This window comes from Cytobacillus depressus (assembly GCF_008923245.1).
GTDB lineage: Bacteria > Bacillota > Bacilli > Bacillales > Cytobacillaceae > Cytobacillus > Cytobacillus depressus.
This window is the reverse complement of the sequence record NZ_WBOS01000001.1, coordinates 806,555-921,897: the sequence shown is the minus strand read 5'-3', so window position 1 is coordinate 921,897 and position 115,343 is coordinate 806,555. Positions and strand designations below refer to the sequence as shown.

The 115,343-nt window shown below is 38.7% G+C and carries 104 protein-coding genes, 1 tRNA gene, 1 pseudogene, 1 riboswitch and 5 other annotated features (2 of these 112 running past the window's edge); of the genes and pseudogenes, 97 read left to right on the top strand and 9 right to left on the bottom strand.

Going from position 1 to position 115,343, the window contains the following annotated elements:
• The 18 genes from hflK to F7731_RS04345 form a co-directional block, all read left to right on the top strand.
• A protein-coding gene (hflK, locus tag F7731_RS04430; protein ID WP_151533543.1) for an FtsH protease activity modulator HflK crosses the window boundary here: on the top strand, window positions 1–165 show its 3' end. Its footprint begins 798 nt before the window's first position; 165 of the gene's 963 nt are visible here — the last part of the coding sequence; its start codon lies beyond the left edge, outside the window; its stop codon occupies window positions 163–165.
• A complete protein-coding gene (gene hflC, locus F7731_RS04425) occupies window positions 162–1,097 on the top strand; it encodes a protease modulator HflC (RefSeq protein WP_151533542.1) in 936 nt (311 codons plus the stop codon). The genes hflK and hflC overlap by 4 nt, the downstream gene beginning before the upstream one ends.
• Window positions 1,098–1,265: 168 nt before the next feature.
• On the top strand, window positions 1,266–3,896 hold the full coding sequence (gene polA, locus F7731_RS04420; protein WP_151533541.1) for a DNA polymerase I: 2,631 nt from the start codon (window positions 1,266–1,268) through the stop codon (window positions 3,894–3,896).
• Window positions 3,897–3,980: 84 nt separating this feature from the next.
• The gene (mutM, locus tag F7731_RS04415; RefSeq protein ID WP_151533540.1) at window positions 3,981–4,808 is read left to right on the top strand and encodes a DNA-formamidopyrimidine glycosylase; all 828 of its coding nucleotides are present in this window, start codon (window positions 3,981–3,983) and stop codon (window positions 4,806–4,808) included.
• A 401-nt stretch (window positions 4,809–5,209) separates the two neighbouring features.
• On the top strand, window positions 5,210–5,845 hold the full coding sequence (gene ytaF, locus F7731_RS04410; protein WP_151533539.1) for a sporulation membrane protein YtaF: 636 nt from the start codon (window positions 5,210–5,212) through the stop codon (window positions 5,843–5,845).
• A 20-nt stretch (window positions 5,846–5,865) separates the two neighbouring features.
• Window positions 5,866–6,465: a dephospho-CoA kinase gene (gene coaE, locus F7731_RS04405; protein WP_151533538.1), complete on the top strand. Its 600-nt coding sequence runs from the start codon at window positions 5,866–5,868 to the stop codon at window positions 6,463–6,465.
• Between the two features lie 201 nt (window positions 6,466–6,666).
• The gene (locus F7731_RS04400; protein WP_151533537.1) at window positions 6,667–7,695 is read left to right on the top strand and encodes a glyceraldehyde-3-phosphate dehydrogenase; all 1,029 of its coding nucleotides are present in this window, start codon (window positions 6,667–6,669) and stop codon (window positions 7,693–7,695) included.
• 310 nt (window positions 7,696–8,005) lie between these two features.
• Window positions 8,006–8,386 (top strand): adenosylmethionine decarboxylase, encoded by a 381-nt coding sequence (gene speD / locus F7731_RS04395; RefSeq protein ID WP_151533536.1) that lies wholly within the window; start codon window positions 8,006–8,008, stop codon window positions 8,384–8,386.
• Between the two features lie 120 nt (window positions 8,387–8,506).
• Window positions 8,507–8,971, top strand: a complete 465-nt coding sequence (gene nrdR / locus F7731_RS04390; RefSeq protein ID WP_151533535.1) for a transcriptional regulator NrdR — start codon at window positions 8,507–8,509, stop codon at window positions 8,969–8,971.
• Window positions 8,972–9,031: 60 nt separating this feature from the next.
• A complete protein-coding gene (locus tag F7731_RS04385; RefSeq protein WP_151533534.1) occupies window positions 9,032–10,447 on the top strand; it encodes a replication initiation and membrane attachment family protein in 1,416 nt (471 codons plus the stop codon).
• Complete coding sequence (gene dnaI / locus F7731_RS04380; RefSeq protein ID WP_151533533.1) at window positions 10,447–11,376, top strand: primosomal protein DnaI; 930 nt, start codon at window positions 10,447–10,449, stop codon at window positions 11,374–11,376. The genes F7731_RS04385 and dnaI overlap by 1 nt, the downstream gene beginning before the upstream one ends.
• A gap of 252 nt (window positions 11,377–11,628) precedes the next feature.
• Entirely contained in the window at window positions 11,629–12,516 is an 888-nt protein-coding gene (gene ytxC / locus F7731_RS04375; protein WP_151533532.1) for a putative sporulation protein YtxC, read from the top strand.
• A gap of 57 nt (window positions 12,517–12,573) precedes the next feature.
• Window positions 12,574–12,799: a binding site (T-box leader), on the top strand.
• Between the two features lie 195 nt (window positions 12,800–12,994).
• The gene (gene thrS / locus F7731_RS04370) at window positions 12,995–14,926 is read left to right on the top strand and encodes a threonine--tRNA ligase (RefSeq protein WP_151533531.1); all 1,932 of its coding nucleotides are present in this window, start codon (window positions 12,995–12,997) and stop codon (window positions 14,924–14,926) included.
• 238 nt (window positions 14,927–15,164) lie between these two features.
• Window positions 15,165–15,293, top strand: a sequence feature (ribosomal protein L20 leader region).
• A 132-nt stretch (window positions 15,294–15,425) separates the two neighbouring features.
• The gene (infC, locus tag F7731_RS04365) at window positions 15,426–15,929 is read left to right on the top strand and encodes a translation initiation factor IF-3 (protein WP_151533530.1); all 504 of its coding nucleotides are present in this window, start codon (window positions 15,426–15,428) and stop codon (window positions 15,927–15,929) included.
• A 15-nt stretch (window positions 15,930–15,944) separates the two neighbouring features.
• Window positions 15,945–16,145 carry a 50S ribosomal protein L35 gene (gene rpmI, locus F7731_RS04360; protein WP_066292584.1) on the top strand — a complete coding sequence of 67 codons (201 nt, stop codon included), beginning with the start codon at window positions 15,945–15,947 and terminating at the stop codon, window positions 16,143–16,145.
• A 25-nt stretch (window positions 16,146–16,170) separates the two neighbouring features.
• On the top strand, window positions 16,171–16,530 hold the full coding sequence (gene rplT / locus F7731_RS04355) for a 50S ribosomal protein L20 (RefSeq protein ID WP_151533529.1): 360 nt from the start codon (window positions 16,171–16,173) through the stop codon (window positions 16,528–16,530).
• Between the two features lie 70 nt (window positions 16,531–16,600).
• Window positions 16,601–16,864 carry a DUF1294 domain-containing protein gene (locus F7731_RS04350; protein ID WP_151533528.1) on the top strand — a complete coding sequence of 88 codons (264 nt, stop codon included), beginning with the start codon at window positions 16,601–16,603 and terminating at the stop codon, window positions 16,862–16,864.
• A 206-nt stretch (window positions 16,865–17,070) separates the two neighbouring features.
• Window positions 17,071–17,643, top strand: coding sequence for a TVP38/TMEM64 family protein (locus tag F7731_RS04345; RefSeq protein WP_151533527.1), 573 nt, complete (start codon window positions 17,071–17,073; stop codon window positions 17,641–17,643).
• 274 nt (window positions 17,644–17,917) lie between these two features.
• Here F7731_RS04345 and F7731_RS04340 read toward each other — a convergent pair whose 3' ends face one another.
• Complete coding sequence (locus F7731_RS04340) at window positions 17,918–18,334, bottom strand: sigma-w pathway protein ysdB (RefSeq protein ID WP_151533526.1); 417 nt, start codon at window positions 18,332–18,334, stop codon at window positions 17,918–17,920.
• A gap of 543 nt (window positions 18,335–18,877) precedes the next feature.
• Here F7731_RS04340 and F7731_RS04335 point away from each other — a divergent pair.
• Together F7731_RS04335 and F7731_RS04330 are read left to right on the top strand one after the other, a co-directional pair.
• Window positions 18,878–19,369, top strand: coding sequence for a dUTP diphosphatase (locus F7731_RS04335; protein ID WP_151533525.1), 492 nt, complete (start codon window positions 18,878–18,880; stop codon window positions 19,367–19,369).
• Between the two features lie 81 nt (window positions 19,370–19,450).
• Window positions 19,451–20,536, top strand: coding sequence for a M42 family metallopeptidase (locus tag F7731_RS04330; protein WP_151533524.1), 1,086 nt, complete (start codon window positions 19,451–19,453; stop codon window positions 20,534–20,536).
• 75 nt (window positions 20,537–20,611) lie between these two features.
• Here F7731_RS04330 and sspI read toward each other — a convergent pair whose 3' ends face one another.
• Window positions 20,612–20,818: a small acid-soluble spore protein SspI gene (sspI, locus tag F7731_RS04325; protein WP_151533523.1), complete on the bottom strand. Its 207-nt coding sequence runs from the start codon at window positions 20,816–20,818 to the stop codon at window positions 20,612–20,614.
• Window positions 20,819–20,967: 149 nt separating this feature from the next.
• Here sspI and F7731_RS04320 point away from each other — a divergent pair, with 149 nt between their 5' ends.
• The 3 genes from F7731_RS04320 (at window position 20,968) to pheT (ending at window position 25,831) form a co-directional block, all read left to right on the top strand.
• The gene (locus tag F7731_RS04320) at window positions 20,968–21,720 is read left to right on the top strand and encodes a TrmH family RNA methyltransferase (RefSeq protein ID WP_151533522.1); all 753 of its coding nucleotides are present in this window, start codon (window positions 20,968–20,970) and stop codon (window positions 21,718–21,720) included.
• Window positions 21,721–22,357: 637 nt separating this feature from the next.
• Window positions 22,358–23,395 carry a phenylalanine--tRNA ligase subunit alpha gene (pheS, locus tag F7731_RS04315; RefSeq protein WP_151533521.1) on the top strand — a complete coding sequence of 346 codons (1,038 nt, stop codon included), beginning with the start codon at window positions 22,358–22,360 and terminating at the stop codon, window positions 23,393–23,395.
• 21 nt (window positions 23,396–23,416) lie between these two features.
• Entirely contained in the window at window positions 23,417–25,831 is a 2,415-nt protein-coding gene (gene pheT, locus F7731_RS04310) for a phenylalanine--tRNA ligase subunit beta (RefSeq protein WP_151533520.1), read from the top strand.
• A gap of 28 nt (window positions 25,832–25,859) precedes the next feature.
• On the opposite strand, the gene rnhC is transcribed toward pheT, so the two are convergent.
• Window positions 25,860–26,816, bottom strand: coding sequence for a ribonuclease HIII (gene rnhC / locus F7731_RS04305; RefSeq protein WP_151533519.1), 957 nt, complete (start codon window positions 26,814–26,816; stop codon window positions 25,860–25,862).
• 392 nt (window positions 26,817–27,208) lie between these two features.
• On the opposite strand from rnhC, the gene zapA reads away from it, so the two are divergent.
• From zapA to F7731_RS04240, 13 genes and pseudogenes are all read left to right on the top strand, one after another.
• Entirely contained in the window at window positions 27,209–27,469 is a 261-nt protein-coding gene (zapA, locus tag F7731_RS04300; protein ID WP_151533518.1) for a cell division protein ZapA, read from the top strand.
• A 3-nt stretch (window positions 27,470–27,472) separates the two neighbouring features.
• A complete protein-coding gene (locus F7731_RS04295; protein WP_151533517.1) occupies window positions 27,473–28,015 on the top strand; it encodes a CvpA family protein in 543 nt (180 codons plus the stop codon).
• Between the two features lie 351 nt (window positions 28,016–28,366).
• On the top strand, window positions 28,367–30,085 hold the full coding sequence (gene polX, locus F7731_RS04290) for a DNA polymerase/3'-5' exonuclease PolX (RefSeq protein WP_151533516.1): 1,719 nt from the start codon (window positions 28,367–28,369) through the stop codon (window positions 30,083–30,085).
• 62 nt (window positions 30,086–30,147) lie between these two features.
• Window positions 30,148–32,502 carry an endonuclease MutS2 gene (locus tag F7731_RS04285; protein ID WP_151533515.1) on the top strand — a complete coding sequence of 785 codons (2,355 nt, stop codon included), beginning with the start codon at window positions 30,148–30,150 and terminating at the stop codon, window positions 32,500–32,502.
• A 365-nt stretch (window positions 32,503–32,867) separates the two neighbouring features.
• The gene (locus F7731_RS04280; RefSeq protein WP_151533514.1) at window positions 32,868–33,290 is read left to right on the top strand and encodes a DUF350 domain-containing protein; all 423 of its coding nucleotides are present in this window, start codon (window positions 32,868–32,870) and stop codon (window positions 33,288–33,290) included.
• 438 nt (window positions 33,291–33,728) lie between these two features.
• Window positions 33,729–35,429: pseudogene (locus F7731_RS04275) on the top strand (AMP-binding protein).
• Window positions 35,430–35,636: 207 nt separating this feature from the next.
• A complete protein-coding gene (gene fadR / locus F7731_RS04270) occupies window positions 35,637–36,224 on the top strand; it encodes a fatty acid metabolism transcriptional regulator FadR (RefSeq protein ID WP_151533513.1) in 588 nt (195 codons plus the stop codon).
• A 193-nt stretch (window positions 36,225–36,417) separates the two neighbouring features.
• Entirely contained in the window at window positions 36,418–37,191 is a 774-nt protein-coding gene (locus F7731_RS04265) for an enoyl-CoA hydratase (RefSeq protein WP_151533512.1), read from the top strand.
• A gap of 156 nt (window positions 37,192–37,347) precedes the next feature.
• Window positions 37,348–38,121 (top strand): electron transfer flavoprotein subunit beta/FixA family protein, encoded by a 774-nt coding sequence (locus F7731_RS04260; protein ID WP_151533511.1) that lies wholly within the window; start codon window positions 37,348–37,350, stop codon window positions 38,119–38,121.
• A gap of 39 nt (window positions 38,122–38,160) precedes the next feature.
• Window positions 38,161–39,138 (top strand): electron transfer flavoprotein subunit alpha/FixB family protein, encoded by a 978-nt coding sequence (locus F7731_RS04255; protein ID WP_151533510.1) that lies wholly within the window; start codon window positions 38,161–38,163, stop codon window positions 39,136–39,138.
• 191 nt (window positions 39,139–39,329) lie between these two features.
• Window positions 39,330–39,644 carry a thioredoxin gene (trxA, locus tag F7731_RS04250; RefSeq protein WP_151533509.1) on the top strand — a complete coding sequence of 105 codons (315 nt, stop codon included), beginning with the start codon at window positions 39,330–39,332 and terminating at the stop codon, window positions 39,642–39,644.
• A gap of 69 nt (window positions 39,645–39,713) precedes the next feature.
• Window positions 39,714–41,486, top strand: a complete 1,773-nt coding sequence (uvrC, locus tag F7731_RS04245) for an excinuclease ABC subunit UvrC (protein ID WP_151533508.1) — start codon at window positions 39,714–39,716, stop codon at window positions 41,484–41,486.
• 209 nt (window positions 41,487–41,695) lie between these two features.
• Window positions 41,696–41,876: riboswitch (Lysine riboswitch) on the top strand.
• Window positions 41,877–42,043: 167 nt separating this feature from the next.
• Window positions 42,044–43,273 (top strand): aspartate kinase, encoded by a 1,230-nt coding sequence (locus F7731_RS04240; RefSeq protein WP_151533507.1) that lies wholly within the window; start codon window positions 42,044–42,046, stop codon window positions 43,271–43,273.
• Between the two features lie 47 nt (window positions 43,274–43,320).
• On the opposite strand, the gene F7731_RS04235 is transcribed toward F7731_RS04240, so the two are convergent.
• Window positions 43,321–43,776: a YslB family protein gene (locus F7731_RS04235; RefSeq protein WP_151533506.1), complete on the bottom strand. Its 456-nt coding sequence runs from the start codon at window positions 43,774–43,776 to the stop codon at window positions 43,321–43,323.
• 389 nt (window positions 43,777–44,165) lie between these two features.
• On the opposite strand from F7731_RS04235, the gene F7731_RS04230 reads away from it, so the two are divergent.
• The 26 genes from F7731_RS04230 to yihA all read left to right on the top strand — a co-directional run bounded on the left by F7731_RS04230 (window position 44,166) and on the right by yihA (window position 75,021).
• Entirely contained in the window at window positions 44,166–44,774 is a 609-nt protein-coding gene (locus F7731_RS04230; RefSeq protein WP_151533505.1) for a succinate dehydrogenase cytochrome b558 subunit, read from the top strand.
• 57 nt (window positions 44,775–44,831) lie between these two features.
• Window positions 44,832–46,583, top strand: coding sequence for a succinate dehydrogenase flavoprotein subunit (sdhA, locus tag F7731_RS04225; protein ID WP_151533504.1), 1,752 nt, complete (start codon window positions 44,832–44,834; stop codon window positions 46,581–46,583).
• 14 nt (window positions 46,584–46,597) lie between these two features.
• A complete protein-coding gene (gene sdhB / locus F7731_RS04220; protein ID WP_151533503.1) occupies window positions 46,598–47,359 on the top strand; it encodes a succinate dehydrogenase iron-sulfur subunit in 762 nt (253 codons plus the stop codon).
• A gap of 154 nt (window positions 47,360–47,513) precedes the next feature.
• Window positions 47,514–47,978, top strand: a complete 465-nt coding sequence (locus F7731_RS04215; RefSeq protein WP_151533502.1) for an acyl-CoA thioesterase — start codon at window positions 47,514–47,516, stop codon at window positions 47,976–47,978.
• A gap of 139 nt (window positions 47,979–48,117) precedes the next feature.
• The gene (locus F7731_RS04210) at window positions 48,118–48,342 is read left to right on the top strand and encodes a helix-turn-helix domain-containing protein (RefSeq protein ID WP_151533501.1); all 225 of its coding nucleotides are present in this window, start codon (window positions 48,118–48,120) and stop codon (window positions 48,340–48,342) included.
• A gap of 172 nt (window positions 48,343–48,514) precedes the next feature.
• On the top strand, window positions 48,515–48,973 hold the full coding sequence (locus F7731_RS04205; RefSeq protein ID WP_151533500.1) for a MarR family winged helix-turn-helix transcriptional regulator: 459 nt from the start codon (window positions 48,515–48,517) through the stop codon (window positions 48,971–48,973).
• 9 nt (window positions 48,974–48,982) lie between these two features.
• Entirely contained in the window at window positions 48,983–49,777 is a 795-nt protein-coding gene (racE, locus tag F7731_RS04200; protein WP_151533499.1) for a glutamate racemase, read from the top strand.
• Between the two features lie 134 nt (window positions 49,778–49,911).
• Window positions 49,912–52,053, top strand: a complete 2,142-nt coding sequence (recQ, locus tag F7731_RS04195) for a DNA helicase RecQ (protein WP_212031142.1) — start codon at window positions 49,912–49,914, stop codon at window positions 52,051–52,053.
• A 344-nt stretch (window positions 52,054–52,397) separates the two neighbouring features.
• On the top strand, window positions 52,398–53,465 hold the full coding sequence (locus F7731_RS04190; RefSeq protein WP_151533498.1) for a GerMN domain-containing protein: 1,068 nt from the start codon (window positions 52,398–52,400) through the stop codon (window positions 53,463–53,465).
• A gap of 396 nt (window positions 53,466–53,861) precedes the next feature.
• Window positions 53,862–54,632, top strand: coding sequence for a ribonuclease PH (gene rph, locus F7731_RS04185; protein WP_151533497.1), 771 nt, complete (start codon window positions 53,862–53,864; stop codon window positions 54,630–54,632).
• Window position 54,633: 1 nt separating this feature from the next.
• Complete coding sequence (locus F7731_RS04180) at window positions 54,634–55,245, top strand: XTP/dITP diphosphatase (protein ID WP_151533496.1); 612 nt, start codon at window positions 54,634–54,636, stop codon at window positions 55,243–55,245.
• Window positions 55,242–55,754 carry a metallophosphoesterase family protein gene (locus F7731_RS04175; RefSeq protein ID WP_151533495.1) on the top strand — a complete coding sequence of 171 codons (513 nt, stop codon included), beginning with the start codon at window positions 55,242–55,244 and terminating at the stop codon, window positions 55,752–55,754. The genes F7731_RS04180 and F7731_RS04175 overlap by 4 nt, the downstream gene beginning before the upstream one ends.
• Before the next feature lie 135 nt (window positions 55,755–55,889).
• Window positions 55,890–55,966: transfer RNA gene (locus F7731_RS04170), tRNA-Arg, on the top strand.
• 419 nt (window positions 55,967–56,385) lie between these two features.
• Window positions 56,386–56,642: a binding site (T-box leader), on the top strand.
• 80 nt (window positions 56,643–56,722) lie between these two features.
• Entirely contained in the window at window positions 56,723–58,444 is a 1,722-nt protein-coding gene (gene ilvB / locus F7731_RS04165) for an acetolactate synthase large subunit (protein ID WP_151533494.1), read from the top strand.
• Window positions 58,441–58,959 carry an acetolactate synthase small subunit gene (ilvN, locus tag F7731_RS04160; RefSeq protein WP_151533493.1) on the top strand — a complete coding sequence of 173 codons (519 nt, stop codon included), beginning with the start codon at window positions 58,441–58,443 and terminating at the stop codon, window positions 58,957–58,959. Before ilvB ends, ilvN begins: the two co-directional genes overlap by 4 nt.
• A 94-nt stretch (window positions 58,960–59,053) precedes the next feature.
• Window positions 59,054–60,076, top strand: a complete 1,023-nt coding sequence (ilvC, locus tag F7731_RS04155) for a ketol-acid reductoisomerase (RefSeq protein WP_151533492.1) — start codon at window positions 59,054–59,056, stop codon at window positions 60,074–60,076.
• Window positions 60,063–61,604: a 2-isopropylmalate synthase gene (locus F7731_RS04150; RefSeq protein WP_151533491.1), complete on the top strand. Its 1,542-nt coding sequence runs from the start codon at window positions 60,063–60,065 to the stop codon at window positions 61,602–61,604. Before ilvC ends, F7731_RS04150 begins: the two co-directional genes overlap by 14 nt.
• A gap of 80 nt (window positions 61,605–61,684) precedes the next feature.
• Window positions 61,685–62,797 carry a 3-isopropylmalate dehydrogenase gene (leuB, locus tag F7731_RS04145; RefSeq protein WP_151533490.1) on the top strand — a complete coding sequence of 371 codons (1,113 nt, stop codon included), beginning with the start codon at window positions 61,685–61,687 and terminating at the stop codon, window positions 62,795–62,797.
• 108 nt (window positions 62,798–62,905) lie between these two features.
• A complete protein-coding gene (gene leuC / locus F7731_RS04140) occupies window positions 62,906–64,318 on the top strand; it encodes a 3-isopropylmalate dehydratase large subunit (protein WP_151533489.1) in 1,413 nt (470 codons plus the stop codon).
• Window positions 64,319–64,343: 25 nt separating this feature from the next.
• Window positions 64,344–64,934, top strand: coding sequence for a 3-isopropylmalate dehydratase small subunit (leuD, locus tag F7731_RS04135; protein WP_151533488.1), 591 nt, complete (start codon window positions 64,344–64,346; stop codon window positions 64,932–64,934).
• Window positions 64,935–65,214: 280 nt separating this feature from the next.
• Window positions 65,215–66,243, top strand: a complete 1,029-nt coding sequence (locus tag F7731_RS04130; protein ID WP_151533487.1) for a tetratricopeptide repeat protein — start codon at window positions 65,215–65,217, stop codon at window positions 66,241–66,243.
• A 160-nt stretch (window positions 66,244–66,403) separates the two neighbouring features.
• Window positions 66,404–67,687 carry a trigger factor gene (gene tig / locus F7731_RS04125; RefSeq protein ID WP_151533486.1) on the top strand — a complete coding sequence of 428 codons (1,284 nt, stop codon included), beginning with the start codon at window positions 66,404–66,406 and terminating at the stop codon, window positions 67,685–67,687.
• A 423-nt stretch (window positions 67,688–68,110) separates the two neighbouring features.
• Window positions 68,111–69,373, top strand: a complete 1,263-nt coding sequence (gene clpX / locus F7731_RS04120; RefSeq protein WP_151533485.1) for an ATP-dependent protease ATP-binding subunit ClpX — start codon at window positions 68,111–68,113, stop codon at window positions 69,371–69,373.
• Between the two features lie 599 nt (window positions 69,374–69,972).
• Window positions 69,973–71,640 carry an ATP-dependent protease LonB gene (gene lonB / locus F7731_RS04115; protein ID WP_151533484.1) on the top strand — a complete coding sequence of 556 codons (1,668 nt, stop codon included), beginning with the start codon at window positions 69,973–69,975 and terminating at the stop codon, window positions 71,638–71,640.
• A 475-nt stretch (window positions 71,641–72,115) separates the two neighbouring features.
• Window positions 72,116–74,443 (top strand): endopeptidase La, encoded by a 2,328-nt coding sequence (gene lon, locus F7731_RS04110; RefSeq protein ID WP_151533483.1) that lies wholly within the window; start codon window positions 72,116–72,118, stop codon window positions 74,441–74,443.
• Window positions 74,440–75,021 (top strand): ribosome biogenesis GTP-binding protein YihA/YsxC, encoded by a 582-nt coding sequence (gene yihA / locus F7731_RS04105; protein ID WP_151533482.1) that lies wholly within the window; start codon window positions 74,440–74,442, stop codon window positions 75,019–75,021. The genes lon and yihA overlap by 4 nt, the downstream gene beginning before the upstream one ends.
• 92 nt (window positions 75,022–75,113) lie before the next feature.
• On the opposite strand, the gene F7731_RS04100 is transcribed toward yihA, so the two are convergent.
• Window positions 75,114–75,596 (bottom strand): LiaI-LiaF-like domain-containing protein, encoded by a 483-nt coding sequence (locus tag F7731_RS04100; RefSeq protein ID WP_151533481.1) that lies wholly within the window; start codon window positions 75,594–75,596, stop codon window positions 75,114–75,116.
• A 233-nt stretch (window positions 75,597–75,829) separates the two neighbouring features.
• On the opposite strand from F7731_RS04100, the gene hemA reads away from it, so the two are divergent.
• The 8 genes from hemA to ysxE all read left to right on the top strand — a co-directional run bounded on the left by hemA (window position 75,830) and on the right by ysxE (window position 84,627).
• Window positions 75,830–77,176 carry a glutamyl-tRNA reductase gene (gene hemA / locus F7731_RS04095; protein WP_151533480.1) on the top strand — a complete coding sequence of 449 codons (1,347 nt, stop codon included), beginning with the start codon at window positions 75,830–75,832 and terminating at the stop codon, window positions 77,174–77,176.
• A gap of 14 nt (window positions 77,177–77,190) precedes the next feature.
• Entirely contained in the window at window positions 77,191–78,024 is an 834-nt protein-coding gene (locus F7731_RS04090; RefSeq protein WP_151533479.1) for a cytochrome c biogenesis protein, read from the top strand.
• A 14-nt stretch (window positions 78,025–78,038) separates the two neighbouring features.
• The gene (gene hemC, locus F7731_RS04085; protein WP_151533478.1) at window positions 78,039–78,974 is read left to right on the top strand and encodes a hydroxymethylbilane synthase; all 936 of its coding nucleotides are present in this window, start codon (window positions 78,039–78,041) and stop codon (window positions 78,972–78,974) included.
• On the top strand, window positions 78,971–79,765 hold the full coding sequence (locus tag F7731_RS04080) for a uroporphyrinogen-III synthase (RefSeq protein ID WP_151533477.1): 795 nt from the start codon (window positions 78,971–78,973) through the stop codon (window positions 79,763–79,765). Before hemC ends, F7731_RS04080 begins: the two co-directional genes overlap by 4 nt.
• 20 nt (window positions 79,766–79,785) lie before the next feature.
• Window positions 79,786–80,763 (top strand): porphobilinogen synthase, encoded by a 978-nt coding sequence (gene hemB / locus F7731_RS04075; protein ID WP_151533476.1) that lies wholly within the window; start codon window positions 79,786–79,788, stop codon window positions 80,761–80,763.
• Between the two features lie 23 nt (window positions 80,764–80,786).
• Window positions 80,787–82,076, top strand: coding sequence for a glutamate-1-semialdehyde 2,1-aminomutase (gene hemL, locus F7731_RS04070; protein ID WP_151533475.1), 1,290 nt, complete (start codon window positions 80,787–80,789; stop codon window positions 82,074–82,076).
• Between the two features lie 129 nt (window positions 82,077–82,205).
• Complete coding sequence (spoVID, locus tag F7731_RS04065; protein ID WP_151533474.1) at window positions 82,206–83,348, top strand: stage VI sporulation protein D; 1,143 nt, start codon at window positions 82,206–82,208, stop codon at window positions 83,346–83,348.
• Between the two features lie 214 nt (window positions 83,349–83,562).
• Window positions 83,563–84,627 (top strand): spore coat protein YsxE, encoded by a 1,065-nt coding sequence (gene ysxE / locus F7731_RS04060; RefSeq protein ID WP_151533473.1) that lies wholly within the window; start codon window positions 83,563–83,565, stop codon window positions 84,625–84,627.
• Window positions 84,628–84,639: 12 nt separating this feature from the next.
• On the opposite strand, the gene F7731_RS04055 is transcribed toward ysxE, so the two are convergent.
• Entirely contained in the window at window positions 84,640–84,831 is a 192-nt protein-coding gene (locus tag F7731_RS04055; protein WP_151533472.1) for a hypothetical protein, read from the bottom strand.
• Between the two features lie 240 nt (window positions 84,832–85,071).
• Window positions 85,072–85,351 (top strand) — a binding site (T-box leader).
• Between the two features lie 123 nt (window positions 85,352–85,474).
• Between F7731_RS04055 and F7731_RS04050 the strand changes: the two genes are divergently transcribed.
• The 3 genes from F7731_RS04050 (at window position 85,475) to F7731_RS04040 (ending at window position 91,372) form a co-directional block, all read left to right on the top strand.
• Window positions 85,475–88,120 (top strand): valine--tRNA ligase, encoded by a 2,646-nt coding sequence (locus F7731_RS04050; protein ID WP_151533471.1) that lies wholly within the window; start codon window positions 85,475–85,477, stop codon window positions 88,118–88,120.
• Window positions 88,121–88,268: 148 nt separating this feature from the next.
• Window positions 88,269–89,576, top strand: coding sequence for a bifunctional folylpolyglutamate synthase/dihydrofolate synthase (locus tag F7731_RS04045; protein WP_151533470.1), 1,308 nt, complete (start codon window positions 88,269–88,271; stop codon window positions 89,574–89,576).
• A gap of 80 nt (window positions 89,577–89,656) precedes the next feature.
• A complete protein-coding gene (locus F7731_RS04040; protein ID WP_151533469.1) occupies window positions 89,657–91,372 on the top strand; it encodes a sensor domain-containing diguanylate cyclase in 1,716 nt (571 codons plus the stop codon).
• Window positions 91,373–91,642: 270 nt separating this feature from the next.
• Here the strand turns inward: F7731_RS04040 and F7731_RS04035 are convergent, their stop codons facing one another.
• From F7731_RS04035 to F7731_RS04025, 3 genes are read right to left on the bottom strand one after another with little or no spacing between them, the layout of a single operon-like run.
• Window positions 91,643–92,590: a hypothetical protein gene (locus F7731_RS04035; protein WP_151533468.1), complete on the bottom strand. Its 948-nt coding sequence runs from the start codon at window positions 92,588–92,590 to the stop codon at window positions 91,643–91,645.
• A 20-nt stretch (window positions 92,591–92,610) separates the two neighbouring features.
• Window positions 92,611–93,075, bottom strand: coding sequence for a type II secretion system protein (locus F7731_RS04030; RefSeq protein ID WP_170289634.1), 465 nt, complete (start codon window positions 93,073–93,075; stop codon window positions 92,611–92,613).
• 2 nt (window positions 93,076–93,077) lie between these two features.
• Window positions 93,078–93,566, bottom strand: a complete 489-nt coding sequence (locus tag F7731_RS04025; protein WP_151533466.1) for a prepilin-type N-terminal cleavage/methylation domain-containing protein — start codon at window positions 93,564–93,566, stop codon at window positions 93,078–93,080.
• Window positions 93,567–93,781: 215 nt separating this feature from the next.
• On the opposite strand from F7731_RS04025, the gene F7731_RS04020 reads away from it, so the two are divergent.
• The 24 genes from F7731_RS04020 to rpmA form a co-directional block, all read left to right on the top strand.
• The gene (locus F7731_RS04020) at window positions 93,782–94,606 is read left to right on the top strand and encodes a hypothetical protein (RefSeq protein ID WP_151533465.1); all 825 of its coding nucleotides are present in this window, start codon (window positions 93,782–93,784) and stop codon (window positions 94,604–94,606) included.
• Window positions 94,607–94,629: 23 nt separating this feature from the next.
• The gene (locus tag F7731_RS04015) at window positions 94,630–95,937 is read left to right on the top strand and encodes a VanW family protein (RefSeq protein ID WP_151533464.1); all 1,308 of its coding nucleotides are present in this window, start codon (window positions 94,630–94,632) and stop codon (window positions 95,935–95,937) included.
• A gap of 25 nt (window positions 95,938–95,962) precedes the next feature.
• A complete protein-coding gene (locus F7731_RS04010; RefSeq protein WP_151533463.1) occupies window positions 95,963–97,624 on the top strand; it encodes a GspE/PulE family protein in 1,662 nt (553 codons plus the stop codon).
• Window positions 97,625–97,635: 11 nt separating this feature from the next.
• A complete protein-coding gene (locus F7731_RS04005; protein ID WP_151533462.1) occupies window positions 97,636–98,676 on the top strand; it encodes a type IV pilus twitching motility protein PilT in 1,041 nt (346 codons plus the stop codon).
• A gap of 1 nt (window position 98,677) precedes the next feature.
• Complete coding sequence (locus tag F7731_RS04000) at window positions 98,678–99,883, top strand: type II secretion system F family protein (protein WP_151533461.1); 1,206 nt, start codon at window positions 98,678–98,680, stop codon at window positions 99,881–99,883.
• A 114-nt stretch (window positions 99,884–99,997) separates the two neighbouring features.
• On the top strand, window positions 99,998–100,405 hold the full coding sequence (locus F7731_RS03995; RefSeq protein WP_151533730.1) for a type II secretion system protein: 408 nt from the start codon (window positions 99,998–100,000) through the stop codon (window positions 100,403–100,405).
• 7 nt (window positions 100,406–100,412) lie between these two features.
• Window positions 100,413–101,171: a prepilin peptidase gene (locus tag F7731_RS03990; RefSeq protein WP_151533460.1), complete on the top strand. Its 759-nt coding sequence runs from the start codon at window positions 100,413–100,415 to the stop codon at window positions 101,169–101,171.
• Window positions 101,172–101,193: 22 nt separating this feature from the next.
• The gene (pilM, locus tag F7731_RS03985; protein WP_151533459.1) at window positions 101,194–102,171 is read left to right on the top strand and encodes a type IV pilus biogenesis protein PilM; all 978 of its coding nucleotides are present in this window, start codon (window positions 101,194–101,196) and stop codon (window positions 102,169–102,171) included.
• A gap of 2 nt (window positions 102,172–102,173) precedes the next feature.
• Complete coding sequence (locus F7731_RS03980; RefSeq protein WP_151533458.1) at window positions 102,174–102,797, top strand: hypothetical protein; 624 nt, start codon at window positions 102,174–102,176, stop codon at window positions 102,795–102,797.
• A complete protein-coding gene (locus F7731_RS03975; RefSeq protein ID WP_151533457.1) occupies window positions 102,794–103,753 on the top strand; it encodes a LysM peptidoglycan-binding domain-containing protein in 960 nt (319 codons plus the stop codon). The genes F7731_RS03980 and F7731_RS03975 overlap by 4 nt, the downstream gene beginning before the upstream one ends.
• A gap of 206 nt (window positions 103,754–103,959) precedes the next feature.
• Window positions 103,960–105,057 (top strand): SPOR domain-containing protein, encoded by a 1,098-nt coding sequence (locus tag F7731_RS03970; RefSeq protein WP_151533456.1) that lies wholly within the window; start codon window positions 103,960–103,962, stop codon window positions 105,055–105,057.
• Window positions 105,058–105,327: 270 nt separating this feature from the next.
• Window positions 105,328–105,897, top strand: coding sequence for a Maf family protein (locus tag F7731_RS03965; protein WP_151533455.1), 570 nt, complete (start codon window positions 105,328–105,330; stop codon window positions 105,895–105,897).
• A 76-nt stretch (window positions 105,898–105,973) separates the two neighbouring features.
• Complete coding sequence (radC, locus tag F7731_RS03960) at window positions 105,974–106,663, top strand: RadC family protein (RefSeq protein WP_151533454.1); 690 nt, start codon at window positions 105,974–105,976, stop codon at window positions 106,661–106,663.
• A gap of 166 nt (window positions 106,664–106,829) precedes the next feature.
• The gene (locus F7731_RS03955) at window positions 106,830–107,846 is read left to right on the top strand and encodes a rod shape-determining protein (protein ID WP_151533453.1); all 1,017 of its coding nucleotides are present in this window, start codon (window positions 106,830–106,832) and stop codon (window positions 107,844–107,846) included.
• Between the two features lie 178 nt (window positions 107,847–108,024).
• Window positions 108,025–108,909 (top strand): rod shape-determining protein MreC, encoded by an 885-nt coding sequence (gene mreC, locus F7731_RS03950; RefSeq protein ID WP_151533452.1) that lies wholly within the window; start codon window positions 108,025–108,027, stop codon window positions 108,907–108,909.
• A complete protein-coding gene (gene mreD, locus F7731_RS03945; protein ID WP_151533451.1) occupies window positions 108,906–109,421 on the top strand; it encodes a rod shape-determining protein MreD in 516 nt (171 codons plus the stop codon). The genes mreC and mreD overlap by 4 nt, the downstream gene beginning before the upstream one ends.
• A 236-nt stretch (window positions 109,422–109,657) precedes the next feature.
• Window positions 109,658–110,335: a septum site-determining protein MinC gene (gene minC, locus F7731_RS03940; RefSeq protein ID WP_151533450.1), complete on the top strand. Its 678-nt coding sequence runs from the start codon at window positions 109,658–109,660 to the stop codon at window positions 110,333–110,335.
• Window positions 110,336–111,139, top strand: a complete 804-nt coding sequence (gene minD / locus F7731_RS03935; protein WP_151533449.1) for a septum site-determining protein MinD — start codon at window positions 110,336–110,338, stop codon at window positions 111,137–111,139. It abuts the gene before it with no gap.
• A gap of 131 nt (window positions 111,140–111,270) precedes the next feature.
• Window positions 111,271–112,047, top strand: coding sequence for a M23 family metallopeptidase (locus tag F7731_RS03930; RefSeq protein WP_151533448.1), 777 nt, complete (start codon window positions 111,271–111,273; stop codon window positions 112,045–112,047).
• Entirely contained in the window at window positions 112,040–112,906 is an 867-nt protein-coding gene (locus F7731_RS03925) for a M50 family metallopeptidase (protein ID WP_151533447.1), read from the top strand. The genes F7731_RS03930 and F7731_RS03925 overlap by 8 nt, the downstream gene beginning before the upstream one ends.
• A gap of 63 nt (window positions 112,907–112,969) precedes the next feature.
• Complete coding sequence (locus tag F7731_RS03920; protein WP_151533446.1) at window positions 112,970–114,439, top strand: Rne/Rng family ribonuclease; 1,470 nt, start codon at window positions 112,970–112,972, stop codon at window positions 114,437–114,439.
• A 53-nt stretch (window positions 114,440–114,492) separates the two neighbouring features.
• Window positions 114,493–114,580: a sequence feature (ribosomal protein L21 leader region), on the top strand.
• Between the two features lie 13 nt (window positions 114,581–114,593).
• On the top strand, window positions 114,594–114,902 hold the full coding sequence (rplU, locus tag F7731_RS03915) for a 50S ribosomal protein L21 (RefSeq protein ID WP_151533445.1): 309 nt from the start codon (window positions 114,594–114,596) through the stop codon (window positions 114,900–114,902).
• A 10-nt stretch (window positions 114,903–114,912) separates the two neighbouring features.
• A complete protein-coding gene (locus tag F7731_RS03910; protein WP_151533444.1) occupies window positions 114,913–115,242 on the top strand; it encodes a ribosomal-processing cysteine protease Prp in 330 nt (109 codons plus the stop codon).
• A 12-nt stretch (window positions 115,243–115,254) separates the two neighbouring features.
• Window positions 115,255–115,343, top strand: the beginning of a protein-coding gene (rpmA, locus tag F7731_RS03905) for a 50S ribosomal protein L27 (RefSeq protein WP_057771732.1). The gene runs 205 nt beyond the window's last position; the window shows 89 of its 294 coding nt (coding positions 1–89); it begins with the start codon at window positions 115,255–115,257; the stop codon falls past the right edge of the window.

Below are 115,343 nucleotides of genomic sequence, written 5' to 3'. Positions count from 1 at the left end.
GATATTACAAGAGAGCGTCTCGTCCTTGAAACACTTGAGCAGGTACTTCCTGATGCTGAAATTTATATTATGAATGATGAAGGTAATACATTGAAATACTTCCCGATTAGGCCTCTTGAAAAAGAACAGCCTGTACAAAAAGAGGAAGGAAGTGACAAACAATGAGCGATCAAAACGTCATTAACATTAACGAGCGCGGCGGAAAAAACACGCAATGGCGCAATTATATAAAAAGTGGATTCTTTTTAGTTGTTTTGCTAGTTTTAATAGGCATTTTATTAAGTAATTTATTTATCGTTAAAGAAGGCGAATATAAAATTATTCGTCAATTTGGAGAAGTCGTTAGAATTGAAAGTGAGCCTGGTTTAAGCTATAAAATTCCATTCATCCAAAGTGTTTCAACATTGCCGAAATACCAGCTAACATATGATGTATCAGAGGCTGAAATTAATACGAGAGATAAAAAACGCATTATCATTGATAACTATGCGGTTTGGCGAATTGCTGATCCGAAGAAGATGATCGCTAACGCAAGAACACTCGAAAGTGCGGAAACAAGAATGGAAGAATTTATTTATTCAGTTACGAGAACAGAGCTTGGACAGCTAAACTATGAAGAAATTATTAATGATGAGAAATCTTCTCGAGGGTCATTAAATGATCGAATCACGGAAAAGGTCAATGAGCTTCTAGCTAAAGATAATTACGGTATTGTCGTAACAGATGTGCGTATGAAGCGAACCGATTTACCAGCAGAAAATGAACAATCAGTATATACGAGGATGATATCTGAGCGGGAATCAACAGCGCAGGAATATTTATCAAAAGGGGATGCCCAAAAAAATCGGATTATTGCTGATACAGATAAGCAAGTAAGAGAACTTTTGGCAAAAGCACAGGCGGATGCTGAAGAGATTCGAGCTGAGGGTGAAGCGGGAGCAGCAAAAGTTTATAATGAGGCATTTTCAAAGGATCCGAGCTTTTACTCCTTATTCCGTACATTAGAATCATATAAAAAGACAATTAATGGCGAAACAGTGATCGTTCTGCCATCAGATTCACCATATGCTAGATTATTAATGGGATATCAAAAATAATATCTAACTCCTTAAAAAACCGTTATTTTTCTTTCTTTGTTTACTCATGGTAAAATGAAGAAAGGGAATAACGGTTTATTATTTATGCTTAATTATAGGTATAACCATTTCTATTAAATAATGATCTGGCTTCAGTGCATAAGCATTTTTAAATAAGGTGGGATTCAATTGAATAAAAAACTAGTGTTAATCGACGGCAATAGTATTGCCTATCGGGCATTTTTTGCTTTGCCATTATTGAATAATGATAAGGGAATACATACGAATGCGGTTTACGGATTCACAATGATGTTATCAAAAATTCTTGAGGACGAAAAACCAACACATATACTCGTTGCATTTGATGCTGGAAAAACAACCTTCCGCCATAAAACGTTTAGTGAGTATAAGGGAGGCAGACAAAAGACTCCGCCAGAGTTATCGGAGCAATTTCCTTTTATTCGGGAGCTGCTTGATGCCTATCTGATACCGCGTTATGAATTAGAAAACTATGAAGCGGATGATATTATCGGAACATTATCTCTTCATGCGGAAAAGAATGGCTATGAAGTTAAAGTAATTTCCGGAGATAAAGATTTAACACAGCTCAGCTCAGATACTACGACTGTGGCGATTACCCGTAAAGGGATTACTGATATTGAGGAGTATACTCCAGCCCATATCGCCGAAAAGTACGGGATTACACCAGAGCGAATTATTGATATGAAAGGTTTAATGGGTGACAGCTCTGATAATATCCCAGGCGTACCAGGTGTTGGTGAAAAAACAGCTTTGAAATTACTTAAGGAGTTCGGAACACTTGAGGAGCTGCTGGCGTCTGTTGATAAAGTAAGCGGGAAAAAGCTGAAAGAAAAACTTGAAGAATTTAAAGACCAGGCATTAATGAGTAAAGAGTTGGCGACCATCACGAGGGAAGCTCCAGTTGAAATTAAGCTTGATGACATTGAGTACGATGGCTTCGATAAAGAGAAGGTTGTTACTATTTATAAAGAGCTTGGGTTTAACTCCTTATTAGAAAAAATGGGTGATTCAGCTCGGGTTGAAGAAGTAGATTTAGAAAAAATTGAATTTACGATTGTTGAAGAGATAACTGAAGAAATTTTTGCAGATGAGAATTCTTTTTATATAGAAGTATTAGAGGATAACTATCATTATGCTGATATGATCGGCTTTTCGATTGCTAATAATAAAGGAACTTTTTTTATTTCGGCTGAAAAAGCACTGGCCTCTGAAGCATTTAAACAATGGGCAGAGGATGAAACGAAATCTAAAATTGTTTACGACGCAAAACGGTCAGAAGTTTCTTTACGGCACCATGGAATTCATTTAGCTGGAATTACTTTTGATTTACTTATCGCTGCCTATCTTATTAATCCATCCGAAACAATCGAGGATGTTGCTTCCATCGCTAAAACACATGGATATACAGCCATTCAATCAGATGAAGCTTTTTATGGAAAAGGAGCGAAGCGCAGGATCCCGGAAGAAACTGAGCTTGCCGGACATCTTTCTAGAAAGGCGGATGTACTTCTAACATTAAAGGACAAGCTAGACCAAGAGCTTAAAGATAATCAGCAGGATGAATTATTTTATGATTTAGAAATGCCTTTAGCATTCATCTTGGCGGATATGGAATCGACAGGGATTAAAATGGATCTTGGGCGTTTAAATGCTATGGGCGAGGAAATTCTCACCAAGCTTGCCGACATAGAAACACGAATTCATGAATTCGCTAGCGAAAAGTTTAATATTAATTCCCCTAAACAGCTTGGGGTGATCTTATTTGAGAAATTAGGTCTTCCTGTAATCAAAAAAACGAAAACAGGCTATTCTACATCGGCTGACGTTCTCGAAAAGCTTGAGCAGGACCATGAAATTATCAAAGAAATTCTTCATTATCGCCAGCTAGGAAAGCTGCAGTCTACGTATATTGAAGGCTTATCAAAAGTTGTCAATCAAGAAAACCATAAGATTCACACGAGATATAATCAAGCTCTTACGCAAACAGGCCGATTAAGCTCGACAGATCCAAACCTTCAAAACATCCCAATTCGATTGGAAGAAGGAAGAAAAATTAGACAAGCCTTTATTCCATCTGAGCGGAACTGGGTCATTTTTGCTGCCGACTATTCTCAAATCGAGTTAAGAGTACTTGCTCATATAGCTGGTGATGAGAAGCTGATCGATGCCTTTAATCATGACATGGATATTCATACTAAAACGGCAATGGAAGTCTTCCATGTAAAAGAGGACGAAGTAACAGCCAATATGCGCCGTCATGCAAAGGCAGTAAACTTTGGCATTGTTTATGGAATTAGTGATTATGGTCTTTCGCAAAGTCTTGGGATTACACGTAAAGAAGCAGGGGAATTCATTAATAAGTATTTAGAGAGCTACCCAGGTGTGAAGCAATATATGTATGATATCGTTCATGATGCAAAGCAAAAAGGCTATGTATCCACATTGCTTCATCGAAGAAGATATTTGCCAGAAATTACGAGCCGAAATTTTAATCTTCGCAGCTTTGCGGAGCGGACAGCGATGAACACACCGATTCAAGGAAGTGCAGCAGATATTATTAAGAAGGCAATGATCGATATGGCTGCTCGTTTACAGCAAGAGAATTTGAAAACAAGTCTTCTACTTCAAGTTCACGATGAATTAATTTTTGAAGCACCAGAAGAAGAGATCGAGAAGTTGAAAAAAGTCGTTCCAGAAGTAATGGAAAATGCCGTTGAATTAAAAGTTCCTTTAAAGGTCGATTACTCCTACGGACCAACATGGTTTGACGCAAAATAGAAAAGCGGAAGCGCCTTGATCAGGAGCGATGATTATGCTGCCGTAGTATTCCTTGTGGAGCTAGACAAATTAGGAGGTGATTAGATGCCAGAATTGCCAGAGGTGGAAACGATCCGCCGTACTTTGGACGAACTAATAATAAATAAAACGGTCGAACGCGTTTCAGTTCATTGGCCCAAAATAGTAAAGCATCCTGAAGAGGTTGTCCAATTTCAAGACGCCCTCGTTGGACAAACATTTACTGGAACGGGCCGACGAGGAAAGTTTCTTATCCTTTATACGAATGATTTCGCTCTTGTTTCTCATTTAAGAATGGAAGGAAAATATGGGCTTTTTAAGCAAACAGATGAGATTGATAAGCACACGCATGTAATCTTTCATTTTACAGATGGAACAGAGCTGCGATATAAAGATGTTCGGAAATTTGGAACGATGCATCTTTATTTAAAAGGGGAAGAATTTCAGCTCCTTCCTTTGTCGCAACTAGGGCCAGAGCCTTTTTCAAAGGAATTTACGAAAGAAGTATTGGCCTCAAAGCTGTCGAGAACGAAAAGAGGAATTAAAGCAGCCCTTCTTGATCAAAAAATAGTGACAGGACTTGGAAATATTTATGTGGATGAAACATTATTTAGATCAAGAATTCATCCAGAAAGACAGGCGGACAGTTTGACAGCCACAGAACTTGCAACACTGCATAAGGAAATCATTGCAACTTTATCAGAGGCGGTTCAAAAAGGAGGAAGTACGATTCGTTCGTACATTAATTCTCAAGGACAAATTGGCATGTTCCAGCTTGAGCTTTTCGTTTACGGGCGAAAAGGGGAAGAATGTAAAGCGTGTGGTACGACACTTGAAAGAATAATTTCAGGCGGCCGCGGAACCGTGTTTTGTCCAAATTGCCAGAAGTTATAAAGGAAGCTCGCCACTGGCGAGCTTTTCTTTGTCCAGCGCCATATCAAGGCACTTCCGCATTTCTTTGTCCAGCTCCAGCGCCTAGCCCCGACGTACAGGACGTACTAGTGTCGACAGTGCGACAGGACGTCGCGTTTTTGTCGACCTCGAGGTCATAAGCCAAATCCTCACGAAAGGAAAAAACACCTTTCGCAAGGATTCGTCTTATGCTTGTCGGACTTGCACAGGATGTGCTGACGTCGACGTTTGCCACAGGACGTGGCGGTATTTAGTCGACGTTCATCTTGCAAGGCGCTTCCGCATTTCTTTTTAACAATGGATAGGCTTCTCCCATATACTATCTTAGCGATTGACAGGTATCAACAAGATGAGTGTTGATACTAAGGAGGAGTCCTGTTCAAATGGTGCATACAATATCACTTCTAATATTAGCATTTGCTGTTAGTCTAGATAGCTTTAGCGTCGGATTAACATATGGATTAAGAAAAATGACCATCCCATTCAAATCAATTGGAATCATCGCATGCTGCTCTGCAACTGCGCTAATACTTGCGATGACAATTGGTCGTTTCCTCATTAAGCTTTTTTCGCCTGCATTCGCGCAGAGTTTGGGAGGAATCATTCTTATTTGTCTCGGAGCGTGGGTTCTTTTTCAATTTTTCCGCTCTGAAAAATCAAGGGATGTTCTTCCGCATGAAAAAACGATTGTCAATTTTGAAATTAAATCACTCGGCTTAGTCATTCATATTTTGCAAAAGCCAATGTCAGCGGATTTTGATAAGTCAGGAACGATCACAGGAATTGAAGCATTAATTCTAGGTGTGGCTTTATCACTGGATGCTTTCGGTGCTGGGTTTGGTGCAGCAATGTTAGGCTACTCTCCATTTTCGTTAGCGCTAACCGTTGCGTTTATGAGCTCATTATTTGTATACTTTGGTTTAAAGGTCGGTTCCGTTTTTTCAAAAAGTAATTGGGTACAAAAGTTTACATTTATCCCAGGAGTATTATTGATAATAATTGGGATTTGGAAAATATAGCAGTCAAGAGAGGTTTAGCCATGTCAGTTGTTGTTGGTCTAACAGGTGGAATTGCGAGCGGAAAAAGCACCGTCGCTTCCATGTTAATCGCAAAAGGGGTTCCAGTCATCGATGCAGATATAGAAGCACGATTAGCTGTTGAAAAAGGAGAAGAAGCATATGAAGAAATCATTGCCCATTTTGGCAATGAAGTTCTTCTTGAAAATGGATCAATTGATAGGGCTAAATTAGGATCCATTATCTTTCATAATGAAAAGGAGCGTCAAAAGCTGAACAGCATTGTTCATCCCGCAGTTAGAAAGAGAATGTTGGCCAAAAGAGATGGTGCCATAACTAAAGGTGAAAAGCTTGTCATATTAGATATTCCTTTACTATTTGAAAGCAAGCTTTCCTATTTGGTCGATAAAACGATATTAGTTTATGTAGATGAGGACATTCAATTAGAGCGGCTTATGAAGCGGAATGAGCTTTCTGAGTCTGATGCAATGGCGAGAATTCGTTCACAAATGCCCCTAAAGGATAAAGTTCAGCTAGCAGATGCTGTCATTACAAATAATCGAACAATCGAGGAAACAGAACAGCAGCTTAATAAGATCTTGCAACAGTGGAATGCTATTTAGAAGCCGATGTGCTTCTTTTTTTTTGTTATAAATCCTAAATACGGGATTCTGGTAGAATCAGTCATACATAGGTTTAATTGTTTTTATAATTAAAAAATTTAAACTCCACATTTTAATCATTACAAATGTCTATTAATATGTTATACTAATTACAGTTTGTAAGAATAAAAAGTATAACACTTATGCGGAAGGGGCCGTAAAATGAAAGCGAAAATTGCGATTAACGGTTTTGGGAGAATTGGACGAATGGTATTTAGAAAAGCCATTCTTGATGATAAACTTGATGTAGTTGCCATTAATGCAAGCTATCCAGCTGAAACTTTGGCACACTTGATTAAATATGATACAAACCATGGAAAATTTGAAGGGGAAGTTATTCCAGAAGATGGAGCAATTGTTGTCAATGGAAAGCGTGTTCAATTATTAAGCAACCGCAATCCCCAAGAGCTTCCTTGGAAAGAATTAAACATTGACATTGTTATTGAAGCAACTGGTAAATTTAACTCTCGCGATAAAGCTGCTCTTCATCTTGAAGCAGGTGCGAAGAAGGTTATTTTAACAGCACCAGGAAAGAATGAAGACGTAACAATCGTTATGGGTGTAAATGAAAGCGTATTAAACATTGCTGAGCATGAGATTATCTCAAATGCATCTTGTACAACAAACTGCCTAGCACCAGTGGCAAAAGTACTTGATGAGCAATTTGGCATTGAAAATGGATTAATGACGACTGTACATGCTTATACAAATGATCAGAATAATATTGACAACCCGCATAAAGATTTACGCCGTGCGCGTGCATGTGCTCAATCTATTATTCCAACATCAACTGGAGCTGCTAAAGCGTTAACATTAGTGCTTCCTCATTTAAAAGGAAAGCTTCACGGAATGGCTTTACGTGTGCCAACTCCAAACGTTTCACTAGTTGACCTTGTTGTTGATCTGAAATCTGATGTAACGATTGAACAAATTAATGCAGCATTTGAACAAGCATCTAATGGTGCATTAAAGGGAGTATTAGATATTACAGATGAGCCATTAGTTTCAATCGATTTCAATACAAATGAGCATTCTGCAATTATTGATGGATTATCAACAATGGTAATTGGAACGAATAAAGTAAAAGTATTAGCTTGGTATGATAACGAGTGGGGTTATTCTTGCCGTGTAGTAGATCTTGCTAAATATGTAGCTCAGGAGCTATTTAAAGCTGTACCTGTAAATGCTTAATCTTTGATAATAATATTTTATTTAGGCTTGCCAACAAAATTGGCAGGCCTATTTAGCTTTTTACTATGAATACATAAAAAAGACTCTTTTTATTGTTATATATACCATGCTTTCTCCCTCCCTTTAACAATTTTCAGAAAGTGTATTGCAAAAAGAAAATAAACGAAGTATACTAGTCCTCGTGAACTTCTATAATTTTGTTTATAGTAGCTACTTAAAGGGTTAGGACCTCTTTGGACTAACTTTCCCCCGTGGTAGCTGTCTGGAAATTAAGAAATTCATTATTATTGTTAAAGGGGGAAATTTGAATATGGAAACGATGGGTCGTCACGTAATCTCAGAACTTTGGGGATGCGATTTTGAAAAATTAAATGATATGGATTTTATTGAACGTACATTTGTAGATGCAGCATTAAAGTCAGGTGCTGAAATTCGCGAGGTTGCCTTCCATAAATTTGCACCACAAGGTGTAAGTGGGGTGGTCATCATCTCTGAATCTCATTTAACTATTCACAGCTTTCCAGAGCATGGCTATGCCAGCATTGATGTATATACGTGTGGTGATCTTGACCCTAGCATTGCTGCAAATTACATTGCAGAAGCGTTAGGTGCAGAAACGCGTGAGAATATTGAGATTCCTCGCGGGATGGGTCCAGTTCAAGTTAAACAAGCGCAAGCAAACATTTTATAATTAAAAATGGGCACAAAAACTCAGGGGTGTATGAAATACACCCCTTTTTTAATTGTCTAGGTAATAGTACAATAAGAATATCGAACGAACAATGAATGAAAAGAATCCGGAGCTGATCGAATGAGATGTCCTTCATGTCAAAATAACAATACGCGTGTTCTTGATTCCCGCCCTGTTGATGACTCCAGGTCCATTCGCCGCAGACGGGAATGTGAAGCATGCGGATATCGTTTCACTACCTTCGAAAAGGTAGAAGAAATTCCGCTTATTGTCGTTAAAAAAGAGGGAACAAGGGAAGAATTTAGCCGTGACAAAATATTACGCGGTTTACTTAAAGCTTGTGAAAAACGTCCAGTTGCCTTAAAAGTATTAGAAGAGATCACTTCAAGTGTTGAGAAGGAGCTCCGCAGTAATGGTGTCTCTGAAATTCAAAGTGAATCAGTCGGGGAAATGGTAATGGACAAGCTGGCGAAAGTTGACGATGTAGCTTATGTAAGATTTGCATCTGTTTATCGACAATTCAAAGATATTAATGTGTTCATTGAAGAATTAAAAGAACTAATCAAAAAAGAAAAGGAAACTTGAGCTAAAATTCTTTAGCTCTTTTTTATGTAAAATGACATTATAAAAGAAGGGTTGATGAAAATGGTTCAGCATTGGCAGGAATTACTTCCGATTGATCGCTATGTGGTAGCTGCTAGCGGGCTTTTGCATGATTATGACCGAAAAGTGCTGACTTTTTTGTATCAGCCTTTAATCGGCGCTACATGTTTTAGTTTATTTATGACTTTATGGTCGGAACTGGAGGAAAACCGCTTATGGTCCAGCTCTAATTCGCATCATAGCTTAATGAATTTTATGGAATTGGGATTAAGTGACATCTATAAAGCCCGTATTAAGCTTGAAGGAATTGGGCTTCTGAAGGTTTATGAGAAAAAAGATGATGAGGCCAGATCGTTTATTTACGAACTCATCCCGCCTTTAACGCCAGAGCAATTTTTTTTAGACGGGATGCTTAATATATATTTATATAGAAAAATTGGTAAAAGTCAATATTTGAGATTAAAGCGGTTTTTCTCCGAAGATAAGGTAGAATCTAAGGAAAATTACTTTGAAGTCACAAAATCATTCCAGGATATTTTTATGACGGGTCATATGGATTCGATTGTTTATGATTCAGAAGCAGAGCAGATTTTGCAGGTCCCCGATGGGAAAGGGTTTATTGGAAGGGATGAACAGGAGCGTGTTCAAATAAGTCATGATACATTTAATTTTAATCTGCTAGAAGCGGGCTTAAATAAATCACTCATCCCGAAAGAGGCTTTCACGAAAAAAGTTAAAAATGCGATCAGCAATCTTGCTTTTTTATATGGAATTGATGCGATTCAAATGAAGAACATTGTCATTAGTGCCATTACAGAAGATAATGAAATAAATATTGAAGAGTTAAGAAAGTCTGCGCGTGACTGGTATCAATTTCAAAATCAGGATCAACTCCCATCATTAGTGGATCGAACCCAGCCAGTAGCAGAGCGGACGCAATTGAAAGAGCCAGAATCGCAGGAGGAAGAATTACTGCGTGCTTTAGAAAGTACATCTCCAAGACAAGTGTTAAAGGATCTTTCCGGAGGAGCAGAGCCCTCTAAAGGTGACCTAAAAATTATTGAAGATGTGATGTTTAACCAAAAGCTTCTTCCGGGTGTTGTGAATGTCTTAATTCAGTATGTCATGCTGAAATCAGATATGAAATTAACGAAGGGCTATGTCGAAAAAATCGCAAGCCATTGGGCGAGGAAAAAGATTCAAACGGCAAAAGCTGCGATTGAGTTAGCTAAAAGTGAGCATAGACAATATATGGAGTGGGCAGACGGGAAGAAGAAACCAGCTAACTCTACAAGTAAAAAGAAACCGATTCGAACGGAAATGCTTCCTGACTGGTTTGAAGAAACAGGTGCCCCTGCTCCAGATTCAACGGAAAAACAAGACGAAGATCTTGAACTGAAAAAGCGAGAACTAGAAGAAACTTTAAAGAAGCTGCGTTCAGGAAAAGAGGCTGACTAATGGAAAGAATTAATGATACTTTAAAACGATTGGCTGGCAGAGAGGATTTTCAAAAAAGATATGAGATGCAGCGGCGAGAAACATTAAATCATCCAGATGTAAAAGCCTTTCTCAAGAGCCATGAAGACGAATTAACCGAGAAAATGATTGAAATAAGCATGGTAAAGCTTTATGAATATACGAATCAGAGTAAGCAATGCAATAAATGTCCAAGCTTAGAGGGATGTGTCAATTTCATGAAGGGCTACCATCCGAAGCTTGTCATTCAAAGAGGAAGTATTGATCTGCATTATGATAAATGTCCACGAAAAGTTCTGCATGATGAAAAGCGCAAAAATGAAAAATTAATTCAAAGCCTATACGTGCCAAAAGATATTCTCGAGGCTTCCTTCGACTCCGTTTACGAGGATGATGAAAGAATTGATGCTGTTCAAAAAGCAGCTTCCTTTATTATGAATTATAAGCCAGGTTCGAGACAGAGGGGTTTGTATTTTTACGGGAAATTCGGAGTCGGTAAATCATATTTATTAGGTGCGATTGCCAATGAATTAGCTAAAAAAGAAATTCCCTCGATGATTGTCTATGTTCCTGAGTTATTTAGAGAATTAAAAAGCTCAATAGCCGATTCATCATTAAACGAAAAAATTGAAACGATCAAAAAAGTTCCTGTTTTAATGTTCGATGATATTGGGGCTGAAACGATGTCAAGCTGGACAAGGGATGAAGTATTAGGCCCGCTTCTCCAATTTCGCATGCTAGAAAGCCTGCCTACATTTTTTACTTCTAATTTTGATTTTCAAGGGTTAGAGCACCACCTTTCATATAGTCAACGTGGTGAGGAAGAAAAAATGAAAGCAAGAAGGATTATGGAAAGGATTAATTATTTGGCTGAGCCTGTCATTGTCGCAGGGAAAAATCGCAGAATTTAACTTTTTGCATATTTGGAAGCTATTCTTATTTTTTGAGGGTAGCTTCCTTTTCATTTATCGCAGATTAACGGGCAGTAAGACGGACACGATGTCAAAGTCACGGGACGTGGCGTTTTGAGCGTGATAAGTTCAACTAATAATTAGAGGGAAAAGCACCCTCTGATTAAAGTTTCACTAATCAGGATACTTCTATTTTGTCCAAATCCCCCATATACATTTACAACAGAGATTTTAAAAAAAGGGGGGATTTTGTTGATTGAAATCACGTTCCAGAAAACTGAAGAAGCTAGAAATTTATATAAATATTTACAGTTATATTTAGCCTCTTCAGCACTTCCGAATAAAAATATTCTTCAATTTGAAGATCAACATATAGTAAGAATTAATATTAACCCTAAAATGGAAAAACAATTAGAAATCATTAAAGAGGTTTTTTATAAATTCATCATTAATAGTAAGCAAGATGACTGGTTTCGCAAAATTATGGCCGAGCATTATTATTTTGAAGATGAAGAAGAACAGCAGCAAATTCTTGAAATTATTCACTCTATTCTAGAAGGAAATCGCAAGGAACTGGCCGTATTTCTCAATGACCTTGATATGGAGAGGGATATAAAGAGTGCCATAAATGAAATATTCCATGAAAATATTACTTTTTCCTTTGATTCCTTTGTAAAATTTAGGATGCGTCCTCTAATGGAGCAAATGATTAAATACGTGGAAATTTCAATAGATGAATATAAAATGGAACAAGAATATCAAATGTTTATTCAAACATTAAGAGACTTTTTATTAGGGAGAAAGGCGAAGCAAAAATCTATTCATTTACTCATACACGATGGAATTCACTTTTTTGATGAACAATTTACTGAAATTAAGCGGGAAGATTTAGTACGGATGATCGACCGCAAGCTTCTTATTAATCACCCGGTTTATGTCGATTCAAGTTCAATTGCTCCTTTGCTTTCAATAGCCCCAGAGGTTATTTATTTATATATTGCCGATCGAGATCAGCCGCTCGTCAGGACGATTCAAAACATATTCGAAGAAAGAATTGTATTAGCCACAATTGATGAATTTTCTGAAAAGATAATCAGCGATCCTTTAGCACAAATAAAAAAATATAAAGATGCCCCTTGATTTTCCCGAAGTAACAAACTATAATACGTACATAATATGAAATGCAGTTATAATTAAGGATAAGTAATGATAAGGACATGAGTATTCTTTTACGGTTACAAGAGAGGGAAGGCAAGGCTGGAACCTTCCTAACACGAATTGAATGCTTACCACCTTTGAACTTCAGCTCGGAAATGGGCTGACGGTCACAAGCCGTTAAATTGCTACAAGTCATTTCGCGCTTTTTTTCATGTGAAATGAGAAGTAGGGTGGAACCACGTGTTAATAACAACTCGTCCCTTTTTTAGGGGCGGGTTTTTTTATTTTTATCGCGGATTAACGGGCAGTAAGACTCCCACCTCAAAACTTTAGATGAATTGGGGAAGTTGAAGTGGGAGATCAACTGCCCGTAAAGGCCCGATAAGTTCAACTAACATTCAGTGGGAAATAAAACCCCCCACTGAATGAAGTTTCACTTTATAAATTAGGAGGAAAGACCATGTCAGATGTAATTAAAGTTTCGTTTCCAGATGGGGCCGTAAAGGAGTTTCCTAAAGGAACGACAATAGAAGATATTGCTGCTTCTATCAGCCCAGGACTGAAAAAGAAGGCAATTGCAGGAAAACTAAACGGCCAAATGTACGATCTTCGCCGTCCAATTGAAGAAGACGGAGCTATCGAAATCGTTACTCAAGATAGCAGCGATGCATTAGAGGTTCTTCGCCACAGTACAGCACACTTAATGGCGCAAGCAATTAAGCGTTTATTTAAAAATGTTAAGCTTGGTGTAGGTCCAGTAATCGAAGGCGGATTCTATTATGATATCGATCTTGATCAGTCTTTAACTCCTGAAGATCTTCCGCTTATTGAAAAAGAAATGAAAAAAATCATTAACGAAAATTTAGACATCGTTCGCAAGGAAGTCAGCCGTGATGAAGCTGTCCAAATGTTCAAAGAAATTGATGATGAATATAAGCTTGAACTAATCGAGGCTATTCCAGCTGATGAAACAGTGACAATCTACGAGCAAGGCGAATTCTTCGATCTTTGCCGCGGTGTTCACGTACTGTCAACAGGCAAGCTAAAAGAAATTAAGCTGCTAAGCATTGCAGGTGCATACTGGCGCGGAAATAGCGATAATAAAATGCTCCAGCGTATTTACGGTACAGCTTTCTTTAAAAAGGAAGATTTAGCTGAGCATCTCCGCTTGCTTGAGGAAGCAAAAGAGCGTGATCACCGTAAGATCGGAAAAGAATTAAACTTATTTACAAACTCGCAAAAAGTTGGTCAAGGGCTGCCTCTATGGCTTCCGAAAGGAGCAACAATTCGCCGTATTGTCGAGCGCTATATTGTTGATAAAGAAGTACGCCTAGGCTATGACCATGTTTATACACCAGTAATGGGCAGTGTAGAACTTTACAAAACATCTGGTCACTGGGATCATTACCAGGAAGATATGTTCCCGGTTATGGAAATGGATAATGAACAGCTCGTGCTTCGTCCGATGAACTGCCCTCACCATATGATGATTTACAAAAATGGTATTCACAGTTACCGTGAGCTGCCAATCCGTATTGCTGAGCTTGGAACGATGCATCGCTACGAAATGTCGGGTGCTTTATCCGGTCTTCAGCGTGTGCGCGGAATGACATTGAACGATGCACATATTTTTGTTCGTCCAGACCAAATTAAGGAAGAATTTATCCGTGTTGTTCGACTTGTGCTTGATGTGTATAAAGACTTTGGCATTGAGGATTATTCTTTCCGCTTATCCTATCGTGATCCACAAGATAAAGAAAAGTATTTTGACGATGACCAAATGTGGGAAAAAGCACAAGCGATGCTGAAAGAGGCTATGGATGAAATTGGTCTTGATTATTTTGAGGCTGAAGGCGAAGCTGCATTCTATGGTCCGAAACTAGATGTTCAAGTAAAAACTGCTTTAGGCAAAGAAGAGACATTGTCAACTGTTCAATTAGACTTCTTATTGCCTGAACGCTTTGATTTATCATATATCGGGGAAGACGGAAAGCACCATCGTCCAGTCGTTATTCACCGCGGTGTCGTATCAACAATGGAACGCTTTGTTGCCTTCTTAATTGAGGAGTATAAGGGAGCATTCCCAACATGGCTTGCACCTGTTCAAGTTCAGGTTATTCCTGTATCTCCAGATGTGCATTATGATTATGCAAAACAAGTAGTTGAACAACTGAAAGCTGAAGGCTTCCGTGTACAGCTTGATGATCGCAACGAGAAAATGGGCTATAAAATTCGTGAAGCACAAATGCAAAAAATCCCATATATGCTAGTTGTCGGTGATAATGAAGCAGCTGAAAAAGCGGTCAATGTCCGTAAATATGGAGAGCAGAAATCAGAGACAGTTCCATTTGCTGACTTTATGGCTGGCTTAAAAGAAGAAGTAAAACGCTAATCAATAAGGTAAAACGTTGATTAGAGGATAGCGACGAGGAGGCTCCCCGTTCGCCCGCGATCGCTAAGTGCCTACGGGAGACTCCTATTTGATAGACAAAGCAATTTTTACTAAAACTTAAAAATGTATTGCATGATTCCGATACTTTTGTTACAATTTTCTTCGTTGCGATGAAAATGATCGTTTGACAGCAAAGCATTGTTTGTGATATAGTATCTAAGGTAACTGAATATAGTTTGAGGATAAGAAGAAGCACCCGCTTCTCACCTGATTGACGCAAAGTGCAGTTGGCAGGTTTTACGTAAACATGAATGTTTAAATTTTGTACGTAAAGTGTGGGTGATTTCATCCACACTTTTTTATTTGTCTATAACAGATTATGTTATGTATTTCTTGCGAATGAAGCTTTCGTCTGGTGCAAATGGGCAAGCTTAGGCCTTCTTCACCCAAACGTTGTATTCGCAATTAACCTTGGAGGTGTCTAACTATTAGCAAAGATATGTTGTTAAACGAGGGTATTCGCGCCCGTGAAGTTCGTCTAATTGACCAAAACGGCGAGCAATTAGGAATTAAGTCAAAAAACGAAGCACTTGAAATTGCTTCACGAGTGAATCTTGATGTTGTTCTTGTTGCACCGAATGCAAAGCCTCCTGTAGCCCGTATCATGGACTATGGAAAGTTCAAATTCGAGCAGCAGAAGAAAGATAAAGAAGCTCGTAAAAACCAGAAGATCATTAGTGTTAAAGAAGTTCGTCTAAGTCCGTCAATTGATGAACATGATTTTAATACAAAGCTTCGCAATGCAATTAAATTCCTTGAAAAAGGCGATAAAGTTAAAGCGTCAATCCGCTTCAAAGGCCGTGCGATTACCCATAAGGAAATCGGTCATCGTGTATTAGTCCGCTTTGCTGAAGCTTGCACAGAAGTAGCTACTGTTGAATCACATCCGAAAATGGATGGCCGCAGTATGTTCATGATGCTAGCACCTAAAATTGAAAAGTAAGAGGAGGATTTCCAAATGCCAAAAATGAAAACTCACCGCGGCGCTGCTAAGCGTTTCAAAAGAACAGGATCTGGAAAGCTTAAGCGTCACCATGCTTACACAAGCCACTTGTTCGCAAATAAATCTCAAAAACAAAAGCGTAAGCTTCGCAAAGGAACTCTTGTTTCTTCAGGCGATTACAAACGCATCCGTTTCTTATTAGTAAATCTTAAGTAATATCCGATATTAGGAGGGAAATAATATGCCACGTGTAAAAGGCGGTACAGTTACTCGCAAACGTCGTAAAAAAGTTCTTAAATTAGCTAAAGGTTATTTCGGTTCAAAACATACATTATATAAAGTTGCTAACCAACAAGTTATGAAATCTTTAATGTATGCTTACCGCGATCGTCGCAACAAAAAGCGCGACTTCCGCAAACTATGGGTTACTCGTATTAACGCAGCAGCTCGCATCAACGGTCTTTCTTACAGCCGTTTAATGCACGGTTTAAAGCTTGCTGGCATCGAAGTTAACCGCAAAATGCTTGCTGAATTAGCAATCGCTGACGAAAAAGCATTTGCTGAATTAGCATCAGTTGCAAAGCAAAACTTAAGCAAGTAATAATATAGATGAAGCCATTCTCATAAAGAGGATGGCTTTTCGCTATTTTACATATGATGAGAGGATAGAGATGATTAATACAATTATAACTTTGTTTTTCATAATGAATCTAGTAGGCTTGTATTTAATGAAAATTGATAAGAAAAAGGCAAAGGCTCGACAATTTAGAATAAGGGAAAGCACATTATGGCTCGTCGCTTTTTTATTCGGGGCTGTAGGTATGACAATTGGAATGAAAACCTTCCGTCACAAAACAAAGCATTCTCAGTTTAAATATGGTTTGCCCATCCTTTCAATTATTGAAATCGTTCTCTTCCTATACGCAATTGTCTAGCTGCGGCGCCTAGGGGCTCGAGGTCTTAAGCCAAGCAGACAAGAAGGTTAAAGAACAACCTTCCTGCCTGCTTGTCTTATGCTTGTCGCCCCTGACCAAGGCGCCTCCGCTTTTCTATTAATCAATTGTCATAACCACTGAATTCCCTCATATGCTGTAAAAGAAAGTTATCAGCACGATAGACAGCATAAAGAGGGTGAGTAAGAATGAATGATCAATTATCATTGCTGTTTGTGATGATTGAAACAGCCGGTGTATTAGCCCCTATTGCCTTTATATTATTTCATATTTTAAGACAGTTTTTGTTTATTCCCGTCCCACTTGTCTGTCTAACGGGTGGAATATTATTTGGCAGCTCTTTTGGGAGTCTATTTTCCCTTATTGGCCTTATGCTTAGTAGTATTCTATTTTATTTTCTTATTAACCGTATGCCCAAAACACATGCAAAGCTATCTAACTTAAAAAAGCGCTGGTTTGGAGAATATCGGAATTTGAGCGTAGGTCAAGTGGCAGTATTAAGACTCATTCCATTTATACATTATCATCTGCTCAATTTCTGCCTTATTGAACGAAATAAAAGCTTTCAGGAATATGTTAAAAATTCTTGGATCACCAATTTGCCATTAGCCATTTTTTATACGGTGTTTGGGGAATTTATTAGTCGTTTTACCCCGTCAATTATTGTGATCATTCTAATGTCTTTAGGAATTCTTGTTTACGTTCTGAGGGAAAAAGTTGCGATAATTAAGTGGAAGGAATTTTTTGCACGTTCAGAATAGATAAATTGTCAGCGAAGAAGCAAATTCGACGAAGTCGCCAATTTTAGGAATGAAGTACGACGGACAGGACAAGGAGAGCTTCGTAAGCATAATCATCGCACGAAGTAAAAGCGATAGCTTTTACGAGGATGTCCTAGTCGGGCGAATGCCACAGGACGTGGCCGCCATGAGCGCGATAAGTGCAACTACCTCTGTCTTCGCCTTTACAAGGCTCGCCAATCGGCGAGTTTTCTTTAAAGAGGCATAGAAAAACGTTCGGGTTTTCCGAACGTTTTTAACTATGGATTCCAAATGGTGTATCTGGCGTCTTACTTTTCTCCATAAATTCTTTAATCGGACTTTTCCAATCAATTTTTGCATTCGGATATTGTTCGTGAATTTTTCTTTCGATAAATTGTAAATCCTCACGCACCATTCCTTTTAATGAAGCGAGATTTCGGGGCCATATAAAGATAGAGATCACCTCAAAGGCATTGTCAGTCGTCCCTAAATATTTTTCCCCTTCAAATAAAACCCCTTTATAAGTAGTCAAAAAGTTCTTGCGTACATTGTCCCCGTCATCTAAGAAAAAATATCGCTTCTGCTCATGGGCAAGTTCAAGCTTCCGTTTCGGATTTAATAAGTACTTAATTACGCTATAGAAGAGAAAAATAATAAGTGCAAAGAGCAGGAAGCGAATTAACCACATCATAACAAGCCCCTCCAATTGTATTTTCCTATCATTACGATTGATAGCTAAAAAAGTTTCAACTTTTCTTCAATTTGTTATAATTTCTTAGAGGTTGTTCAAAAAGTCCGGGAAAAATTCCTCGAAAAAGAAAAGCACTTTTTCTTCGTGCGATGTTTATTCGAGAAGATCATTCAAAGAGCTGTCGAATTTCTGCCAATCTAGTTCCAGTGCCTAGCCCGTCGAGGTCATAAGCCATCTTAGTGCGTGGCTAAAGATCGTGCCACTACGTATGCCGTCTTATGCTTGTCGGACTTGCACAGGATGTGCTGACATCGACGTTCGCCACAGGACGTGGCGGTTTTTAGTCGATGTTCCTTCGCAAGGCACTTCCACCTGTTGAAGTCAGCTTGCTGCTCCGCTCCTCACGTATTAAAAGCATACGCTTCGGTGCTCGCAGACTGCGCTTCCTCGAACTTCTCGGCTCTTTTTGTCCTCCTTTTTGAACGCATACTTTTATGTCTTTTTGAAAATAATCTTTAAAGATTTGAATGAGGATGGTGTTATATGAATTACAAAAAGTTATTTGCGATGCAAAAGGAACTGGATCATCATATTGAAACAAAGCATCAGCTGCAAAATGAAAATTTATTTGACCGTAAAGTGCTTGCTTTACTTGTCGAATTAGGTGAGCTTGCCAATGAAACAAGATGCTTCAAATTTTGGAGCTTAAAGCCCTTGTCCGCAAGGGAAACGATTTTAGAAGAATTTGTAGACGGTGTTCATTTTATCCTTTCACTTGGGCTGGAGTGCGCTTTTGAACAGGAAAGTGATTTCATTGGGCATACTAATGGAAAGCAATCTCTTAATGAGCAGTTTTTATTTGTTTTTGAGAAAATAAATCAATTTAGAAATAGCAAAGAAATAAAAGATTTTAAAGAATTAGTACATGCATACTTACACTTAGGAGACCTCTTAGGATTTACGGCAGAAGATATCGAAAATGCATACATCGATAAAAATGAAGTGAATTATGAAAGACAGCAGCAAGGATACTAAAATAACAGTTTGCTAATTCTTTCTATTAAATGCAGACTTTTGTATAATAATAATCAAATACATACTAAGGGAGTCGAAATAATGACAAAACTTGATGAAACATTAACGATGCTGAAGGATTTAACGGATGCAAAGGGAATTCCGGGGAATGAGCGCGAACCGCGTGAAGTAATGAAAAAATATATCGCTCCTTATGCCGATGAAGTGACAACTGACGGATTAGGAAGCTTAATCGCTACAAAGGTTGGGCAAGAAGGCGGACCGAAAATCATGGTGGCAGGCCATCTCGACGAAGTAGGCTTTATGGTAACAAATATTGATGATAAAGGCTTCCTTCGTTTCCAAACGGTGGGTGGCTGGTGGTCACAAGTCATGCTTGCCCAGCGTGTAACAATTGTGACAAACAAAGGGGATATTACTGGTGTTATTGGGTCAAAGCCTCCCCATATTCTTTCACCAGAAGCGCGTAAAAAGCCAGTGGACATAAAAGATATGTTTATCGATATTGGTGCTTCTAGCCGTGAAGAAGCGAAAGAGTGGGGTGTTAAACCTGGGGATATGGTGGTCCCATATTTTGAATTCACGGTTATGAATAATGAAAAAATGCTTCTAGCAAAAGCATGGGATAATCGAATTGGCTGTGCAATTGCGATTGATGTTCTTAAATCGCTTAAAGATGCTGATCATCCAAATGTTGTGTTCGGTGTGGGCACAGTGCAAGAAGAGGTTGGTTTACGTGGTGCCCGTACATCTGCACAAAAAATTGAACCGGATATTGCATTTGGTGTTGATGTAGGAATTGCTGGCGATACACCAGGGATTACTGAAAAAGAAGCATTAAGCAAAATAGGCAAAGGCCCGCAAATCATCCTTTATGATGCTTCGATGGTTTCTCATAAAGGCTTACGTGATCTCGTTACAGATACTGCGGATGAGCTAAATATTCCTTATCAATTTGATGCTGTACCAGGCGGGGGAACAGATTCAGGTGCCATTCATTTAACACATAATGGCGTACCTGCACTTTCCATCACTATCGCTACACGCTATATTCACTCTCACGCAGCAATGCTTCATCGTAATGACTATGAGAATGCGGTAAAATTAATTTCTGAAGTTATCAAGCGCCTTGACAGAGAGACTGTTGACCGACTTACGTTTGCGTAATATGATATGATGGTTTAATTTTAAACAAAGAAAAAAGATGAGCCCGCCGCTCATCTTTTTTCTCTATCCCAGTTTTTATTTCAATCCGCTCTCCAAAGTCTGCAGCATTTCCTGCTTGTCTTGCTCAGATGAGTTCTTCCAAATGACTTCGAAGAGTACTCCAAGTCCAGGGAGCATTTTTTCCTCTCCATTTTGAATAGCATCAACAATTGTATCTTTTAGCTCGCCCTGTGTATTGCCAGAAACATTGTGTATGATTGCGTTCCTCAAGTTTAAATTCATTTTCAGCACTCCTTCCATAAAATATAAATCGTTATTATGATTTCATCTTTTGGATTTATTATGTATTTTATTTAGGATATAATAATGAAATTGAATAAAATAGCGAAAGGCATGAAAAGGCCCCGCAATACAATAAAGGAGTGAGAGAGTTGAAATATATTCACTCTGCCAGCAACCCACAAGTGAAGCAATGGAAAAAGCTTTTAACAAAAAAAGAAAGAGATAAGACAGGAACATTTATAGTTGAAGGCTTTCATTTAGTAGAGGAAGCGCTATTAAGCAATCGTCTAGAGGAAATTGTAGTTAGTGAGAATACAGGATTGCCGCCGTCATGGGATTATGGAGATATTCCGGTGACAATGGTAACGAAGGAAATTATTCAGAGCTTATCGGATACGGAAACACCTCAAGGAATCATAGCCATTTGCCGTCAGCAAGAGATTAACTTGGATCAGCTGAATGGCAATAAATATTTGCTGATCGATGCAGTTCAGGATCCTGGGAATTTAGGCACAATGATTCGTACAGCAGATGCGGCTGGTGTTGATGCAATAATAGTTGGGGACGGAAGTGTTGATATATACAATCCGAAGGTCCTTCGCTCCGGACAAGGCAGTCATTTTCACCTGCCAATTTTAAGAGGAAATATCTCTGAATGGATTCATAGGCTTAAGGAAGAAGATATACCTGTATACGGTACAGCATTAGAAAATGCGAAAGAGTATACGGAAATTAATGCAACTGGAAATTTTGCTTTAATCGTCGGTAATGAGGGAAAAGGTGTCAGCAAAACGATTTTAACAGAAACAACAGCTAATTTATACATTCCTATTTATGGGAAGAGCGAATCGTTAAATGTCGCTATAGCAACTGGAATTCTCCTTTATTATTTGCGGAATTAGGAACAGTGGTATAGCCTTTTGGTCATAGGGGAATAATTCCCATTTACAAGTGAGCAGCTGCCGTGGTGGACGTTTTCAAGTATAAAACCGGGGCAAATTGTCCTTGAGGGAAAACATTAGAGGTATAGTCGCCTATTTTTGCAAAAAAATTTGAAACTATAAGCAGAATATACTATAATAACAGGAAAATTATATTGTTATAAAACAATGACGGAGAAAAGTAGCTTGCATGGAACTTTTAAGGGAGAAGATGCCTAGACTGGGAGCATTTTCAAAGGGAAGGCAAGGGAAATTTCACCTCCTGAGTTGGCATCGGGACCATTGACTAGCTATTTGAGTTAGATACTATCTAGCTCCAGCGGCTAGCCCCTCGAGGTCATAAGCCAATCCTCCCAGAAAGGTAAAGAACACCTTTCCGTGAGGCTCGTCTTATGCTTGTCGGGGCTGACAAAGCCGCTTCCGCTTTTAAATGTAAAGATGTACCGGCTTATTGCCGTTATCCGAATGAAGTGAATACATAGGCTTTATTTTTGCTTTTGTATTAAAAAGGGTGGTACCGCGAATCCAAAACCTCGTCCCTTTATGGGATTGGGGTTTTTTATTTTGCAATAAAAGAATTAAAAGGAGGATTTTTCACATGCAAGAGCGTTTAAAGGAATTGCAAACTGAAGCATTGGAAAAAATCAGTCAAGCAACTGATTTAAAAGAATTGAATGATATTCGTGTCTCCTATTTGGGAAAAAAAGGGCCGATTACAGAAGTATTAAAAGGTATGGGTAAATTATCAGCAGAAGAGCGTCCAATGATGGGAGCCCTTGCGAATGAAGTAAGAGATGCCATTGCATCAGGAATTGAAGAAAAACAAACAAAATTAGAAGAGGCGGCTGTCCAAGCAAAGCTAGCAACAGAGAAAATTGATGTTACATTACCTGGAAGACCAGTAAGAACGGGCAACCATCATCCGTTAACAAGAATCGTAGAAGAAATTGAAGATTTATTTATTGGAATGGGCTATACCGTTGCCGAAGGGCCAGAAGTGGAAAAAGACTATTATAACTTCGAAGCTTTAAACTTACCGAAGGACCATCCAGCCCGAGATATGCAGGATTCATTCTACATTACAGAAGAAATGCTACTTCGTACACAAACATCTCCTGTACAGGCGAGAACGATGGAAAAGCACAACGGAAAAGGGCCTGTAAAAATTATTTGCCCAGGAAAAGTGTTCCGTCGCGATAATGATGATGCTACTCATTCTCACCAGTTCATGCAAATTGAAGGGCTTGTTGTCGATGAAAATATTCGCATGAGTGATCTGAAAGGTACTTTAGAAGTATTTGCGAAAAAACTATTTGGGGAAGACCGTGAAATTCGTTTGCGCCCAAGCTTCTTCCCATTCACTGAACCGTCTGTAGAAGTAGATGTCTCTTGCTTTAAATGCGGCGGCAAAGGCTGTAATATTTGTAAAAAAACAGGCTGGATTGAAATTTTAGGAGCAGGAATGGTCCATCCAAATGTACTAGAAATGTCAGGCTTTGATTCAAAAAAATACACTGGATTTGCCTTTGGTATGGGAGTAGAGCGAATTGCCATGCTGAAATACGGCATTGACGATATCCGTCATTTCTATACGAATGATGTGCGTTTCTTAAAACAGTTTTCAATACAAGAGTAGTGAGGAAAAGGAGGACAAATCATGTTTGTTTCTTATAAATGGTTGCAGGATTATGTAGATTTATCAGGTATTACTCCCGCAGAGCTTGCTGAAAAAATTACGAGAAGCGGGATTGAAGTTGAAGGCGTAGAAGTCCTAAATGAAGGAATTCGCGGTGTTGTCGTTGGACATGTGCTAGAAAGAGAACAGCATCCAAATGCAGATAAATTAAATAAATGTTTAGTAGATATCGGTGGAGATGAGCCTGTACAAATTATTTGCGGCGCAGCGAACGTAGATAAAGGCCAAAAGGTTGCCGTTGCTACAGTTGGAGCAGTACTTCCAGGCAATTTCAAAATCAAAAAGGCAAAGCTGCGTGGGGAAGAATCCAATGGGATGATTTGTTCACTACAGGAGCTTGGCATTGAAAGCAAGCTCGTAGCAAAGGAATATTCGGAAGGCATTTATGTGTTCAATCAAGACGCTGAGGTCGGAACAGATGCAATCGAACTATTGCATCGTGATGACCAAGTGTTGGAGCTTGGCTTAACACCAAACCGTTCTGATTGCTTAAGCATGCTAGGTGTCGCTTATGAAGTGGCTGCGATTTTAGGAAAAGAAGTAAAGCTTCCAGAAACAGACCATGCTGAAGCTGTCGAAAAAGCTTCTGATTATATTCGTGTCGATGTAGAAGCGACAGAAGATAATCCATTATATATCGCAAAAGTCATTAAAAATGTACAAATTAAGCCATCTCCACTATGGTTGCAAGGGAGATTAATGGCAGCAGGCATACGCCCGCACAATAATGTAGTTGATATCACGAACTATATTTTGCTTGAATATGGCCAGCCTCTTCATGCGTTTGACTATGATCGTCTAGGTTCAAAGCAAATTCTTGTTCGCCGTGCTAAAGACGGGGAAGTCATTCAAACGTTAGACGAAGCGAAAAGAGAGTTAACCTCTGATCATCTTTTAATTACAAATGGTGAAGTGCCAGTCGCTCTTGCAGGTGTCATGGGAGGACTTGACTCTGAAGTACAAGCTGATACAAAAACAGTTCTTCTTGAGTCAGCTTACTTTAAAGGAGCAACGGTTAGAAAGTCATCTAAAGATCACGGCTTACGAAGCGAGGCAAGTGCTCGTTTTGAAAAAGGTGTAGATCCAAATCGAGTAAGTGCGGCGGCTGAAAGAGCTGCACATCTACTAGAGAAATATGCAAATGGTGAAGTATTAGCAGGCTCTGTTGAAGCAAATACGCTTAAAGTTGAGCCAGCTGTCGTGTCAGTCACATTAGAGAAAATTAATCGTGTACTTGGCACAACATTAGAAATGCCAGAAGTTGAAGATATTTTTGCTCGTCTGCAATTTGAAATGAGCGTCGATGGCGATTCAGTGATTGTAACCGTGCCAACTCGTCGCGGGGATATTACGATTGAAGAGGATTTAATTGAAGAAGTGGCAAGAATATTTGGCTATGACAACCTAGGCTCTACTCTTCCAATCGGCTCATCAACTCCTGGACACCTGACAGCTTATCAAAATAAACGCCGAACTGTCCGCAGATACCTTGAAGGTGCAGGATTGTATCAAGCCATTACTTATTCATTAACGAGCGGATCGAAAGCAGCTCAATATGCATTAGAAACGAGAGAGCCAATTCGTCTCGCTATGCCGATGAGTGAAGACCATAGTACACTTCGATTAAGCATTGTTCCTCAGCTTTTAAGTGTCTTAAAGCATAATGCAGCACGCCAAAACGATCATCTTGCTGTTTATGAAATTGGAGATGTATTCCTGTCAAATGGAATGGAGGATTTGCCAGATGAACGCGAGCATCTTGCCGGTGCTGTAACAGGTTTATGGCTAAGCCATCCATGGCAAGGTGAGAAGAAGCCGGTTGACTTCTTCGTTGTAAAAGGAATTCTTGAAGGCTTGTTCGCCCGTCTTGGTCTTGAAGACTCAATCGAGTATCGTCAAGCCGTACGCGATGGCTTACATCCTGGAAGAACAGCTGAAATCCTTCTGAATGGCGCAGAGATTGGCTTTATTGGCCAAACACATCCAACAGTGGAAAAGGAATATGATTTAAAAGACACTTATGTATTTGAGCTTTCTTTAAAGGCGATTTTAGAAGCTGAGATAGCGCCATTACATTATCAAGCGATTCCACGTTATCCATCGATTACGCGAGATATTGCGCTTGTTGTAAATAAAGAAACGGCTGCTGGAGAGCTGGAAGGCATCATTAAAGATGCAGGCGGGGTTCTATTGAAGGAAGTCCATGTATTTGATTTATACGAAGGTGATCGTATGGAGGAAGGTAAGAAATCTATTGCCTTCTCATTGAAATACTTTGACCCAGAACGTACATTAACAGACGAAGATGTCGTGAAAGCACATGATAAAGTACTGAATGCTGTGAAGGAAAAAGCCGGAGCTGTGCTTAGAGGGTAAAAAAAGGGGATGCCATTGACGGCATCCTCTATTTTTTGTACTTAGCAGTAAATATTCTTTTTGCTTTATCGGTATTCGCAAAATGAAGCTTGACGTATGCTGGAAGAATGTCCAGCCCTTTTTCATGAATAAGCCGGGCTGCCGCCTCATCCACCTTTGCCCCTGCTCCCTTTGTCAGCTTGAAGCCTGCTTCTTTTGTTAGCTTTTCGAAATGCTGAATAAATGCATATCTTGCTAGTATAGATGCCGCCGCAACCGCTAAATGGATACCTTCAGCTTTCGTGCTAAAAAAGACATTTTGCCTATGCACGACAGATTCCTTTTTTAAATGTTGATAATAGATTTCCTCTTTAGCAAATTGGTCAATTAAAATCCCATCTGGCTGTTCTGGAGCAATTTTAGTTAAAACATGTCCAATCGCTTTATTATGCAGAAGAGCTTTCATTTTGCCTTGTGACATACCGGATTTTTGCAGCTTATTATATTTTTCATTATGCAAAGTTAATAAACTATAAGGGATAATATCTTTAATTTGCTTGGCGATATTGACAATTTTTTCGTCATTTAAGTCTTTTGAATCCTTTACGCCTAGTTCCTTCAATAAAGGAATCTGTTCCTTTTTTACATATGCCGCAACAACCGTAATTGGGCCAAAGTAATCTCCTGTTCCTACTTCGTCTGAACCAATGACAGAAAGTGAGCTAATATTTTCAGGAAGATGATCTCGTTTTACTTTTTCTTTTTTTACAGAGGTAGACGAGGCTCCTAGTGGCTCTAAAGGGTAGTGGCCCCATTTAGCTGCTTCCTCTGTGCAGCCGCTCCCTTGAAATAATACTTTTCCAGATTTATAGGCGGTAATCGCACAGCTTGGAGTTTTTGCCGCAAATACTCCCCCTTGTGGGGTTTTATCGGATAAATATGCGCGGTAATAAATTTTCATTTCCGCAATTTCGTCAATAGCCTTTACAAGTACAATATTACTCATAGATCTTCTCCTTTATCGCAGATTAACGGGCTGTAAGACCCCCACCTCAAGAAGTTGCGAGATCAAAAAATTTCTAAGTGGGGGATCTAACAGCCCGTAAAGGCCCGACGACGGACAGGATGTCCTAGTCAGGCGAAAGCCGCAGGACAAGGAACACTACGGCAGCTCTACATCGCACGACCAAAAGCAGAGCTTTTGGGAGGACGTGGCGGTTTGAGCGTGATAAGTTCAACTAACATTCAGTGGGGGAAGGGCACTCCCACTGAATGAAGTTTCACTTTATTAAAAACGTTTACATCTTCTGTGCTTTTTTGACATGCTTCTACTTCCCAGGTTTTTATGTTTCATGTTATGATATGGATTAGGATTCTATTGGAATGGAGGCATACATATTGTCAGATGAAAAAAAACGTACAAGTGTAGATATATATGGTCAGCAATATATTATTATCGGTACAGAAGATCATAGCCATATACGCCATGTTGCCTCAATGGTCGATGATAAAATGCGTGAAATCAGTTCCAAGAATCCATATCTTGACACCGCGAAACTAGCCGTATTGACGGCTGTCAATGCCGTAAATGATTATATTAAGCTGAAAGATCGCTTAGAGCGGCTTGAAAATGAATTAAAAGAGAAAAGGACTGAATAAGTCATGCTAGATCTCGCGATAATTATTTTGTTAATAATGGGTTTTTTCATTGGGCTAAAAAGGGGCTTTATTTTACAAATAATACATATAGTTGGCTTTGTTATTGCATTTATCGTTGCCCATATGTATTTTGAAAAGCTGGCCCCTAAATTAACTTTGTGGGTTCCTTACCCAAACCTCCAAAGCAATTCGACCATTCGAATGTTATTCGATCAAACGAATCTGGAAGATGCCTACTATCGCGCCATTGCTTTTGTCGTGATTTTTTTTGCGGTCAAAATTGTTCTCCATATGATTGGAAGCATGCTTGATTTTGTCGCCAACTTTCCGATCCTGAAGCCATTAAATATTTGGGCAGGCGGAATATTAGGGTTTGTTGAAATATATCTTATCATCTTTATTCTATTATACATAGCTGCTCTTGTACCAGTAGACATCATTCAGAATGCGTTAAATAATTCCTTTATGGCTAAGGGAATTGTTGAAAATACTCCGGTTATTTCTAATTTGATAAAGGAGATGTGGATTGAATACATAGCCTCATAAAGTGAAACTTCATTCAGTGTGGGTTTCACTGAATGTTAGTCCCGTTCTACTTTCTCTAATATCAAGGCTAACGCCCTGATAAAGAGACAGTACGAACCCGATTGGTTCAACTAAGCCGATGAAAGACACATCGGCAAGTTTCACTGTATCTCACCAATAGGGATTTTACGGGCTGTTGGATTTTCTACTTAGAAGTTTATGCTAACTTAACTTCTTGAAGTAGGAGATCTTACAGCCCGTAAACCTGCGATAACTTCTCTAAAGCAGAGAAGTTTTCTTTTTAAACAGGTAAAAATTTAAGTAATTGGAACAATATGTACATACAAGTTTTTTAAGAAGCAGGTGCTAACAATGGGAATGAACAAAAAAGATGTAGTCAGACACTTGGAAACGATTGCAATTTATATGGAGTTAAAGGGAGAGAATTCGTTTAAAATAGCTGCCTTTCGAAAAGCAGCAGCTGCACTCGAAGCAAATGATCAAAGTTTATCCGAAATAGAAGATTTCACAAAGTTACCCGGAATTGGAAAGGGAACTTCCGCTGTCATTGATGAGTATATAAAGACAGGTAGCTCAGCGGTGTTACAGGAGCTAAAGGAAGAAGTGCCAAATGGCTTAATTCCTTTGCTGCAGTTGCCGGGCCTTGGGGGCAAAAAAATTGCTAAGCTGCATAAAGAGCTCGGAATTGAAAATGCGGCTGATTTAGAAGCTGCCTGCCGAAAAGGGCAGGTTCGGGTTCTTGCGGGATTTGGAGAAAAATCAGAAGAAAAGCTTCTAAATGCATTAAATCAAGCAGGGAGCCGACCGGAACGCCTGCCGCTCGCTTTCATGCTACCGATTGCCGATCAGATTGAGTCGACTTTGAACGAAATAGCTGAAGTAGAGAATTTCTCAAGAGCGGGCAGTTTAAGACGAATGAAGGAAACGATTAAAGATTTAGATTTTATTATTGCAACGGAGAATCCTTCTCTTGTAAAAGAAAAATTATTAGCCTTCCCGGGAATGAAGGAAACGATTGCTGCTGGTGATACTAAAGTTTCTGTCGTTTTAGAAGGCAGTTATGATGTTTCTGTCGATTTTCGTCTAGTAAAACCTAAAGAATTTGCCACGACGCTGCACCATTTCACTGGCTCTAAAGAACATAATGTAAGAATGCGCCAGCTTGCTAAAGAACGTGGCGAAAAAATTAGTGAATATGGTGTCGAAAATAATGAAACTGGAAAGGTCACAACTTTTACAACCGAAAGAGAATTCTACGCTCATTTCGGTCTGCCATATATCCCGCCTGAAATAAGGGAGGATGGGAAAGAAGTCGAAGAATATTCAGCTGATATAGATTTAATCACTCTTTCTGATATAAATGGGGATCTTCATATGCATACGACTTGGAGTGATGGTGCCCATACAATTGAAGAGATGGTTGAGGCCTGCCGGGCAAAGGGCTATAAATATGTAGCAATTACGGATCACTCACAATATTTAAAGGTAGCAAACGGTCTTACTTCTGAAAGGCTCAGACAGCAAAAGGAAGAAATTAGACGTTTAAATGAACGCTATAATGATATTACCATTCTCTCAGGTGTAGAGATGGATATTTTACCAGATGGGTCATTAGATTATGATGATGAATTGCTTGCCGAAATGGATATCGTTATTGCTTCGATTCATTCTGCTTTCTCGCAGCCGAAAGCGAAAATCATGGAGCGGCTGAAAACAGCATTAAAAAATCCCCATGTTGACATTATTGCGCATCCTACAGGCAGAAAGATCGGCATTAGAGACGGCTATGAAGTCGATATGGAAATGTTAATTGAATTAGCAAAAGAAACGAATACGGCTTTAGAATTAAATGCGAATCCGAACCGCCTAGACCTTGCGCCGCAATATATACGTCAGGCGCAGGAAGCAGGCGTAAAAATCGTCATCAATACGGATGCTCATAAAAAAGAGACGTTGAATCATATGGCAATTGGCGTTTCCACAGCGAAAAAAGGCTGGATTAAAAAAAACAGCGTTCTGAATGCAATGGAAATTGATGAGCTGCTTGAGTTTTTAAATAATAAAGCGTAGAGTGCCGAATAGCTAATAGCTTCGGCAGCTCTATGGATTTTCAAATAGGAGGTTACATCCTCATGCAGGAAAGAATTTTTAAAGTGCTTGAGTTTAATAAAGTAAAGGAACAATTGCTCGAGCATGTATCATCTGCTTTAGGGAGAAGAAAAGCAGAACAATTAATGCCATCCGTTGATTTTGAAGAAGTAGTACGGTGGCAGGAGGAAACTGATGAAGCGGTAAAGGTGCTGCGAATTAAAGGCAATGTCCCGCTAGGGGGGATTTATAATATCCGTCCGCATGTGAAAAGGTCAATCATTGGAGGAATGTTAAGTCCTCAGGAGCTGACCCAAGTAGCGAGTACTGTGCACGCAAGCAGACAAATCAAAAGATTTATCGATGATTTTGATATTGAAAACGAGGATCTATCGATATTAAAAACTTATACAGACCAAATCATCGTTTTAGCTGATTTGGAAACAACGATTAATAATGCAATCGATGACAATGGTGAGGTTTTAGATAGTGCTAGTGAAACGCTCAAATCCTTGCGAAATCAATTGCGTACGAAAGAAAATAGAGTCAGGGAAAAACTCGAAAGCATGATTCGTTCTTCAAATGCCCAGAAAATGCTTTCAGATGCAATTATTACAATCCGCAATGATCGCTTTGTTATCCCTGTCAAACAGGAATATAAAAGCCATTATGGTGGTATTATTCACGATCAGAGCTCTTCTGGCCAAACCTTATTTATTGAGCCACAAGCGATTGTTCAGCTTAATAATGAGCTTCAAGGTATACGTGTGAAAGAGCAGCAGGAAATTGAAAGAATTTTAATAGAGCTGTCAAGCAAAGTTGCAGAGTTTAGTACTGAGTTAGAAACAATAGTTGATGTACTTGCCGAATTGGATTTTATGTTTGCTAAAGCCCGTTATAGCAAACGGATTAAAGCATCGAAGCCTAAGGTGAATAATGAAGGAAGGATTGCTCTCTTTAAAGCCCGCCATCCTCTCATCCCAGAAGATGTCGTTGTCGCTAATGATATTTCGTTAGGGAAGGATTTTTCAACGATTGTTATTACAGGGCCTAATACCGGAGGGAAGACTGTAACGATAAAAACAGTTGGTTTATGTACATTAATGGCTCAGTCGGGTCTGCAAGTGCCAGCCTTAGACGGCTCGGAAGTTGCTGTGTTTGATGCCGTCTATGCTGATATTGGCGATGAGCAATCGATCGAGCAAAGTCTTAGTACTTTCTCTTCTCATATGGTGAATATTGTTGACATCCTTAATAAAGTAGACTTCAACAGTCTTGTCCTTTTTGATGAGTTAGGTGCAGGGACGGATCCACAAGAAGGAGCTGCTCTTGCTATATCTATTTTAGACACCGTTTATAAACGCGGGGCTAGAGTTATTGCTACCACACATTATCCTGAATTAAAAGCATATGGCTATAATCGAGAAGGAGTCATCAATGCAAGTGTAGAATTTGATATTGACACCCTTAGTCCGACATATAAACTGCTTATTGGTGTTCCTGGACGAAGCAATGCATTTGAAATTTCTAAAAGGCTTGGCCTAAACGAAGAAGTCATTAACACTGCCCGCACCTATATTAGCGCAGACAGTAATCAAGTAGAGAATATGATTGCTCAACTTGAGGAGAGCAGAAGACAAGCTGAAGCCGAGCGTGAAGAAGCGAATGACTTATTGCGCAGTGCTGAAAAGCTTCATAAAGATTTGCAAAAGCAAATGGTTGAATTTTATGAGCAAAAAGATGCTATGCATGAAAAAGCAGCGGAAAAAGCAGAAGCAATCATCGACCAAGCGAAGGCCGAAGCGGAAAAGGTAATCCGTGATTTAAGAAAAATGCGGATAGAAAAGTCGGCAGAAATAAAAGAGCATGAATTAATAGAAGCGAAGAAGCGTTTAGAAGAAGCGACTCCTAAAATTAAAAAGACGAAGAAGCCTGCTTCAAGTAAAGCTGCACATGTATTAAAGCCAGGGGATGAAGTAAAGGTTTTAAGCTTTGGCCAAAAAGGAATTTTACTTGATAAATCATCAGATAAAGAATGGCAAGTTCAAATTGGAATTTTGAAAATGAAGGTGCATGTGAAAGATCTAGAGTTTATCAATAGTCCGAAGCCTATAGAAACAAAGCCAGTTGCTACTGTTAAAGGTAAAGACTTTCATGTTAGCCTTGAACTGGATTTACGAGGAGAAAGGTACGAAAACGCTCTGCATCGCGTCGAGAAGTATATTGATGATGCACTGCTTGCCGCCTATCCGCGCGTCTCAATCATTCATGGGAAAGGAACGGGTGCTTTAAGGCAAGGGGTGCAGGAATATTTAAAAAACCACCGTGCCGTAAAGAAAATCAGATTCGGTGAGGCTGGGGAAGGTGGAACTGGTGTAACAGTTGTTGAATTTAAATAACAGAGAATGTTCAAAAAGTCCGGGAAAAATAGCTGTCGAATTTCTGCTAATCTAGTTCCAGTGCCTAGCCCCTCGAGGTCATAAGCCATCTTACTGCGTGGCTAAAGATCAAGCCACTCCGTAAGCCGTCTTATGCTTGTCGTGGCTGACCAAGGCACTTCCACCTTTTGAAGTCAGCTTGCTTCTCCGCTCCTCACGTATTAAAAGCATATCCTCGAAAAAGAAGGACGCTTTTTCTTCGTGCGAGGAGAATGCTCCGAAGCGACCAGCTAGCGTTCCGGTGCTCGAAGGCTGCGCTTCCTTGAACTTCTCGGCTCTTTTTGTCCTCCTTTTTGAACACAAAATAACAGATAGGGAGAGAAGAAATGAACCAATTTTGGGAAAATGAATTTGTACAAACAGCTGGGTATTACAGTGTTGTCATTCTTTGTATGATTGTATTTTTAGCTATTTTCGAATTGGTTACGAAATATCGAAACTGGGAAGAAATCAAAAATGGGAATGTTGCAGTTGCGATGGCAACTGGGGGAAAGATATTTGGAATTGCCAATATTTTTAGACATTCCATTTTGCATAATGATACATTATTGACAATGATCAGCTGGGGAGTTTTTGGCTTCTTTCTACTGTTAACTGGTTATTTTATCTTCGAATTCCTTACACCGAAATTTAAGATTGATGAAGAAATTGAAAATAATAATATAGCGGTCGGTTTTATATCAATGGTTATTTCCATTGGATTATCGTACATTATTGGGGCAGGTTTATCGCAGATTAACGGGCTGTAAGACTCCCACTTCAAGATCCAAGTGGAGATCCAACAGTCCGTAAAGGCCCGATTAGTTCAACTAACATATAGTGGGGAAAAAGCCCCCCACTATATGAAGTTTCACTGTATCTTAAGGAGAGGGAAATAAGTGGATAAATTAGCAAAAGTACTATTTGTTCTTTGTGGACTGTTTATTTTGATCGGTGCCATCTATCTTTTATTTTTTGCCTAATATTTTATTAATATAGCCAAAATCGTCATTTCTTAGAAATGGCGATTTTATTTTTTGTTAGAAGTTTGTTAAAAAGTAAATCTGATATTTAGACAGGCCAATAAAAAATTCTTATCTGCCCATTCGCCTATTCTAATTGTCACAGAAACTTCACTATATTATAATAAGAATGAACAGTTTTAATGTTCCGATAATTATATGTCCTAATTAGGGAGGGAATAGGTTGTGACTCACAAGCCATGGCTTCGAACTTATCCGGAAGAAATCCCCTCATCATTGACATATGCAAACCAGCCGGTACAAGATTATTTAAAAAAAGCTGCTGAAGATTACCCTGAGAAAATAGCCATTCATTTTATGGGGAAGGAGTTTACTTACCGGACAATTTATGAGTCCGCAATAAAGCTTGCAGCCTATCTGCAGGAACTCGGCATCGAAAAAGGTGACAGAGTCGCCATTATGCTGCCCAATATTCCGCAGGCAGTCATTAGCTACTTCGGGATTTTAATGGCTGGTGGTATTGTAGTTCAAACAAATCCATTATATATGGAGAGAGAACTAGAATACCAAATGAAGGATTAAGGAGCTAGAGCAATCATTACATTGGATATTCTCTATCCAAGGGTAATGAAGGTAAAACCGCAGACAAATTTGCAACATGTAATTGTAACCGCTATCAAGGAATTCCTTCCATTTCCGAAAAATTTAATCTATCCCTATATTCAGAAGAAGCAATACGGTATGGTTGTCCATGTTAAGCATGAAGGCAGCAGCCATTTATTTAGTGAAATTTTAAAACAGCAAGCTATAAACCTTAAGGCATATGAGTTTGATTTTGAAGAAGATTTAGCATTATTACAATACACAGGTGGTACGACAGGCTTTCCGAAAGGAGTCATGCTGACACATCGGAATCTCGTAGCAAATGCGTCAATGTGTAAAGCATGGCTATATAAATGCAAGTCTGGAGAAGAAATAGTTCTTGGATTATTGCCATTTTTCCATGTGTACGGGATGACAACAGTGTTAATATTGTCTGTCATGGATGCACACAAAATGATATTGCTTCCTAAGTTTGAAGTGAAGACAACATTAAAGACGATCGAAAAACAAAGACCAACATTATTCCCTGGGGCACCAACGATTTACATTGGTCTATTAAACCATCCCGATTTGGAAAAATATGACTTATCTTCAATTGATTCATGTATTAGCGGCTCAGCAGCTTTACCAGTGGAAGTTCAGCAGAAGTTTGAGGAGGTTACCGGCGGGAAGCTTGTAGAAGGGTATGGATTAACAGAGTCATCTCCCGTCACTCACGCTAACTTTCTTTGGGATCGGCCACGTGTAAAAGGGAGTATTGGTGTACCATGGCCAGATACAGACGCTGCGATTTTTTCGTTAGAAACAGGAGAGCAGCTTCCACCAGGCGAAGTTGGTGAAATTGCCGTAAAAGGCCCGCAAGTGATGAAGGGGTATTGGAATCGCCCTGAGGATACGGCGGAATCCCTTAAAGATGGGTGGCTTCTAACAGGCGATCTTGGCTATATGGATGAACAAGGCTACTTCTACGTAGTAGATCGAAAGAAAGATATGATCATCGCAGGTGGGTATAATATTTTTCCGCGTGAGATTGAAGAAGTGCTCTATGAACACCCAGCTGTTCAGGAAGTTGTAGCAGCAGGTATTCCTGACCCTTATCGCGGGGAAACGGTGAAAGCGTATGTTGTGTTAAAGAAAGGAGCAAATACGAGCAAAGAGGAACTAAATGAGTTTACGAGAAAGTATCTTGCTGCCTACAAAGTCCCAAGACTTTATGAATTTAGAGAAGACCTTCCGAAAACAGCGGTCGGAAAAATTTTAAGAAGGACATTGATCGACGAAGAAAAGCAAAAGTTAAATGATCATCAGGAAAAGGAGGCTTAGTTTAGAGACCGAGCTATTTTTCGGCTCTATATTTTTTGAAATTTTGGGTTTGTCCAAGTGATAAATCAATCGATTTAAAGAAAAGTGTCAGGCCGTTTCTTGACAGAACGGAGTGGTAGCTCTATCATTAAAATATGAATGATGGTTCATTCACTATTAGAATGTGATTTTTATAAAAATTTTCCTTTCTTGAAAGGGGAACAAAAAGTGAAGAAAAATAAGCCAAAATACCGGCAAATTATCGATGCGGCCGTCATAGCAATTGCGGAAAATGGCTATCATCAAGCACAAGTATCCAAAATTGCCAAACAGGCGGGCGTCGCTGATGGTACTATTTATTTATATTTTAAAAATAAAGAAGATATTCTAATCTCCCTCTTTCAAGATAAAATGGGATACTTTGTTGAAAAATTCGAAGAAAAAATAGCAGGAAAAGAAACAGCTGCGGAGAAGTTATTAGTATTGGTTGAAACGCATTTTAATATGCTTTCAGAGGATAGACATCTTGCGATCGTAACACAGCTTGAGCTAAGACAATCAAATAAAGAGCTTAGGCATAAAATCAATGAAGGGCTAAAAGGGGTCCTTTCTTTAGTCGAAAAAATTTTAATCGAGGGAAGAGAAGCGGGGGAGTTTTCTCCTGATCTAGATACTCGGTTAGCCCGGCAAATGATTTTTGGAACGATGGATGAGACAGTTACCACATGGGTAATGAATGATCAGAAGTATGATCTCCCTTCCTTAGCAGGTCCTATCCACAAAATGCTTCTTCATGGCTGTGCTACAAGGAAGTAGCCATTACTCGTATAGTGTGTGTTCAAAAAGGAGGACAAAAAGAGCCGAGAAGTTCAAGGAAGCGAAGTCTTCGAGCACCGGAACGTATGCTTTTAATACGTGAGGAGCGGAGAAGCAAGCTGACGCAGAAATTCGACAGCTATTTTTCCCGGACTTTTTGAACAACCTCGTATAGCAGAAAAGGGGATGGAATATGGAATTATTAAAATGGTCGAATCAAGACATGGTTGCTACAATTACGATTGAACGTCCGCCAGCAAATGCTCTTTCTTCAAGTTTATTAAAAGAGCTCTCTGCTGTTTTAGATGAAATTGAGGCAAATGACGAAATAAGAGTTGTTCTCCTGCATGGAGAAGGCCGTTTCTTTTCCGCGGGTGCCGATATTAAAGAATTCACAACGATAGAAACTGGAGAAGATTTCTCTAAGCTTTCTATATATGGACAAGTTTTATTTGAACGTATGGAAACATTCTCAAAACCGATTATTGCAGCTATTCATGGCGCCGCACTTGGTGGTGGGCTGGAACTCGCTATGGGGTGCCATTTTAGATTAGTTGCTGAAAATGCGAAGCTTGGATTACCAGAGCTACAGCTTGGATTAATCCCTGGATTTGCGGGAACACAGCGTTTGCCGCGATTGGTAGGTACAGCAAAGGCGGCTGAAATGTTATTTACAAGTGATCCGGTTACTGGATTAGAAGCCGTTCAACTCGGACTTGCTAATCATGCTTATCCGGAAAGCGAACTATTAGAAAACGCTTATAAGATGGCGAAAAAAATTGCAAAGAAAAGCCCAATTTCTCTTAAGGCAACGATTGATTTATTGAATTATTCGAAGTCTGAGAAGTACTATGAAGGTGTTAAAAAGGAAGCAGAGCTTTTCGGAAATGTTTTTGTCTCAGAAGATGGAAAAGAAGGAATTTCTGCATTTATAGAAAAGAGAGAGCCAAAGTTCAGAGGGAAGTAAAAAAGGTATTATTTTTTTAGATAACAATTTTTCTACTAATCTATTATAATAAACTTGTACGAGTACTAGCCCCGTACGTCAAAAATTATCTTAATTTTTCGAAGTAATGAAATGTTTCTAATTAACACGTACGCTTTTAAAATTAGGAGGGATTTTATGAACATCTATGTTTTAATGAAAAGAACCTTTGATACGGAAGAAAAGATTACGATATCAAGCGGTCAAATAAACGAAGATGGAGCAGAATTTATTATTAACCCATACGATGAATATGCCATCGAAGAAGCGATTCAAGTTCGTGATGAACATGGTGGCGAGGTTGTTGTCGTATCTGTTGGTAATGATGAAGCGGAGAAGCAGCTGCGAACTGCCTTAGCGATGGGTGCGGATAAAGCTGTTTTAATTAATACAGAAGATGATCTTGAATATGGTGATCAGTTTACAACTGCAAAAATCCTATCCGAGTACTTAAAAGATAAAAATGCAGACCTAATCCTTGCTGGAAACGTTGCGATTGATGGCGGTTCTGGACAAGTTGGACCTCGTGTAGCAGAGCTCCTTAATATTCCATACGTGACAACTATTACAAAGCTTGAATTTGCAGGCAGAAATGTAACCGTTGTTCGTGATGTCGAAGGGGATTCTGAAGTAATTGAAACGAGCCTTCCTCTATTAGTCACAGCACAGCAGGGCTTAAACGAACCACGTTATCCGTCATTGCCAGGAATTATGAAAGCAAAGAAAAAACCGCTTGACGAGCTTGAGCTTGACGATCTTGATCTTGAAGAGGACGATGTGGAGGCCAAAACAAAAACAATTGAAATTTACCTTCCACCTAAAAAAGAAGCAGGTAAAATCCTTGAAGGCGAGCTAGCTGATCAAGTAAAGGAACTTGTACAACTTCTTCATACTGAAGCAAAAGTAGTCTGATCTTAAGATTCAAGAATATGAACGATGGAGGAAAGCATAATGGCTAGAAAAGTATTAGTATTAGGTGAAGTCCGTGATGGATCATTGCGTAATGTGTCCTTTGAAGCAGTAGCTGCAGCGAAAACAGCTGCGGAAGGCGGAGAAGTTGTCGGTGTTTTAATTGGTGATTCTGTAAGCGCTTTAGGTAGCGAATTCATCCATTATGGTGCAGACCGTGTCATCACTGTTGAAGATGAAAAACTTAAGCAATATACGCCAGATGGCTATTCACAAGCAGTCATGGCTGTAATTAATGAAGAAAAGCCAGAGGGACTAATCATTGGACATACTTCTTTAGGAAAAGACGTTGCTCCAAAACTTGCAGCTAAACTAGAATCAGGATTAATTTCTGATGTTACAGCATTAGAAGCAGCTGGAGGCAATTTAGTATTTACACGTCCGATTTATTCGGGGAAGGCGTTCGAAAAGAAAATTGTGACTGACGGGTTAATCTTTGCGACGATCCGTCCGAATAATATTAGTCCACTTCAAAAGGATGAGGCTAAAACTGGTGACGTATCATCCCTTTCTGTTGAAATTAAAGATCTCCGCACGATCATTAAAGAGGTTGTCCGTAAGGCAAGCGAAGGTGTTGATCTGTCAGAAGCGAAAGTTGTTATTGCTGGTGGCCGTGGAGTGAAGAGTGAAGAAGGGTTTGGCCCATTGAAAGAGCTTGCGAAAGTTCTTAACGGTGCTGTTGGTGCTTCCCGTGGGGCCTGTGATGCTGATTATTGCGATTACTCATTGCAAATTGGCCAAACAGGAAAGGTTGTCACGCCTGATTTGTATATTGCATGCGGTATTTCGGGTGCCATTCAGCATTTGGCAGGTATGTCAAACTCCAAAGTGATAGTAGCTATTAATAAAGATCCAGAGGCAAATATTTTTAAAGTTGCAGATTATGGAATTGTCGGGGACTTATTTGAAGTAGTTCCAATGCTGACAGAAGAGTTTAAGAAGCTTCTTATTAATGCATAAAATGACCTAATTATGAGCGGCCGCTAGCCGCTCATTTTGCAATTCTTACCTTCTTTTACGCTGATATCTTCATGAATACGGATTGTAAATTAAGGGGAAATTACGAGCGAAGCAAATAGTTAGCGCGAGAGAATAAACAATGCTATACTGTCGTTATATTATTTAATAATGTGAAATAGGAGGCTTTTAATATGGCTATTACTAACGCTACAGATCAATCTTTTACTTCTGATGTTGAATCAGGAGTTGTACTTGTAGATTTTTGGGCACCATGGTGCGGACCTTGCAAAATGATCGCTCCAGTTCTTGAAGACCTTGACACTGAAATCGGCGATAAAGTAAAAATTGTCAAAGTTGATGTTGACGAGAATCAAGAAACTGCAGGAAAATACGGTGTAATGAGTATCCCAACTTTATTCGTTTTTAAAGATGGTGAAGTTGTAGATAAAGTAGTAGGCTTCCAACCGAAAGAAGCACTTGCAGAACTTCTAAATAAACATGCATAATTAAATTATATCCATAAGGGGTCTGACTCAAAGTCTGGCCCCTTACGCATTTCTATGGGAAGTGAGACCATGAATGAAATCATTAAAAATAAATTAATGTTATTGCCTGATCAGCCTGGCTGTTATTTAATGAAGGACCGTCAAGGGACCATTATTTATGTTGGCAAAGCGAAAGTTATAAAAAATCGCGTCAGGTCTTATTTTACCGGCTCCCATGATGGGAAGACGCAAAGATTAGTGAATGAAATTGAAGACTTTGAATATATAGTGACATCCTCAAATATGGAAGCTTTAGTCCTAGAAATGAACTTAATCAAAAAGCATGATCCGAAATATAATGTCATGCTTAAGGATGATAAAAGCTATCCATTTATTAAATTGACTGCAGAGAGACATCCTCGCCTGATTACCACTCGAAAGGTTAAAAAGGATAAAGGGAAATATTTCGGTCCTTATCCGAACGTCCATGCTGCAAATGAGACAAAAAAACTGCTTGACCGAATTTATCCATTAAGAAAATGTACGACACTGCCGGATCGGGTATGTCTTTATTATCATTTAGGTCAATGTCTGGCCCCTTGTATAAAAGAAGTAAGCGATACCGAATATAAAAAAATGATTGATGAGATCGTCCGATTTTTAAATGGCGGCTATAAAGAAATAAAAAAGGAATTAACAGAAAAAATGACTGCTGCCGCTGAGGAGCTAGATTTTGAAAAAGCGAAAGAGTTCCGTGACAGAATTACTCATATTGAAGCAACGATGGAAAAACAGAAAATGACGACAATGGACTTTACGGATCGGGATGTTTTCGGCTTTGCTGTCGATAAAGGCTGGATGTGTGTGCAAGTTTTCTTTATCAGACAAGGGAAATTAATTGAGCGGGATGTTTCGATGTTCCCCATTTATAACGAGCCGGAAGAAGAAATGCTTACATTTCTTGGGCAATTCTATTTAAAAGCTAATCATTTTAAGCCAAAGGAAATATTACTTCCAGATTCTATTCAGGAGGACATGGCTGAAGAGCTGCTGAATGTGAAAGCAATTAAGCCACAGCGTGGACAGAAAAAAGACTTAGTTCAGTTAGCATGTAAAAATGCCAAAATTGCCCTTCATGAAAAGTTTTCTCTCATTGAGAAGGATGAGGAGAGGACGATTAAAGCGGTTGAAAACTTAGGGAATCAGCTTGGAATTTATACCCCTCATCGGATTGAGGCTTTCGATAATTCCAACATCCAAGGAACGGATCCGGTATCTGCCTTGGTTGTTTTTATTGACGGCAAGCCAGAAAAAAGAGAATATCGTAAATACAAAATTAAATCAGTGCAAGGACCAGATGATTATGAGTCGATGCGTGAGGTTGTACGGAGGCGTTATACAAGAGTATTGAAGGAAAACTTACCCTTACCGGATTTAATCATCATTGACGGGGGAAAAGGACATGTCGAAACAGTAAGGGATGTTCTGGAAAACGAACTTGGACTTGATATTCCGATTTCAGGACTTGTGAAGGATGAGAAGCATCGAACTTCCCAGCTACTGTATGGAGATCCATTGGAAGTCATTCCTCTTGGCAGAAGCAGTCAGGAGTTTTATTTATTGCAAAGAATCCAAGACGAAGTTCACCGCTTCGCGATTACATTCCATCGTCAGCTTAGAGGGAAAAATGCATTTCAATCTGTGCTGGATGACATTCCGGGAATTGGTGAGAAGCGCAAGAAGCAACTACTAAAATCATTCGGCTCCATTAAAAAAATGAAAGAGGCAACGATTGAAGAATATAAAAAAATTGGGATTCCGGCTAATATAGCTGAAGAATTAAAAAGAAAATTAACGGAATAGTATTGTTAGAAAAAATTGAACATGCTATAATAACTGACAATTAAAGATCACATTAAAGCAGTTTTAGAAATGTCTAGCTCCAGCGCCTACCCCCTCGAGGTCATAAGTCGTTCCGCCCAGAAAGGTAAAGAACACCTTTCCGTGCTGACCGCCTTATGCTTGTCGGGGGTGAGCAAGGCGCTTGCGCTTTTCTTATAACCGCCTCTTAAAGTGAAGGTAGAGGTGCGAACTTCAATAGTAAAAGCTTGGAGAAGAATGAGCTTCAATGAAAAGCTTTGAAAGGGAATGTTCGCCGAAGTGAAGAAAGTCTCATCACTTTCTTTTCTGGTCTTGCATTGAACAAATGTAAGATTGTCAAGACTAAAAATGTCTTGGAGAGCTATCTCACTGTGTAATTCGTATTTTTATACGTTTTCAACACAGCAATGGGATAGGAATCTCATTGCTTTTTTTTATGCAAAAAATCCAATCAAGGAAGCGTTTTTGGCATATTTTAAAAAGCAATGGGGAATGAAATAATCATATATCGCTTTGCATTTTTGGAAAGAGGGGAAAAAATGGGACTGGTCATTCAAAAGTTTGGTGGAACATCTGTTTCCAATGTAGAAAAAATTCAAAACGTGGCAAATCGAGTCATTGAAGAAAAGAACAAAGGCAATGATTGTATAGTCGTTGTGTCAGCAATGGGAAAATCAACAGATCAGCTTGTCGGGCTGGCGAAGGAAATTTCAACAGCTCCTAATAAAAGAGAAATGGACATGCTTTTAACAACGGGAGAACAAATTACAATTTCTCTATTAGCCATGGCTTTATCAGAAAAAGGTTATCCAGCCGTGTCCTTAACCGGCTGGCAAGCGGGAATTAAAACAGAGCCTGTACATGGAAATGCCAGAATTGTAGATATTGATACAACGAGATTAAAAAAGGAACTCAGCGAGGGCATGATTGTAATTGTTGCTGGTTTTCAAGGTATTACAGAAGATGGTGCCATATCCACGTTAGGGCGTGGAGGCTCTGATACAACAGCTGTTGCATTGGCGGTAGCTTTAAAGGCAGATAAATGCGATATTTATACAGACGTAAATGGTGTATACACAACAGATCCGCGCTTCGTAAAGGGAGCAAGAAAGCTATCATCAGTGTCATATGATGAAATGCTGGAGCTTGCCCATTTAGGTGCTGGTGTTTTACACCCACGGGCAGTAGAATTTGCAAAAAATTATAATATTCCATTAGAGGTTCGTTCGAGCAGCGAAAGGGAGTCGGGAACGATCATTAAGGAGGAAGTAAATATGGAACAAAACTTAATTGTACGCGGAATTGCATTTGAAGATGAGATCACAAGAGTAACAGTAGTTGGCTTGCCGAATTCCTTAACTGGTCTGTCTGTTATATTCTCTGAATTGGCGAATAATCATATAAATGTTGACATTATTATTCAAAATACACTTGCAGAACAATCAACAAACCTTTCCTTCTCTATTAAAAATGATGATCTTGAAGGGACAATCAAAGTCCTTGAAAATGTAAGAGAACAGTTGAAATATAGTCGTATTGAATCTGAAACGGGTTTAGCCAAAGTTTCCATTGTTGGTTCAGGTATGGTTTCGAATCCTGGTGTGGCAGCAGAGATGTTTGACGTATTGGCGGCAAACGGCATATTAGTTAAGATGGTGAGTACGTCTGAAATTAAAGTATCAACAGTCATTGAGCAAGATAAAATGTTGAAAGCTATTGAGGCACTTCATAGCGCATTTAATTTATCAGGCGCACCAATTGAATCATAAATATGAAAAAAAGGCTTTCATTTGGTAAATGAAGGCCTTTTTTATCGTTAATAATCAAGTTTATCCTTTTTATCCCACTTGACTGTATATTGAACATTTCCTCTTTTTTTATTAGGGTGTTCAAACGTTTCGCAAATGACAGATAATTGCAGTTCAATTTGCTGAGCAATAAACCCTGCTTCAAGCTGGAACGTGCAATGATTATTTTTTTTGCAGCGTTCCTTTATGATCGGGCTAGATAACTCAAGCTCTAATTCATTTTTCGTTTCTTTAATTATAGTAAGGTTTCCCCACGAAGCCTCTTGGAAAAAATCTATTATTTCGGATAAGGATTCTAAAGGATATTTACGAGCAAGCCTTTTCCCGGCCCAATACAATATTTCAGCTGTATCATCGCCTAATAAGTCATGTAGAAGTTCTTCTCGAATTAGTTCATACCCGAAAACAGAAATGGATTCGGCTTTTTGTTCTATCGGTTTTATTTCCGTTGCTGTTTCGTTCAAGCTCAGATCCCCTCTTTCTATTATTCTTCTATTATATACAATGGGGGGAGAATTAGGATACAAAGATGAAAAAAGGATAGTTCTTTTCTGTAGAAAACTCTATATTATATCAACATATAAATTGTTGGGTGGCAAAAAAGATTAAATAAGATTATTGTAACGGAATTTATAATATCAATATATTTTTAAAATTTTATTATAAGTAAGATAAGTGCAATCGTTTTCTTGACGCTCTATGTAGTTGGGAGTAAAATGGACATGTCACATAATTGTAAGAAAATGATACGCCATTTTCTTTTTGGTGTTTTGGTGGATTTTCTTCTTAATAAGAAATCAAAGATTGAAACGGACACCTTGACACCTTGTGCAAAAAAATAGGGGGGTAAATCATGGCGGGAAATCGAGAGTTTTTAAATCGCAGATTGCATTCATTACTTGGTGTTATTCCTGTAGGTTTGTTTTTAGTACAGCACCTAGTAATCAATCATTTTGCAACAGGGGGAGAGGAATCTTTTAACAAAGCAGCAGGTTTTATGGAAAAGCTGCCGTTTAGAATGTTCTTGGAAATTTTCATTATTTTCTTACCTTTAATATTTCATGCCATCTATGGGCTTTATATTGCTTTTACAGCAAAAAACAATGTAAGCAAATATGGATATTTCCGTAATTGGATGTTCTATCTTCAACGTGTATCTGGTGTGGTCACGCTAATCTTCATTGCATGGCATGTATGGGAAACACGCGTACAAGCTGCACTTGGCGCAGACGTCAACTTTCAAATGATGGAGAACATTCTGTCAAATCCATTTATGTTATGGTTCTACATTATTGGGGTAATTTCAACAATTTTCCATTTTTCTAATGGTTTATGGTCATTCTGTGTCAGCTGGGGAATTACGATTTCACCTCGTTCACAGTTAATCACAACATATGTGACAATTGTTATTTTTATTATTCTTTCAATTATAGGTATTCGTGCGATAACAGCATTTATTTAATATATAAAATTGATCGTTTTTAATTCGCTTTACAAAGTAATTAGGGAGTGAGTCACTATGGCTAAAGGTAAGGTAATCGTAGTCGGCGGTGGTCTAGCTGGCTTAATGGCAACCATTAAAGTTGCAGAATCAGGGACTCCGGTTGAATTATTTTCATTAGTTCCGGTTAAACGTTCTCACTCTGTTTGTGCCCAAGGCGGTATTAACGGAGCTGTAAATACGAAGGGTGAAGGAGATTCTCCGTGGGAGCATTTTGATGACTCGGTATATGGTGGTGACTTCCTTGCCAACCAGCCTCCTGTAAAGGCAATGACGGAAGCTGCACCTGGAATTATTCATTTATTGGATCGGATGGGTGTAATGTTTAATCGTACACCTGAGGGATTGCTGGACTTCCGCCGCTTCGGAGGAACACAGCACCATCGAACAGCATTTGCGGGAGCTACCACCGGACAGCAACTTCTTTATGCATTGGACGAGCAGGTTCGCCGTCATGAAGTTGCAGGCTTAGTTACTAAATATGAGGGCTGGGAGTTTTTAGGGGCAGTCGTTGACGATGAAGGAATATGCCGTGGTGTTGTTGCACAAAACTTAACTTCTATGGAAATAAAATCATTTACCGGCGATGCTGTAATTATGGCAACAGGCGGTCCCGGAATTATCTTTGGAAAATCGACAAATTCTGTTATCAATACAGGTTCAGCAGCTTCTATTGTTTATCAACAAGGAGCTTATTATGCAAATGGTGAGTTTATCCAAATTCACCCAACAGCAATCCCCGGAGACGATAAACTCCGTCTGATGAGTGAATCTGCACGTGGTGAAGGTGGACGTGTATGGACGTATAAAGATGGTAAGCCGTGGTATTTCTTAGAGGAGAAATATCCAGCATACGGGAACCTTGTCCCACGTGATATAGCTACACGTGAAATTTTTGATGTATGTGTCAATCAAAAATTAGGAATTAACGGGGAAAACATGGTGTATCTTGACCTCTCTCATAAAGATGCACATGAACTTGATATTAAGCTTGGCGGAATTATTGAAATCTATGAAAAGTTCATGGGGGATGATCCTCGTAAGGTTCCAATGAAAATCTTCCCTGCTGTTCACTATTCAATGGGCGGTCTTTGGGTTGACTATGATCAAATGACGAATATTCCTGGATTATTTGCAGCTGGAGAATGTGATTATTCTCAGCATGGCGCAAACCGTCTAGGTGCGAACTCATTGTTATCTGCTATTTATGGCGGAATGGTTGCGGGACCAAAAGCAATTGAGTATATAAACGGACTTGAAAAGAGTGCGGAAGATATGTCTTCTTCATTATTTGACCGTTATGTTAAACAGGAAGAAGAAAAATGGAATCAGATCATGTCATTAGATGGAACGGAAAATGCTTATATACTTCACAAAGAGCTCGGCGAATGGATGACAGACAATGTAACGGTTGTTCGTTATAATGACAAGCTATTACAAACAGACGCAAAAATTGTTGAGTTGTTAGAGCGCTACAAAAATATCAACATAAACGATACAGCTAAATGGAGTAATCAAGGTGCAATCTTTACTCGTCAATTACAAAATATGCTTCAATTAGCACGTGTTATTACAATCGGTGCATATAAGCGTAATGAAAGCCGTGGTGCACACTACAAGCCAGATTTCCCAGATCGTAATGATGAGGAATTCTTAAAAACAACCATGGCGAAATTTGTTGATGCAAATTCTGCGCCAGCATTCCATTATGAAGAAGTCGATACAGGCCTAATCGCACCACGTAAACGCGATTATACGAAAAAGAAGTAGGGGGGAAATAAAAAATGTCAGAAAATAAAACAGTCCGATTTATCATAAGCCGTCAAGATACTCCTGATTCAGCCCCTTATCAGGAGGAGTTCGAACTTGCTTATCGCCCAAATATGAACGTTATTTCCGCTTTGATGGAAATTCGTCGTAATCCTGTTAATGCAAAGGGAGAAAGCTCAACACCAATCACTTGGGATATGAACTGTTTAGAAGAAGTATGTGGTGCTTGTTCAATGGTAATCAATGGTAAGCCGCGCCAATCATGTACTGCGCTTGTTGATCAATTAGAGCAGCCTATTCGTTTGGAGCCAATGCGGACATTCCCGGTTGTAAGAGATTTACAAGTCGATCGTAGCCGAATGTTCGATTCATTGAAAAAGGTTAAAGCTTGGATTCCAATTGATGGTACGTATGATCTTGGACCAGGACCTCGTATGCCTGAGCCAAAACGCCAATGGGCATATGAATTATCTAAATGTATGACATGTGGTGTATGTTTAGAAGCATGTCCGAACGTAAACAGCAAAACTAACTTTATGGGACCAGCTGTCTTTAACCAAGTACGCTTATTTAATGCCCATCCAACTGGGGAAATGAATAAAGCAGAACGTCTAAATGCGTTTATGGATGATGGCGGAATGACAGGCTGTGGAAACTCCCAAAACTGTGTGCAATCATGTCCAAAAGGAATTCCAATTACAACTTCAATCGCAGCAGTTAACCGTGCAGCGACATTGCAATCGTTCAAAAACTTCTTCGGAAGCGACCAAGTTTAATCAGTCATACCCTTCTTCTTTTTTGGAAGAAGGGTTTTCTTTTTATCAAAAATGACATTTCAGAACCCTGGGAGTTTTCAACCAATTTTAATAGTAATATAATAGTAGTCAAACTGAATGATTATTCATTTTATTGATGAATGGAGGAAATGTCATGAGTAGAATAAGTTATATTAATGATTTTTCAGTCTGGGAAGCAGAATTTGAATTTTTTCATCCCGTCAAAGTCCGATTTTCTGAAACCGATATGTATGGGCATTTAAATAATACAGTCCCCTTTATTTATTTTGAAGTAGCGAGAATAGAGTTTTTTAAAAGCATTGGGTTCATGCAGGAATGGTTGAAGCCGCAAAATGTAACAATCCCTGTTGTCGCAGACTTGCAATGTGATTTTTTAAAGCAAGTGTTCTTTGATGAAAATATTAAAATATTTGTTAAAGCCTATTCAATCGGAAATTCCTCAGTTGACCTTCATTATATGGGAAAAAGCGATGCTGGGTCTGTCTGCTTTACAGGCAGAGGAACGATGGTGCAAATCTCAAGAAAAACTGGAGAAAGCGTCCCATGGACAGAGGAAATGAAAGTTTTGCTACAACGTGAAAATAAGCTAATGAAATAATTCTGCTTTTTTAAAATAAAACGTTCTCCTTAAAGGAAATGCTGTCACTCAAGGCCTTCAATTAACATATGATATCGTGACTAAATATATACCCATCCCGCGGTTCATAGCTGGCGAAAGGCAAGGAGGGTTACAATACTTGAAGGAGAACGAATTTAATCACAAGCCGTTACTCACCAAACGAGAAAGAGAAGTTTTCGAGCTGTTAGTACAGGATAAAACTACAAGAGAAATCGCTGGTGAATTATTTATAAGCGAAAAAACGGTTCGGAACCATATTTCAAATGCCATGCAAAAGCTTGGTGTTAAGGGGCGATCACAAGCTGTTGTAGAGCTCCTTCGAATGGGAGAGCTAGAACTTTAATTAAGACCGGCCATCCTTTATTGGATGCCGGTTTAAATTATTCTGCCACGATATGAATTAAATAACTTCTATGTGCAATTCCTCTAATTCAGCTTGAAATTTAGCTGAAAAAAGGCGAAAATAAATGCATTAGAATTAGAGGATTAGAAAAGGAATGTGGGAGTTGTATTCAATGAATATTGAGGATGTTAAAACAATCGATGAAAAAGATGTTGTAGCCATTATTGAAAAAGAGCTGCGCTACATATCAGGCATTATAAAGCAAAAGGGGCGCGAAATTTTAAGTAATTACAAAATTACTCCTCCACAATTTATTGCCTTGCAATGGCTTTTTGAAGAAGGAGATATGACAATAGGCGAATTATCAACTAAAATGTATCTTGCATTTAGCACGACGACCGATCTTGTCGACCGCATGGAAAAAAACAGTCTTGTAAAACGGGTAAAAGATCCGAATGACCGAAGAGTGGTCCGAATCCATCTTTTAGAAGAAGGCGAGAGAATTATTGACGAGTGTATTAAAAAAAGGCAATTATATTTAAAAGATGTGCTCGGTAATTTCTCGAATGAAGAAGTAGAGTTTTTTAAAAATAATTTATTAAAATTGCATCAAGATATGCGCAAAGAATGAGGGGTTTACTTGGAAAATCCGATCGGTATTATCGACTCGGGTGTCGGTGGACTTACCGTTGCAAAGGAAGTCATGAGACAGCTCCCGAAAGAAAAAATCATTTATTTAGGCGATACAGCTCGTTGTCCGTATGGTCCGAGACCTGGGGATGAAGTAAAGGCATTTACATGGGAGATTTCTAGATTTCTTTTAAGTAAGGAAATAAAAATGCTTATCATCGCCTGTAACACAGCGACTGCCGTTGCATTAGACGAAATTCGCAATCAGCTGCCAATCCCTGTCATTGGTGTGATCTCACCAGGAGCACGAGCCGCAATAAAAAAAACAAAAAACAATTCAATTGGCGTCATCGGCACGGAAGGTACAATAAAAAGCGGTGCCTATGAAAAAGCATTACAGCAAATTAATAGCCATCTTGAGATTCATAGTCTTGCCTGCCCGAAATTTGTTCCACTTGTAGAAAGTGGGGAATACGAAGGGACTTTAGCTGAGAAGGTTGTTGTTGAGACTTTGAAGCCTTTTAAAGATAAAGGTATGGATACCCTTATTTTAGGCTGTACCCATTATCCGCTGTTAGAGCCCTTAGTTAAAAAGGCAGTAAACGACCAAGTCAGCATTATTAGCTCAGGCGATGAAACCGCACGTGAAGCAAGTACGATACTTTATCACTATCGATTATTAAATGGTTCTTCAAAAGAGCCTGATCACCAATTTTTCACGACTGGCTCTGCTGATATATTTACAAGAATTGCTTCAAAGTGGCTAGACGTACCAATTAAAAATGTTAAAAAAATCGCTCTATAAAATTCCTCCTTTTCGGGAGGTTTTTTATTTTATTCCCTGGGGCACCTCCTTAGTTAGTTCTACAAATATCTACAATTCATTCCCAGTCTTCAGTTAACATGATAAAATAAAGGCAAATATAGTAGAAATAGGTGATGGAATTGTTTGAACAGGCTGAAATTTGTTTAAGGCAATATTTTGGATACTCTTCCTTTCGTTCAGGACAGAAGGAAATCATCCAACAGTTATTACAGCAAAAAAATGCGCTAGGCATCCTTCCGACTGGTGGAGGGAAATCCCTCTGTTTCCAAATACCCGCACTTATACTCCCAGGAACAGCTATTGTTATCTCTCCTTTAATTTCCCTTATGAAAGATCAAGTAGATGCATTAATAACGGCAGAGATCCCTGCCACATATATTAACAGCTCGCTTAATTCCGAGGAATATAGGGAAAGAGTAGCCGGAATTCTCGCTGGCAATTATAAATTAATATATGTTGCCCCAGAACGCTTTGAATCTGATAGCTTTATCGACTTGTTAAATTCTCTGCAAATATCAATGCTCGTATTCGATGAAGCTCATTGTATTTCCCAATGGGGACATGATTTCAGACCAAGCTACAGGTCGATTGTGACGAATTTAAGCAAGCTCAATCACCAACCAGTAATTGCTGCACTTACGGCAACCGCAACAGAGGATGTCGCTAATGATATTCGTAATCTCTTAAATATCGACGAATCCAATAGTTTTATTACTGGTTTTGTGAGAGAAAATCTTGCTTTTCATGTAGAAAAGGGTGTCAATAAAAGAGAATTTATCATTCAATGTATTAACGATCACCCAAATGAATCCGGGATTATTTTTACATCTAGCCGGAAAGAAACAGATCAGCTATATAACTATTTAAAAGGGCAGAATCACTCTGTTGCTAAATACCATGCTGGCATGAATGAAGGAGAACGTAAGGATGCGCAAAATAAATTTGTCTTCGATGAAGCGGAAATTATGATTGCGACAAATGCATTTGGGATGGGGATTGATAAATCCAATGTGCGTTTCGTTATCCACTATAACCTTCCTCGTAATATCGAGGCTTACTATCAAGAAGCGGGCCGTGCCGGAAGGGATGGAGAGGAAAGCTCCTGTTATTTATTATTTTCACCCCAAGATATTCAACTGCAAAAATTCCTAATCGAGGAATCAAACCTTGATTTTCAAAAAAGGGAGCAGGAATATAATAAATTAAAGCAAATGGTCCATTACTGCCATACCGAGAAATGCCTGCAGGCTTATATTGTCGAGTATTTTGATGCTCATTATTCTGGTGCAGCTTGTGGAAAATGTAGCAATTGCATAGATGAACGGGAACAAGTCGAAATAACTGAAGAAGCTTTAATGATTTTTTCCTGTATTAAAAGGATGGGAGAGCGCTTCGGTGTCACATTAACAGCTCAAGTGTTAAAGGGATCGCAAAATAAAAGAATTCGTGAATTTCAGTTTGACAAGCTATCTACATATGGGCTTCTGAAGCGATATAAAGAAAAAGAAATCGTCGATATGATTAATTATTTATTAGCTGAAGGGTACTTGACTTTAACAGACAGTAAATATCCAATTGTCATGCTTGCCGAAAGGGCTATTCCTGTCTTGAAGCAAAAAGATAATGTTTTTATGAAAAAGGCAGCTTTAGCGCCAATGAAAGAGGCAGAGGAAAATAGCGAATTATTTTTGGCTCTTCGCGCATTAAGAAAACAATTAGCTGACAAGGATCGAGTTCCTCCATATGCAGTGTTTGCAGATACGACCTTAAAGGAAATGAGTAGCTACTATCCGACAACTCGTGAAAGCATGTTAAGAATAAAGGGAGTTGGCCAAGTAAAGTTCGATAGATATGGTGAATATTTCATCGAGGAAATTAAGAAGTTTGCAGCCAATCACGATATTAAAATAGAGCCAGTCCCCCAATTAGAAAAGCATATTGCACAAAACGAGAACAATGATGCTCCAAGCTATTTGCTTTCGTATCAGCTTTATATGGATGGAATAGCAATTAATGAAATTGCCAAAAAGCGTAATTTCTCACCAATCACCATTCAAAATCATATTTTCCGTGCGGTAGCGGAAGGAAACGAAATTAATTGGGCTGAGATTTTCAATGAACAAACAGAAGAAGATGTTTTGGCGGCTGCTGATAAAGTTGGAGCGGAAAAATTAAAACCAATTAAAGATGAAGTTGATCCGAAAATTGACTATTTTACCATTAAAGCGGTTCTGGTGAAGAATGGTATAGTGTGAACCTCTGAATATATTTCTTTTGGCTGTGTTAAAGCAGGATGTTGATTTTTGCATTTGTTGATTGGAGCGGAAGGCGCGAGATCCTCAAAATGCATACGCATTTTTGGTGTTATTTCACGGATGTTTATTCAATGTCCTGCGGGAAAAGCGCATCAGGGGATATCCTGCAGGAACGTTAGTGATGAGGAGGCTTCACGACCGCCTGAGGAAATCAACAGACCCGTTAAACAAAGCTTTTCTTTTGAAAAACACAACTAAAAAAGCTAAATTTTTTTTCTCCGAGACGGTCTAAATTACAAACAGGCTCGTATACATGTAGTACAAACTGTCTTTGGAGGGATTATATGTCTATAAATAAAAAAGCATCGGTCGTCTCAGCTGTCTTTGTCTCATCAGTGCTATTATCAGGATGCGGATTATTTGGCGGTGGCGGAAAGGAACAGATTGATCCGCCAAAATCAGTTGCCTATGAAGAAGAACAAGCTGTTATTGAAGGTCAATCAGATACGGATGCAGAAACGGTAGGAAAAGAGGAAGCCGCTACTGGCACAGTTCAAACAGAGCTTTATTTACTTAATAAGGATGGATTAGTGGTCCCGCAAACACTCGCCCTTCCAAAAACAAATTCTGTTGCAAAACAGGCTTTAGAATACTTAGTCAAAGATGGACTAGTTGAAGGTATGTTGCCAAATGGATTCATGGGAGTACTGCCTGCCGATACAAAATTATCTGTTGATATTAAAGATAAGGTCGCAACCGTGAATTTTTCGAAAGAATTTAAGGAATATCAAAAAGAAGATGAACTAAAGATTCTAGAGGCAGTTACGTGGACACTCACTCAATTTGAATCAGTAGATAAAGTGAAATTTAAACTGAACGGTCATGAACTAACTGCTATGCCAGTGAACGAAACTCCAATTGGCAATACTTATAGCAGAGCAAATGGAATTAACTTGGACACGACCGATGTCCTTGATATTCGTAATACGAAGTCTTTGACAGTCTATTATATTGGCGGAAATGAAGACTCTTATTACTATGTCCCTGTAACAAAAAGGGTTTCCAATAAAGAGAATAATAATATAAAGGCAGCCGTTAATGAGCTTGTAAAAGGGCCAAGTTATGCTTCGAATTTAGATAGTGATTTCATAAACGTCAAGCTTTTGGACGATCCTAAAATTGAAAATGGGAAAGTGACACTTAATTTTAATGAAGGCGTATATAGTAATTTTGAAGAGAGAACTATTTCTAAACATTTGTTGGATGCACTCGTTCTGTCATTAACTGAACAGACGGGAATTGAAAGTGTCGCGATTACAGTGAATGGAAAGTCGGATGTTGTCAATGAAAAAGGAGAAAAAATGACAGAACCTGTAACGCGTCCTGAAAAAGTCAATACAGGTAGTTTTTAAAAAAATATTTTTGATATACTATATAAGGACAATGAAAGGGGTGGCGATTATTGCCTCCTCTTCTTTATTGTCTAGCTCCAGCGCCTAGCCCCGACGTACAGGACGTACTAGTGTCGACAATGCGACAGGACAAGGAAGACTTCGACAGCGACACATCGCACGACCAAAAGTGTAGCTTTTGGGAGGACGTCGCGGTTTTGTCGACCTCGAGGTCATAAGTCATTCTGTCGAGAAGGTAAAGTTCAAACTTCCCGCCAGACTGCCTTATGCTTGTCGGACTTGCACAGGATGTGCTGACTTCGACGTTTGCCACAGGACGTGGCAGTTTTTAGTCGAAGTTCCTCTGCCAAGGCGCTTCCGCTTTTCGTTTTTTTTATTAAGGGAGGATTTGATTCTATGCGTGCTGATGGACGTGAACAATTGCAATTAAGACCTATACATATTGAAACAAACTATTTAAAGCATCCTGAAGGATCCGTATTAATTAGTGTTGGGGATACGAAAGTTATTTGTACGGCAAGTATTGATGAGCGGGTGCCCCCATTTATGCGCGGGGGAGGAAAAGGATGGATTACAGCTGAATATTCCATGCTGCCAAGGGCAACAGAGCAAAGAAATATTCGCGAAGCTGCCAAAGGAAAGATCTCAGGACGGACGATGGAAATTCAGCGATTGATTGGACGAGCTCTCCGTGCAGTCGTTGATCTTGAAGCGATTGGTGAAAGAACGATTTGGCTTGATTGTGATGTTATCCAAGCTGACGGAGGGACGAGAACAGCGTCTATTACAGGTGCTTTCGTTGCAATGGCACTTGCATTAGATAAGCTTACCAAAACTAAGAAGTTTTCTAGCTATCCAATTAAAGATTTCTTAGCTGCGACAAGTGTAGGCATTCTCGAAAATAAACAAGTTGTTGTTGATTTAAATTATATTGAAGACTCGAAAGCTTTAGTTGATATGAATGTTGTCATGATTGGGAATGGAGATTTTGTCGAATTACAAGGAACTGGCGAGGAAGCGACATTTTCCTACAATGAATTGCAGGAGCTTTTAAAAGCTGCCCAAGACGGAATTGTCTCCCTTTTTGAGATGCAGAAGGAAGCATTAGGAGAGGACATAACAAATAAAATTAATGCTAGAAAAGAAAGTGTAGAGAGGAAGGTATAGGATGCAAGAAGTGATTATTGCTACGAAAAATGCAGGAAAAGCGAGAGAGTTTGAACGTATGTTCAGGCCGCTTGGCTATGAAGTCAAAACTTTGCTTGATTTTCCAGACCTTGAGGATATTGAAGAAACTGGGAGCATTTTTGAGGAAAATGCAATTTTAAAAGCAGAAGGTATCTCAAAGGTATTAAATCGAATCGTAATTGCCGACGATTCAGGCCTTTCTATCGATGCTCTTAATGGCCGTCCAGGCATTTACTCTGCCCGTTATGCTGGAGAGGCTAAAAACGATGAAGCCAATATGATTAAGGTGTTGGAAGAATTAAATGATGTACAAGATAAGGACCGTCAAGCAAGGTTTTATTGCGCCTTGGCGGTAGCAGCTCCTGAGCAGGAAACCTTCACTGTTTCAGGTACGGTTGAAGGCGTCATTTTGCGGGAAAAAAGAGGAACTCATGGCTTTGGCTATGATCCAATATTCTTTGTTACAGAAAAAGGAAAGGCAATGGCGGAATTGCAACCTGAGGAAAAGGCTAAGCTTAGCCATCGCGCACAAGCGCTAAAAAAATTAGAAAGTATGCTTCCTTCCCTTTTAGATGGGGAAAAAAATGCATGAAAGTTTTAATTGTAAGCGATAGTCATGGTTTGACCAATGAGCTCACAGAAATTAAAAATAAGCATGCAGTAGAAGCAGGTATGCTTATTCATTGCGGAGATTCTGAACTAGCGGCTGATCATCCTTGTTTAGAAGGCTTCTCTACTGTACGGGGAAATTGTGATTTTGACATGGATTTTTCAGAAGAGCTGCTTGAAGACGCAAATGGTTATAAAGTGTTTATTACACATGGGCATCGCTATTCAGTTAAGTCCACCTTAATGAATTTGAGCTATCGGGCAAAGGAACTTGGTGCCAAGATTGTTTGCTTTGGACATTCTCACAGCCTTGGTGCAGAAGTGATAGACGGTATATTATTCATCAATCCAGGAAGCATCAGACTGCCGAGAGGGAGAAAAGAGAAAACATATGTCGTTTTAGATATTGAAAAAAATAATATCAAACTTCGTGTATATGATTTAAAACTGGGAGAGATTAGTCACTTAGCCCAGGAGTTTTTGCTTCCCTAATTGCTAAAAAGGAATATACTAAACAGGGGAAATTAATTTTCCCCTGACTTAATAAATATTTCTTTTTTTGTGTTGACTTTTTACTCTTAACCTAATATAATGAAACTTGTCCTTGATAATATTAATAAAAAAATTGTCCCAGTAGCTCAGCTGGATAGAGCATACGCCTTCTAAGCGTACGGTCGGGAGTTCGAATCTCTCCTGGGACGCCATTTAACTACATATCTTACCGTTATTAACTCACCGAATTGGTGAGTTTTTTATTTGTCTAGTCCAATGTCTCCCCCCTTTAAACCTTTTTAATAACCCTCGAAATAATAATCCAACTTGCAAATTTTCTTCTCTATTTTTTCGTTGTTCACAAAAGAATAAAAAAATTTTATTAAAGTTTGAAACATTTGTATATCAACAATGAAAGCGAATACATCCAATCAGATAAATTTAAATTATCAAATAATTTGCAAATAGGGTGTTGACGGTTTGAGAAAATCGGCGTAAGATAGTCCTCAATACAAGAAAACAAAAAACTCCCAATAAAAAGTTAATATCACTTTTGGGATGATCATTCGTTTCTTACCATTTCTTTAACCAAAAAATTCAACGGTTTAAAGCAGTGAAATTTAGTATATTGAAAAATACGAAGACGAGGATAAGTAGTTTTATGATTGGGGATTCCCAGAGAGCCGGTGTTCGCTGAAAGCCGGTAATTCCTGCATAAAGTGAACTCACCTCCGAGTACTAGCTTGAAAGATTTATTCTAGTAGAGTTGGTCGGGTGTTGCCCACCCGTTACCAAAACGAACAGTGAAGCACTGTTCATAAGTGCACGTTTCGACGTGAATTTAGGGTGGTACCGTGGAATAGGTTAATAAGCCTTTTCATCCCTTTACCTGCGATAAGTAGGTTTATGAGGGATGGAAAGGCTTTTATTTTTGATTTTGTTAGAATAAAAGAGGAGGTTTAATAAGAATGTTGCAGGAAGCTGCTTACACAGAAGCAAAACCGAAGACTGAAAAAGTTACGGGTGCTGATCTGTTATTAGAAGCCTTGGAAAAGGAAAACGTAGAAATTATTTTTGGATATCCAGGAGGAGCAGTCCTACCAATTTACGACAAAATATATCATTCAAAAATCCTCCATGTGTTACCAAGACATGAACAAGGCGGAATCCATGCTGCTGAAGGATATGCAAGAATTTCTGGTAAGCCAGGGGTTGTCATCGCAACATCTGGCCCTGGAGCAACGAATATTGTTACAGGATTAACAGATGCCATGATGGACTCATTGCCACTCGTCGTATTTACAGGTCAGGTTGCAACAAGTGTCATTGGTTCCGATGCGTTCCAAGAAGCAGATATTCTAGGAATTACAACGCCTATAACAAAATACAACTATCAAATTCGCAATATTGAAGATATTCCACGAATTGTAAAAGAGGCGTTTTACATAGCCTCAAGTGGAAGACCTGGACCGGTACTTATTGATATTCCAAAGGATATTGCAGCATCTGTGACAAACTATCCAGAAGAGCAAGAAATCCATTTACCAGGGTATCAGCCAACATTACAGCCTAACTATTTACAAATTCGCAAACTAACAGAGGCAGTAAGCGGTGCAAAGAAACCGGTCATCCTCGCAGGGGCAGGAGTGCTGCATGCGAAAGCCTCTCAAGAGTTAAAGGAATATGCTGAACAGCAGCAAATTCCAGTAATCCATACTTTGCTAGGCTTAGGAGGATTCCCAGCAGATCACGAACTTTTCGTAGGGCTTGCAGGTATGCATGGCTGCTATGCAGCGAATATGGGACTAAGTGAATGTGATTTATTAATCAACTTCGGTGCTCGGTTTGATGATAGATTAACAGGAAATCTTCAACACTTTGCTCCAAAGGCAACTGTTGCCCATATTGATATTGATCCAGCTGAAATTGGCAAAAACGTCCCGACAGCGATTCCGATTGTCGCGGATGCAAAGGAAGCATTAAAACAGCTCGTCCAGCAAAATGGCAAACCGCCAGCTAATAAAGAATGGCTAGAACAAATTAAGCAGTGGAATGAAGAATATCCATACTATCATAGTGAGGTTAACGCAGATCGCTTAAAGCCTCAAAGAACAATGCAAATGCTTTTTGAGAAAACAGATGGTAAGGCAATTGTCGTTACAGATGTCGGTCAGCACCAAATGTGGGCAGCTCAATACTATCGTTTTAATCAAGCAGATAAATGGGTAACTTCAGGTGGATTAGGAACAATGGGCTTCGGCCTTCCAGCGAGTATTGGTGCACAGTTTGCAGATCCAGATGCATGTGTTGTCGCGGTTCTTGGTGATGCTGGCTTCCAAATGTCGACTCAAGAACTGGCAATTATAAGGGAGTTTAATCTACCAGTTAAAATCTGTATTTTCAATAATTCTTCATTAGGGATGGTTCGCCAATGGCAAGAAATTTTCTATGAATCTCGTTTCTCTCACAGTAAAATTTCCGTTCAGCCTTCCTTTGTAAAACTGGCAGATGCTTATGATATTAAAGGATATGTGATTAGCTCAGAGGAAGAGGCAGAGAAGATTCTTAATGAAGTGCTCAATGATCGTGAACCTGTCCTTCTAGATTTTAGAATTGATCCAGATGAAAATGTGTATCCGATGATCGCACCAGGAAAAGGATTGCATGAAATGGTAGGTGCTAAACCTTGAAAAGAACAATAAGCATGACAGTACTAAATCGACCAGGAGTTTTAAACAGAATTACAAATTTATTTTCTAAGCGAAATTTTAATATTGAAAGCATCTCTGTTGGATTAACAGAGCAAGAGGGCGTTTCTCGAATCACTTGTGTGATCCACGTTGAAAGTGATCGTGAAACAGAACAAATTACGAAACAACTAAACAAGCAAATTGATGTTCTCAAAGTTATTGATATAACTGACCAAGCAATTGTTGCAAGAGAATTAGCCTTAATTAAAGTGCTCTCGACGCCGCAAACACGGAACGAAATTTACTCGCTTATTGAGCCATTTCGCGCAAACGTCGTTGATGTGGGCAAAGACAGTATTGTTATTCAAATCACTGGCGAATTTGAAAAGATTGAAGCATTTATTGATTTAATTAGACCTTACGGGATTAAGGAATTGGCTAGAACAGGCACAACTGCTTTCCCTAGAGCTACACAGCGGTCAGAAAAAGAACAAAAAGCAATTTCAATCATTTAAGTATGAAATACTCTATTCAGAATAATAACCAATAAGTTAAATAAAAAATTCAAAATAAAAAATAAACTTTTAGATGAAGAAAGGGAGATTACAAATGGCAAAAATGTACTATAACGGAGACGCAAATGCAGCATATTTAAACGGAAAGAAAGTAGCAGTAATTGGATATGGATCACAAGGTCATGCACATGCTCAAAATATGAGAGACAGCGGTGTTGAAGTTGTAATTGGTCTTAGAAAAGGGAAGTCTTGGGATAAAGCAGCAGAAGACGGATTCCAAGTATATTCAGTAGGAGAAGCAACTGCTCAAGCAGATGTTGTTATGATTCTTTTACCAGATGAACAGCAAACAAAAGTATATAAGGAAGAAATTGAACCTAATTTAACAAATCAAGCAATCATGTTCGCTCATGGATTTAATGTGCATTTTAACCAGATCGTACCACCTACAAACTGTGATGTGCTCCTTGTTGCACCGAAAGGACCAGGTCACCTTGTAAGAAGAACTTACGAGCAAGATGCAGGTGTACCAGCATTATTCGCTATCCATCAAGATGTAACAGGTGAAGCGAAAGAACTTGCATTATCTTATGCAAAAGCGATTGGATCGTTACGTGCGGGCGCATTAGAAACGACATTTAAAGAGGAAACTGAAACAGATCTATTCGGAGAGCAAGCAGTACTTTGCGGTGGTTTAACTGCACTTGTAAAAGCTGGTTTCGAAACATTAGTAGAAGCTGGATACCAGCCAGAACTTGCTTACTTTGAAACATTACACGAGTTAAAGCTAATTGTAGACTTAATGTATGAAGGCGGAATGGCTGGAATGCGCTATTCAGTTTCTGATACAGCAGAATGGGGAGATTTCGTAACAGGTCCTCGTATTGTTGATGCAAGAGTGAAAGAAGAAATGAAGGCTGTTCTTAAAGATATTCAAGAAGGAAAATTTGCCCAAGGATGGATCTTTGAAAACCAAACAAATCGTCCTGTTTATACTGCAATTAAGGCTCGAGAAAACGAGCATTTAATTGAAAAAGTAGGTAAAGAGCTAAGAGCAATGATGCCGTTCATCAACCAAGGCAAAAAGAAAGAAGTTGTTGGCAGTGCAAAAAATTAAAATTTTCGATACCACTTTGAGAGACGGAGAACAATCAGCCGGTGTTAATCTTAACTTATCTGAAAAGCTTGAAATTGCGAGACAGCTGGAAAGATTAAATGTTGATATCATTGAGGCAGGCTTCCCAGCTGCTTCTAAAGGTGATTTCTCGTCAGTTCAAAAAATAGCGCAAATGGTTAAAAACTGTTCGGTAACTGGTCTTGCACGTAGCGTCACATCTGATATTGACGCTGCGTGGGAGGCGTTAAAAGATGGTGCGGAACCTAGACTGCATACCTTTCTAGCAACGTCACCAATTCATCGTCAATATAAATTGAAGATGTCAAAGGAAGAAGTTATCGAAACAGCCGTTCAATCTGTAAAATATGCAGCTAAGAAGTTCCCAATTATTCAATGGTCTGCTGAAGATGCTTCAAGAACAGAGCTTCCTTTTTTAGCTGAAATTGTGGAAAAGGTAATCCAAGCAGGGGCACAAGTAATTAACTTGCCAGATACAGTTGGGTACGGAACTCCTGAAGAGTACGGAATGATTTTTAAATACTTGCGTGAACATGTTCCTTCTATTGATAAAGTATCACTTTCTACTCACTGTCACGATGATCTTGGAATGGCTATTGCCAACTCTCTTGCAGCTGTAGAAAATGGTGCCACACAAGTTGAAGGTGCAATCAACGGGATTGGCGAGAGAGCAGGAAACGCCGCTCTTGAGGAAATTGCTGTTGCCTTGCACATTAGAAAAGATTTCTATCAAGCTTCAACACGTTTAAATTTACAAGAAATTAGCCGCACGAGCAGTCTAGTAAGCAAGCTGACAGGAATGGTTGTTCCGGCGAACAAAGCAGTTGTAGGAAAAAATGCTTTCGCACATGAGTCAGGTATTCACCAAGATGGTGTTCTAAAAGAAAAAACAACTTATGAAATCATTTCTCCAGAATTAGTTGGCGTCCAGTCCAATTCACTAGTACTTGGGAAGCATTCAGGAAGGCATGCCTTTAAAAATCGTTTAAATGAATTAGGACTAAATGTTCCTGAGGAGGAAATCAATAAATTATTTGTTTCCTTTAAAGAATTGGCTGATCGTAAAAAAGAAATGACTGATTATGATTTAGTTGCACTTGTGTTAGATAAAAAATTATCAGAAGAAGTAAGCTTCTATGAGCTAAACCAAATCCAAGTTCAATACGGAACAAATCAAATCCCAACAGCAACAGTTACATTAACCGGCATTAACCAAGAAACCATTCAGGAAGCTGGAACTGGAGCTGGAAGTATCGAGGCGCTTTATAACACTTTAGAAAAATGCGTAGAAGGATCAATTAATCTATTAGATTATCGCATCCAGTCAGTTGGAGCAGGTCGGGATGCTTTAGCAGAAGTTTATGTAAAAATGAAATACATGGATGTAGAAACTAGCGGCCGCGGACTTGCACAAGATGTGCTGGAGGCTTCAGGGAAGGCCTATTTAAATGCAGTTAATAGAGTCATTTATATGAAGAATATGGGGCGCGAACTTAGCTTAACTCAATAGGAATAAGTCATTATTCATTAGATGATAATTTTGTTTAATCAACTAGATAACCGCATAATTAATAAAACGGAGGGATAAAAATGGAAAAGCGTATCGCTGTACTACCAGGAGATGGAATCGGCAAAGAGGTCGTAAAAGGAGCAATTGAAGTTTTACAAGCTGTTGGAGAGCGCTTCGGTCACCAGTTTCATTTTGAATATGGAAAAATTGGTGGAGAAGCAATTGATACGGTTGGTACCCCACTGCCTGATGAAACAGTTGAGCTATGTAAACAAAGCGATGCGGTTTTACTAGGAGCGGTTGGCGGACCGAAGTGGGAGAGCCAACCGGTCCACCTCCGGCCTGAACGCGGCTTATTAAAAATTCGTAAAGAATTAAATTTATATGCAAATTTACGGCCAACAACATATTTTCAAAGTCTTGCAGATTCTTCACCATTAAGGAAAGAAGTAATCGAGAATGTAGATATGTTAATGGTCCGGGAGCTGACAGGCGGTCTATACTTTGGCAAGCCAAGTGAACGGATTCAGCAAAATGGCAGGGATGCAGTTGTTGATACATTATTTTATCAAAGAAATGAAATGGAAAGAGTGATCAAGCTAGCATTTGAACTGGCGAAATCCCGGACGGGCAAAGTCACTTCCGTAGATAAGGCGAATGTACTGGAATCTAGCCGAATGTGGAGAGAGGTAGCCGAGGAGATTGCTAAAGACTATCCCGAAGTTGAGCTTGAGCATATGTTAGTTGATAATGCTGCAATGCAATTAGTCAGAAAGCCGACACAATTCGATGTCATTGTCACAGAGAATTTATTCGGTGACATTTTAAGTGATGAAGCTTCTGTCTTAACGGGATCATTAGGGATGCTGCCTTCAGCAAGTCTTTCAGAAGCGGGTCCATACTTATATGAACCAATCCATGGCTCGGCCCCTGATATTGAAGGCAGAAATTTAGCAAATCCATTAGCAACCATTCTTTCTGCAGCAATGATGCTACGTCTATCATTTAACATGAATGAAGAGGCCGAAGCAATTGAGCAAGCAGTCAGTCAAGTACTTGAAGCAGGTTATCGAACAGGAGACATTATGGCGTTCGGAAAGCATCAAGTATCAACAACGGAAATGGTTGAACAAGTAAAGGCAACCTTACTTGATAATGAAGCTATTCTAAATATTATGGGAGCTTATGCATAGAAAAGCGGAAGCGGCTTGATAAGCCGCTAGAGCAAGACAGAGAAAAGCGGACACGACCAGAACTGGTCGTGTTTCTTTTAAAGATAACATTAAAGGAGGAGGAAAAAAATGGGGAAATCCATTATCGAGAAAATTTGGGAAAAGCATATCGTCCATCAAGAAGAAGGGAAACCGGATTTATTGTATATTGACCTTCATCTAGTCCATGAAGTTACTTCTCCACAAGCGTTTTCTGGCTTAAGAGTGAAGAATCGGAAGGTAAGAAGACCAGATAAAACGTTTGCTACAGTTGATCATAATATTCCAACAGATAACCGTTATGAAATTAAGGATGATGTTGCCTTAAATCAAATGACTACTTTAGAAAAGAATTGCCACGAATTCGATATTCAATTAGCAGGAATTGATAGCCCAGATCAAGGGATTGTCCACGTTATTGGACCAGAGCTTGGCTTGACGCAGCCTGGAATGACAATTGTTTGCGGTGACAGTCATACATCTACACATGGAGCCTTCGGATCGATCGCATTTGGGATTGGAACAAGCGAGGTTGAACACGTCTTAGCCACTCAGACGATTTGGCGAACAAAGCCAAAGACATTAAAGCTTGAAATTAATGGCGAATTGAAAAAAGGTGTGACTGCAAAGGATGTCATTTTATATGTTCTTGCCAAGTACGGATTTGACTTTGGGACTGGCCATGTCATTGAATACTGTGGGGATACAATTAAAAGAATGACAATGGAAGAAAGGATGACAATCTGTAATATGTCCATTGAAGGAGGCGCACGTGCAGGTCTTGTGAGCCCGGATGAAACAACTTTTAATTATATAGAAGGAAGAAGGTATGCACCAAAGAGCGAGGACTTTACAGCTGCTGTAGAAAAATGGAGTGAACTAGCATCTGATCCAGATGCAGAGTATGATCGTGTGATTACCATTGATGCAAGTGATGTTGCCCCAATGGTTAGCTGGGGAACAAACCCAGCAATGACAGCAAAAGTAAATGAAACCATTCCAACAATGAATGATTGCGAAACAGAGATTGAAAAGAAATCACTTGAACGTGCATTGGCATATATGGGCTTGCAAGAAGGTCAAAAAATTGAAGATATTGAGATTCAGCATGTGTTTATTGGCTCATGTACGAATTCAAGAATTGAAGATTTGCGCCAAGCTGCCAGTATCGCAAAAGGGAAGAAAGTTCATGCAAATGTTCGGGCACTAGTTGTACCAGGATCGCAGCAAGTGAAGAAACAAGCGGAGTCAGAAGGATTAGATACTATCTTTAAGCAGGCTGGATTTGAATGGCGTGATTCTGGCTGCAGTATGTGTTTAAGCATGAATAATGATATTGTGCCGAGCGGGGAGCATTGTGCTTCAACATCAAATAGGAACTTTGAAGGGCGTCAAGGCTCAGGGGCAAGAACTCATTTAGTCAGCCCGATAATGGCAGCGGCGGCTGCTATTTACGGAAGATTTGTCGATGTTAGTTCATTAATTACAGCTGAAATAGTTTAATAATATTTAAAGGAGGGAATGCCAAATGAGCGGCTTTCACGTAGTTACAGGAAAAGCAGTTGCGCTTGACCGTGCAAATGTGGATACAGATCAAATCATACCGAAGCAATTTTTAAAAAGAATCGAAAAAACAGGCTTCGGTCAATTTTTATTTTATGATTGGCGGTTTACGAAGGAAGGAGAACCTAATCCTGAATTCGAATTGAATCAACTAGAAAATCAAGGAGCTTCCATCTTAATTGCCAATGAAAACTTTGGCTGTGGATCCTCAAGGGAACATGCACCTTGGGCTCTATTAGATTATGGGTTTCAAGCTGTTATTGCCCCATCATTCGCAGATATTTTTCATCAAAACTGCTTAAAAAATGGCATGCTTCCTATTGAATTAAAAGCTGATGAAGTAAAATACTTACTAGCCCAGGCGAAAAATCAGCCATATGAGCTAAATGTTGATCTGGAGCAAGAGACAATATCAGACGATAAAGGCTTCTCAACAACCTTCCCGATTAACAAGTATTGGAAAAGAATGCTGATGAATGGCTGGGATGAAATCGAAATTACCCTCCAGCTTGATGACAAAATTGCTGAATTTGAAAAATCTACTGAAGCGGTTTAAAAAAAGAAAAGCGCAAGCGCCTTCGGAACAATCAAAGAGCGGATTGTTCCTGCGGTGATTATGCTTAGGAGCTTTCCTTGGTGTTCATCCCCGACAAGCATAAGACGAGTCCTTACAAAAGGTGCTTTTCCCTTTTGAAAGGATTTGGCTTATGACCTCGAGGGGGTAGGCACTGGAGCTAGACAAAATCAAAGGATTCGCAGTTCATTCTGTGAGTCCTTTTGTTTTTTCGAAAAAAACATGTTAAACTTACTTCAAAAAAAGAAGCGGCGTGAGCTATATGAAAAAGCGGGCTCGGAAAAAACTAAATGACAAAGTACTTCTTTTTCCCGACCTGGAGAAAAGACTTCTGGAAAAAGGACTGGAAAGCTTACAGCAGAAAAAGTTTAGTGAGGCCATTGGATTTTTGGAGGAAGCTTTAAGTTTAGAACAAGAAAATAGTGATATACATATTGGACTAGCCCTTGCCTATTTTGAGTCGGGGCAATTAACAAAGGCAAAGGAATTTGCAAATACGATGCTCCAAAAGGGAATTGGCGACTATATTCAAGTAATTGAGCTTTATTTAATGATTCTTGTTCAGTTACATCAATACAATGAGATCGTTTCTACAATTGAGGTATTAATAGAAGAAAAAGAAATTCCACTAGAAAAGCTCGATCATTTTACTCGAATGCTGCAATTCAGCAAAAGAATGGCTGAAACTTCACCAGAGATCAATAATGAGGACTTTTATGAAGAAGAGCCTGATAAAAAGGAGCTAGACCTTTTATCAATCAGTGATCAGCAAGAGCAAATTCAAATTGCTGCACAGTTAGCAGAACGCAATATTCGCCCTTATATTGATGAGATAAAAGCTTATTTACAATCAAAAGAAGGTCAGCCGTTTTTTAAAACGATGCTCATCAATGTGTTAATTGAACAGGAATGCGACCAAAAATTAATTGTCGAAAAGCTTGGGGAAGAGCTAGTTATTAATCCGTCGAAAATGCAAGCTGATCGACAATTCAATCAGATGGAGGCCATTCTAAAAATAGTTGAAGAGCAGCTAGTACATGAAGACCCTATTCTATTTGAACATATCAAAAGTTTAATAGAGCGGCATTTTTTTATGCTTTTTCCGTTCGAGCTAAAGCCTTATAATGAAGAAACATGGTGTGCGGCGTATCATAGCTTAGCTTCTGAATACCAAGGACTGCATTATTCCTCGAAAGAGCTAGCTTTAAGATACAATGTCGTGGAGGAAGAAATAGGCGAAGCTGTAGCTGTTTTAAAGGAAATAGAAGAATTTTCATCCCCAAATTATTAGCTTCATTGTTGAAAGCTTGGGTCTGTATGTTATAATATAATGGTTGTATATGTAAATGGTATTTATTATGTAAAAAGATGATAATGCTTGGAAAACGAGCTGTATCAATACCAATTCATTGCGAAAATGAATGATAATAGATTGTTGGAGGGAACTATTCATGTCTGCAAAATTTGAAAAGCTAGAAGGGAACCTTGGAGTTCTTACAGTTGAAGTAGATGCAGAAAAAGTAAACGAAGGTTTAGACGCTGCATTCAAAAAAGTAGTAAAACAAATCAATGTACCAGGATTCCGTAAAGGAAAAATGCCTCGCGGTATGTTTGAAAAACGTTTCGGCATAGAATCTCTTTATCAAGATGCTGTTGATTATCTTCTACCTGAAGCATATGCAGGTGCAATTGAAGAAACTGGAATTGAGCCAGTAGATCGCCCAGAAATCGATGTTGAGCAAATTGAAAAAGGCAAAAGCTTCATCTTCACTGCAAAGGTTACATTAAAGCCTGAAGTTAAGCTTGGCGAATATAAAGGTATTGAAGTAGAAAAATTCAATACAGAAGTTACTGAAGAAGATGTAAACAACGAGCTTAAATCAATGCAAGAAAAACAAGCTGAGCTTGCAGTAAAAGAAGAAGGCAAAGCTGAAAATGGCGATACAGTTGTTATGGACTTTGAAGGCTTTGTTGATGGAGAAGCATTTGAAGGCGGAAAAGCTGAAAACTATTCTCTTGAGCTTGGTTCTGGACAATTCATTCCAGGATTTGAAGAACAATTAGTAGGAACAGCTGCTGGCGAATCTAAGGATGTTGAAGTGTCATTCCCTGAGGAGTATCATGCTGCTGAGCTAGCTGGCAAACCTGCTGTATTTAAAGTAACTGTTCATGAAATTAAATCAAAAGAACTTCCTGCTCTAGATGACGAGTTTGCTAAAGATGTAGACGAAGAAGTTGAAACTTTAGACGCTCTTAAAGAAAAAGTAAAAACACGCTTAGAAGAAAGCAAGAAGCATGAAGCTGAGCATGTTGTTCAAGACACTGTAGTTGAGAAGGCTACAAAAAATGCTGAAATTGAACTTCCAGCTGTTATGATTGAGACTGAAACTGATCGTATGGTAAAAGAATTCGAACAACGTCTTCAAACGCAAGGAATGAACCTTGACCTTTACTTCCAATTCTCAGGCCAAGATTCAGATGCATTACGCGGTCAAATGAAAGAAGAAGCAGAAAATCGCGTACGTGTGAACTTAACTCTTGAAGCGATTGCGACAGCAGAAAATATCGAAGCAACAGACGAAGATGTAACTGCAGAGCTAAACAAAATGGCTGAAATGTACAACATGTCAGTTGAAAGCATCGAAAAAGCTTTAGGAAGCTTAGAAGGTGTGAAAGCAGATCTTCAAATCAAAAAAGCAGTAGACTTCTTAGTGGAAAACAGCAAGACAGTTTAATAAGTGAGACCAAAAGAACAAGGCGCGATCCAATCGTGCCTTGTTTTGTAAAATAGATATATACATATTGACATAAGAGCTTTAATATACCTTACATATGAAAGAAATGGATACTTTTAATCGATTTAATTTAATCAATAATGGTTAAGCTTAACTTATTGGGAATATAATTTACCAATGTCTTGTGTGAATCCTCTATGCATGCGGAAATTCATAATTGGAAGGCTAAGCTGGGCAAATAAGTGAGCTAGTAAGAACTAACTACTTCACAAGTGTTTTCATTTCCTGTCCAATATAAAAATATGTTACAATGCAATACATAACTAAGAAGATAATTGAAATAAAAAGAAATAATTACTTAACTGTTTGCATATGATTCACACAATCAAATTACGAACTGAAGTTTTTCGAGGGGTGAAGGATTTGTTTAAATTTAGTGATGAAAAAGGACAATTAAAATGTTCTTTCTGTGGAAAAACACAGGATCAAGTGCGCAAGCTTGTAGCTGGTCCTGGCGTATATATATGTGATGAATGTATAGAGCTTTGCACAGAAATCGTTGAAGAAGAGCTTGGAACTGAAGAAGAAGTTGAATTTAAGGATGTGCCAAAACCGGCTGAGATTCGTGATATCCTTGATGAATATGTAATTGGTCAGGATCAAGCGAAGAAATCTTTATCAGTCGCTGTATATAACCATTACAAACGTATTAATTCCAATAGTAAAATCGATGATGTTGAGCTTTTCAAAAGTAATATTTGTATGATTGGACCGACTGGAAGCGGAAAAACATTATTAGCGCAAACGTTGGCCAGAATTTTAAATGTTCCTTTTGCAATTGCGGATGCGACATCATTAACAGAAGCAGGTTATGTTGGTGAGGATGTTGAAAACATTCTTCTAAAGCTTATTCAATCAGCCGATTATGATGTAGAAAAAGCAGAAAAAGGTATCATTTATATCGATGAAATCGACAAAGTGGCCCGTAAATCAGAAAATCCATCGATAACAAGAGATGTTTCTGGTGAAGGGGTTCAGCAGGCGTTATTAAAAATATTGGAGGGGACTGTTGCAAGCGTACCGCCTCAAGGTGGCCGTAAACACCCTCATCAAGAATTTATCCAAATTGATACAACAAATATTTTATTTATATGTGGCGGTGCCTTTGATGGCATTGAACAAATTATTAAACGCCGTTTAGGTCAAAAAGTTATCGGTTTTGGTTCTACAACGACAGAAGAAGAAGTGGACCAAAAAGACTTATTAACTAAAGTCCTTCCAGAAGACTTATTAAAATTCGGTTTAATTCCGGAATTCATTGGACGTCTTCCAGTCATTGCTAGTCTTGGCCTGCTTGATGAGGGAGCGTTAATTGAAATTTTAACGAAGCCGAAAAATGCTTTAGTGAAACAATATCAAAAAATGCTTGAGCTTGACGATGTTGAACTTGAGTTTGAAGAAGCGGCATTAGTAGAAATTGCGAAAAAAGCAATTGAGCGCAAAACAGGTGCACGCGGTCTGCGCTCCATCATTGAAGGTATTATGCTTGATGTGATGTTTGATTTACCATCCCGTGATGATATCAAAAAATGTATCATCACAAAGGAAACAATCACAGAGAACTCTTCACCAAAGCTTATTCTTGAAGATGGCACAATCGTGAAAGAAGAAAGAACTTCAGCTTAAATAGAAAAAGAAAAGGCCAAACCTTAATGGGTTTGGCTTTTGATGTTGTTGAAACCCATTTCATTTACCGAGACGTCGAAAAAGAGGCTCCCATGGTCAAAGGAATCGCAATCCATTTACCGAGTCGTCGAAAAATAGTCTCCCACGGTCAAAGGAATCCCATTCCATTTACCGATACGTCGAAAAATAGTCTCCCGTGGTCAAAGGAATCCCATTTCATTTACCGATACGTCGAAAAATAGTCTCCCGTGGTCAAAGGAGTCCCAATCCATTTACCGAGCCGTCGAAAAATAGTCTCCCATGGTCAAAGGAATCGCATTTCATTTACCGAGCCGTCGAAAAATAGTCTCCCATGGTCAAAGTAATCGCATTTCATTTACCGAGACTTCGAAAAATAGTCTTCCATGGTCAAAGGAATCCCAATCCATTTACCAAGCCGGCCAAAAAGAAGCTTTTTCGGACAATGGGTTTTAAGTTTTATACCCGACCCCATTATTCAAATTCTCTCCAGTTTTTTACAGCAAAAAATTGTTTATTCCAACTCTGTGAGGGAGATACTAGCATATATCCACCGAGACTAGATTGCAGGAGGGAAAAGAATGAGTTGGACGGGGATCGTTTTATTTGTTCAATTGTTTTTCGGAATAGTTATTGGCCTTTATTTCTGGAATTTGCTTAAAAATCAACGCACACAAAAAGTTTCAATTGATAGAGAGTCGAGAAAAGAAATGGACCAATTGAAAAAGATGAGATCCATCTCTTTAACTGAACCTTTAGCAGAAAAAGTTCGTCCATCAAGTTTTGCTGATATCGTTGGCCAGGAAGATGGGATAAAATCACTGAAAGCAGCTCTTTGCAGTCCAAATCCTCAGCATGTCATTATTTACGGACCGCCTGGGGTGGGGAAAACAGCTGCAGCAAGATTAGTTTTGGAAGAAGCGAAAAAATCGGCAAAATCCCCATTTAACCCTGCTTCTGTGTTTATTGAATTAGATGCAACGACCGCCCGTTTTGATGAAAGAGGAATTGCAGATCCGTTAATTGGTTCTGTTCATGATCCTATCTATCAGGGAGCCGGGGCTATGGGACAAGCCGGAATTCCTCAACCGAAACAAGGAGCGGTTACAAACGCACATGGAGGCGTCCTATTTATTGATGAAATTGGGGAGCTTCATCCTATTCAAATGAATAAATTGTTAAAAGTATTAGAGGATCGGAAAGTATTTTTAGAAAGCGCCTATTATAACGAAGAAAATACACAAATTCCAAATCATATTCATGATATTTTTAAAAACGGGTTGCCAGCCGATTTTCGATTGATTGGAGCAACAACAAGGACTCCGAATGAAATTCCGCCTGCTATTCGATCCAGATGTATGGAAGTGTTTTTCCGTGAGTTGGCTGAAGAAGAAGTAGCAGATGTAGCTAGAAAAGCAGTTGAAAAAGTGAAGCTTTCAATTAGTGAAAACGGCTTAACCATTTTGGCATCTCATGCACGGAATGGTCGTGAAGCCGTTAATATGATTCAAATTGCTGCTGGACTTGCGATTACGGAAGAGCGAAATTACATAAAGGATGAAGAGATTGAATGGGTCATTCAATCTAGCCAGTTAAGTCCTCGAATGGAAAGAAAAATTAATACCGACTCTGAAATTGGTCTTGTAAATGGTTTAGCTGTCTATGGTCCAAATACTGGGGCACTTCTTGAAATAGAAGTAACCGTAATCCCGGCCAAGGAAAAGGGCGGTATTAATATTACGGGTATCGTAGAGGAAGAAAGTATCGGCGGACAAGGGAAATCGATTCGCAGAAAAAGTATGGCAAGAGGGTCGATTGAAAATGTCATTACCGTTCTTCGTTCGATGGGGGTTCCAGCGAATGACTATGATATTCATGTGAATTTTCCCGGCGGTGTTCCGATCGATGGTCCATCTGCAGGGATTGCTATGGCGACGGGAATTTATTCGGCTATTTATAAATACCCAATTGACCATACGGTTGCCATGACAGGAGAAATCAGTATTCATGGGCATGTCAAACCGGTTGGCGGCGTGTATCCGAAGGTAAAAGCAGCCAAAAAAGCCGGAGCCCAAACTGTGATCATTCCAAAAGAAAATATGCAATCCATATTAAAAGAAATTACCGGTATAAAAATAGTCCCTGTAAGCCATTTGAATGAAGTTTTTGACTTAGCCTTGCTTAAGAACTTTCATCAAGAACAATCCATCACTGCTTCAATCGAATTGGCAAAAAAAGAAAGCATTTAGATGGTAAAACTTCGGCTTGCTTTTCGAATGCATAGCCGGAGTTTTATTTATGTCTAGTCGCTTCCGATTTTCGGCTTTCTAGCTTCACAAGGCAAGCTTCGGCGACATAATCATCGCACGACTAAAAGCGATAGCTTTTAGGAGGAGCGGCTAGCCCCGACGTACAGGAAGTACTAGTGTCGACAATGCGACAGGACGTCGCGGTTTTGTCGACCTAGAGGTCATAAGCCCCAGTCCATCAAGAAGGTGAAGGTTAAAGAACAACCTTCTCGCTGGCCTGTCTTATGCCTGTCGGACTTGCACAGGATGTGCTGATGTCGATGTTCCCCACAGGACGTGGCGGTACTTAGTCGGCGTTCCTATAGGCTTCCGCTTTTTAAATTAGACACTATGATCTAAATAAGTTAGAATTGACAAAGAAAATATTAGCTAATTTTGCTAATGAAAGATATGTAATTGGAGGTGCTTCCTAGTTATGGCGAAAAAGAGCGAAATCATCGTCCCCCTCCTACCGCTTCGGGGTTTGCTTGTTTATCCGACTATGGTGCTTCATTTAGATGTTGGCCGTGAAAAGTCCATTCAAGCTCTTGAAAAAGCGATGGTAGAAGACCATTTGATTTTCCTAACTACTCAAAAAGAAATATCAATAGATGAACCAGCAGAAGACGATCTATATACTATAGGTACTCTGACACGTGTGAAACAAATGCTTAAACTACCTAATGGTACGATTCGTGTGTTAGTTGAAGGATTGAATAGAGCGCAAATTATTGATTTTAAGGATGAGCCAGATCACTATTCGGTGAGTATTGAGGTTTTCGATGAAGAAATAACAAAAGATGTTGAAGATCAAGCGTTAATGCGGACTATGCTAGAATATTTTGAACAATACATAAAAGTATCAAAAAAAGTATCTGCAGAGACATATTCAGCAGTTGCTGATATTGAAGAACCTGGGCGTATGGCAGATATTATCTCTTCTCATTTACCTTTAAAGCTGAAGGAAAAGCAAGTTATTTTAGAAACCTTCGATGTAAAGGAAAGAATGAATCGGGTTATTGAAATCATTCATAATGAAAAAGAAGTATTAAATTTAGAAAAGAAGATCGGTCAGCGTGTCAAGAAATCAATGGAGCGCACCCAGAAGGAATACTATTTGCGGGAGCAAATGAAAGCTATTCAGAAGGAGCTAGGCGATAAAGAAGGCAAGACGGGGGAAATTGCCGAGCTTACCGAAAAAATCGAAAAAGCTGGCATGCCAGAGCATGTTCAAGAGACAGCTTTAAAAGAGCTTGACCGCTATGAGAAAATTCCTTCAAGCTCGGCTGAAAGCGGCGTGATCCGCAATTATATTGAATGGCTCCTTTCGCTCCCATGGAACAAGGCAACGGAAGATGATTTAGATATTCATAAAGCTGAACGCATCCTAAATGATGAGCATTACGGTCTTGAAAAAGTGAAAGAACGTGTACTAGAATATTTGGCTGTTCAAAAGCTGACCAATTCATTAAAGGGCCCGATTCTTTGTCTTGCAGGACCGCCAGGAGTTGGGAAAACGAGTCTCGCCCGTTCCATTGCGACTTCATTAAACCGAAACTTTGTGCGCATTTCACTTGGCGGGGTACGCGATGAATCGGAAATTCGCGGGCATAGAAGAACGTATGTAGGTGCGATGCCAGGCCGAATTATTCAAGGAATGAAGAAGGCAGGAACGATTAATCCTGTATTTTTACTTGATGAAATTGACAAAATGTCTAGCGACTTTCGCGGCGATCCTTCTTCAGCCATGCTTGAAGTGTTAGACCCGGAACAAAACAATAATTTTAGCGACCATTATATTGAAGAAACATATGACCTTTCAAAAGTAATGTTTATTGCAACTGCGAATAATTTAGCAACTATTCCGGGACCATTACGAGATCGGATGGAAATCATTACGATTGCTGGCTATACGGAGCTAGAGAAAATTCATATTGCTAAAGATCATCTTCTACCTAAACAAATAAAGGAGCATGGTCTTTCGAAAGCACAGCTGCAAATTCGCGAGGACGGAATTCAAAAAATTGTGCGCTACTATACAAGAGAAGCGGGAGTTCGCGGACTTGAACGTCAGCTTGCAACCGTTTGCCGAAAAACTGCTAAAATTATCGTTTCTAGCGAGAAGAAAAAAGTGATTATCTCAGAAAAAAATGTCGAGGATTTCTTAGGAAAAGAGAAATTCCGTTATGGACAGGCCGAGCTTGAAGATCAGGTTGGAGTGGCAACAGGACTTGCTTATACAACTGTTGGCGGGGATACATTGCAAATCGAAGTATCTCTTTCACCAGGGAAAGGGAAGCTCGTTCTCACTGGAAAGCTTGGTGATGTGATGAAGGAATCAGCTCAAGCCGCATTCAGTTATATTCGTTCAAAAGCGAATGAGCTAGGCATCGAAGAGAATTTTCACGAAAAATATGATATTCATATTCACGTTCCGGAGGGAGCTGTGCCGAAGGATGGTCCATCCGCTGGGATTACGATGGCAACTGCACTCGTATCTGCACTATCCGGAAAACGAGTACGTAAAGAGGTAGGTATGACAGGAGAAATTACCTTACGGGGACGCGTGCTGCCAATTGGCGGTCTAAAAGAAAAAACACTTAGCGCTCATCGAGCTGGTTTAACAAAAATCATTCTTCCAAAGGATAATGAGAAAGATATTGAAGATATTCCAGAAAGCGTCCGTGAGGAGCTTAAATTCGTGCTTGTCTCCCATGTCGACGAAGTATTAGAGCATGCACTGATTGGAGATGCAGAGGTATGAAAGTAAATTCAGCAGATATCGTGATAAGTGCGGTAAAGCCTGACCAATATCCTGGTGAGGCTTTACCTGAGTTTGCGCTTGCAGGAAGATCCAATGTTGGGAAATCCTCGTTTATAAACAAAATGTTAAATCGAAAAAGCTTAGCAAGAACTTCATCAAAACCGGGAAAAACGCAAACTTTAAACTTTTTCCTTATTAATGAAATTTTGCACTTTGTCGATGTACCAGGTTACGGTTACGCTAAGGTTTCGAAAAAAGAACGAGAAGCCTGGGGCAAAATGATTGAAACGTACTTAACGTCAAGAGAACAACTCAAAGCTGTTGTGTTAATTGTTGATTTACGTCATCCACCGACACAGGATGATATTATGATGTATGATTTCTTAAAGCATTACGAATTACCATGTGTCATTATTGCGACCAAGGCTGATAAAGTGCCAAAATCGAAATGGCAAAAGCATATAAAAATTACGAAGGAAACGTTAGACCTTGATCCAACAGATCATCTTATCCTCTTTTCGTCCGAAACAGGGCAAGGTAAAGATGAAGCGTGGAGTGTGTTACAAAGTTATATGTAAACGTAAACCCCGTTGCAGATGAGCAACGGGGTTTTTCAGCTATAACTTTGTATAATAGAAAAACAAATTAGGGAATAATATAGACTATCTCTCTATTTCTTTCTCAAGAGAAAATAGATTCCAACCAGAATAAAGATGGCTGGCCAAAACTTCCAGGCTGTGGATACACCATTTTCTAACAGCCCAAACCAAATAATGATCCGATCATAAAACAGCAACAGACAGGCTAAAATTAAAAAAAGGATGCCTTGGAATAAACCAGATCTCGTCTTTTGATGCTGCAGTAAAAAGCCAAGAGCGATAATTAAAATAAAGGTTCCGATATGATCCGGCCAAATGTCTAACCGATTAACGACATGAAAATGAAGGCCAAAGCCTGTTAATATCACTCCGGGAAGAATGGCGTGATAATCCTTTGCTCCATATCCTTGAAATAAAAAGGCTAGGCCAATAATAATAAATAAAGTCGGCCATGTAAAAAAGGGCTGCAACATAGTGATATTCGATTGTTGGAGAAAGAAATAGGCTCCAAAGCCAATAAGAATAATTCCAGGAAATATTCTCTGATTTTTCATATTAACACCGCTTCCAAATATGGTTCACTTGAATCTATTCCTTTTTTTGGTACTGTACATAAGGGAGTAATTTGTCGAAAAGAACAAATTGAATAACTTATATTCATATCAATTAATATTACTGAATATTTTACCATAGGAGTTCAAGATCTGTTCACATTTTCGCATAAATTCATGAGATATTAATGTTACAATAATATTATAGCGTGCTATTAATTTGGGGGGTCCATTTAATGCATATCGTAGTTGTTGGTCTAAATTATAAAACAGCCCCTGTCGAAATTCGGGAAAAATTGACGTTTAACCCAACACAACTGACAGATGCCATGACAACATTAAAGAACAAAAAAAGCATATTAGAGAATGTTATTCTGTCAACCTGTAATCGGACTGAAATTTATGCTGTTGTTGATCAGCTTCATACAGGCCGTTACTATATTAAAGAATTTTTATCTGAATGGTTTCAAATAGAGAAAGAAGAATTTTCTCCTTATTTGTTTATATATGAGCAAGAAGGGGCAATTGAGCATTTATTTAATGTCGCATGTGGATTAAACTCGATGATTCTTGGAGAAACACAAATTTTAGGACAGGTCCGGACAAGTTTTCTACAAGCACAGGAAAATCAAACGATTGGCACTGTATTTAATCATCTATTTAAAGAAGCGGTTACATTAGCGAAACGAGCCCATTCAGAAACAGAAATTGGTGCGAATGCTGTTTCTGTCAGTTATGCAGCAGTAGAATTAGCGAAGAAAATTTTTGGTTCACTTGAGAATAAGCATGTTCTTATTTTGGGAGCCGGTAAAATGGGTGAGCTTGCTATTCAAAACCTGCATGCGAATGGGGCAAAAAAAGTAACGGTTATTAACCGTACTTTTGAGAAGGCTCAAGATTTAGCAGGCCGCTATTCAGGGAAGGCAAAAACACTTCAAGAGCTGCAATGCGCTTTAATCGAAGCGGATATTTTGATCAGTTCAACTGGAGCGAAGGGTTTCGTTATTACAAAGGATATGATGGCTACCGCTGAGAAAATGAGAAAAGGGAAACCATTGTTCATGGTGGATATCGCCGTCCCTCGTGATCTTGATCCAAAGCTTGCTGAATTAGATAGTGTGTTCCTATACGATATTGATGACCTTGAAGGAATTGTAGAAGCAAACTTGCAAGAACGTAAAAAAGCCGCCGCAATTATTCAGCTTATGATTGAAGAGGGAATTGTTGAATTCAAACAATGGCTGAATTTGCTAGGAGTCGTTCCGGTTATTTCTGCATTGCGGGAAAAAGCACTAGCGATTCAAGCGGAAACAATGGAAAGCATTGAAAGAAAGCTGCCTAGTTTAAGTGATCGCGAGAAGAAAGTACTAAATAAACATACAAAAAGTATTATCAACCAGCTTTTAAAGGATCCTATTTTACAGGCAAAAGAAATAGCTGGGGGAAGAGATGCTGATAAGGAATTAGATTTATTTATGAAAATCTTTAATATTGAAGAACTTGTTTCCGAGCGGAAATTGACAGCAGTAGCCGAATCGCAAAAAACTAGCGCTCACATAACACAGGCTTCCTTTCAATCTTAACAGGAGTTCTGACTATGTTTGATATATTTATGACACGGCTGCATGAAGTGACTGTAGTTCTGTATGCCTTAAGTGTCTTATTATACTTTATTGACTTTTTACAGCATAACCGGAAGGCAAATCGAGCGGCCTTCTGGTTACTTGCATTTGTATGGCTTTTGCAAACGGTGTTTTTATTTCTTTATATGGTGAAAACAGGCAGGTTCCCAGTCCTTACGATTTTTGAAGGTTTATATTTTTATGCTTGGGTACTGATTACATTATCATTAACTATTAACCGCTTTATGCGGGTAGATTTCATTGTTTTTTTTACGAATGTGCTAGGATTTATCATAATGGCCATTCATACATTTGCACCCGTTCAATACGAATCATCGGTGATGGCACAGAGGCTCATTTCTGAATTGCTGTTTATTCATATTACCGTAGCCATTTTGTCATACGGAGCCTTTTCTTTATCTTTTGTTTTTTCCATATTATATTTAATTCAGTATGATCTTTTAAAAAGAAAAAAATGGGGAGCACGTCTATTAAGGCTAGCGGATTTATCAAAGCTGGATAAAATGTCGTACGTACTGAATGTTATTGGTGTGCCGATGTTGATGATTAGCTTAATATTAGGAATCCAGTGGGCTTACTTAAAGGTGCCACATATGATTTGGTACGATTCCAAAGTAATTGGTTCCTTTGTTGTTATAGTTGTATACAGTATTTATCTTTATTTAAAAGTAGGCAAAGGGCTTGCCGGAAAGCAATTAGCATTATGGAATATTGCTTCCTTTCTCATTGTTTTAATTAATTTCTTTTTATTTGGTTCATTATCATCATTCCATTTCTGGTATTCATAATGTAGGAGGCAGTCATGAGAAAAATTATTGTAGGTTCACGGAGAAGTAAACTTGCTTTGACACAAACAAATTGGGTGATTGATCAATTAAAAGCAATTGATCCTTCGTTTGAATTCGAAGTAAAAGAAATTGTGACTAAAGGGGACCGCATTCTAGATGTGACACTTTCAAAGGTCGGCGGAAAAGGTTTGTTTGTAAAGGAAATTGAAATGGCCATGCTTGATAAGGAAATTGATATGGCTGTACATAGTATGAAGGATATGCCGGCCATTCTTCCAGAAGGCTTGATGATTGGTTGTATTCCCGCTAGAGAAGATCATCGGGATGCGCTTATTTCAAAAGGTCATATTCGCTTTGAAGACTTGAAGCCTGGTGCAATTATCGGTACGAGCAGCTTGCGCAGAGGAGCACAGCTATTAGCACGTCGTCCGGATTTAGAAATTAAATGGATCCGCGGAAATGTAGATACAAGACTAGCAAAGCTTGAAACGGAAGAGTATGATGCAATTCTCTTAGCTGCTGCCGGGTTAAAACGCTTAGGTTGGGCGAGTGATGTAGTAACAGAATTATTAGATCCAGATATTTGTTTGCCAGCTATTGGTCAAGGGGCATTATCAATCGAGTGCCGAAGTGATGATAAAGAGCTTCGTGGTCTGTTAGACAAATTTACTTGTAAGAACACAGAAGCAACTGTAAGAGCAGAGCGGGCATTCCTTCACAAAATGGAGGGTGGCTGCCAAGTGCCGATCGCAGGGTATGCAGAGCTTAATGAACAAGATGAAATTGTCTTAACAAGCCTTGTAGGCTCACCTGACGGAAAAATTATTTACTCTGAGCAAGTAAAAGGCGCAAATCCTGAGGAAGTTGGGATTGAAGCGGCAAATAGCTTGATTCAACAAGGAGCGAAAGACTTAATTGATCAAGTGAAAAAGGAGCTGGAGGGCGAATGACCGGTGAAGGCGAGGCCCTGGACCTTCCTTTAAAAGGAAGGTCAGTTCTGATTCCTAGGGGGAAGGAGCAGGCGAAATCATTTTCTGCTCTTATCGAAGGCTATGGGGGAATTCCAGTTGAAATCCCTCTCATTGCCTTCAAGCCTGTTCAGGTAACAGAAGAGATTCTATCAATTATCGCGCATTTGCATACATATGATTGGATTATTTTTACAAGCAATGTGGCGGTAGAGACCTTTCTTTCCTATCTAAATGATTCACAAAAAAGTAGCCTTCCCAAAATAGCGGCCATTGGAAAAAAAACAGAAGCTTGTTTGCAAGCTGCCGGTTTACATGCGGACTTTGTCCCAACGGAATATGTGGCGGAAGCATTTGTGGAACAATTTCTCCCTATTGCTGAAGCGGGAATGAAGGTATTAATCCCTAAAGGGAATTTAGCTAGAAATATTATTTATACAGCCTTAACTGAAAAAGGTGCCCATGTCGATGAGGTTATAATGTATGAAACTTTTTTTCCACATGAGAGCGTTAAAAAATTGCGGGAAAAGTTTTCCGCTGGGAAGATAGATATTCTTACTTTTACAAGTCCATCAACAATCGATCATTTTATGAGAGTAATGAAAGAAAACCAGCTTTTTCATAAGCTTAATGATTGTATAATCGGCTGTATCGGTCCAATTACAAGAGATAGAATAAATTCGTACGGGATACAAGTTCATTGTGAAGCAAAAACGTACACTGTAGACGATATGTTAGTAAGCATCATTGAATACTTACAAGAACAAAAATAGAAAAAATAGGAGTGAGTTCATTGGATATTCAATTCGCACGCCATAGAAGACTTCGCCAAAGCCCTAATATGAGAGCGTTAGTTCGAGAAAATCATTTAAGTACAAATGATTTTATCTATCCCATTTTTGTGGCTGAAGGTCATAACATAAAAAAAGAAATTTCCTCGATGCCAGGGATTTATAATTTATCCCTTGATCATTTAGAAGAGGAAATGAATGAAGTTGTTTCTTTAGGTATTAAATCTGTTCTTTTATTCGGGATTCCCCTTGAGAAGGATGAGTGTGGAAAACAGGCTTATCACGATCATGGAATTGTTCAGGAAGCGACGAGATTGATTAAAGAGAAATATCCTGAGACAATCGTTATTGCCGATACATGTCTGTGCGAATACACTAGCCACGGCCATTGCGGCGTGATTGAAAATGGACAAGTTTTAAATGACCCATCACTTGAATTACTAGTGCAGACGGCTGTAAGCCAAGCTAAGGCTGGTGCCGATATCATTGCCCCGTCTAATATGATGGACGGATTCGTTGCTGCGATTCGTACGGGCCTTGATGAAGCTGGATTTGAACATATTCCGATTATGTCTTATGCGGTGAAATATGCGTCTGCGTTCTACGGTCCGTTCCGCGATGCTGCAGACAGCACGCCACAATTTGGCGATCGAAAAGCATATCAAATGGACCCTGCTAACCGAATGGAAGCTTTGCGTGAAGCTGAATCAGACTTACTTGAGGGAGCAGATTTCCTCATTGTTAAACCGGGAATGCCTTATCTTGATATTGTCCGTGATGTGAAAAATAATATTAACTTGCCACTTGTCATTTATAATGTGAGCGGCGAATATTCCATGGTAAAAGCAGCTGCGCAAAACGGCTGGATCGATGAAGAAAGAATTGTTATGGAAATGCTTGTTGGCATGAAGCGTGCAGGCTGTGACCTAATCATCACCTATCACGCAAAAGACGCAGCAAGATGGCTGCGGAATCAATAATAATAAATGAGAAGAGGGATGATATGCGCTCTTACGAAAAATCAATTCAGGCTTTTAAAGAAGCAAGTACATTAATGCCAGGTGGAGTAAACTCTCCTGTTCGGGCATTTAAATCAGTCAAAATGGATCCGATCTTTATGGAAAGAGGAAAAGGATCAAAAATTTACGATATTGATGGCAATGAATATATTGATTATGTATTATCATGGGGCCCCCTAATTTTAGGACATTCCAATGATCGTGTCGTTGAAGCCATTAAAAAGGTTGCTGAAATGGGAACAAGCTTTGGAGCACCGACTATAAAAGAAAATGAACTGGCTAAGCTTGTACAGGAAAGAGTTCCTTCCATTGAAATTGTTCGTATGGTTTCTTCCGGTACTGAAGCAACGATGAGTGCGTTAAGATTGGCACGTGGGTATACTGGACGCAATAAAATTTTAAAATTTGAAGGCTGCTACCATGGACATGGCGATTCCCTGCTTATTAAAGCCGGCTCTGGTGTTGCTACACTTGGACTTCCTGATAGCCCAGGAGTGCCTGAAAGCGTAGCGAGTAATACGATTACGGTTCCTTATAATGATCTTGAAAGTGTTAAATTCGCGTTTGAGCAATTCGGTGAAGATATCGCCTGTATTATTGCCGAGCCTGTTGCTGGAAACATGGGAGTTGTCCCACCGCTTCCTGGCTTTTTAGAAGGGTTAAGAGAAATCACAACTCAATACGGCGCTCTTTTAATTTTTGACGAAGTAATGACAGGTTTCCGTGTGGACTATAATTGTGCACAAGGCTATTACAATGTTACTCCCGATCTTACTTGCTTAGGTAAAGTTATTGGCGGTGGACTTCCTGTTGGTGCTTATGGTGGAAAGGCTGAAATTATGGAACAAATTGCTCCAAGCGGCCCAATCTATCAAGCAGGAACATTGTCTGGAAATCCATTAGCGATGACAGCCGGATATGAAACTTTAATTCAGCTAACTCCAGACTCTTATAAAGAGTTCCAAAGAAAAGGGGACATTCTCGAAGCAGGTATTAAAGCAGCTGCTGAAAAATATGAGATTCCTTGTACGATTAATCGCGCAGGTTCCATGATCGGATTCTTCTTTACAAATGAAGATGTTATTAACTACGATAAGGCAAAATCATCGAATCTTGATTATTTTGCTTCATATTATCGGGAAATGGCAAATCAAGGAGTATTCCTCCCGCCTTCTCAATTTGAAGGATTATTCTTATCAACAGCACACAGTGATGAAGATATTGAAAAAACTTTGCAAGCAGCTGAAATAGCTTTTTCAAAGTTAAGAGGATAAATATACTGACACCCATCTATGTATAGATGGGTGTTTTTTTATGTTTTTCAATCATAAAAAAATTAACAGGCTCATAAAGTGTAAATGACATAGTGATTAAACGTGAAGGTTATGAAAGGAGGAGTCGCTTTGTCTCAAGGAAACCCATCGTGTTTACGATTTTCTTTAGAGGAATCTGTATGGTTTCAAAAAGGACAGGAAGTGTCAGAGTTATTATCAATTTCCCTTGATCCGGATATACTCATTCAAGAAAATGACCAATATGTAACGATTCAAGGAGCACTTGAGCTATCAGGTGAATATAAACGATATGAAACAGATGGATTTGAAGAAGAGAATAATTTTATTGCTCCGAAATTTATTCAAGTTGTGGAAGAAAGAGATGAGGGTGTATGTGAATTTACTCATTTCTTTCCGGTAGATATTACAATCCCGTATAATCGAATTCAAAGCATTCATGAAATTGATGTTTCTGTAGAGTCTTTTGACTATGTATTTCCTGAAAGAAGCTGCTTGAAGCTAACGGCCAATTTAACGATTTCGGGCATATACGGGGAACAGCAGCATACACATGCTACAGTTAAAGCAGATAGTGAATACGAGCCGACTTATCGTTCACCCGCTAAGGCAGAAACGGACTTGAATTTGACGTCAGAGGAAGTAGAAGAAGATCATACTGATGAAGAACAAGAAAATGAAATTTATACAGAGTTTGAAGCTGAAGCGAGAAAACAGGCAAGCTTATTTGATGATAAAGAAGAAATAACAACTCGTGCAAGCAAAGAAGATGAGAATAAAGAGGAAAAGGTTAAGAAAATGTTGGAAGTTTCTTTTAAAGACAATAGAAGCGAACATTTACCTCCTTCTGCACAAGAAATTTATAAGATGCCGAAGACCGAAGAAAGTTCATTAGTGGAAAGTAAAGTTGTTGAATCTTCATCTGAACAAGAGTTCGGAGGGATGGAGGAAAGCTCCGATTATGAATTGAAGGAAACCATCCTTGAGAAAGAAGAAGTATTAGAAAAAAAGAAGAAAAAGCTACTTTCTAAAAAGAAAAGCATGAGCTTAACAGAATTTTTTGCCCGTAAAACAGAGGAAAATATCGCCAAATTAAAAGTGTGCATCGTCCAAAATGGAGATACTGTCCATATGATTGCTGAAAAATATGATATTCCAGTCCATCGACTGCTAAGTGTCAATCATTTGGAAATTAATCAAGATATATATGAAGGGCAGGTCCTTTATATCCCAGTTGCGGTAGCCCAAAAATAATGTAAAAAACAAGCTGGGCAGGTAACCATCAAACCTGCCCGGCTATTTTTTTGGCGCTTACGCTTTTCTATTTGTCTAGCTCCAGCACCTACCCCCTCGAGGTCACAAGCCAATCCTCTCAGAAAGGTAAAGCTCACCTTCCCGAGAGGCTTGTCTTGTGCTTGTCGGGGGTGACCAAGGCGCTTACGCTTTTCTATGAAAGTGAGTGATTCTTATGTATGAGAAGAATCGTTTAGAAAAGGTGTATCCCATTTTGAAAAATTATGCAATCGAACCCCATTTTGTCGAGAACTTCGGCAAAATCCAAAAGGTTTATTCCAATAAAGGCGTTTTTGCTTTGAAGAAAATTAATCCAAAGCAAGGCGGGGATTTCGTCAAGCATATCCAATCATTGTACCAGAAAGGCTATAACCGCATCGTTCCTATATTTCCTACGATTGATGGCAGATATGGTGTTTTACATGAACATAATCTATATTATCTAATGCCCTGGTTAGTGAACGAAGAAAATGAAAAAGGGCATGAGCGACATCATCAGCTCTTTCGCGAATTAGCACGGCTTCACACTTTATCAACAAATGATATTAAAGTGAACAAAGAGGATCGAACAGATCACTATGAAAAAACCTTGCTAGAATGGGAAAAGCATCAGGATTTTTTAGAGGGCTTTATGGAAGCTTGTGAGCAAAGAACGTATATGTCACCTTTTGAATTAATGTTCGTGCTTTCATATAATGACATTCAACAGGCATTAAATTATTCCATTAAAAATCTAAAAGCTTGGTATGAAAAAACGAAGGATGATGAAAAGGCGCGGGTTGTCACAGTTCACGGAAAAATCTCTACTGATCATTTTTTATACGATGAAAGGGGCTATGGGTATTTCTCGAATTTTGAACAGGCAAGACAAGGCTCTCCTATTCATGATATTTTGCCTTTCCTATCACGGTCATTAAAGACTTTTCCAAAAAGAGCTGAAGATTGCATCGAGTGGATTTATATGTATTTGAAGTATTTCCCTCTTCGAGAAGATGAGCTTCTGCTTTTCGCTAGCTATTTTGCCCATCCAGGAGCAGTCATCCGCACGGCAGAAAAATATTATAAAAATCCGAGCCGGCATAGTGAGAGAAAAATCCTTCAGCATTTTCAAAAGCATTATTGGCTAATTAAAAATTCTGAGTATGTGTTAATGCGAATGGAGGAAATTGAGAGGCAAAAGCAACAAGCGAAGGCACAGGCTGAAGCAGCAGCCCAAGCAAACGAAGGAGCCCAAAATTGAATAGATTTTGGGCTAAAACCATTCAAAATGAAAAGCAACCGCAAGCAAAATCAAAATCGCTAGGAATAGCACATCAAATGTCGTTGGAAAAAGAATCACCCGTATTCCTTGAAAACAGCAAAAAGGAATAATAAATTGACAGCAAGCTCCTCTAATCGTTCGTAACCACGGCGGCAAGGTATGAGGATTCCACCTTTTTCTCATTTACATGCCCCTTTCACACTTTTCTCATTACATTCTATGTGTAATCTTCAATGATAGTGCCTAATTTAATGATTAAATGAATGGTGGAAATCTAGAAATGCTAAATGTTTCATTTTTGAGTCATGAATTTGAGACGAAAGTGACGCACCAACTAGCACTCTGTTCGTATAATACATTAATAAAAAGGGAATAATGATTGACGACTATCTTATTTATAGGTACTATATTGAATATAATAAATGAACAGCAAAGACAGGGAAGAGTACGATAGCTATTTGCTTTAAGAGAGGAAAACTAGTAGCTGAAAGGTTTTCTAAGCAAAACTGTTGGAAGGTCGCCCTTGAGCTTCTTTCGCGAAAGAACGAACATTCAAGTAGTGAAGGACGGGAAATCCGTTATCTAGTTAAGAGTCAATCAAAATAATGATTGCTGACTGGTTTTTTAATTGAACCCAGTTTCGCCTTTCTATTTTGATTGAAAAAAAGGTGGTACCGCGAAGCATACTCCATTCGTCCTTTTATGGCGAATGGAGTTTTTTTATTTTTATGCTGTCTAGCTGCAGTGTCTAGCCCCGACGTATAGGACGTACTAGTCGGGGCTGAACTAGGCACTTCCGCATTTCAATTGAAAGGAATGATTTGAGATGGAAACAAAAGAATTAACGATGCCAACAAAGTATGATCCTCAATCAATCGAACAAGGACGTTATGAATGGTGGCTGAAAGGGAAATTTTTCGAAGCTAAGAACGATGCAAATAAAGAGCCGTACACGATCGTTATTCCACCACCGAACGTAACAGGAAGACTGCATTTAGGTCATGCATGGGATACAACGCTCCAAGATATTTTAACGCGAATGAAGCGCATGCAAGGCTATGATGTCCTATGGCTTCCAGGCATGGACCATGCCGGGATTGCCACTCAAGCGAAAGTTGAGGAAAAACTTCGTGGGGAAGGCAAAAGCCGCTATGATTTAGGCCGTGAAAAGTTTGTTGAAGAAACATGGAAATGGAAAGAGGAATATGCTAGCCATATTCGTCAGCAATGGTCTAAGCTCGGTCTTGGATTAGATTATTCACGTGAGCGCTTTACCCTTGATGAAGGCCTATCAAAAGCTGTTCGTGAAGTTTTTGTAACCTTATACAATAAAGGACTTATTTACCGTGGTGAATATATCATAAACTGGGACCCTTCAACGAAAACAGCTCTATCTGACATTGAGGTTATTCATAAAGATGTTCAAGGTGCTTTTTACCATATGAAATATCCGCTTACAGATGGCTCTGGATATATTGAAATTGCCACAACCCGCCCTGAAACGATGCTCGGTGATACTGCAGTAGCCGTTCATCCAGAAGATGATCGTTATAAGCATTTAATCGGAAAAACGGTTAAGCTGCCGATCGTTGGCCGTGAGATTCCAATCGTTGGCGATGATTATGTTGATATGGAATTTGGTTCAGGTGCAGTAAAAATTACACCAGCCCATGATCCGAACGATTTTGAAATCGGAAATCGCCACAATCTAGAGCGTGTTCTTGTGATGAATGAGGACGGCTCGATGAACGAAAAAGCTGGAAAATATAATGGGTTGGACCGTTTCGAATGCCGCAAGCAAATTGTAAAGGATCTTCAAGAGCAAGGTGTACTGTTCAAAATTGAAGAGCATATGCATTCAGTTGGTCATTCTGAGCGTAGCGGTGCTGTCGTTGAGCCATATTTATCGACACAATGGTTTGTAAAAATGCAGCCATTAGCTGATGAAGCCGTTGCTTTGCAATCAAAAGAGGAAAAAGTAAACTTTGTCCCAGACCGTTTTGAAAATACTTATATGCGCTGGATGGAAAATATTCGTGACTGGTGTATCTCTCGTCAGCTTTGGTGGGGCCATCGTATTCCAGCTTGGTACCATAAGGAAACTGGTGAAGTATACGTTGGACGTGTTGCACCAGAAGATATTGAAAACTGGGAACAGGATAAAGATGTGTTAGACACATGGTTTAGTTCCGCATTATGGCCTTTCTCTACTATGGGCTGGCCGGACACTGAATCTGAAGATTTTAAACGTTTTTACCCAACCGCCTGTCTCGTAACAGGCTATGACATTATTTTCTTCTGGGTATCACGGATGATTTTCCAAGGACTTGAATTTACAGGCCAAAGACCGTTTAAAGATGTATTGATCCATGGTCTAGTTAGGGATGCTGAAGGACGGAAAATGAGTAAATCTCTTGGCAATGGTGTCGATCCAATGGATGTAATCGACAAATACGGAGCCGATTCTCTTCGTTACTTCTTATCTACAGGAAGTTCACCAGGTCATGATTTGCGTTTCGGCATAGAAAAGGTTGAGGCCACTTGGAATTTTGCGAATAAAATTTGGAATGCCTCTCGTTTCGCTTTAATGAATATGGCTGGTTTAACATATGAAGAAATCGATTTATCAGGTGAAAAATCAGTTGCAGATAAATGGATTTTAACTCGACTAAATGAAACAATTGAGACAGTAACAAGATTATCTGATCGTTATGAATTTGGAGAAGTTGGCCGTGTTCTATACAACTTCATTTGGGATGATTTCTGTGACTGGTATATTGAGATGGCGAAGCTTCCACTATATGGAGAAGACGAAGCGGCGAAGAGAACAACACGTTCGATCCTAGCTTATGTTTTAGACAATACAATGCGTTTATTGCATCCGTTCATGCCGTTTATTACGGAAGAAATTTGGCAAAACCTTCCTCATTCTGGTGAATCGATTACGGTTGCTGAATGGCCAACGGTAAATGCTGAATTCACGGATCAAGAAGCTGCAGGTGAAATGAAGCTATTAGTTGAAATTATTCGTTCTGTTCGTAACAGCCGCGCAGAAGTAAATACACCAATGAGCAAGAAAATCAAAATGATTTTGAAAGCAAAAGATGAAGATATTCAAAAAACATTGGAAAATAACCGCGGCTATATTGAGCGCTTCTGTAATCCAGAGGAGTTAACGGTTGCAGTTGACGTTGAAATCCCTGAAAAGGCAATGACTTCAATCGTAACAGGAGCAGAAATTATTCTTCCGCTTGAAGGCCTAATCAATATCGAAGAAGAAGTTGCCCGCCTTCAGAAGGAATGGGAAAAACTAAATAAAGAAGTTGAGCGTGTTCAAAAGAAATTAGGTAATGAAGGCTTTATTAAAAAGGCTCCAGAAAAAGTAATTGAAGAAGAGAAAGCAAAAGAGAAGGACTACAGTGAAAAGAGAGCTGCAGTCGAAGCACGCATTAAAGAATTAAAAGGTGAATAATTTAGCAGAAGACGAATCCAGTGTTTGGGTTCGTCTTCCTCATGAGATAAGAATGATTATAAGTAGCCGATATAATCGAAAGTGACCGATATAATGGTGAAAGTAGCAGATATAACTGAAAAGTGACCGAAATAGGAGGCGCAATATCATGTTCACAACATACGAAGAGGCTGTTTCCTGGATTCATTCCAGACTGAGACTAGGAGTCAAGCCTGGACTAAAAAGAATGGAGTGGATGATGGAGAAACTGAATCATCCAGATAGAAGGATGAAATCTGTCCATATTGGCGGAACGAACGGAAAAGGCTCAACAGTTACGTATTTGCGCTCTATCCTGCAGGAGGCGGGCTATGCGGTAGGAACGTTTACTTCCCCATATTTCGAGCAATTTAATGAAAGAATCTCCTTAAATGGTGTGCCGATAAGCGATGAAGAGATTGTCCGTTTAGCCAATGACATTTATCCGCTTGCGGTCGAATTAGAGAAAACTGATCTCGGTGGTCCGACAGAATTTGAAATTATTACGGCCATGGCTTTTCAATACTTCGGCAATGTAAATCCAGTAGATATTGTCTTGTTTGAGGTAGGTCTCGGGGGAAGATTTGACTCTACTAACATCGTTTTGCCGATTCTCTCAATCATTACAAACATCGGACTTGACCACACCGGTATTCTCGGCGATACACATGCTGCTATTGCTTTTGAAAAAGCAGGTATTATTAAGCCGGGAATCAGTATCGTAACGGCGGTTAAGCAAGAAGAAGCGATCAATGTAATCAAAGAAAAAGCGGCCGAAATGAAGTCGCCTATCTATTTACTTGGCGAGCAAATGGCGATTAAAGCCCATCATTCTACCGAAAAGGGAGAAGTTTTTACGCTAAAGTCCCCTTATAAGGAATGGGATAATCTCGAAATTTCTATGGCAGGTAAGCATCAAACCGAAAATGCAGCATTGGCTGTTATGGCTGCGGAAGTCTTAAATAAGTTCTATGCATTTTTAATCGAGGACGAGCATATTTACACTGGATTTCAAAAAGCCTATTGGCCAGGAAGATTTGAAATTATTTCTTTAAAGCCTACGATTGTGATTGATGGAGCTCATAATGAAGAAGGAATTTCAGCGCTGGTAAGTGAACTAAATAACCGTTATAAAAATAATAAAATTTCATTGATTTTCACTGCTCTAGCAGATAAAAAACTCGACAAAATGATTATGAAATTAGATGCGATCGCAGATAAGATTACATTTGTCGAATTCAATTACCCAAGAGCAGCTCAAGCAGAATCATTATTTGATATGAGCAAAAATAGCAATAAAACTTTTAATAAGGATTGGAAAAGTGCAATAGAAGAAAATATTTCGGCGCAAAAAGAGGATGAAGTTCTCGTGATTACGGGTTCATTATACTTTTTATCCGAAATGAAGCCCTATCTTATGAAATTAGCAGTAAAATGATATGTGACATTATTTAGTAAATTTGATAAGATATTCTTATTATTAATTTCCTAATGTTGTTAATTCAGAGGGGTGGATATATGGTAAGCTCGACAATGAAAAAAGTAATTTGGGCAATATGGCTGCTCATTTGTCCAATCGGTCTTTGGATTACCTATCGTTTTTATCCGCCTCAAATTTCTGGATATGAAGTAGATATTATTATTTTCCTAATCCTTGCTTTCTTTGTAGCAGCCACTCCTATGGTCATAAATGGGTCTCCCATTTTCTTAATACAATGGGTTTCATGGGCTGTTTTCTTAACATTTGGCTTGTTTATTGAAATAATATTAGTCCAGCTAACATTGATCGTTTTATTTTTAAGAGTTAAATTGTCAAAGGAACAACTTTTTCGTGTTCCATTAAATTCACTCATGTTTTTTCTTGTTTCTTTCCTGAGTGGGATTATCTATTACGAACTCGGTGGACCTTCCGGCTCTAATATTGTAGCATTGCATTCATTCGTCTGGCTTCTCCCTTTATACCCGATTCTTTATTATGTGCTTAACCATTTCTTTTTTGGGGTCATAAATTTTCTGATTTATAAAGGGAAAAGAGAAACATTTGGGATCGATTTTGTATGGGAAACGATCACGACCATTATTACGTTCCCAATGGGGTACGTACTTTTCGTATTGTATAGAGAATTAGGGCTAGTTGCTTTATTTTTTGTCGGAATTCCTTTTGCCAGTCTTTCTATCATATTGAATCTTTATTATTCTAGTAAAAAAATTAATGAGCTTTTGCAAAATGCAGCAGAAATTGGTCACCAGCTTGCAGAAAGACTATATATCGATGAAGTACTAGATTTATTCATAAAGAAACTGCCGGACATGCTGCCTGTCGATTATGCCTATATTCTTGATATTGTCGATGATGAGGAATTGCATTTAATCCGCCAAGTTGAAAAAGGAAAAAAAGTATCCTCCAATATAGAACCGCTTAGAAAAAATGAGGGAATCAGCGGGCTCGTCTGGAAGCAAAAAAAGGCAGCATTATATAGTACTGCAAAAGAATGGAGAACGATTGTCAAAGGGTATATGCCTGAAAGTGCAGAAAGTGTTTTATGCGTTCCGATCGTTCGCAACAGCCAAGTAACCGGAATTCTTCTTCTTGCATCTACTGGGAAAAGTGCATATGAAAAATCCCAGCTCATGATCGTCGATATTCTTTGTTCACATTTTGCTGTCGCTATCGAAAATGCAAGAAACTATGAAGAAACTAAAGCGCAAAGTGAGCGCTGTGCATTAACAAGGCTTTATAATTATCGTTACTTTGACAATCTATTAAGTAATGAGTTTGAGAAACTATTAGATTGGAAAAGAGATAAAATCTCTCTAGTCATCCTAGACATTGATCATTTCAAATCAGTAAACGATATTTACGGTCACCAAAGCGGAAATGAAATCCTCTGTCAATTCGCAAGCCTTTTATTAAGCTTAATTGGCGATCAAGGGACTGTCGCTCGCTACGGCGGAGAAGAATTTGTCATCCTGCTCCCTGATATCGAAAAAAGGGAAGCATTTAAAATTGCCGAACGGATTAGAGTAACCATCTCTAATTACCCCTTTATTCTCGAACAGCATATCGGTAAAAACAATCAAACAAAGCGCGTCGACATTACCGCATCCATCGGAGTCGCAACCGCCCCACAAGACGCCGACGAACCCCTCGCCCTTATTCGCCATGCGGATAGAGCCTTGTATGTTGGGGCAAAGCGAGCGGGGAGAAATCGGGTGGCGGAGTATGTGAAGTGAGTAGATAAAAAAGGCCCCCTTACAATAGGTTAGGGGGTCTTGACTACGTTAAGATAACCACCTTAACATTTTATAGTCATTTAACTATAAAATTAGTAAGACATTTAAGGAGGTAATATAATGGAGTACTAAAGAAGATGTTATCTGAATAATAAATAATCTGCCAAAAAATGCGACATTAGAAGAAATTTTAAAAGAAATGCATGTAAGATTAAAGATTGAAAATGGAATTAAAGAATTAGACAGTGGCGACCCCCTTCTTAAAGAGTTCTAGGATTTGCCGTAATATGAAACTGACATAGAGATAGGGTCCACTTGCTGTACAGGTGGATTGTTCCCATTATTTCCGGGATTGGAGCATGAATTTTTAGATATATAGTATACTTCATATTTTTTGGTGCTATTATTCCATAAATATGTACCACCTTTTATACAGATTGAAAAAGAATTGTCTTTTTCGTAATTTCCATTAAACTCTATTTTTTGGTCGAAAAATGCATTTCCACTTATATATAGTGAGGAGGGATTCCCACTAAAAGATAAACCAGTAGTGAAATGGGCACTTCCATTTTCTATTTTTAACGGTTTTCCATTGCTCACTTTTACACCATGCTTATAACGAAAAATGACATTCTTATTAATATATTCACTAAGATGTTTGTTGTTTTCTTCAATAATACTATTATTCGGAGTTGGTGGGACTGGAATATTAGTAAACTGACCACCTATATTATTTGTAAAATCATTTAGCAATAGCCCATAGTTAATTTTTATTGTTGCAGTAATGGGAGTATTTTTATGGCCGTCACTAGTAAATGCCAATGATATTTCATCACTATTCTTGGCTAAGTTGAAGCTTTCAATTTTAAATAATAAGTTTTTATTAGTATTGACTTCTCCGTTTAAATAATTGATTTTGTTGTATACATTTACAATTATTATATCTGCATATTTATCGAAGGTTTTTTTCGGATTATCTTTTTCGTGCTGTTTTTTTACTTCATTTACCTGTTCTATATAAATATTTCTTACTCCTTGCTCAATATAGGTAATACCCATTTCAGCTCTTGCAGTCGATATTGATTTTTCTTCTAGGACAATATTTTGTTTTGCGCTTGTTGTTGATTGCGCCACAAATGTCAATGTAATGACCATAAATATAGTGATTGTTAGGAGAACTGTAACTAGCGCGTAGCCTTTTTCGTTATAAATATTCATAAAAAAGATACCACCTTAGGTTAGTTTAAACGAAAAAAATATGCTTCAACCTTAATTTTATTACTTGGGTTATTTCGTTCTTCAATTCTAATCCAAATATCTTTTAGTATATTTGGATTCTCTTGTTTTATTGGATTAAGGCCTTCATCAGATTCATCTTCTAGAGAACGATCAATATTGTAACAGAGTTGGTTATTTTCAAATGTTTCATTTTGATTGATTGATTCTCCCTCTTTTTTATAAGTAACAGTAATTTTACAGTCGGAGGAATAAAGTGTATAGCTTTCCGAAGTTTGATGTATGTTTGTGAGTTTACTAATGATAAAATTTGCTTCTTGTTGCATCTGATTTTTTAAAATTGACTTATTTGAATATTTTGTACCTTGAAAAAACACTCCCCAAACTAGGACACCGATAATAGAAAGGATTGCCAGAGTAATTAATAGTTCAATTAATGTTATTCCCCTTTGTTTATCTTTAACCATCATTAATCACCTTGATAAAAGATATATCCATATGTTTCGCTATATGGATTAGCTTCATTTCCCTCTTTTAATAGTTTTATATGAATTGGATAGGCTTTTATGGGTTCGGTAGTTAAATCTGATTTTTTATTAATTTTGACCTGCACACCGAACTTTGAGTCTGAGGCATTAGTAGACAATGTCTTAATGGTTATAGTATCGATATTAATAGTTACTGTATCTCCTTTTGTTTTGTTAATAAACGAAAAACTTTGAGTAAGATTATTGTTTTTTCTAAAAACGTTGAAATCATTACTTGTCTCAATTACATTTTTCCAATACATTAATTCCTTTTTTGCAAGATTCACTGCTTGTTGTTTTGTCTCATTTTGCTTATTTATTAACCCCATCTGTGGAAAAAACTTTATAAATGTCCCGAGAATAATAGATAAAATAACAATTGATAAGAGAACTTCTATAAGGGTTAATCCTTTTTGATTTTGCTCATACATAGAAACTGCCTCCTTTTGAGGTCAATTAAAAAAGGAAAATTATAAATGGTCATTTAGTAATAATCTTCCTAATTACCCACTTTTATTATACAATATGAATCAATCATTATAACTTTATAATCAGGTCTTTTTTATTAATTTTCGCAAATATGTAACATATTGTCTGGGTAATTTGTGATAGTTTCGGGTTATAATTTTTCTTTAGGGGTGGTGGAATGATTACTATTATTATTGCGATAGCTTCGTTGTTAATTCTTACGCCGACCTTGCTTTTGCTGCCGGTGGGTTTTTCAGTGAAGTGGAAACTTGGATTAATTGGTGTTGCATTTCTCCTAGCCAGTGCGGGACTTTTGGCTAGTGTGCAATTACCTTTATATCAAACGATCCTAATCCTTTTTCTGCTCAGCGGTTTAGTGTCGATTTTATTAGGAAAAAGAATTCAGATGCCTGCTCCAACCCATATTGATTCTGGAATAAGTGAAGAGAAGAGCTTTGGTTTAGAAAAAGAACTTTTACATAAAGAAGAAAAGGACGAGGAACCCCTTCGTGATTTTTCCGCAGTTATAGACGAGACTGCTTCAGCTATAGAAACTGTCAAAAAGGATCTTGATATGATAATAGAGCTAGGACCAATTCTTGAAAAGAAAGAACTAGTGATTAAGGATTATCAGACTACTAATCTTGAAATTAATAAGCCAGATAAACATGATGATCTAATAGATATTGATGATGACATCGCTTTCCTTGAGAAACGGGTGACTGATCTAGGCATAGATGAATCGAAAAATAAGTTAGAAAATAAAAAATATTCGTTTGAAAATACGTTTATTTCCGACATTGAGAAGCTTATTGAAGCAGACTTTGATGAAGCCTTAAATGAAGAATTACCTGAGCAAAATGATGTTGTTCCTCAGGTTAAAATGGAAGAATTAGATGAAATCGAATTGTCTAATTTCGTAGCAAACCAAGAAGATGACAAGCCAGAACTGGGAAATGATGAAATAGAAATAGAGGAACTGATACTCCATAAAAATAGATAGGGAAATTAAAGGAGAGCCGGTAGGTGAAAAACAAGCAGGGAGTTAAACTATTTATTGTACTTTTCCTTTGTACCATTTTTATCTTCGCCTTCTCGCATTATGGGGCATTTGCCTATAATACTGTTGTTAATCACTCTGATTCTTTCGCTGAAAATACAATGGTGGGAAATGTGAGTATTGTCGGGAAAACAGAAGCTGAGGCGATGGAAGCTGTAGACGACCAGTTGACACGTTGGTTAGATGAAATGGTTGTTAATATTTGTTATAAAGAAAAACAGGTGCACCTAGACAATGCGTTATTCCGATTTAATGTTCCGGAATCAGTGAAAACGGCAACGAATGGACAAAGAAATATGATGGTTGTTCAATTTGAAGAAAATAATCTAGAAAATGCTATTCAAGATTCATTTCCAACAGTAGAACTTGGAGCTATAGATATGCAAAAGCTAACAGAAGATTTATTTAGTGGTGCAAAACTATTGGAAATAGGTAATCTCGAATTTAGTTTAGATGAGTATTTAACAGATTCGAAAATGAATGAAGATGTTATTGTTCAACAAACAAAGGTTGAAACAGGAGAAGTTAATTTCAGCAAGATGATAAATGAGCTTGCCACTTTTGAAATTCCTGCTAAATCACAAGTATCACTGTTGCAATTATTTGCGGAAAAAGGTCTTAGCAATGTATCTTCGGAAAGACTTAATATGTTTGCAACTGGAATATACGAATTAATCTTGCCGACTAATTTTTCGATTATTGAACGAAATATAGGGAACGAAAAGCCTGAAAATGTTTCATTAGGGTTTGAAGCGAAGGTAGATTCCGAAAAAAATATCGATTTAATTTTTGCCAATCCAAATGAAACTTCATATACGATTCAGATTGAATCTATTGATCATACGCTAATCTTTTCACTAAAAGGACAGTCTTTCTTAAATAAGTATGTAATTGTTATTGAGGATGAGCAGAGCTTTAAACCAAAAACGATTAAACAGTTTAATTCCTTATTGAAACCTAGAGAAAAAGTAATTGAGAGACAAGGTAAAGAGGGCTTATACATTAAGGTATTACGTGAAACTTATGATGAAACAGGTGCACTGCTTCACAGTGAAGTAATTTCTGAAGATTTCTACCCTCCTGTTTATCAAATTGAAGTGACTGGTCTTGTTGCGAATGTCAAGGAAGAAACTGTAAACGAGCAAGTGGAGTCAGCGGATGAAAATCCGCAGCCAAATAATTCAGGAGAGATTGATGATGAAGAGGAAACCTTAGGGGAAGTAATTAAATCAAATAGTGATCTATGGGGTAAAACGAACGAACATATGAAATAATCAACGAATAAAGCAGGGATAGAATATGAAACAAACTCGGAAGCGGCTTGGGGATTTACTTGTAGATGCTGGTCTTATTACAGAAGAACAACTACTCACTACGTTAAAGCGAAAAAGTGATGGGCAAAGGCTTGGAGATGCCCTTCTTCAAAGTGGCTATATTACAGAACAGCAGCTTATCGAGGTGCTTGAATTCCAGCTTGGCATTCCCCATATTAGCTTGTACAGGTATCCGTTTGATACGAAGTTATTTAATATTATTCCGAAGGAGACGGCTAAACGTCAGCTGCTAATTCCTTTGAAAAAGGACGGGGACAAGCTATTTGTTGCGATGGCGGATCCGATGGACTTTTTTGCCATTGATGATTTGCGCCTTTCAACTGGATTTCAAATTGAAACTGCAATCGCCACGAAAGATGATATTTTACGGGCAATCAATAAGTATTATGACATTGATGAAGGCTTCGAAGAGCTGCTAGTTGACAATCAACAGCCTGAGACAGTTCAGGAAGAAAGAATTACTGACCAAGATTCACCTGTAGTTAGGTTAGTTAATCAGATTCTATCAAATGCTGTTACGATGAAGGCTAGTGATATTCATATTGATCCTCAGGAAACAAAAGTAGTCGTCCGTTATCGAATTGATGGGGTATTAAGGGTGGAGCGTGTCCTTCCTAAGCATATGCAAGGCGTGTTAATTGCCAGGATTAAAATCATTGCCAACCTTGATATTACTGAGCATCGTATCCCGCAGGATGGCAGAATTAAGGTGAATCTTGATTTTCACCCGGTTGATTTACGTGTCTCTACATTACCAACCGTCTATGGCGAAAAAATAGTTATGCGAATTTTGGATTTAAGCAGTTCCTTAAACGATATTAATAAACTTGGCTTCAATAAATTAAATTTAAAACGATTTAAAGAGATGATTGAAAAGCCGACCGGAATTGTTCTTTTAACAGGCCCGACTGGTTCCGGGAAATCATCGGCCTTATATGCGGCGTTAAATCAGTTAAACAGTGAAGAGGTCAATATTATCACGATCGAAGACCCGGTCGAATATCAACTTGAAGGAGTCAATCAAATCCAAGTTAATGCTAATATTGGAATGACATTTGCAGCGGGGCTCCGCTCCATTCTCCGCCAAGACCCAAATATTATTATGGTCGGGGAAATTCGTGATAAGGAAACGGTTGAGGTCGCTATCAGAGCGTCATTGACAGGTCATTTAGTATTAAGTACTTTACATACAAATGATTCCATCGGGACGATTACAAGGCTGATGGATATGGGGGTTGAGCCTTTCTTGGTTGCCTCTTCATTAAGCGGCATTGTCGCACAACGTCTTGTAAGGCGGATATGCCGGGACTGTACCGAAGAGGTCGTTCCGTCTAAGCGTGAAGTTGAAATTTTTGCAAAAAGAGGCATGAGTATTGAAAGGGTCACACGAGGACGCGGTTGTTCATCTTGCAATATGACAGGCTATAAAGGAAGAATTGCGATTCATGAGGTTCTTGTCGTAAACGATGATATTCGAAGAACGATTATGAATGAAGATTCTATTACGAGATTAAGAGAGTTAGCGTTGAAAAATAAGACTATTTTCCTTATTGATGATGGCTTGTTAAAGGTTAAGCAAGGGTTAACAACAACGGAAGAAGTACTAAGAGTCGCAATACTTGAATAGGGGTGCGAGGAATGAAAGAAAAAATAGATTATTTATTACGCGCCGCATTTGAATTGAAAGCATCGGATTTACATTTAACAGTAGGCATACAGCCGGTCCTTAGAATCAACGGGGATTTAAAAAAATACGGCAAGGACACATTAAAGCCTGAGGAAATTGAGGGCATGGCACGAGCGATTATTCCGGAATATATGTGGGAGCAGTTTAAGGAAAAAGGAGAATTAGACTTTTCCTACGGTATCCCCGGTGTTTCCAGATACCGAGTGAATACTTATCACCAGAGATCATGCATTGCCATGGCAATTCGGGTTGTCCCGACAAGAATTCCGACTATCGATGAGCTAGACTTGCCTAACATCTTACGGAAAATTTCAGAAAAACCCCATGGACTTGTTCTCGTTACTGGACCAACTGGAAGTGGAAAATCAACGACTCTCGCTTCAATGATTCAATATATGAATGAAACGATGCGGAAGCATATTATTACACTCGAGGATCCAATTGAGTATTTGCACAAGCATGGGAACTCTATTATTGATCAGAGGGAGGTTGGCTTTGATACGAAGAATTTTGCGAATGGTCTTAGAGCCGCACTCCGTCAGGACCCGGATATTATTTTAGTCGGTGAGATGCGTGACTTGGAAACAATTCAAACTGCGATTACTGCAGCAGAAACTGGACATTTAGTTTTAGGTACATTGCATACATCAAGTGCTCCCGCGACCATTAACCGTATTATTGATGTATTTCCGCCTGCACAGCAACCGCAAATTCGAATTCAACTTGCTTCTGTTCTAGTGGCAATTGTATCGCAACGACTTTTTCAAAGAGAAGATAAAAAAGTGCGAAAAGCAGCGACTGAGATTCTCATAAACAATTCGGCCGTCGCAAACCTAATCCGAAATGAAAAAATTCATCAAATTGTTAGTATTATGCAAACATCTCGGGCACAGGGGATGCATACACTTGAGACGAGTATTAAAGAACTCATTCAATCCGGCATGATTTCAAAGGAAACGGCGGAACCATTTCTACAGGAGATTCTAGTTTAATATGGCACGCTTTAAATATTCCGGCAGAGACCGAAAAGGGAAAGTAGAAGGGGTCATTAACTCAACATCCAAGCGGGAAGCAATGTTTAAGCTTAGGGAAGATGGCATAAGGATCCTTGAAATTACGGAGGTACCTGAATCCATTTTTACAAAAGATATTTCGATCGGAAATCCCGTGAAGCTCCAGCATTTTGTCATTTATTTACGGCAGTTTGCTACTCTTTTAAAAGCAGGAGTTTCTGTAGTAGACTCTACAAAAATACTATCCGATCAAACGGAAAGTAAAGCCTTGAAGAAAGCCTTACTCGATATTGAACAGGATTTAAGGGAAGGAAATCCTTTATCAGAAGCAGCAGGAAGAAATAAGAAAATCTTTACACCGATTTTTATCAATATGGTTCGAGCTGGTGAAGCAGGCGGTAATATGGATGAAACATTGGACCGTCTGGCTGAGCATTATGAAAAACAACATAATACACGGCAGAAAATTACATCCGCACTGGCTTATCCCGTTGTCGTCGGAATTATTGCTGTAGCAGTAGTAATTTTTCTATTAGTATCCGTTGTTCCTACATTTGTTGCTATGTTTGAAGATTTCGGCGGTGAACTGCCGACGATAACAATGTTTGTCCTAAATTCAAGCGAATTTATGCAAAGGTTTTGGTGGTTAATCGTGCTGCTTTTCGCAGCTTTTGCGATAAGTGCCGTTATCTTGAGGAAAAATCCTCAATCCAAATACTATCTGGACTACTTTATATTGCGTATCCCCATCTTCGGGAAAATGCTTCAAAAGGCAGTACTTGCAAGAATGACAAGGACGCTAAGCTCCTTATTTACTAGTTCAGTGCCAATATTGCAGGCCATGATCATTGTGGAAAAAGTAGTAGAGAATGAAGTTATTGGTAAAGTTATTCGTGAATCAAGAGATTCCCTTGAAAAGGGACGCTCTCTAACAGAACCAATGAAAAAACACTGGGCCTTTCCTCCTCTATTAACACAAATGATTGTTATTGGAGAAGAGACCGGTTCACTAGATGCAATGCTAGCAAAAGTGGCGGATTTCTATGAAAAAGAAGTAGAGAACAGTACAGAAAGAATTAAATCTTTAATTGAACCGTTAATGATTGTCCTGCTTGCTGGCATTGTTGGAACAATCGTCACATCCATTATGGTTCCGATGTTTGAAATCTTTAATCAAGTTGGATAAGTTTTCAGTTTATTAACATATTTAACTATTATTTTTGTTGGTATTTAGTATAATTAGGAATAGGTCTAAAGTCATTATTGATAATTAGTAAAGGGGAAGATTTGTATGTTAAAAATGATTGGGAAAAGGTTGAAAGATCAGCGGGGATTGACGTTGGTTGAATTGCTAGCTGTGGTAGTTATTTTGGGGATTATTGCGGCTATTGCAGTACCATCAATAGGGAACATTATAGAAAATTCCAAAAAGGATACCCATATTGCAAATGCTCAGCAGCTACAGAATGCTGCGAAGTTATATTTTGCAGAAACTCCAACAAAAACTAGTGCAACGTTAGAGGAATTAAAAACTGCGGGTTTTATGGATGATATCGTAGATCCTAGTGACAAAACGAAAACATATGAGGCAGGGACTACCAAAATAGATTATTCTAATAAAAAATATTTGGTTACAATTATAGGTACTAAGACTTATATTAATAATAAAGAGGTAAAATTACTAAAACGGATAGACGTTAAATTATAAAATAATTATGGACATTCTTTTAATATTATTCATTCTTCTAATTGGTTTAATTCTTGGCTCTTTTTATAACGTCGTCGGTCTCCGCGTGCCGCAAAACAATTCTATTGTGTCACCGCGGTCGTCTTGTCCAAATTGTTTTCATCAGCTCACAGTATTTGAGCTAATCCCAGTTCTGTCATATGTCATTCAAGGGGGGAAATGCCGCCGTTGTAAGGTGGGCATTTCTCCTATTTATCCGTTTGTGGAGTTGCTTACGGGATTGCTGTTTGCAGCAGCGCCACTATTACTAGGCTGGTCCAGTGAGCTGTTCATTGCTTGGACATTGATATCGTTATTTATGATAATTTTCGTTTCTGATATCATCTATATGATAATCCCTGATAAAGTGTTGCTTGTGTTTACGGGGCTTTTTTTATTAGAACGAATTTACCTACCTCTTCAGCCGTGGTGGGATTCTCTTTTAGGAGCCGCTGTAGGTTTTTTTCTCCTACTCTTTATTGCAGTAATTAGCAGAGGTGGAATGGGTGGTGGGGACATCAAGCTATTTGGCCTCCTAGGTTTCGTCCTTGGGGTGAAGCTAGTTTTGCTGTCTTTCTTTCTAGCAACCTTATACGGAGCTGTCTTTGGTTTAATAGGAATGCTGCTTGGGAAATTGAAAAGAAGAAATCCAATTCCTTTTGGTCCTTTTATTGCCGCGGGAACACTAACCGCCTATTTTTACGGAGAAACGATCATTAAAAATTACTTTCTCCTACTAGCATCATGATTATATGTAAGGGGCAAATAATATGGCAATTTCCCTTTTTTCGCGAAAAAACCGTGTCATTAATATTATTATTAATGATTATTCGATTCGTCTTGTCGAACTGAAGCAAACGAACCCGCTAACCATACATAGATGGGAAGAACGGTATATTCCATTTGGGGTTGTACGAGATGGTAAAATACTTGATTATGAAACTTTGGAAACGATTCTAGAAGAATGTATCGTTGAGTGGAAAATTCAAAAGCGACCGGTCCGCTTTATCGTTCCTGATTCCTTTATCATTATCCGGAAAGCCAATATTCCTGGAGATGTGAAAGATGATGAAATCAATGGGTACTTATATTTAGAGCTTGGTAGCAGTATTCACCTGCCATTTGAGGAGCCTGTTTTTGATACATATACCTTAAATGAAGCAAAGGATAAAAAGGAAATTTTAATATTTGCGGCTCAGGAAGAAAACGTTTTTGAATATATGAATTTATTAACAAGTGTTAAGCTTGTTCCGACAGCTGCGGATATTTCTTCATTATCGCTCTATCGGCTATATCATCGGTTAGGCTTACCAGGTCAGGATGAACGGTTATTAATGATTCAATTTGATCTGAATATGGTTAATCTCTGTATTTTTGAAAACCATTTTCCGCTATTTATGCATCATTTAATGATTGAATTTGATGAAGATCAATGGTCGATTCAATCAAGTAGGAAAGGGATTCAAGAGTTTCGTTTTAGTGGAAGTCAAAATGAGCTACTCTTTCAATTGGAAGATATATTTAAAGAGATTGGAAAGTTCCTTGATTTTTACCGGTATTCGATTAATCAAGGGAAACAGCAAATATCTAAGATCTTGTTAAATGGCGATCATCCTTACCTTGATCTGATTGAAAAGGAAATAGTAGCAAGGTTTGAAATTCCTCAGCAAATTATTCATTTAGCAACAGAAGATAATCTGCCAAGATCACATTATCTTACTCTGGGGCTTGCATTGAAAGAGGTGTAAGCATGCTCGTTGAGATTAACCTACTCCCAAAAAAAGAATCGCGGAATACATCTTTTTTCATGCTTGTCGGTGCATTTGCTCTCATCTTGCTAATCGGTATTTGTGTGACAGTTTGGATTGGGCAAGGCTATAAGGCAAAAATTGAATCTGTTGCTAAGCAACAGACAGCTACCCAGGAATTGATTGCCGCAGAGGAAGAGAAAGTTGCGAATGTTGAATCGTTAAACTCATTGGAGGAATTGAAGAAAGCTGTAGCTTGGGCTGAAGACTATCCGATAAAAACAGTACCTATATTAAGAAAGTTTACTCAGTTGCTTCCTGAGCGAGGCTTTATTCAAACGCTCAGCTATGAGGAATCAGGCAATATTGTTATCACCTTACAGTTCGATACGAGCCGTGAAGCGTCTTATTATTTAAAGTCGATGTTAGATTCCGAATGGATAGAAGACGCCACAATCAACTCGTTAACAACGAATGAGCTGACAAAGGAAGATAATGCCGAAGCTGCAAGTATTGAGTCTGAACAACGGGAAATCCTCCCCCGTTATATTGCGGAATATGAGGTTGTATTAAATCGCTCTATTTTAAAACAAGGGGCTAACAGCAAAGGAGGGGAAGAAAAATGACCCTTCTTACTTCTAAAAAAGGAAAGCTGTATTCGATTACTGGAATCATTATCATTATTTTGCTTTTTCTAGGGCTTTACTTTTTATATATCCAGCCTTTAAAGATGTCATTGGCTAATAAACAAAGGGAATTACAAACAGAGGAAAAGCTTCTGTCTGTTATCGAAAACCAGATTAATGATACTGGTTCTGATACGTATGAAGGATCAGAAACACTTCAAAAGCAATTGCCAGTAAAGCCATTAGTCGAGCAGCTACTGCTTGATATTGAAAAGGCAGAAGTCGTATCTGGAAGTCTAGTCACTAATATGGAATTTTCGATGGAAGAGATTGAAGAACAAATAGCTGAACAGCAAGAAGCAAGTGAGGAAGAAACACCTGTTGATCAACGGGAGGAAACGAAACCTGAAACTCCTTTACCTGCAGGGATAAAGAAAACGACTGTTGTATTAACTGTGAATTCCTCTAATTATTTCGAAATGGAAAAGTTCATCGATTCCCTAGAATCGGAGAGTCGGATCATCCATGTTGAGAATCTGCAAACTGAAGGTCAGGAAGAGGTCGTTTCGGCTGATCAAGAGAAGCAGCTCATTGTTTCCGAAATAACAATCTCTGCATTTTATATGCCAAAATTAACAGATTTAATTGATCAGCTTCCAAAGATGGACGTCCCCAAAACTGGTGGAAAGAAAAATCCATTTAGTATGTCAGGGAATATTTTAGAACCACCAGAGAAAGCGCTCGCAAATCAAACTCAACATTCAAACGATATTAAACCTAAGACTGAAAGTGAAGGCAATATTATTAAATATACTGTTCAGCCGGGTGATTCATTATCTCGAATTTCTATGAGTTTCTTCCAATCTAGCGCTGGCGAACAAATAATAAAAGATCGGAATCACTTAAATAGTAATGTCATTATAGTAGGTCAAGTACTTGAAATCCCAATCCAATAGAGTCAATTGCAATTTTAAAAAATTTGACGAAAATCCAAGGTAACAAGACGACAAAAGTCTTGTTATTTTTTTTTTTCGATATGTTAGGATGAAACATAATCGCTGATTAAAGGCCCGATAAGTTCAACTAACATTCAGTTGGGAAAAGGCACCTCACTGAATGAAGTTTCACTTTATCAGCAATCGACATGAAGGGAGGATGTCTTGTGGAAGGACCGGAAAAAGGAAGAACGATTACGATAAAGATTAATGGGAAGCACCGTTCATATGATGAGGGGACGAAAGCCGAAAAGGAAATGAACCGAAAGGATAGAGAAAAGGAGATAGAAACAGATAGATTAATAGATGAAGAACCCTCTACAAAAAATGTAAACTCTTCAGCCTTTAATGAAGCAGCAGCCACGAAGGAAGCAGCGGATGATGATACTTTTGATTGGATTCTGCCGGAGGAATCAGATGAAACAGATGAGATTATAGAGTATCAAATCGCAACATCTACGAAAAAAACGAGTAACAAAGGAATAGGCTCATTCAGTAAATCCTTTAAAAAGAATAACCGGAATAAGTTTCTTTCTACTATTCTTCTCACTGTATTTTTTGCGATTTTACTAGGGACAAGCTTTGGTTTTATTCTGTTAAAGCTCGTCATCACGGAAAAAGAAGCTGAAACCGCTCAGCCGGCAACTACTGAACCATTAGCAGAGGAGCAAACGGAAGCGAAAGGGTCTGATTCAGCTGTACTGCAACCACTATCAACATTTGTCATTCAAGGTGGTGTGTTTTCTAAGCTTGAGGCAGCTAAGCAAGTTCAGGAGGAGCAGAATCAAAATGGCGTTCCTTCAAAGGTCATTGAAATGAATGGACAAGCCGTTCTGTACTTGAGTGTTGCCTCAAGTATTGACGAAGCAAAGGAAATCGGCAATCAATTGAAGAGCAAAGGGCTTAAAGTATTTGCAAAGCCTATAACATTAAACGAAAAGGCAATCAACAATCTTCTGCCTGAGGAGAAAAAAATAATTGAATTGGCACCCGCATACTATCAAGTATTAACTGAGGGTGCTACAGAAGCAGAGTTAACTAATACTCTATCTTCTGCTATGTTTAATAACATAGAAAAGCAAGCAAGTGCGGTAAATACGCTAGAGGAAGGGAAACTGAAAAATAAGAAGATCCTATCGTTAAAAAATGAATTGACTAATGCTTATCAGCAATTAGCTTCCTATAAAGAGACAAAAGACGCAGCAGCTTTAACAAAGTGCCAACAGCACCTACTTGAGTTTATTTCCATTTATTACACGCTATAAATAGTTATGCGACATAATTCTTCTTTAATCGAATATTTTCCGGGAAATATCTCATGTAAGAGGAGTCTGTTCGAGTATTTCGACAGGCTCATTTTTTGTTGTAATTCCCAATAAAAGGAAGACGATATCAATCATAATAAGCCATTGTGTCTTTTACACAAGGGGTGGAATAATTCGATAATTTTCGTCATTTTATTTGTTTGTCCAGCTAAATTTTGGTACGATTAGGATATCTCCCGAAATGATACGAAATAAGGTCAGGTGATTAGTGTGAAAAACCTCATTTTAGCCTCTTCTTCTCCACGACGAAAAGAACTTCTTGAAAACCTTCAACTCAATTTTGCCGTTTCAAGCAGTGATGTTGATGAAAGCTTTGATCCCGAATTAACCCCTGGTGAAATTGTCATGGAGCTCAGCAGTAGAAAAGCTAAAGCGGTGAGTAAGCAATATCCGGATTCATTTGTTATTGGAGCAGACACAGTCGTTGTTCTTGGAGAAGCAGTATTAGGCAAACCGAAGGACAAAATAGAGGCATTCTCCATGCTGCAAAATTTGTCTGGCAAAAAACATTCAGTCTTCACAGGTGTATCAATTATTTCTTCTGAAACAGAAAAAAACTTTTATGTTAAAACGGATGTGGTGTTTTGGGAGCTTTCAGATGAAGAAATAGATGCTTATATTGACACCGGTGAACCGTTTGATAAGGCAGGAGCGTATGGCATCCAAGGGTTTGGCAGCACACTTGTCAAAGAAATAAATGGCGATTATTTCTCTGTCGTCGGCCTGCCCGTTTCAAAAACAGTTCGAGAATTAAGAAATGCTGGATTAAATTTCAAATAGTAGATTCCTGCTATTTTCTTAATACGCCATTTTCTTCTTAACTCCCTTACACCCTAGTGAAAGGGAGGATTTGATTATGCAAACACAATCTTTAATGATCAAGGATTTTCCACAAGATGAACGTCCTAGAGAAAGATTTATCCAAAGTGGACCTCAAAGTTTATCAACCCATGAGCTAGTTGCGATCCTGCTTCGCACCGGTACAAAAGAAGAGTCTGTACTTCAATTAGCTAACCGGCTTCTTACACAATTTGAAGGATTAAGGTTATTAAAGGATGCATCTCTTGATGAAATTACTTCCATAAAAGGCATTGGTACGGCCAAAGCGATTCAGCTATTGGCAGCTGTAGAAATCGGCAGACGCATTTCTAATCTAACGTACGATGATCGATATGCGATTAAATCTCCAGAGGACGGCGCGAAATATGTTATGAACGATATGCGCTTTCTCTCCCAGGAGCATTTTGTTTGCCTCTATTTAAATACGAAAAATCAAGTAATCCATAAACAGACAATCTTTATCGGCAGCTTAAACGCCTCGATCGTGCATCCCCGTGAAGTGTTCAAAGAAGCATTCCGCCGCTCAGCCGCCTCCATTATTTGTGCCCATAACCATCCTTCTGGAGACCCCGCGCCAAGTAGAGAGGATATTGAGGTGACGAAGAGGCTTGTGGAGTGTGGAAAAATAATCGGAATTGAAGTGCTCGATCATCTGATTATCGGTGAAAATAAATATGTCAGTTTAAAGGAAAAAGGTTATTTATGACACTATGTTTTTAATTGACGATAAGCTATAATATTGTTTGTGCTTTTTTACGTGAATAAATATAATCACCTCTTCATAAGCAATTTTTTGAAAAAAAACCTTCGAAGTTAGAATTCTCTAACTTTGTTCATTTTTGCATTTCGTATCAGAAAGGGAGATACAAACGATGTTTGGAACGAAAGATCTTGGAATTGATTTAGGAACAGCTAACACACTTGTGTATGTAAAAGGAAAAGGAATCGTTGTTAGAGAGCCATCAGTAGTAGCATTGCAAACAGACACAAAACAAATTGTCGCTGTCGGAAATGACGCAAAGAATATGATTGGGCGTACACCTGGGAATATTGTCGCACTTCGTCCAATGAAGGATGGGGTCATTGCAGATTATGAAACGACAGCTGTCATGATGAAATACTATATTAAACAAGCAAATAAGAGCAAAGGGCTTTTCTCTGGGAAGCCATATGTAATGGTTTGTGTGCCATCAGGCATTACGGCGGTAGAACAACGTGCAGTAATCGATGCTACTCGCCAAGCAGGTGCAAGGGATGCTTACCCAATTGAAGAGCCGTTTGCGGCTGCAATCGGAGCAAACCTTCCTGTATGGGAGCCTACTGGCAGCATGGTTGTTGATATTGGTGGCGGAACGACAGAGGTAGCCATCATTTCCTTGGGCGGCATCGTAACAAGCCAATCCGTTCGTGTAGCGGGAAATGATATGGATGAAGCGATCATCAATTATATTCGCAAAAATTATAATCTGTTGATTGGTGACCGGACGTCTGAAACGATTAAAGTTGAAATTGGCTCAGCTGGTGATCCTGACGGAATTGAAAATATTGAAATTCGCGGCCGTGACCTTTTAACAGGACTTCCGAAGACGATTGAAATTACGGCTGAAGAGATCTCTAAAGCTTTACATGATACAGTTTACGCCATTGTCGATGCTGTAAAGGTTACGTTAGAGAAAACTCCGCCTGAGCTTGCGGCAGATATTATGGACCGCGGAATTGTATTAACAGGGGGCGGAGCAATGCTTCGTAATTTGGACAAGGTGATTAGTGAAGAAACGAAGATGCCTGTGTTAATCGCAGAAAATCCGCTTGACTGTGTAGCCATTGGTACAGGTAAAGCATTGGATCATATTGATTTATTTAAAAACAAATCACGGGATTCCCGTTAATAAAGACGTACATCCGTAAATGTGGAAAGCCCACTCACTAAATTGTGATTGGGCTCCACCTTTGTCATGAATTTTTAAAATTAGAGTTTGTGTTATGATTGAATAATGGAACCGGCTTTTGGCCTGTTTCCGCTAATCTAACCTCTAGCTTCTAATCTCTAGAAATGAGGTGTTTCGAATGCCACAGTTCTTTTTGAATAAACGTCTAATTATTTTGCTTGTTAGCATCATTATTCTCGTGGCATTAATTGGATTTTCATTAAAGGATCGAGAGCAGCTCAGCTGGCCAGAGCAATTTATTAAGGATACAGTCGGCTGGATGCAAACAGCAGTGTCTCGGCCAACGCAATATGTTGCTGGTTTCTTTGAAAACCTGCAAGATTTGCAAAATACATATACCGAAAATAAAGAGTTAAAGAAAAGACTAGATGAGCTGGCGCGTCTCGAATCAGAAGTTCAAATGTTGAAAAAAGATAATAATGAGCTTCGCGAAATTTTAGATAAAAAGGATTCTTTAAGTGAATTCAATCCAATCCAAGCAACAGTAATTGGAAGAAACCCAGATCGATGGACCGATCTTCTTATTATCAATAAAGGTTCGAAAAATGGTATAAAAGAAAATATGGCTGTCATTACGGCAAATGGTTTGATTGGGAAAGTGAAACATAGTGAACCTTTTACTTCTACCGTGCAGCTGTTAAGTGCAATGGATCCAACTAATCGAATTTCTGCAGAAATTCAGGCAGATGGAAAAAGCTATTATGGTCTAATTGAAGGCTATGATAAAGAAAAAGGCCTACTTCTACTAAAAAGAATTCCATTCGATGCGAAGGTGGAAAAAGGTCAAAACGTGATTAGCTCTGGTAAAGGTGGAGTATTTCCGAAAAACTTGCCGATTGGAAAAGTCGTTGAGGTGACACCTGCTGAATATGGTCTTACGTTAACAGCTTACGTAAAGCCAGGAGCTAATTTATATGATATTGAGCATGTTATGGTTGTCAAAAGAACTGCTATTCAGCCTAATTTAGAAGATATGATCGACGATAAGGAGGAGGAACTGTGAGAAAACTCCTTCTTCCTCTTTTATTAATGCTTCTTTTCATAGGAGAAAGTATTTTTGTTGAATTAATGCCTGAACATCTATTTGGAGGGTCCAATATTATTGCACCAAGGTTTTTAATTGTTGCTTTATTATTTCTGACCGTTTATGGACCAAGGAGATATGGAATTCTCTATAGCTTTGTTTTTGGCCTTTTATTTGACGTTGTCTATACCGAAATTATCGGCATTTATTTATTCATGTTTCCGTTAGTAGCCTATATCATCCTAAAGCTAATGAAAATTTTGCAAACGAATATTGTCATCGTTTCAATCATGGTGATTATTGGCATAATGCTTTTAGAATTAGGCGTGTATGAAATGTATTTCCTAATTCATAAGACAAATATGGATTTTTCTACTTTTCTATCGCTTCGTTTACTGCCAACAACGATCTTTAATATGATTTTCGTCATTCTTGCTGCCTACCCGCTCAAAAAGTATTATGATAAGCTAGTGGCAAGTTTAGATGTATAGCTCTTTAGAGCAAAAAAGGGTTTCTAAGTTTTCTGTCGAATTTATTTTTATTAACTGCATTTAGGCTAAAAATAATGAAAATATGCGAAGATTTTAGTGCCGTATGTCAGGAGTTAAGATTATAATTGGGATAGGCTGTCCTTTGCCATTCTTCTCCTGATCTATGATTGACAGGGCGCTTGCTTTTTTCTTAAAAGTCTAGCTCCGGCGCTTTTCTAAGAGGTGAACATCTTGACATGAAGAAATTCCAAAGCGTAACAATAAAAGGAACGAAGGATGGATTAATTCTCTATCTGGATGATTCCTGTTCTTATGAAGAATTAAAGAAAGAGTTGGATATAAAGCTTGCAGAAAGCTCGCGATCTCGTGAAGACCGTTTAACTCCTGTAAAAGTTGATGTGGGCAATCGATATTTAACCAAAGACCAGGAAGAAGAGCTGCAAGAGATAGTCAGGCAAAAGAAAAATCTTTACGTTGATTCGATTAGTTCAAATGTAATAACGAAAGAAGAAGCAGAGAAACTAAAAAAAGAAATCGAAATCGTTTCCATTGCAAAAATTATTCGGTCTGGACAAGTACTTGAAGTCCCGGGTGATCTCTTGCTAGTAGGGGATGTCAATCCTGGAGGAACAGTCATTGCAGGTGGAAATATCTACATCATGGGCGCCTTAAAAGGGGTTGCACATGCAGGCTTCTATGGAAATAAGGAAGCAATCGTAGCAGCTTCTATTATGAAACCTTCGCAATTGCGGATTGCCTCTTTTATTACAAGAGCACCGGATCAATACCAGGAAAACGAAAAAAGAGAAATGGAATGTGCATACATAAATGATGAAGATCAAATTACAGTTGATAGATTACAAGTTTTAATGCGTCTAAGACCGAATATTACTAGAATGGAAGGGGGACTATAGATGGGAGTAGCAATTGTCATAACATCAGGAAAAGGTGGAGTCGGAAAAACGACAACTTCTGCTAATATCGGAACCGCTTTGGCCCTTCAAGGAAAAAGGGTTTGTCTCGTCGATACTGATATTGGCCTCCGTAATTTAGATGTGGTGATGGGACTTGAAAACCGTATTATTTATGATTTAGTCGATGTATTAGCAGGACGCTGCAAAATTCATCAAGCCCTTGTAAAAGATAAACGGTTCGATGATCTTCTTTATTTATTGCCTGCTGCACAAACAAGCGATAAAACAGCAGTAACTCCAGAACAAATGAAGGATCTTGTTGATGAGTTAAAGCAAGATTATGATTATATCATTATTGATTGTCCTGCTGGAATTGAGCATGGGTATCGGAATGCTGTTGCTGGGGCTGATAAGGCCATTGTCGTAACCACTCCAGAAGTATCAGCTGTACGAGATGCCGACCGAATTATTGGACTGCTGGAAAAAGAAGAAAATGTTGAGCCTCCGAGACTAGTGATCAATCGTATTCGCAGTCAAATGATGAAAAATGGGGATATGCTTGATGTCGATGAAATCGCTGCACATTTATCCATTGAATTAATTGGGATTGTAGCAGATGATGATGAAGTGATTAAAGCATCTAATCACGGCGAACCAATTGCATTAAATCCGAATAGTAAAGCATCGATTGCTTATAGAAATATCGCCCGCCGTATTTTAGGAGAATCCATTCCCCTTCAGCCTTTAGAGGAAGAACATGCAGGTGTTTTTTCGAGAATCAAAAAGTTTTTCGGTGTGAAATAAAAGTCAAGGGACCCTCCTTGGCTTTTTTCTATGAAAAGAAAATGGTCGTAGGATTCTGCGTTTTTTCGGTCATACTCCTCTTGGACAACTCATAGACTTGTACAAAAGAGGGTAAGGGAATGGTGGGGAAAATGAGATCACGGGTAGACGATATTCGTAAGCGAATGGCACGAAGAAAAAAGGAACAGGAGAGGATTTCAAAAAGCAAAAGTAATGGAATATTGTGGACGGAAGATGAAGAAAGATATGGCTTTGACAAAATTTCCTCATACGACGGAAAAGGTGATGAAGGCAGTCATCCTTTATTTCGGAAAGAATATTTCTTATTTAAGATCCTTGCTTCTGCCTGTTTGTTTTTAATTGTTGCGATTATGTTCAAAAACAATACGGGCACTTTTGAATCTGCCAGAAACTTCATAACTAAATCAATGGAGACTGATTTTCAGTTTGTTAAAGTGGCAAATTGGTATGAAGATCAATTTGGAAAACCTCTAGCACTGCTACCCTTTAAAGAAGAAAAGAAAGAGACAACGGATCCATCTTCAAAAACGGAGTATGCCTTACCAGCGTCTGCTCGAATACTTGAGGATTTTCATGAAAACGGGCAAAGAATAACGATTGAAACGAGCAAAGACGCAGCAGTAGCAGCAATGAGTGAAGGATTAGTTCTATTCGCAGGAAAAAAGGAAGGCTTTGGGAAAACTGTAGTCGTAAAGCATGCAGATAATAGTGAATCATGGTATGGCAATTTAGAAGAAATCAATGTGAATCTGATGGAGTATATTGAAAAGGGAAAAGAGGTTGGGAAAGCTGCACCTACGGAAGACGGAATGAAAGGCTCTTTTTATTTTGCTATCAAGAAGGGCGATGATTTCATTGACCCGATACAGGTGATTCCATTTGAATAAAATGGTAGGATTGATAAAATATATTTATATACATCCCCTATTGTGGGCAGTAATTGCTTTAGCGATTGTGACTGCTCACTTTATAGAACTGTCTCTTTTTTTGCTAATTATTTTCGTCCATGAAATGGGGCATGCTGTGGCAGCGTCTTTTTTTTCGTGGAGAATTAAAAGAATTGCTCTTCTCCCATTTGGCGGTGTAGCGGAGATGGAGGAGCACGGAAATAGACCATTAAAGGAAGAACTAATTGTCATTCTCTCGGGCCCTCTCCAGCATCTTTGGATGATAGGGGTAGCCTTTTTTCTTTACAAGTTCTCTTTTCTTTCAGAAGGAATGTATGAATTATTTATTCAGTATAACTTAATGGTTTTATTGTTTAATCTGCTGCCCATTTGGCCGCTTGATGGAGGAAAGCTCATCTTTCTGCTATTGTCCTTATATCACGCATTTCCTGAGGCACATCGGAGAGTATTGCAAGTCTCTGCAGTTAGCGTGATTTTGTTTGCTTGTTTGATCTTGACGTTTTCGCCGATTAATTTAAATATTTGGGTCGTTCTCGCTTTTTTGTTATTTTCCCTTTATCATGAATGGAAACAAAGCAGATATATTTTCATGCGGTTTTTGCTCGAAAGGTATTATGGAAAGAGCGGTGAAGTGCGTCATATAAAACCAATTGTCGTACAAGAGGACGAGATGGTTTTGCATGTCCTCGAGAAATTTCAGCGGGGATGCAAGCATCCTATTATTATTGAAAAGGATGGAAAAGAAAAAGGCAGCATGGATGAAAATGAGCTATTACACGCCTATTTTACAGAAAAAATGGTGACATCCCGGATTGGAGATTTGCTGCATTTGTATTAAAATGTTGAGAGATTTAGCTTAAGCGCCTATTAAGGCGCTTAAGCTTTTAAGTGAGGAATTAGATTGTATACATTGATTATTAACCATCTAACAAGAGAAAAGCGGTATGCTTTAGTCAAAAATAATGAAGTGGAGAAGCTTGTTATTCATCAGCCGCAGCAACAATCCTCTGTTGGCAATATATATTTAGGTACTGTGGAGAAGGTGCTGCCGGGGATGAATGCGGCCTTTGTTGGGATTGGCGAAGAAAAGAGCGGTTATCTTCATCGAGATAAACTTGTTTCCTATGTCCAAAATAATGATGATAAATTGCTTAAAGAATCTAAGAGTATCTCTTCTTATGTTCATCAAGGTGAAAAGCTTCTCATGCAAGTGGAAAAAGAAGCGGCAGGCACGAAGGGGCCCAGACTTACGGGGGTCATTGAGCTGCAAGGAAAACATCTTATATACATGCCATCAGGGCGCTATGTAGCTGTCTCCAAAAAAATAGAAGATGATGAGTTTAGAGAAAAACTGCGCCACTTCGGTCATGAAATAAAAGAGCCTGAAGAGGGACTTATTTTTCGAACATCCTCTAAAAATGAATCACAAAATCATTTATCAGCTGAGCTTGAAGAGCTTAGACTTCAATACAAAGAGCTGCTTCAATCAGCGCGGTCATTAAAAAAGCCAGGGAAAATTCTAGAAAACAATGTCCTTTTGGATGAAATTTCAGAGGAAATTTATAGAAGAGAAATTACAGAAATAATAGTCGACGACCTCTCATTAAAGTTTGATCTTCAGAAAAAATATCAAATACCAATCCAAGTTTATAATGGTCGTGAAAACATTTTTTCAGCTTTTCGTCTCGAACATGAAATTGACAAAGCGCTAAAAAGAATTGTATGGCTAGAAAATGGAGCGTATTTAATAATTGATGAAGCAGAGGCTCTAACTGTTATTGATGTAAACACTGGGAAATATTCAGGCAAACAAGACCTGGCTAATACAATTGTGAAAACGAATGAATGGGCCGCCATTGAAGCCGCTAAACAAATTCGCCTCAGAGACATCGCAGGGATGATTTTAATCGACTTTATCGATATGAAGGATGAAAAAGACCGGAACCGGATCTTTAAGCTAATGGAGGCCGAATTAAGAAAAGACGAAAGAAGGACAAAGGTTATTGGCTTTACTCCGCTTGGCATATTGCAGCTGACACGGAAAAAAACAAAACCAGCCATTTCAGAAGCGTTAACAGTAAAATGTCCTTCCTGTGAGGGGACAGGCCGGGTATTAAGTCCAGAAACGGTTGCCTTCCGTTTAGAAAGAGAGCTGTGGGAGCATCTCGGGGGAGATTGTGAAGCGGTTTTAATTGAATCGACTGAAGACGTTCTAAGGATTTTCTCAGGGGAGCAAAATATCCACAAAAAAAGAATGGAAGAATTGCTCGGAATGGAAATTGTTTTTAGTGAAATCACTTCTTTTAAGCCCTTTTATGAAATACGACAATTTGGAACAACTGAAGAGACGAAGAAAAAAGCTAGAATGTAATTGACATTTGCAGTCATTTTATGATAGGATTTTCATGTTATGTTTGTAGCGCACCCGTGCTACAACCGCACAGAATAGGTTTTAAGCTTTGCATTGCTATTGTAATGCAGACGCCTGATGATGGCGAGTCTTAGTCTAAGAGGAGGTGCAGTTCATGTACGCGATTATTGAAACTGGTGGTAAGCAAGTACGTGTAGAAGAAGGTCAAGCTATCTACATCGAAAAGCTTAACGTTGAAGCAGGCGAAACAGTTACTTTTGATAAAGTTCTTTTCGTTGGCGGAGAAAATGTAAAAGTAGGAAGCCCTGTAGTTGAAGGTGCTACTGTTACAGCTAAAGTTGAAAAGCAAGGCCGTGCGAAGAAAATTATTGTTTTCAAGTACAAAGCGAAGAAAAACTATCGCAAAAAGCAAGGTCATCGTCAGCCATACACTAAAGTTGTGATTGAAAAAATCAACGCTTAAGGTAATAAAGATGATCGAAATTACGGTTACTCGTAATAAATCCGAAATGATTCAATCATTTGCTATTAGCGGCCATGCCTTTTTCGCTGAACGAGGAAATGATATTGTCTGTGCAGGCGTATCAGCTGTCTCGGTAGGCGCAATTAATGCAGTTCATTCCTTAACAGGGGTGACTCCAGAAATTGAACAGGAGAGCGGGCTTCTCCGCTGTATCATACCGGAACATCTTCCAGATCATACACAGGAGAAGGTTCAGCTTCTTTTGGAAGGAATGGTCGTCTCATTACAGACGATTGAAGAGCAATACGGACAGCATATAAAAATTACCTTCAAAAAGTAGGAGGTGGAATAAATGTTACTAAAATTGGATCTTCAGTTATTTGCTTCTAAAAAGGGAGTAGGTTCAACGAAGAACGGTCGTGACTCAATCTCGAAGCGTCT

Excerpts from the sequence above, each read along its gene's own strand:
- hflC (WP_151533542.1), top strand. The coding sequence starts at position 162 with ATGAGCGATCAAAACGTCATTAACATTAACGAGCGCGGCGGAAAAAAC.
- mutM (WP_151533540.1), top strand. The coding sequence starts at position 3,981 with ATGCCAGAATTGCCAGAGGTGGAAACGATCCGCCGTACTTTGGACGAA.
- ytaF (WP_151533539.1), top strand. The coding sequence starts at position 5,210 with ATGGTGCATACAATATCACTTCTAATATTAGCATTTGCTGTTAGTCTA.
- coaE (WP_151533538.1), top strand. The coding sequence starts at position 5,866 with ATGTCAGTTGTTGTTGGTCTAACAGGTGGAATTGCGAGCGGAAAAAGC.
- F7731_RS04400 (WP_151533537.1), top strand. The coding sequence starts at position 6,667 with ATGAAAGCGAAAATTGCGATTAACGGTTTTGGGAGAATTGGACGAATG.
- speD (WP_151533536.1), top strand. The coding sequence starts at position 8,006 with ATGGAAACGATGGGTCGTCACGTAATCTCAGAACTTTGGGGATGCGAT.
- nrdR (WP_151533535.1), top strand. The coding sequence starts at position 8,507 with ATGAGATGTCCTTCATGTCAAAATAACAATACGCGTGTTCTTGATTCC.
- F7731_RS04385 (WP_151533534.1), top strand. The coding sequence starts at position 9,032 with ATGGTTCAGCATTGGCAGGAATTACTTCCGATTGATCGCTATGTGGTA.
- dnaI (WP_151533533.1), top strand. The coding sequence starts at position 10,447 with ATGGAAAGAATTAATGATACTTTAAAACGATTGGCTGGCAGAGAGGAT.
- thrS (WP_151533531.1), top strand. The coding sequence starts at position 12,995 with ATGTCAGATGTAATTAAAGTTTCGTTTCCAGATGGGGCCGTAAAGGAG.
- infC (WP_151533530.1), top strand. The coding sequence starts at position 15,426 with ATGTTGTTAAACGAGGGTATTCGCGCCCGTGAAGTTCGTCTAATTGAC.
- rpmI (WP_066292584.1), top strand. The coding sequence starts at position 15,945 with ATGCCAAAAATGAAAACTCACCGCGGCGCTGCTAAGCGTTTCAAAAGA.
- rplT (WP_151533529.1), top strand. The coding sequence starts at position 16,171 with ATGCCACGTGTAAAAGGCGGTACAGTTACTCGCAAACGTCGTAAAAAA.
- F7731_RS04350 (WP_151533528.1), top strand. The coding sequence starts at position 16,601 with ATGATTAATACAATTATAACTTTGTTTTTCATAATGAATCTAGTAGGC.
- F7731_RS04345 (WP_151533527.1), top strand. The coding sequence starts at position 17,071 with ATGAATGATCAATTATCATTGCTGTTTGTGATGATTGAAACAGCCGGT.
- F7731_RS04340 (WP_151533526.1), bottom strand. The coding sequence starts at position 18,334 with ATGATGTGGTTAATTCGCTTCCTGCTCTTTGCACTTATTATTTTTCTC.
- F7731_RS04335 (WP_151533525.1), top strand. The coding sequence starts at position 18,878 with ATGAATTACAAAAAGTTATTTGCGATGCAAAAGGAACTGGATCATCAT.
- F7731_RS04330 (WP_151533524.1), top strand. The coding sequence starts at position 19,451 with ATGACAAAACTTGATGAAACATTAACGATGCTGAAGGATTTAACGGAT.
- sspI (WP_151533523.1), bottom strand. The coding sequence starts at position 20,818 with ATGAATTTAAACTTGAGGAACGCAATCATACACAATGTTTCTGGCAAT.
- pheS (WP_151533521.1), top strand. The coding sequence starts at position 22,358 with ATGCAAGAGCGTTTAAAGGAATTGCAAACTGAAGCATTGGAAAAAATC.
- pheT (WP_151533520.1), top strand. The coding sequence starts at position 23,417 with ATGTTTGTTTCTTATAAATGGTTGCAGGATTATGTAGATTTATCAGGT.
- rnhC (WP_151533519.1), bottom strand. The coding sequence starts at position 26,816 with ATGAGTAATATTGTACTTGTAAAGGCTATTGACGAAATTGCGGAAATG.
- F7731_RS04295 (WP_151533517.1), top strand. The coding sequence starts at position 27,473 with ATGCTAGATCTCGCGATAATTATTTTGTTAATAATGGGTTTTTTCATT.
- polX (WP_151533516.1), top strand. The coding sequence starts at position 28,367 with ATGGGAATGAACAAAAAAGATGTAGTCAGACACTTGGAAACGATTGCA.
- F7731_RS04285 (WP_151533515.1), top strand. The coding sequence starts at position 30,148 with ATGCAGGAAAGAATTTTTAAAGTGCTTGAGTTTAATAAAGTAAAGGAA.
- F7731_RS04280 (WP_151533514.1), top strand. The coding sequence starts at position 32,868 with ATGAACCAATTTTGGGAAAATGAATTTGTACAAACAGCTGGGTATTAC.
- F7731_RS04265 (WP_151533512.1), top strand. The coding sequence starts at position 36,418 with ATGGAATTATTAAAATGGTCGAATCAAGACATGGTTGCTACAATTACG.
- F7731_RS04260 (WP_151533511.1), top strand. The coding sequence starts at position 37,348 with ATGAACATCTATGTTTTAATGAAAAGAACCTTTGATACGGAAGAAAAG.
- F7731_RS04255 (WP_151533510.1), top strand. The coding sequence starts at position 38,161 with ATGGCTAGAAAAGTATTAGTATTAGGTGAAGTCCGTGATGGATCATTG.
- trxA (WP_151533509.1), top strand. The coding sequence starts at position 39,330 with ATGGCTATTACTAACGCTACAGATCAATCTTTTACTTCTGATGTTGAA.
- uvrC (WP_151533508.1), top strand. The coding sequence starts at position 39,714 with ATGAATGAAATCATTAAAAATAAATTAATGTTATTGCCTGATCAGCCT.
- F7731_RS04240 (WP_151533507.1), top strand. The coding sequence starts at position 42,044 with ATGGGACTGGTCATTCAAAAGTTTGGTGGAACATCTGTTTCCAATGTA.
- F7731_RS04230 (WP_151533505.1), top strand. The coding sequence starts at position 44,166 with ATGGCGGGAAATCGAGAGTTTTTAAATCGCAGATTGCATTCATTACTT.
- sdhA (WP_151533504.1), top strand. The coding sequence starts at position 44,832 with ATGGCTAAAGGTAAGGTAATCGTAGTCGGCGGTGGTCTAGCTGGCTTA.
- sdhB (WP_151533503.1), top strand. The coding sequence starts at position 46,598 with ATGTCAGAAAATAAAACAGTCCGATTTATCATAAGCCGTCAAGATACT.
- F7731_RS04215 (WP_151533502.1), top strand. The coding sequence starts at position 47,514 with ATGAGTAGAATAAGTTATATTAATGATTTTTCAGTCTGGGAAGCAGAA.
- F7731_RS04205 (WP_151533500.1), top strand. The coding sequence starts at position 48,515 with ATGAATATTGAGGATGTTAAAACAATCGATGAAAAAGATGTTGTAGCC.
- recQ (WP_212031142.1), top strand. The coding sequence starts at position 49,912 with ATGGAATTGTTTGAACAGGCTGAAATTTGTTTAAGGCAATATTTTGGA.
- F7731_RS04190 (WP_151533498.1), top strand. The coding sequence starts at position 52,398 with ATGTCTATAAATAAAAAAGCATCGGTCGTCTCAGCTGTCTTTGTCTCA.
- rph (WP_151533497.1), top strand. The coding sequence starts at position 53,862 with ATGCGTGCTGATGGACGTGAACAATTGCAATTAAGACCTATACATATT.
- F7731_RS04180 (WP_151533496.1), top strand. The coding sequence starts at position 54,634 with ATGCAAGAAGTGATTATTGCTACGAAAAATGCAGGAAAAGCGAGAGAG.
- F7731_RS04175 (WP_151533495.1), top strand. The coding sequence starts at position 55,242 with ATGAAAGTTTTAATTGTAAGCGATAGTCATGGTTTGACCAATGAGCTC.
- ilvB (WP_151533494.1), top strand. The coding sequence starts at position 56,723 with ATGTTGCAGGAAGCTGCTTACACAGAAGCAAAACCGAAGACTGAAAAA.
- ilvC (WP_151533492.1), top strand. The coding sequence starts at position 59,054 with ATGGCAAAAATGTACTATAACGGAGACGCAAATGCAGCATATTTAAAC.
- leuB (WP_151533490.1), top strand. The coding sequence starts at position 61,685 with ATGGAAAAGCGTATCGCTGTACTACCAGGAGATGGAATCGGCAAAGAG.
- leuC (WP_151533489.1), top strand. The coding sequence starts at position 62,906 with ATGGGGAAATCCATTATCGAGAAAATTTGGGAAAAGCATATCGTCCAT.
- leuD (WP_151533488.1), top strand. The coding sequence starts at position 64,344 with ATGAGCGGCTTTCACGTAGTTACAGGAAAAGCAGTTGCGCTTGACCGT.
- F7731_RS04130 (WP_151533487.1), top strand. The coding sequence starts at position 65,215 with ATGAAAAAGCGGGCTCGGAAAAAACTAAATGACAAAGTACTTCTTTTT.
- tig (WP_151533486.1), top strand. The coding sequence starts at position 66,404 with ATGTCTGCAAAATTTGAAAAGCTAGAAGGGAACCTTGGAGTTCTTACA.
- lonB (WP_151533484.1), top strand. The coding sequence starts at position 69,973 with ATGAGTTGGACGGGGATCGTTTTATTTGTTCAATTGTTTTTCGGAATA.
- lon (WP_151533483.1), top strand. The coding sequence starts at position 72,116 with ATGGCGAAAAAGAGCGAAATCATCGTCCCCCTCCTACCGCTTCGGGGT.
- yihA (WP_151533482.1), top strand. The coding sequence starts at position 74,440 with ATGAAAGTAAATTCAGCAGATATCGTGATAAGTGCGGTAAAGCCTGAC.
- F7731_RS04100 (WP_151533481.1), bottom strand. The coding sequence starts at position 75,596 with ATGAAAAATCAGAGAATATTTCCTGGAATTATTCTTATTGGCTTTGGA.
- hemA (WP_151533480.1), top strand. The coding sequence starts at position 75,830 with ATGCATATCGTAGTTGTTGGTCTAAATTATAAAACAGCCCCTGTCGAA.
- F7731_RS04090 (WP_151533479.1), top strand. The coding sequence starts at position 77,191 with ATGTTTGATATATTTATGACACGGCTGCATGAAGTGACTGTAGTTCTG.
- hemC (WP_151533478.1), top strand. The coding sequence starts at position 78,039 with ATGAGAAAAATTATTGTAGGTTCACGGAGAAGTAAACTTGCTTTGACA.
- F7731_RS04080 (WP_151533477.1), top strand. The coding sequence starts at position 78,971 with ATGACCGGTGAAGGCGAGGCCCTGGACCTTCCTTTAAAAGGAAGGTCA.
- hemL (WP_151533475.1), top strand. The coding sequence starts at position 80,787 with ATGCGCTCTTACGAAAAATCAATTCAGGCTTTTAAAGAAGCAAGTACA.
- ysxE (WP_151533473.1), top strand. The coding sequence starts at position 83,563 with ATGTATGAGAAGAATCGTTTAGAAAAGGTGTATCCCATTTTGAAAAAT.
- F7731_RS04055 (WP_151533472.1), bottom strand. The coding sequence starts at position 84,831 with ATGAGAAAAAGGTGGAATCCTCATACCTTGCCGCCGTGGTTACGAACG.
- F7731_RS04050 (WP_151533471.1), top strand. The coding sequence starts at position 85,475 with ATGGAAACAAAAGAATTAACGATGCCAACAAAGTATGATCCTCAATCA.
- F7731_RS04045 (WP_151533470.1), top strand. The coding sequence starts at position 88,269 with ATGTTCACAACATACGAAGAGGCTGTTTCCTGGATTCATTCCAGACTG.
- F7731_RS04040 (WP_151533469.1), top strand. The coding sequence starts at position 89,657 with ATGGTAAGCTCGACAATGAAAAAAGTAATTTGGGCAATATGGCTGCTC.
- F7731_RS04035 (WP_151533468.1), bottom strand. The coding sequence starts at position 92,590 with ATGAATATTTATAACGAAAAAGGCTACGCGCTAGTTACAGTTCTCCTA.
- F7731_RS04030 (WP_170289634.1), bottom strand. The coding sequence starts at position 93,075 with ATGGTTAAAGATAAACAAAGGGGAATAACATTAATTGAACTATTAATT.
- F7731_RS04025 (WP_151533466.1), bottom strand. The coding sequence starts at position 93,566 with ATGTATGAGCAAAATCAAAAAGGATTAACCCTTATAGAAGTTCTCTTA.
- F7731_RS04020 (WP_151533465.1), top strand. The coding sequence starts at position 93,782 with ATGATTACTATTATTATTGCGATAGCTTCGTTGTTAATTCTTACGCCG.
- F7731_RS04010 (WP_151533463.1), top strand. The coding sequence starts at position 95,963 with ATGAAACAAACTCGGAAGCGGCTTGGGGATTTACTTGTAGATGCTGGT.
- F7731_RS04005 (WP_151533462.1), top strand. The coding sequence starts at position 97,636 with ATGAAAGAAAAAATAGATTATTTATTACGCGCCGCATTTGAATTGAAA.
- F7731_RS04000 (WP_151533461.1), top strand. The coding sequence starts at position 98,678 with ATGGCACGCTTTAAATATTCCGGCAGAGACCGAAAAGGGAAAGTAGAA.
- F7731_RS03995 (WP_151533730.1), top strand. The coding sequence starts at position 99,998 with ATGATTGGGAAAAGGTTGAAAGATCAGCGGGGATTGACGTTGGTTGAA.
- F7731_RS03990 (WP_151533460.1), top strand. The coding sequence starts at position 100,413 with ATGGACATTCTTTTAATATTATTCATTCTTCTAATTGGTTTAATTCTT.
- pilM (WP_151533459.1), top strand. The coding sequence starts at position 101,194 with ATGGCAATTTCCCTTTTTTCGCGAAAAAACCGTGTCATTAATATTATT.
- F7731_RS03980 (WP_151533458.1), top strand. The coding sequence starts at position 102,174 with ATGCTCGTTGAGATTAACCTACTCCCAAAAAAAGAATCGCGGAATACA.
- F7731_RS03975 (WP_151533457.1), top strand. The coding sequence starts at position 102,794 with ATGACCCTTCTTACTTCTAAAAAAGGAAAGCTGTATTCGATTACTGGA.
- radC (WP_151533454.1), top strand. The coding sequence starts at position 105,974 with ATGCAAACACAATCTTTAATGATCAAGGATTTTCCACAAGATGAACGT.
- F7731_RS03955 (WP_151533453.1), top strand. The coding sequence starts at position 106,830 with ATGTTTGGAACGAAAGATCTTGGAATTGATTTAGGAACAGCTAACACA.
- mreC (WP_151533452.1), top strand. The coding sequence starts at position 108,025 with ATGCCACAGTTCTTTTTGAATAAACGTCTAATTATTTTGCTTGTTAGC.
- minC (WP_151533450.1), top strand. The coding sequence starts at position 109,658 with ATGAAGAAATTCCAAAGCGTAACAATAAAAGGAACGAAGGATGGATTA.
- minD (WP_151533449.1), top strand. The coding sequence starts at position 110,336 with ATGGGAGTAGCAATTGTCATAACATCAGGAAAAGGTGGAGTCGGAAAA.
- F7731_RS03930 (WP_151533448.1), top strand. The coding sequence starts at position 111,271 with ATGAGATCACGGGTAGACGATATTCGTAAGCGAATGGCACGAAGAAAA.
- rplU (WP_151533445.1), top strand. The coding sequence starts at position 114,594 with ATGTACGCGATTATTGAAACTGGTGGTAAGCAAGTACGTGTAGAAGAA.
- F7731_RS03910 (WP_151533444.1), top strand. The coding sequence starts at position 114,913 with ATGATCGAAATTACGGTTACTCGTAATAAATCCGAAATGATTCAATCA.